This is a genomic window from Devosia submarina, assembly GCF_003056345.1.
Lineage (GTDB): Bacteria > Pseudomonadota > Alphaproteobacteria > Rhizobiales > Devosiaceae > Devosia > Devosia submarina.
Genome location: NZ_PYWB01000008.1, coordinates 110,177 through 225,519, shown reverse-complemented (window position 1 = coordinate 225,519; position 115,343 = coordinate 110,177). Strand labels below are relative to the sequence as shown.

At 61.4% G+C, this 115,343-nt stretch carries 97 protein-coding genes and 2 tRNA genes (2 of these 99 running past the window's edge); 56 read left to right on the top strand and 43 right to left on the bottom strand.

Annotation, left to right across the window (positions count from 1 at the left end):
- The 4 genes from DDE77_RS13725 to DDE77_RS13710 form a co-directional block, all read right to left on the bottom strand.
- On the bottom strand, positions 1-454 hold the 5' end (the start) of the coding sequence (locus DDE77_RS13725) for an MYG1 family protein (RefSeq protein ID WP_108398041.1). It extends 485 nt beyond the left edge of the window; only the first 454 of its 939 coding nucleotides appear in the window; its start codon is at positions 452-454; its stop codon lies beyond the left edge, outside the window.
- An 86-nt stretch (positions 455-540) separates the two neighbouring features.
- Positions 541-1,305 (bottom strand): amino acid ABC transporter ATP-binding protein, encoded by a 765-nt coding sequence (locus DDE77_RS13720; RefSeq protein WP_108398040.1) that lies wholly within the window; start codon positions 1,303-1,305, stop codon positions 541-543.
- Positions 1,302-1,982, bottom strand: coding sequence for an amino acid ABC transporter permease (locus DDE77_RS13715; protein ID WP_108398039.1), 681 nt, complete (start codon positions 1,980-1,982; stop codon positions 1,302-1,304). The genes DDE77_RS13720 and DDE77_RS13715 overlap by 4 nt, the downstream gene beginning before the upstream one ends.
- A gap of 77 nt (positions 1,983-2,059) precedes the next feature.
- Positions 2,060-2,827: an amino acid ABC transporter substrate-binding protein gene (locus tag DDE77_RS13710; protein WP_108398038.1), complete on the bottom strand. Its 768-nt coding sequence runs from the start codon at positions 2,825-2,827 to the stop codon at positions 2,060-2,062.
- Positions 2,828-3,132: 305 nt separating this feature from the next.
- Here DDE77_RS13710 and DDE77_RS13705 point away from each other — a divergent pair, with 305 nt between their 5' ends.
- Entirely contained in the window at positions 3,133-5,082 is a 1,950-nt protein-coding gene (locus DDE77_RS13705; RefSeq protein WP_342748574.1) for a polysaccharide biosynthesis protein, read from the top strand.
- On the opposite strand, the gene DDE77_RS13700 is transcribed toward DDE77_RS13705, so the two are convergent.
- From DDE77_RS13700 to DDE77_RS13680, 5 genes are read right to left on the bottom strand one after another with little or no spacing between them, the layout of a single operon-like run.
- Complete coding sequence (locus DDE77_RS13700) at positions 5,016-6,041, bottom strand: MraY family glycosyltransferase (protein WP_157959830.1); 1,026 nt, start codon at positions 6,039-6,041, stop codon at positions 5,016-5,018. The two genes, DDE77_RS13705 and DDE77_RS13700, sit on opposite strands and share 67 nt — an antisense overlap.
- Positions 6,038-6,955 (bottom strand): NAD-dependent epimerase/dehydratase family protein, encoded by a 918-nt coding sequence (locus DDE77_RS13695; protein ID WP_157959829.1) that lies wholly within the window; start codon positions 6,953-6,955, stop codon positions 6,038-6,040. The genes DDE77_RS13700 and DDE77_RS13695 overlap by 4 nt, the downstream gene beginning before the upstream one ends.
- The gene (locus DDE77_RS13690) at positions 6,952-8,028 is read right to left on the bottom strand and encodes a glycosyltransferase (RefSeq protein WP_108398035.1); all 1,077 of its coding nucleotides are present in this window, start codon (positions 8,026-8,028) and stop codon (positions 6,952-6,954) included. Before DDE77_RS13690 ends, DDE77_RS13695 begins: the two co-directional genes overlap by 4 nt.
- A gap of 38 nt (positions 8,029-8,066) precedes the next feature.
- A complete protein-coding gene (locus tag DDE77_RS13685; protein ID WP_108398034.1) occupies positions 8,067-9,587 on the bottom strand; it encodes a hypothetical protein in 1,521 nt (506 codons plus the stop codon).
- A gap of 39 nt (positions 9,588-9,626) precedes the next feature.
- Entirely contained in the window at positions 9,627-9,929 is a 303-nt protein-coding gene (locus DDE77_RS13680; RefSeq protein WP_108398033.1) for a helix-turn-helix domain-containing protein, read from the bottom strand.
- A gap of 561 nt (positions 9,930-10,490) precedes the next feature.
- Between DDE77_RS13680 and DDE77_RS13675 the strand changes: the two genes are divergently transcribed.
- From DDE77_RS13675 to DDE77_RS20085, 8 genes are all read left to right on the top strand, one after another.
- The gene (locus DDE77_RS13675) at positions 10,491-12,269 is read left to right on the top strand and encodes a DUF4214 domain-containing protein (protein WP_108398032.1); all 1,779 of its coding nucleotides are present in this window, start codon (positions 10,491-10,493) and stop codon (positions 12,267-12,269) included.
- Between the two features lie 109 nt (positions 12,270-12,378).
- Positions 12,379-13,188: a SapC family protein gene (locus tag DDE77_RS13670; protein WP_108398031.1), complete on the top strand. Its 810-nt coding sequence runs from the start codon at positions 12,379-12,381 to the stop codon at positions 13,186-13,188.
- Positions 13,189-13,243: 55 nt separating this feature from the next.
- On the top strand, positions 13,244-14,965 hold the full coding sequence (locus DDE77_RS13665) for a type I secretion system permease/ATPase (protein WP_210204395.1): 1,722 nt from the start codon (positions 13,244-13,246) through the stop codon (positions 14,963-14,965).
- Between the two features lie 14 nt (positions 14,966-14,979).
- On the top strand, positions 14,980-16,290 hold the full coding sequence (locus DDE77_RS13660) for an HlyD family type I secretion periplasmic adaptor subunit (protein ID WP_108398029.1): 1,311 nt from the start codon (positions 14,980-14,982) through the stop codon (positions 16,288-16,290).
- 122 nt (positions 16,291-16,412) lie between these two features.
- Positions 16,413-17,207 (top strand): ABC transporter permease, encoded by a 795-nt coding sequence (locus DDE77_RS13655; RefSeq protein WP_108398028.1) that lies wholly within the window; start codon positions 16,413-16,415, stop codon positions 17,205-17,207.
- The gene (locus tag DDE77_RS13650) at positions 17,204-18,424 is read left to right on the top strand and encodes an ABC transporter ATP-binding protein (RefSeq protein WP_108398027.1); all 1,221 of its coding nucleotides are present in this window, start codon (positions 17,204-17,206) and stop codon (positions 18,422-18,424) included. Before DDE77_RS13655 ends, DDE77_RS13650 begins: the two co-directional genes overlap by 4 nt.
- On the top strand, positions 18,414-19,607 hold the full coding sequence (locus tag DDE77_RS13645; protein ID WP_108398026.1) for a class I SAM-dependent methyltransferase: 1,194 nt from the start codon (positions 18,414-18,416) through the stop codon (positions 19,605-19,607). The genes DDE77_RS13650 and DDE77_RS13645 overlap by 11 nt, the downstream gene beginning before the upstream one ends.
- The gene (locus DDE77_RS20085) at positions 19,607-23,212 is read left to right on the top strand and encodes a glycosyltransferase (RefSeq protein ID WP_108398025.1); all 3,606 of its coding nucleotides are present in this window, start codon (positions 19,607-19,609) and stop codon (positions 23,210-23,212) included. Before DDE77_RS13645 ends, DDE77_RS20085 begins: the two co-directional genes overlap by 1 nt.
- On the opposite strand, the gene DDE77_RS13635 is transcribed toward DDE77_RS20085, so the two are convergent.
- Entirely contained in the window at positions 23,209-24,384 is a 1,176-nt protein-coding gene (locus DDE77_RS13635; RefSeq protein WP_108398024.1) for a glycosyltransferase, read from the bottom strand. The two genes, DDE77_RS20085 and DDE77_RS13635, sit on opposite strands and share 4 nt — an antisense overlap.
- A 192-nt stretch (positions 24,385-24,576) precedes the next feature.
- On the opposite strand from DDE77_RS13635, the gene DDE77_RS13630 reads away from it, so the two are divergent.
- On the top strand, positions 24,577-25,176 hold the full coding sequence (locus DDE77_RS13630; protein WP_342748573.1) for an alpha/beta hydrolase: 600 nt from the start codon (positions 24,577-24,579) through the stop codon (positions 25,174-25,176).
- A gap of 96 nt (positions 25,177-25,272) precedes the next feature.
- Positions 25,273-26,322, top strand: a complete 1,050-nt coding sequence (locus DDE77_RS13625) for a DUF3298 domain-containing protein (RefSeq protein WP_108398022.1) — start codon at positions 25,273-25,275, stop codon at positions 26,320-26,322.
- Positions 26,323-26,325: 3 nt separating this feature from the next.
- Here the strand turns inward: DDE77_RS13625 and DDE77_RS13620 are convergent, their stop codons facing one another.
- The gene (locus DDE77_RS13620; RefSeq protein ID WP_210204394.1) at positions 26,326-26,622 is read right to left on the bottom strand and encodes a GNAT family N-acetyltransferase; all 297 of its coding nucleotides are present in this window, start codon (positions 26,620-26,622) and stop codon (positions 26,326-26,328) included.
- Positions 26,623-26,794: 172 nt separating this feature from the next.
- Here DDE77_RS13620 and DDE77_RS13615 point away from each other — a divergent pair, with 172 nt between their 5' ends.
- Positions 26,795-27,166, top strand: coding sequence for a RidA family protein (locus tag DDE77_RS13615; RefSeq protein WP_108398108.1), 372 nt, complete (start codon positions 26,795-26,797; stop codon positions 27,164-27,166).
- Between the two features lie 352 nt (positions 27,167-27,518).
- Here DDE77_RS13615 and DDE77_RS13610 read toward each other — a convergent pair whose 3' ends face one another.
- From DDE77_RS13610 to DDE77_RS13600, 3 genes are all read right to left on the bottom strand, one after another.
- Positions 27,519-28,370 carry a fumarylacetoacetate hydrolase family protein gene (locus DDE77_RS13610; protein ID WP_108398021.1) on the bottom strand — a complete coding sequence of 284 codons (852 nt, stop codon included), beginning with the start codon at positions 28,368-28,370 and terminating at the stop codon, positions 27,519-27,521.
- Positions 28,371-28,455: 85 nt separating this feature from the next.
- The gene (locus DDE77_RS13605) at positions 28,456-28,890 is read right to left on the bottom strand and encodes an RbsD/FucU family protein (RefSeq protein WP_108398020.1); all 435 of its coding nucleotides are present in this window, start codon (positions 28,888-28,890) and stop codon (positions 28,456-28,458) included.
- A 17-nt stretch (positions 28,891-28,907) separates the two neighbouring features.
- Positions 28,908-29,651 carry a GntR family transcriptional regulator gene (locus DDE77_RS13600; RefSeq protein ID WP_108398019.1) on the bottom strand — a complete coding sequence of 248 codons (744 nt, stop codon included), beginning with the start codon at positions 29,649-29,651 and terminating at the stop codon, positions 28,908-28,910.
- 126 nt (positions 29,652-29,777) lie between these two features.
- Here DDE77_RS13600 and DDE77_RS13595 point away from each other — a divergent pair, with 126 nt between their 5' ends.
- Positions 29,778-31,328, top strand: coding sequence for a UxaA family hydrolase (locus tag DDE77_RS13595; protein WP_245895258.1), 1,551 nt, complete (start codon positions 29,778-29,780; stop codon positions 31,326-31,328).
- 264 nt (positions 31,329-31,592) lie between these two features.
- On the opposite strand, the gene DDE77_RS13590 is transcribed toward DDE77_RS13595, so the two are convergent.
- On the bottom strand, positions 31,593-32,237 hold the full coding sequence (locus DDE77_RS13590) for a class I SAM-dependent methyltransferase (RefSeq protein WP_245895256.1): 645 nt from the start codon (positions 32,235-32,237) through the stop codon (positions 31,593-31,595).
- Entirely contained in the window at positions 32,234-33,148 is a 915-nt protein-coding gene (locus DDE77_RS13585) for an SMP-30/gluconolactonase/LRE family protein (RefSeq protein WP_108398106.1), read from the bottom strand. Before DDE77_RS13585 ends, DDE77_RS13590 begins: the two co-directional genes overlap by 4 nt.
- Before the next feature lie 257 nt (positions 33,149-33,405).
- On the opposite strand from DDE77_RS13585, the gene DDE77_RS13580 reads away from it, so the two are divergent.
- Positions 33,406-34,590: an alpha-hydroxy acid oxidase gene (locus tag DDE77_RS13580; protein WP_108398017.1), complete on the top strand. Its 1,185-nt coding sequence runs from the start codon at positions 33,406-33,408 to the stop codon at positions 34,588-34,590.
- A 141-nt stretch (positions 34,591-34,731) separates the two neighbouring features.
- Positions 34,732-35,832 (top strand): TRAP transporter substrate-binding protein, encoded by a 1,101-nt coding sequence (locus tag DDE77_RS13575; RefSeq protein WP_108398016.1) that lies wholly within the window; start codon positions 34,732-34,734, stop codon positions 35,830-35,832.
- Between the two features lie 60 nt (positions 35,833-35,892).
- Here DDE77_RS13575 and DDE77_RS13570 read toward each other — a convergent pair whose 3' ends face one another.
- On the bottom strand, positions 35,893-37,281 hold the full coding sequence (locus DDE77_RS13570) for a TRAP transporter large permease (RefSeq protein WP_108398015.1): 1,389 nt from the start codon (positions 37,279-37,281) through the stop codon (positions 35,893-35,895).
- Positions 37,281-37,844 (bottom strand): TRAP transporter small permease subunit, encoded by a 564-nt coding sequence (locus tag DDE77_RS13565; protein ID WP_108398014.1) that lies wholly within the window; start codon positions 37,842-37,844, stop codon positions 37,281-37,283. The genes DDE77_RS13570 and DDE77_RS13565 overlap by 1 nt, the downstream gene beginning before the upstream one ends.
- Before the next feature lie 216 nt (positions 37,845-38,060).
- Between DDE77_RS13565 and DDE77_RS13560 the strand changes: the two genes are divergently transcribed.
- Entirely contained in the window at positions 38,061-39,047 is a 987-nt protein-coding gene (locus DDE77_RS13560; RefSeq protein WP_108398013.1) for a PfkB family carbohydrate kinase, read from the top strand.
- A gap of 66 nt (positions 39,048-39,113) precedes the next feature.
- Entirely contained in the window at positions 39,114-39,989 is an 876-nt protein-coding gene (locus DDE77_RS13555; protein WP_108398012.1) for a c-type cytochrome, read from the top strand.
- 3 nt (positions 39,990-39,992) lie between these two features.
- On the opposite strand, the gene DDE77_RS13550 is transcribed toward DDE77_RS13555, so the two are convergent.
- Positions 39,993-40,703, bottom strand: a complete 711-nt coding sequence (locus tag DDE77_RS13550; RefSeq protein WP_157959828.1) for a hypothetical protein — start codon at positions 40,701-40,703, stop codon at positions 39,993-39,995.
- Between the two features lie 211 nt (positions 40,704-40,914).
- Here DDE77_RS13550 and eda point away from each other — a divergent pair, with 211 nt between their 5' ends.
- Genes eda through modB form a run of 3 tightly spaced genes read left to right on the top strand, consistent with a single transcriptional unit; the run spans position 40,915 to position 42,990 of the window.
- Entirely contained in the window at positions 40,915-41,550 is a 636-nt protein-coding gene (eda, locus tag DDE77_RS13545) for a bifunctional 4-hydroxy-2-oxoglutarate aldolase/2-dehydro-3-deoxy-phosphogluconate aldolase (protein ID WP_108398010.1), read from the top strand.
- Complete coding sequence (modA, locus tag DDE77_RS13540) at positions 41,550-42,299, top strand: molybdate ABC transporter substrate-binding protein (RefSeq protein ID WP_108398009.1); 750 nt, start codon at positions 41,550-41,552, stop codon at positions 42,297-42,299. Before eda ends, modA begins: the two co-directional genes overlap by 1 nt.
- Positions 42,300-42,309: 10 nt before the next feature.
- On the top strand, positions 42,310-42,990 hold the full coding sequence (modB, locus tag DDE77_RS13535; protein WP_108398008.1) for a molybdate ABC transporter permease subunit: 681 nt from the start codon (positions 42,310-42,312) through the stop codon (positions 42,988-42,990).
- Here the strand turns inward: modB and ligD are convergent.
- The gene (ligD, locus tag DDE77_RS13530; protein ID WP_108398105.1) at positions 42,987-45,548 is read right to left on the bottom strand and encodes a DNA ligase D; all 2,562 of its coding nucleotides are present in this window, start codon (positions 45,546-45,548) and stop codon (positions 42,987-42,989) included. The genes modB and ligD overlap by 4 nt on opposite strands.
- A gap of 142 nt (positions 45,549-45,690) precedes the next feature.
- Between ligD and DDE77_RS13525 the strand changes: the two genes are divergently transcribed.
- From DDE77_RS13525 to DDE77_RS13515, 3 genes are all read left to right on the top strand, one after another.
- Positions 45,691-46,668 (top strand): SPFH domain-containing protein, encoded by a 978-nt coding sequence (locus DDE77_RS13525; protein ID WP_108398104.1) that lies wholly within the window; start codon positions 45,691-45,693, stop codon positions 46,666-46,668.
- Positions 46,669-46,680: 12 nt separating this feature from the next.
- Positions 46,681-47,133 carry an NfeD family protein gene (locus DDE77_RS13520; protein ID WP_108398007.1) on the top strand — a complete coding sequence of 151 codons (453 nt, stop codon included), beginning with the start codon at positions 46,681-46,683 and terminating at the stop codon, positions 47,131-47,133.
- 108 nt (positions 47,134-47,241) lie between these two features.
- Positions 47,242-48,522 carry an outer membrane beta-barrel protein gene (locus DDE77_RS13515; RefSeq protein WP_157959827.1) on the top strand — a complete coding sequence of 427 codons (1,281 nt, stop codon included), beginning with the start codon at positions 47,242-47,244 and terminating at the stop codon, positions 48,520-48,522.
- On the opposite strand, the gene galU is transcribed toward DDE77_RS13515, so the two are convergent.
- The gene (galU, locus tag DDE77_RS13510) at positions 48,519-49,403 is read right to left on the bottom strand and encodes a UTP--glucose-1-phosphate uridylyltransferase GalU (protein ID WP_108398005.1); all 885 of its coding nucleotides are present in this window, start codon (positions 49,401-49,403) and stop codon (positions 48,519-48,521) included. The genes DDE77_RS13515 and galU overlap by 4 nt on opposite strands.
- A 96-nt stretch (positions 49,404-49,499) precedes the next feature.
- Between galU and galE the strand changes: the two genes are divergently transcribed.
- The 3 genes from galE to DDE77_RS13495 all read left to right on the top strand — a co-directional run bounded on the left by galE (position 49,500) and on the right by DDE77_RS13495 (position 52,985).
- Complete coding sequence (gene galE, locus DDE77_RS13505) at positions 49,500-50,486, top strand: UDP-glucose 4-epimerase GalE (RefSeq protein WP_108398004.1); 987 nt, start codon at positions 49,500-49,502, stop codon at positions 50,484-50,486.
- A gap of 8 nt (positions 50,487-50,494) precedes the next feature.
- Entirely contained in the window at positions 50,495-51,694 is a 1,200-nt protein-coding gene (locus tag DDE77_RS13500) for a lytic murein transglycosylase (RefSeq protein ID WP_108398003.1), read from the top strand.
- Between the two features lie 73 nt (positions 51,695-51,767).
- Positions 51,768-52,985 (top strand): SGNH/GDSL hydrolase family protein, encoded by a 1,218-nt coding sequence (locus DDE77_RS13495; RefSeq protein WP_108398002.1) that lies wholly within the window; start codon positions 51,768-51,770, stop codon positions 52,983-52,985.
- Here DDE77_RS13495 and hpt read toward each other — a convergent pair.
- From hpt to DDE77_RS13460, 6 genes are all read right to left on the bottom strand, one after another.
- A complete protein-coding gene (gene hpt, locus DDE77_RS13490) occupies positions 52,982-53,527 on the bottom strand; it encodes a hypoxanthine phosphoribosyltransferase (RefSeq protein WP_108398001.1) in 546 nt (181 codons plus the stop codon). The two genes, DDE77_RS13495 and hpt, sit on opposite strands and share 4 nt — an antisense overlap.
- 246 nt (positions 53,528-53,773) lie before the next feature.
- Positions 53,774-55,201 (bottom strand): glutamate synthase subunit beta, encoded by a 1,428-nt coding sequence (locus DDE77_RS13485; protein WP_108397999.1) that lies wholly within the window; start codon positions 55,199-55,201, stop codon positions 53,774-53,776.
- A gap of 270 nt (positions 55,202-55,471) precedes the next feature.
- Complete coding sequence (gene gltB, locus DDE77_RS13475; protein WP_108397996.1) at positions 55,472-60,187, bottom strand: glutamate synthase large subunit; 4,716 nt, start codon at positions 60,185-60,187, stop codon at positions 55,472-55,474.
- Between the two features lie 388 nt (positions 60,188-60,575).
- A complete protein-coding gene (locus tag DDE77_RS13470) occupies positions 60,576-61,103 on the bottom strand; it encodes a dihydrofolate reductase family protein (protein WP_108397994.1) in 528 nt (175 codons plus the stop codon).
- Positions 61,104-61,154: 51 nt separating this feature from the next.
- On the bottom strand, positions 61,155-61,631 hold the full coding sequence (gene dps, locus DDE77_RS13465) for a DNA starvation/stationary phase protection protein Dps (protein ID WP_108397993.1): 477 nt from the start codon (positions 61,629-61,631) through the stop codon (positions 61,155-61,157).
- A 133-nt stretch (positions 61,632-61,764) separates the two neighbouring features.
- On the bottom strand, positions 61,765-62,223 hold the full coding sequence (locus tag DDE77_RS13460) for an Hsp20 family protein (RefSeq protein WP_108397991.1): 459 nt from the start codon (positions 62,221-62,223) through the stop codon (positions 61,765-61,767).
- A 643-nt stretch (positions 62,224-62,866) separates the two neighbouring features.
- Here DDE77_RS13460 and DDE77_RS13455 point away from each other — a divergent pair.
- Positions 62,867-63,835 (top strand): alpha/beta hydrolase, encoded by a 969-nt coding sequence (locus DDE77_RS13455; RefSeq protein ID WP_157959826.1) that lies wholly within the window; start codon positions 62,867-62,869, stop codon positions 63,833-63,835.
- A 143-nt stretch (positions 63,836-63,978) separates the two neighbouring features.
- On the opposite strand, the gene hisN is transcribed toward DDE77_RS13455, so the two are convergent.
- Both hisN and DDE77_RS13445 read right to left on the bottom strand, forming a co-directional pair.
- The gene (hisN, locus tag DDE77_RS13450; RefSeq protein ID WP_108397989.1) at positions 63,979-64,767 is read right to left on the bottom strand and encodes a histidinol-phosphatase; all 789 of its coding nucleotides are present in this window, start codon (positions 64,765-64,767) and stop codon (positions 63,979-63,981) included.
- Between the two features lie 451 nt (positions 64,768-65,218).
- Entirely contained in the window at positions 65,219-66,115 is an 897-nt protein-coding gene (locus tag DDE77_RS13445; protein WP_245895250.1) for an N-formylglutamate amidohydrolase, read from the bottom strand.
- Between the two features lie 195 nt (positions 66,116-66,310).
- Here DDE77_RS13445 and cpdR point away from each other — a divergent pair, with 195 nt between their 5' ends.
- The 4 genes from cpdR (at position 66,311) to msrB (ending at position 67,791) form a co-directional block, all read left to right on the top strand.
- A complete protein-coding gene (gene cpdR / locus DDE77_RS13440; RefSeq protein WP_046105558.1) occupies positions 66,311-66,670 on the top strand; it encodes a cell cycle two-component system response regulator CpdR in 360 nt (119 codons plus the stop codon).
- A gap of 270 nt (positions 66,671-66,940) precedes the next feature.
- Positions 66,941-67,015, top strand: a tRNA-Val gene (locus DDE77_RS13435).
- A 28-nt stretch (positions 67,016-67,043) separates the two neighbouring features.
- Positions 67,044-67,118, top strand: a tRNA-Val gene (locus DDE77_RS13430).
- 268 nt (positions 67,119-67,386) lie between these two features.
- Positions 67,387-67,791 carry a peptide-methionine (R)-S-oxide reductase MsrB gene (gene msrB / locus DDE77_RS13425; protein ID WP_108397987.1) on the top strand — a complete coding sequence of 135 codons (405 nt, stop codon included), beginning with the start codon at positions 67,387-67,389 and terminating at the stop codon, positions 67,789-67,791.
- A 193-nt stretch (positions 67,792-67,984) separates the two neighbouring features.
- On the opposite strand, the gene hrpB is transcribed toward msrB, so the two are convergent.
- On the bottom strand, positions 67,985-70,465 hold the full coding sequence (gene hrpB, locus DDE77_RS13420) for an ATP-dependent helicase HrpB (protein ID WP_108397986.1): 2,481 nt from the start codon (positions 70,463-70,465) through the stop codon (positions 67,985-67,987).
- Between the two features lie 208 nt (positions 70,466-70,673).
- On the opposite strand from hrpB, the gene DDE77_RS13415 reads away from it, so the two are divergent.
- Positions 70,674-71,537: an aldose 1-epimerase family protein gene (locus DDE77_RS13415; protein WP_108397985.1), complete on the top strand. Its 864-nt coding sequence runs from the start codon at positions 70,674-70,676 to the stop codon at positions 71,535-71,537.
- A gap of 97 nt (positions 71,538-71,634) precedes the next feature.
- On the opposite strand, the gene DDE77_RS13410 is transcribed toward DDE77_RS13415, so the two are convergent.
- On the bottom strand, positions 71,635-73,146 hold the full coding sequence (locus DDE77_RS13410) for a helicase HerA domain-containing protein (protein ID WP_108397984.1): 1,512 nt from the start codon (positions 73,144-73,146) through the stop codon (positions 71,635-71,637).
- Positions 73,147-73,465: 319 nt separating this feature from the next.
- A complete protein-coding gene (locus DDE77_RS13405) occupies positions 73,466-74,746 on the bottom strand; it encodes a Gfo/Idh/MocA family protein (protein WP_108397983.1) in 1,281 nt (426 codons plus the stop codon).
- Between the two features lie 286 nt (positions 74,747-75,032).
- On the opposite strand from DDE77_RS13405, the gene DDE77_RS13400 reads away from it, so the two are divergent.
- From DDE77_RS13400 to DDE77_RS13370, 7 genes are all read left to right on the top strand, one after another.
- Complete coding sequence (locus DDE77_RS13400; RefSeq protein ID WP_108397982.1) at positions 75,033-75,707, top strand: GntR family transcriptional regulator; 675 nt, start codon at positions 75,033-75,035, stop codon at positions 75,705-75,707.
- 91 nt (positions 75,708-75,798) lie between these two features.
- The gene (locus DDE77_RS13395; RefSeq protein ID WP_108397981.1) at positions 75,799-76,773 is read left to right on the top strand and encodes an aldo/keto reductase; all 975 of its coding nucleotides are present in this window, start codon (positions 75,799-75,801) and stop codon (positions 76,771-76,773) included.
- Between the two features lie 227 nt (positions 76,774-77,000).
- Positions 77,001-79,910 (top strand): insulinase family protein, encoded by a 2,910-nt coding sequence (locus DDE77_RS13390; protein WP_108397980.1) that lies wholly within the window; start codon positions 77,001-77,003, stop codon positions 79,908-79,910.
- Between the two features lie 122 nt (positions 79,911-80,032).
- Complete coding sequence (locus DDE77_RS13385; protein WP_108397979.1) at positions 80,033-80,308, top strand: GIY-YIG nuclease family protein; 276 nt, start codon at positions 80,033-80,035, stop codon at positions 80,306-80,308.
- A gap of 146 nt (positions 80,309-80,454) precedes the next feature.
- Positions 80,455-81,459, top strand: coding sequence for a ligase-associated DNA damage response exonuclease (locus DDE77_RS13380; protein WP_108397978.1), 1,005 nt, complete (start codon positions 80,455-80,457; stop codon positions 81,457-81,459).
- Positions 81,456-83,033: a cisplatin damage response ATP-dependent DNA ligase gene (locus DDE77_RS13375; protein WP_108397976.1), complete on the top strand. Its 1,578-nt coding sequence runs from the start codon at positions 81,456-81,458 to the stop codon at positions 83,031-83,033. Before DDE77_RS13380 ends, DDE77_RS13375 begins: the two co-directional genes overlap by 4 nt.
- Positions 83,034-83,207: 174 nt before the next feature.
- On the top strand, positions 83,208-83,498 hold the full coding sequence (locus tag DDE77_RS13370; RefSeq protein ID WP_108397975.1) for a UvrB/UvrC motif-containing protein: 291 nt from the start codon (positions 83,208-83,210) through the stop codon (positions 83,496-83,498).
- A gap of 53 nt (positions 83,499-83,551) precedes the next feature.
- Here DDE77_RS13370 and DDE77_RS13365 read toward each other — a convergent pair whose 3' ends face one another.
- Both DDE77_RS13365 and DDE77_RS13360 read right to left on the bottom strand, forming a co-directional pair.
- Positions 83,552-83,944 carry a MerR family DNA-binding protein gene (locus DDE77_RS13365; protein ID WP_108397974.1) on the bottom strand — a complete coding sequence of 131 codons (393 nt, stop codon included), beginning with the start codon at positions 83,942-83,944 and terminating at the stop codon, positions 83,552-83,554.
- Positions 83,941-85,656 carry a long-chain-fatty-acid--CoA ligase gene (locus DDE77_RS13360; RefSeq protein ID WP_108397973.1) on the bottom strand — a complete coding sequence of 572 codons (1,716 nt, stop codon included), beginning with the start codon at positions 85,654-85,656 and terminating at the stop codon, positions 83,941-83,943. Before DDE77_RS13360 ends, DDE77_RS13365 begins: the two co-directional genes overlap by 4 nt.
- Positions 85,657-85,982: 326 nt before the next feature.
- Between DDE77_RS13360 and DDE77_RS13355 the strand changes: the two genes are divergently transcribed.
- From DDE77_RS13355 to DDE77_RS13305, 12 genes are all read left to right on the top strand, one after another.
- A complete protein-coding gene (locus tag DDE77_RS13355; RefSeq protein WP_108397972.1) occupies positions 85,983-88,454 on the top strand; it encodes an acyl-CoA dehydrogenase in 2,472 nt (823 codons plus the stop codon).
- Positions 88,455-88,605: 151 nt separating this feature from the next.
- Positions 88,606-90,567, top strand: coding sequence for a 3-hydroxyacyl-CoA dehydrogenase NAD-binding domain-containing protein (locus DDE77_RS13350; protein WP_108397971.1), 1,962 nt, complete (start codon positions 88,606-88,608; stop codon positions 90,565-90,567).
- 183 nt (positions 90,568-90,750) lie between these two features.
- Positions 90,751-92,034, top strand: a complete 1,284-nt coding sequence (locus tag DDE77_RS13345) for an acetyl-CoA C-acetyltransferase (protein ID WP_108397970.1) — start codon at positions 90,751-90,753, stop codon at positions 92,032-92,034.
- Positions 92,031-92,192, top strand: a complete 162-nt coding sequence (locus DDE77_RS19500) for a hypothetical protein (RefSeq protein ID WP_157959825.1) — start codon at positions 92,031-92,033, stop codon at positions 92,190-92,192. The genes DDE77_RS13345 and DDE77_RS19500 overlap by 4 nt, the downstream gene beginning before the upstream one ends.
- Positions 92,193-92,513: 321 nt before the next feature.
- Positions 92,514-94,130 (top strand): peptide ABC transporter substrate-binding protein, encoded by a 1,617-nt coding sequence (locus DDE77_RS13340; RefSeq protein ID WP_108397969.1) that lies wholly within the window; start codon positions 92,514-92,516, stop codon positions 94,128-94,130.
- Between the two features lie 106 nt (positions 94,131-94,236).
- Entirely contained in the window at positions 94,237-95,160 is a 924-nt protein-coding gene (locus DDE77_RS13335; protein ID WP_108397968.1) for an ABC transporter permease, read from the top strand.
- Positions 95,160-96,080 carry an ABC transporter permease gene (locus DDE77_RS13330; RefSeq protein ID WP_108397967.1) on the top strand — a complete coding sequence of 307 codons (921 nt, stop codon included), beginning with the start codon at positions 95,160-95,162 and terminating at the stop codon, positions 96,078-96,080. The genes DDE77_RS13335 and DDE77_RS13330 overlap by 1 nt, the downstream gene beginning before the upstream one ends.
- A gap of 3 nt (positions 96,081-96,083) precedes the next feature.
- Positions 96,084-97,067: an ABC transporter ATP-binding protein gene (locus DDE77_RS13325; RefSeq protein ID WP_108397966.1), complete on the top strand. Its 984-nt coding sequence runs from the start codon at positions 96,084-96,086 to the stop codon at positions 97,065-97,067.
- Entirely contained in the window at positions 97,067-98,086 is a 1,020-nt protein-coding gene (locus DDE77_RS13320) for an ABC transporter ATP-binding protein (protein ID WP_108397965.1), read from the top strand. Before DDE77_RS13325 ends, DDE77_RS13320 begins: the two co-directional genes overlap by 1 nt.
- A gap of 208 nt (positions 98,087-98,294) precedes the next feature.
- A complete protein-coding gene (ykgO, locus tag DDE77_RS13315) occupies positions 98,295-98,420 on the top strand; it encodes a type B 50S ribosomal protein L36 (protein WP_046105532.1) in 126 nt (41 codons plus the stop codon).
- A 238-nt stretch (positions 98,421-98,658) separates the two neighbouring features.
- Positions 98,659-99,483 carry a manganese catalase family protein gene (locus DDE77_RS13310; protein ID WP_108397964.1) on the top strand — a complete coding sequence of 275 codons (825 nt, stop codon included), beginning with the start codon at positions 98,659-98,661 and terminating at the stop codon, positions 99,481-99,483.
- Between the two features lie 9 nt (positions 99,484-99,492).
- Entirely contained in the window at positions 99,493-99,873 is a 381-nt protein-coding gene (locus tag DDE77_RS13305) for an HIRAN domain-containing protein (RefSeq protein ID WP_108397963.1), read from the top strand.
- A 92-nt stretch (positions 99,874-99,965) separates the two neighbouring features.
- Here DDE77_RS13305 and pyk read toward each other — a convergent pair whose 3' ends face one another.
- Both pyk and DDE77_RS19925 read right to left on the bottom strand, forming a co-directional pair.
- Positions 99,966-101,405: a pyruvate kinase gene (gene pyk / locus DDE77_RS13300; protein WP_108397962.1), complete on the bottom strand. Its 1,440-nt coding sequence runs from the start codon at positions 101,403-101,405 to the stop codon at positions 99,966-99,968.
- Complete coding sequence (locus DDE77_RS19925; protein WP_342748572.1) at positions 101,402-101,974, bottom strand: DUF1036 domain-containing protein; 573 nt, start codon at positions 101,972-101,974, stop codon at positions 101,402-101,404. The genes pyk and DDE77_RS19925 overlap by 4 nt, the downstream gene beginning before the upstream one ends.
- 280 nt (positions 101,975-102,254) lie before the next feature.
- Between DDE77_RS19925 and DDE77_RS13290 the strand changes: the two genes are divergently transcribed.
- Complete coding sequence (locus DDE77_RS13290) at positions 102,255-102,506, top strand: DUF2312 domain-containing protein (RefSeq protein ID WP_108397960.1); 252 nt, start codon at positions 102,255-102,257, stop codon at positions 102,504-102,506.
- Between the two features lie 5 nt (positions 102,507-102,511).
- On the opposite strand, the gene DDE77_RS13285 is transcribed toward DDE77_RS13290, so the two are convergent.
- Entirely contained in the window at positions 102,512-103,246 is a 735-nt protein-coding gene (locus tag DDE77_RS13285) for a phosphatase PAP2 family protein (protein ID WP_108397959.1), read from the bottom strand.
- 86 nt (positions 103,247-103,332) lie between these two features.
- Here DDE77_RS13285 and DDE77_RS13280 point away from each other — a divergent pair, with 86 nt between their 5' ends.
- Together DDE77_RS13280 and DDE77_RS13275 are read left to right on the top strand one after the other, a co-directional pair.
- On the top strand, positions 103,333-104,268 hold the full coding sequence (locus tag DDE77_RS13280; protein WP_108397958.1) for a diacylglycerol/lipid kinase family protein: 936 nt from the start codon (positions 103,333-103,335) through the stop codon (positions 104,266-104,268).
- Positions 104,265-105,092 carry a metallophosphoesterase family protein gene (locus DDE77_RS13275; protein ID WP_108397957.1) on the top strand — a complete coding sequence of 276 codons (828 nt, stop codon included), beginning with the start codon at positions 104,265-104,267 and terminating at the stop codon, positions 105,090-105,092. The genes DDE77_RS13280 and DDE77_RS13275 overlap by 4 nt, the downstream gene beginning before the upstream one ends.
- Here the strand turns inward: DDE77_RS13275 and DDE77_RS13270 are convergent.
- Positions 105,089-105,685, bottom strand: coding sequence for a hypothetical protein (locus tag DDE77_RS13270; RefSeq protein ID WP_157959824.1), 597 nt, complete (start codon positions 105,683-105,685; stop codon positions 105,089-105,091). The genes DDE77_RS13275 and DDE77_RS13270 overlap by 4 nt on opposite strands.
- Positions 105,678-106,829, bottom strand: a complete 1,152-nt coding sequence (locus DDE77_RS13265; protein ID WP_108397955.1) for a hypothetical protein — start codon at positions 106,827-106,829, stop codon at positions 105,678-105,680. The genes DDE77_RS13270 and DDE77_RS13265 overlap by 8 nt, the downstream gene beginning before the upstream one ends.
- 173 nt (positions 106,830-107,002) lie before the next feature.
- Here DDE77_RS13265 and DDE77_RS13260 point away from each other — a divergent pair, with 173 nt between their 5' ends.
- Positions 107,003-108,154 (top strand): glycosyltransferase family 2 protein, encoded by a 1,152-nt coding sequence (locus DDE77_RS13260; protein ID WP_108397954.1) that lies wholly within the window; start codon positions 107,003-107,005, stop codon positions 108,152-108,154.
- Positions 108,155-108,409: 255 nt separating this feature from the next.
- Here the strand turns inward: DDE77_RS13260 and dxs are convergent, their stop codons facing one another.
- From dxs to DDE77_RS13245, 3 genes are all read right to left on the bottom strand, one after another.
- Positions 108,410-110,341 carry a 1-deoxy-D-xylulose-5-phosphate synthase gene (dxs, locus tag DDE77_RS13255; RefSeq protein ID WP_281261306.1) on the bottom strand — a complete coding sequence of 644 codons (1,932 nt, stop codon included), beginning with the start codon at positions 110,339-110,341 and terminating at the stop codon, positions 108,410-108,412.
- Positions 110,342-110,478: 137 nt separating this feature from the next.
- Positions 110,479-112,185, bottom strand: a complete 1,707-nt coding sequence (gene mepK, locus DDE77_RS13250) for a peptidoglycan L,D-endopeptidase MepK (RefSeq protein WP_425430755.1) — start codon at positions 112,183-112,185, stop codon at positions 110,479-110,481.
- Positions 112,186-112,379: 194 nt separating this feature from the next.
- Entirely contained in the window at positions 112,380-114,074 is a 1,695-nt protein-coding gene (locus tag DDE77_RS13245; RefSeq protein WP_108397951.1) for a L,D-transpeptidase family protein, read from the bottom strand.
- 249 nt (positions 114,075-114,323) lie between these two features.
- Between DDE77_RS13245 and DDE77_RS13240 the strand changes: the two genes are divergently transcribed.
- A complete protein-coding gene (locus DDE77_RS13240; protein WP_108397950.1) occupies positions 114,324-114,929 on the top strand; it encodes a DnaJ domain-containing protein in 606 nt (201 codons plus the stop codon).
- A 62-nt stretch (positions 114,930-114,991) separates the two neighbouring features.
- Here DDE77_RS13240 and DDE77_RS13235 read toward each other — a convergent pair whose 3' ends face one another.
- Positions 114,992-115,343 carry the final stretch of a GH1 family beta-glucosidase gene (locus DDE77_RS13235; protein ID WP_108397949.1) on the bottom strand. The gene runs 965 nt beyond the window's last position, so only the last 352 of its 1,317 coding nucleotides appear in the window; its start codon lies beyond the right edge, outside the window — the gene reads right to left on this strand; its stop codon occupies positions 114,992-114,994.

Here is a 115,343-nt window from a genome sequence, read left to right as displayed (position 1 = left end):
CGTCAAAGACGGGTTTGAGGGTCTCGAGCAGGCTGGGAAGCGTCAGATCGGCAAGGGGGCCGCTTGGGCTCAACACGCCATTGTCGGTGAGGTCGATCGGCAGCACGAAATCGGTATCGAAGGCGATGTGGGTGGTTTCCAGATGCTGCCCGGGAATGCCGGAGAGCTGGAGATATTCCTGCCCGAAATGCTTCCAGACCAAGCCAAAGGAGCTGTAGGGCCGCCCATCAGGACGCAAGGGGGCGCCGCGCTGATGGTGATCGAATATGCCCAGGTTTGCATCATAGGCGCCGCCGACATCATAGATGATGCGGTCCGCGGCCGGGGTGATCCATTGGGGCGAGCGGCTGCGCATGATTTGCGCCTGCGGATAAAGCCGCTGGAGAATAACAGTGGAGAGCAGTTCATCGGCGTGAAAGCCACCGGAATGGGTGACAAGATAGTCTATGGGCATCAAAACTGCTCGGTCGGGAAATGGCGATAGGGGCGCAACTACACCATTGCGCCCGTGAGGTCACGCTGGCAGCAGGCTTTTCAGCTCTAAGCGTCCGGCAGCGATGTTTGGGCGGTAAGGGTTGAGATAAAAAGCCTGGTGCGCTCGTCCCGAGGGGCGCCGAAGACCTGGCGGGCTGGGCCGGCTTCAACGATCTCCCCGCCATCAAGGAACGCCACATTGCTAGCAATGGTCGCGGCCAGGCGCAGATCATGGGTCGCCATCAGCATGGTCGTGCCGTCGCGCGCCAATTGGGCCAAGACTTCCACCACTTCGGCGGCAAGCTGTGGGTCAAGGGCGGAGGTGGGTTCATCGCACAGGAGAACCTTGGGAGAGGGAGCAAGGGCGCGGGCAATGGCGACGCGCTGCTGCTGCCCACCCGAGAGATTTGATGGCCAAGCCTCGGCTTTTGCCGTCATGCCGACTTTTTCGAGCAGTTCAAGCGCCCGCTGCCGCGCCCTGTCGTGTGGCCATTGGAGGACCGTGGTCAGGCCTTCCATGACATTGCCGAGGGCAGTCAGATGGGGGAAGAGCTGGAAATTCTGGAACACCATGCCCGTTTTGCGCCGGAGCCGCAGGATGGCATCGCGGCTGGGGCGGTTGGTGGGGGTGAATTCAACGATCTCGTCGTCGATGGCGACTCGGCCCGATTGGGGCATTTCCAAAAGGTTCACGCAGCGCAAAAGGGTGCTCTTGCCGCTGCCGGAGGGACCGATAAGGGCCGTGACACCGCGTTCGGGCACTTCGATGCTGGTGCCTTTGAGGACGTGGAGGTCGCCAAAGCTTTTGTGAATGTCGGTCAGAGCGATCATGATGCGGCCTCGATGAAGCCGCCATAGCGCGAGAAGCGCTTTTCGACGCGCGCCTGAAGGCTCGAGAGAACCGAGCTGACCACGAGGTAGATCAGCGCCACCTCCACGTAGAGGATCAGCGGTTCATAGGTCGTGGCAACGATGCGCTGGCCGGCCCGAAAAAGTTCAGGAACCGTGATGGCCGCGGCCAGCGATGTATCCTTCACCAGGGAGATAAAGGTGTTGGAGAGGGGCGGGACGGCGATCCGGGTAGCTTGCGGCAATATGGTGCGGCGCATGGCCTGGGGCCAGGTCATGCCGATGGAATAGGCGGCTTCCCACTGGCCCTTGGGCACGGAAAGGAGCACGGCGCGGATGATTTCGGAAGTATAGGCGCCCACATTCAGCGTGAACCCGATCAGGGCAGCGGGGAAGGCGTCAAGCACGATGCCCACGCTGGGCAGGCCATAGAAGATCAAAAAGAGCTGCACCAGGAGCGGTGTGCCGCGGATGATCCAAACATAGAAGCGCACGATGGCGGCAAAGGGTTTGGGCGCGAACAACCGCGTGACGGCTGCAATAAAGCCAACGCCCAGGCCGAGCACAAAGGACAGGAGCGTCAGTGGGATCGTAAAAAGAACGCATGCCATCAGCAGCGATGGCAGCGACTCGATCATCAGAGAGAGCCAATGGGGCATGGCGGAATCCGTCAGCTCACGAAAAAGGACCGGCTGCTTTTGTGCAGCCGATCCCTAACGATAGCGGGGCGTGAAGGCTATTGCGAGACGTCTTCGCCGAAGTATTTCTCGGAAATCTCGCTATAGGTACCGTCCTCGCGGATTTCGGCAAGGGCATCATTGATGGCCTGGAGCAGTTCAGGCTTGCCCTTGGCAAGAAGAACGCCGGAGAAATCGGCATCGGCTTCGGTGGCGGCAATCTTCACCTGGGCGTCTGGCTGTTGCTTGGTGAAGTCGAAGAAAGAGAGGCTGTCATTGATGGTGGCGTCGGCGCGGCCCTGCAGAACCAAGGCGATCGACTGATCGAACCCTTCGGTCGGGACAATCTCGGCGCCGTATTGCTGCGCGAGCTTGCCGTAGTTGCTGGTCAGGGTCTGAGCGGCCCGCTTGCCGGAAAGTGCTTCAAAGCTGGTGATGTCGGTGTTGTCGGCCTTCACCACGAGGGCAGCCTTGGAGGCGATATAGGGCTCGGAGAAGTCGTACTTGGCCTGACGCTCCTCGTTTATGCCGACCTGATTGATGACAACATCATAGCGGTTGGCGTCGATCCCGGCGATCAAACCGTCCCAGGGACCTTCGACGAACTGGGCTTCAACCCCGATGCGCTCGGCGATCTCGCGGCCGATCTCAACGTCGAAGCCGACCAGCTCGCCACTGGCATCGTGGAAGGTGAAGGGGGCATAAGTGCCTTCGGTGCCGATGCGCAGGACGCCGGCCTGCTTGATCTCGTCGAGGGCAGACTGGGCCAGGACCGGAGCAGCCAGGCTCAGGGCAACAAGAGCGGGCAGCAATCGCAAGAGCTTCATTGATCTCTCCTTGTTTTGTCGGCCTTCCGAGCCGCGTGTGGGCTGTAAAATGCTCCGCGGGCGGGTTTGTTTCAACTGGGTGGATGGATGTTTTACCGGCGCGGCGCGAGGGAGGTACTTATGCCCGCGAGTGCTATGTTCGGAGTTGAACTTGCCCTATTTTGCACAGGGGCAAGCATGCGCCGGATGGCGCTTGACCATCCGGCTCCATCGGACTCTTTCATTTCCCGATGGGAGCCGGTACTTAAGGGATTCTGCAGGCACGAAATCCTGCCGTGCAAGGCCCGTGTCAGAGTCGGAAGAGATTGGCGATCTTTGAGTCCATAAAGACGGCGCTGGCCGATATGCCGCGTCCGCTCAAGCGTGTCGTGCTGATTTGCTTTGACGTTGCAGTGCTGGTGCTGGCCGTGTGGTGCAGCTATGCCCTGCGCTATGGCGGGTTTTTCACGCCGCGGCCGCAGCAATGGCTGGTGATCGCGGCAGCGCCGATGGTTGCCATCCCGATCTTTATTCGCATGGGGCTCTACCGGGCGGTGATCCGCTACCTGCCCGAGCGGGCCATCTGGACCATGCTGCAGGCCATGACTTTCGCGGCCTTTGTCTGGGTGTTCTTCGTATTTCTGGCCGAGATGGCCGGAAATGGCATCGTGCCGCGCTCGGTGCCGTTTTTCTACTGGCTGATCGGAGGGCTCCTGATCGTGGGCAGCCGGTTTGCCGCCAAGCATTTCATCTGGGCGCCGCCCGAAGAGCAGTTGCGGCGCGGCCAGATCGTGATCTACGGGGCAGGCGAGGCCGGCTCGCAACTAGCGTTGGCTCTTCGCTCGCAAGGTCGGCGGCTGATCGTGGGGTTCCTTGATGACGACCGGAGCCTGCATGGTCGTGACATCGCGGGACAGCGGGTTTATCCACCTTCCGAACTGCCCAACCTCATCACCAATTACGGGGTGGAGGAGGTTATTTTATCCATGCCGTCGGTGTCGCTGGAAAAGCGGCAACAGATCGTCACGAGCCTCACGCAGCACCCGATCAAGATCCGGACGCTGCCCCATATTGCGGACCTGCTGACGGGCAAGTACCTAGTCAACCAGATCCAGGAAATCGACATCGACGAATTGCTGGGCCGCTCGTCGGTGCCTGCGGAATCCGAGCTTTTGGGCGAGATGATCCGTGACCGTGCGATCCTGGTGACCGGCGCCGGCGGATCTATCGGTTCGGAATTGTGCCGGCTGATTACGCTCTGGTCGCCCAAGGTTCTGGTGCTGCTGGAGCAAAACGAGTTCGCGCTCTACAACATTCATCGCGCTTTGATGGCGAAGGCTGGATTTCCAGTGGTTCCCGTGCTGGGGTCGATCGCAGACGGGCCATTGCTGGCGCGCGTGCTGGAGCAGAATGGCATCGAGGTTTTGTTTCATGCCGCGGCGCACAAGCATGTGCCCATGGTGGAAGCCAATGCGCTTGAAGGCATTCGCAACAATGTTTTCGGCTCGCTCGCCGTCACTCGGGCGGCCTTTGAGGCGGGGGTGCGTGATTTCGTCCTGATCTCCTCGGACAAGGCGGTGCGTCCCACCAATGTGATGGGCGCGACCAAGCGCTGGGCGGAACTGATCATGCGCCACTTTGCCGGAAAAGCTCAGGAGGCGGGCACCGGACAAAGGTTTAGCGCCGTGCGTTTTGGCAACGTGCTGGGCTCGAATGGCTCTGTGGTGCCCTTGTTTGAAGAACAGATTGCCAAGGGTGGCCCGGTGACCCTGACCCATCCGGAAATGACGCGCTATTTCATGTCGATCCACGAGGCCGCCGAGTTGATCGTGCAGGCGGGTGCCTTGGCGGAGGGTGGTGATACCTTCTTGCTGGAAATGGGGCAGCCGGTGAAGATCGCGGACCTTGCGCGCAACATGATCCAGCTGGCGGGTGAAACCGTGCGGGATGCGGCCAATCCGGGCGGCAGTATTGAGATCGTGACAGTTGGCAGCCGGCCGGGCGAGAAGATGTTCGAAGAGCTGTTTTATGATGCCGCGAACGCCCAGCAGACGCGCCATCCCAAGATCCTGCGGGCCATTGGGCGGCGGGATATCCAGGATTTCCCAGCTGAATTGAGCAAGCTCGAGCAGGCGCTTCTCGACCGGGACGAGCAGGCTGCGCGCAAGATCCTGTTCGACTTTGTTGCCGAATCCGCGCCGCTTGCCGATCAGGCGGAGGTTTCCGTTGCGCCGCCCGCATTGGCCCAGGCGGCGCATCCGACGAGCGGCGCGTAAGCAAGCGCGACCACAAGCCAGTTGCCATCGCCTTGCACGAGCCATGCCAAAGGCAGGGCCCAAAGAAGGGTCAAGGCGCCATAAAGCAGCGTCACATTGCGATGTCCCCAGCGGCGGGATAGCTGCTGATAAGCGTGGCGGCGATGGGCGTGCCAGGGCTTTTCGCCGCGTGACATGCGCCGAACAAGGGTGAGCGTGGCGTCGGACACAAAGACCGATGGCAGGATCAGCCAGGCCTGGTAGCCGATCTGGCCGGCGCTCAAGGTGAGCAGGGCCAACGCGAAAATGATAAGTGCGAGGCTGTTAGATCCCGCATCGCCCATGAAGATACGTGCTGGAGGCCAGTTGCGCAGCAGGAAGCCCGCTGTTGCCGCCGAGGTGGTGAGCGCCATCCAAAAGGCAGGCGTTTCCGGTGCCTCGGGATGGCCGGTCCACCAGAGCAGGCAGGCACCAAGGAGGATAAAAATTGCCTGGGTGCCAGCCAGACCATCAATGCCATCCATGAAGTTGAAAAGATTGAGCCACCAGAGCCCTCCAAAAAGCACGATCAATGCGAGCAGCATACCGGAGAGGGTAAGGGTGGGCATAAGGGGGAGATCGGGCAGGGGACCGAGTGCCCAAACGAGGGCGCCGAGCACCAGTGCCTGCATGGGAAAACGAAGGGCCGCAGGGAGGTCTCGGAGGTCATCGGCAAGGCCAAGTGCGGCGATCAGCGCGGTTGCGAGGAGGATCGGCCAGAGCTGCGATTCACCGGAAAGGCCCAGGATTAGCAGTGCCAAGAGCGTTGATGTGGCGATGGCCGCGCCGCCGCCGCTAGGGGTGGGCACATGGTGGGAGGAGCGGTGATTGGGGTGTTGCACCAGGCCTAGATGAACAGCATTTCGCTCGATCTGAATGGTCAGGAACCAGCCAAGCGCTCCGACACCCAGGCAAAGAAGGAAGCCCCAGGAAGCGCTCATGGGCTGGCGTTCTCCCGATAGCGCCGGGCCGCATCGACGATCCCATCGCGCAGTTGGACAGGTGGGATCCAGCCGCATTGCGCGCGAAATTTGCTGGTGTCGACGACCAGGCTTTGTGACAGTTTGTCGATGGGCTGGGCTAGGCCGAAGCGGCGCATGGTGTGCAGGGCGAAAGGGGGAATCGCAAGAAGCCGCGCGGGTTTGCCGAGGCCTTGGCCGATCAGCTGGAGCAGTTCTGGGGTAGACAATGTACCCTCGTCCGCGAGGTGGAAAATGCCGGTGGCATTTTCGCCTTGTGCCAGGCAGAGGCGGACAGCGTCGGCGAGATTTGGCGCGGCAAGAAAGCTGCGCTGGTTGCGGATTCCGGCAAGGGGAAGCGGCAGGCCGCGGGCGCACCAGCGCAGCATTTGCCCGAAGCGGCCGCCGGCGTCGGGGCCGTAGACGAGCGGTGGGCGCAGGCAGGTGACGCGCAATCCGTCCATGGCAAGCAGGCCCTGTTCGGCAGCGAGTTTCGAGCGGCCATAGGGGGTGGTGGGACGAGAAATGTCTTGTTCTTGCAGCGGTTTATCTTCGCGCTCGCCGAGGGCTGCGATGGAGCTGATGAAGATGAAATGCCGAACGCCAACTCGCCTCGCGGCCTCGGCCAGACGGAGGGTGCCCTTTGTATTGATGTCGTCGAAGGTGCTGGCAGAAGTGGCCGATTTGTCGAGGACATGGGCGCGGCCGCCGGCATGAACAACGGCGTCGCAGTCGGCAAGGGCCTGGGTCCAATCGGCGTTGGGGCCGAGGGGGATGCGGTGGTCGACGTGGGGGCTGGAAAAGCCGGCGGTTTGGACGGTGTGGCCGGCGGCACGGAGGGTTTGAACAAGGGTGCGGCCGACGAAGCCGCTGGCGCCGGTGACAAGGATCTTCACGCGATCAGCTCCCGGTAAAGCGCGGCGTAGCTGTTCCCCATCTTCTTGGCGGTAAAGAGGTTTTCGTAGCGAGCGCGGGCGGCGGCGCCCATTTGTTCGCGTCGTAGCGAATCGCTCCAGAGGGACTGCATGGCGGCGGCGAGGGCTTGGGGATCGGCGGGGGGGATGGTTAGGCCCGTAATTTTGTTCAGGTTTACGTAGCTCGTGCCGGTGCCGATCTCGCAGGAGATCATGGGTTTGCCGGCGCGGGCGGCTTCAAGGAGGGCGACGCCGAAGGCTTCGGACCGGAGGTGCGAGGGGAAGACGAAGGCGGTGCAAGCCTCTAATAATGCTTGCTTTTCAGCTTCGGTGACTTCGCCAAGGACAGTGACATTTGGGGGTGTTTCGCCGGGGTCGCCGGAGCCGGCGAGGACCACCGGCAGGCCTGAAATACGGGCGGCTTCGAGGAGGAAGGGGAGGCCCTTGTAGTAGCGCATGGCGCCCAGGAACAGGAAAAAGCGGGGTGGCATTTGCCCCGTTCGCGTTAGCAGACTGTTATCGTCCAGTACCGCACTTGGGCCGATTCCGATGGGAATCGTGCGCAGTTTTTCCCTGTAATGCGAGAGGATCGGACTGGTTTGCGCGTAGTTTGGCGACGTTGCGACGATGGCGTCGACGGAGCCAAGGAAGCGGTGCATCAATGGGCGGTAGAGGCGAAGGAGGCCCTGCTGTTTCACCACGTCGGAATGGTAGGTGACGACGCTGGGCTTGCCGTGCCGCACCGCGAGATGCACGAGGTCCATCATAGGCCATGGGAAATGGTAGTGGACAAGATCGGCTTGTGCGGCAAGGCGCCGGAAGTCGCGGAAGACGGATCGGGAGAGGCCCGTGGAGGCTATGTAGGCATCCTGACGGGATTGATGCGAATAATGGCTGCCGACCGGGATGGGCGTGGGGTTTGGGTTGGGGCTGAGCGATAGGACGTCGGTGACGATGCCGTGTTCAACGGTCGATTCGGCAATGGCGTGGATAACGCGTTCAACGCCGGTGAAGCTGTCTGGCAGATAGGTCTTGAAGAAATGCAGAACACGCATGGATGCGGCAAAGATCCGTGCTGTGGCCGCAGGCCCTCCTAGACAAGGGCGAAATCGGCAAAGAATGCGACATGGCCCAGCGCCGATATCGTGCCGCCGTCTTCCATCGACCAGCTATAAGCGTAGGCTTGGTCCATTGTATCGTCGAACGCCGTTAAATCAATCAAAACCAGTTCATTGGCGCTGGCGACAATCTGAAGATCGCCGGCCTGATCGAGGAAGGCATCGATAATGGCACGGGCAGCTTCGCCAAAGGAGCCGTGCTGGGTCGCGGCATCGGGTGTTTCGAGCTGGGGAGCATCGAAGAGGAGATCGACAAAGCCGGCGCTGCCAGCCTCGCCTGCGATCTGGAGGCCCTGCATGTCGGCGGGGTTGAAGCTGGCGAACAGGTCGAGGCCATTGATGTGGTAGCGCTCGAGGGAAATCGTGCTGCCGAGCACCATGGCGATGTCGCCAGCGCCAAGGGGGGCGGTGGAGTGGATGGCGTTGCTGGGCAGGGTGACGGGGTGGGCGCCCTCGGGTGCAGGGGTGGGCATCGCCGAAACGAAAAGCGCGGGATGGAGCGCGGCGTGTGCGGTTGAGGGTTCGCCGGGGGCTTCGGGGAGCATGCTGGCAAGGACGATGGTGTGTGGTTCGCCGAGGGAAAGCTCTGATGTGTCGCCCGCAGTTTTGGAGGCGAGCTGGGCTTGCAGGCCCTGCGCAAGGTCGCGGGCTCCCTCTGCCGTGGTGCCCTGATCAAGCTCGGGTGCCTGGGCGGGGGCTGCTTCGGGCAGGAGCGTGGCGGTGAGCAGGGAGGGGGCGGCCTCGCCGCTGTTGTTGAGGGCGGTGGTGCTGGCGCTGGTCAGGACAAGGGTGCTGACCACGGCCAAAAATTGCATGGCGGCGGCCTGGTTGCCCGCGGAAAGGGCGCCGGCGTGGTCCATGGCCTGGATCAGGCGGCTGGCCATGCGCTCGGGCGTGACGCCATCGAGCAGCGGTGCGGCTTTGGCGGCGGGAGACGGCGGCGCGTCCGGAGCGTCTGGGGCCTCGCTGGCGGTTTGCGCTGCTGCGGCCAGAATATGCTCGGGCAGGACGGCGCCATCATCGCTCCATTCGGCGGCCTGAGCTTCGCCGGTGTCGCTGGACCAGACGTAGAGCGACCAAACCAAGATCGTGAGGAGCGCGGCGGGGTGGAGGAACACCTTGGAGGCGCGGAAGGCCACGACATTGGGGGCGGCAGCGCGGGCGGCCTGGGCGATAAAAAGGTCGACCAGCTCGGCAAAGTGCTCGCCGCGCAGGGGACGCGCGAGGGCGGGGCTGTCGAGGAGATATTGGCCATCGAGGCGGCAGAAATGGATGAAAACCTCGCCATCCAGCCGGCAGAGCACCATCCAGGGATCGCCCTCGTCGGTGAGGCCGCGATCGACGTCCACCACGATGCCGGATTGCGCAAGGCTCGCCACGGCGCGGTAAAGATCACTCAGCTCCTGATTGGTCCAATCGCGCGCAGGCGCGGGCGCGGCCGGCCTGGCTGCGGGCGCTTTTTCGCGCCGCTGGCTGAAGCTGAATATGGTGGCCATTGTCAGCCGGTCCTCCCTGCCGAAACTCTGCCCGCTTGCCTAGGCGACGTCCTGACCGAACAAGATGTCGTAGCTATGCGGGTCGTAATAGCGCAGCATCGTCTTGGCGAAGATCTTCTCATCGACTTTGAGTGCGCCGGCCCATTCGCGATAACGATTGGATGGGATCTTGCCCCGGCCGTTCTCGAGCTGCGAAATAAAGGTGTAATAGTCAAGGTTGAGGATGTTGGCGAGCTCGCGCTGGGAGAGCCCGGCCTCCTCGCGCGCCTGCTTGAGCCAGGCGCCCGCATCGAGCCGCAATGGGTTGGATGGCTCCGCACCAGCCTTGAGTTTTGAAAGCATCGTCCACGCCCCGAATTTTTGCCGCCCGAGCGGCTGCCCTGTTGCTTATAAGTATAGTTCGGCCGTCCGTGCGTCAACGAAGCTATAGTGGTCCCGAGTCGCGCGAAGGCGCTTACTCCAGGAAATCGTAGCTCCGGCGCCGGTTGTGTTGCCGATTTGCCCCGCTGTTTCTACAGGGTATGAAATTTACTGTACACCCCCTTGCCAATATAAATTCCTGCCGATATCAAATCACCAGCGTCAAATGAATCGTTTCTACAGTCGTGTTTGTAGGTTGGCTGCGCGAATACTTGGTGAATACACCTACGATAAACTACGTATGTGAGGATACGACTCCGATTTAGATACGCAATGCGCTAAACGTGACTCTCTTTCTCGGCAGTCGGAGGGCTGCCGTGATGGAAAGTCTCGCCTTCCGGGCAGCCGCCCGGGAGTGAGTTTTTCCAAATTCCCTCGTCTGGGCCTCGGCTCTTTTCCGCTGCGCGGATCGGCTCGGGGCCTGGGCAAAACCGTGCGGCGCTGCTTGGCGTCGGTGAGGGTATGTCAACAAAGGAATGAGACATGACGCCTGTTGAACAAATTACGTCACTTTATATCGGCTATTTCGGCCGTGCTCCCGATCCAGTCGGTCTGAACTACTGGGTTGGCCGCCTGAACGACGGCTTCTCGCTTGCCGAGATCGCCGAGTCCTTCTCGGTGCAGGCTGAATCGCAGGCCAAGTACCCCTACCTTGCGAACCCGAACATTGCTTCGCCACAGGCCTTCATCACCCAGGTTTACCTGAACCTGTTCAACCGCACCCCCGATGCTGAAGGCCTGGCCTACTGGACTGCCCAGCTGAACAACGGCACAGACATCGGTGACTTCATCCTCGACGTGATCTCGGGTGCTGTGAATAACCCATCCGATCAGGCTATCATCGACAACAAGGTTGAGGCCGGTGTGTACTTCGCACGCGAAGCGGCCGATCTGCCTGGTTTCGTCTACAATGACGAAGCTGCTGCCGCTGCCGTGGAAGTCATCAATGGTGTTGATGGTACTGCAGCCTCGGTTGAAGCTGCAAACGCCGAAACGGATGCTTTCATTGGCGGTGGTGTGACCGGTGACGAATTCACCCTCACCTCAGGTCTCGATCAGTTCGTCGGCACAGGTGGCAATGACACGTTCCAGGGCGTTGAAGCTGATCTCAACGGCTTTGACGACCTCAAGGGTGGCGCTGGGAACGACACGCTGGACCTGTATGTCGATGGTGGTCTGGCTATCGCTCCGACCGTTTCTATCTCGAACATCGAGACCATCAACCTGATCCGTACCGCTTCCGTCGGCACAGTTGACGCTTCGGTATTCGAAGGCGCTGAAGCAATTTGGCAGATCAACAACGGCGGCAGCATCAGCAACCTTCAGGCGGGTCAGACCGCTGGTTTCCGCAATGCTGCAGTAACCGCGACAGTGGCATCAGCTGCTGGTGCAGCATCCACTGCTGTTGCTCTGGACAATGTTGCTGCTGGTAGCACATTGACCTTCACGGGCGCTGCTCTGAACACGGTGTCAATCTCCGGTTCTGTCGACCAGACCGGAATCGCGGCAGGTGAATACGCCGACCTGGACATCAGTGTCGACAATGATGCGGCTGCCACCAACGCTGATGTCACCACTCTCAACCTTGCAGTGAGCAACAATGTTGATCTCGCAATTGCTGGTCCAGGTGCTGCTGAGCTGGTAACTGTTGATGCTGCCGAGTCCACTGGCGGTATCCGCATCAACTTGATCAATGTCGGTGCCGACGTTCTCGATCTGGCTTCTGTCACTCTCGGCTCGGGCAATGACACGGTTCTGTTCAACAACGTGGCCTCCGACGCTGACGAAGTTACCTTCGACTTTGGTGCGGGCAATGACAACATCGTTGTTGGTCTGCAGGCTACCGGGGACACTGACCTGTCGATCGTGACAGGTGCAGGCGACGACGTCATCACCCTTCAGGACGGCAATATCAACGTTAACGCTGGAGCCGATGGCTTTGACGGCAGCGTTACGATTGCTGATTTCGCAGCGGCGTCCGACGCCCTGCTCGTTGAGGGCTTCGACGGCTTTACTGCTCAGAATCTGGTGAACACCGCAGTTGCTGGTGCAGATTCTCTCTATGACGCTGTTCAGGCTGTCGCTTCGATCATCGGTGTTGGTGGCACGAACGTGACCGACTTTGCTCAGTTCATCTTCGACGGCAATACCTACCTCTATGGTGATGTTGCTGCTGGTGGCCTCGATGGTGACTTGCTGGTCGGCTTCACTGGCGTTGTGGATCTGAACAACGACAACGTAGCTCAGTTCGTTACTGCCTAATCCGCTCCGCTAAGAGCCACGCAATCAATGGCCCCGCCGTCTTTGACGGCGGGGCTTTGGCAACAGTTTGGCAGGCTGTTCTTCTTTCGAACACACTCAAGGAATTTTCATGGCTAGTGCCGTGCACGCAGTGTCCGCCGAGCGTCATGCCGGCATGTTCTGGCGTCCCCTGGTTCATTATCGCCATGCACAAAATCGTCTCCTGGTGGGGATTGCTCCGAGCGAGCTTGGACAAGCCGTGCATGCTTTTCCGCTCGCTTTCGTCCAACAGGATGATGTCGTGGGGCTGGTTGCCGTCCTGGGCATTGGGGGCGAGACGAATATGTTTGTTGCCTCGGATGGGACGTGGCTGGGGCGCTATGTGCCGGCCATGCTGCGCGCGCATCCCTTTGCCATTGCCGAAAATGAGGGCAAGCAAATCCTGTGCATCGACGAGGCCCAGGGCCTTGCCGGAGAGGACGAGGAAGGCAAGCGGCCGTTTTTTGACGAAGCTGGAGCGCTGGCCAAGCCGACGGCCGATGTGGTGCAGTTTTTGCAAAATGTGAATGCCCAGCTGCAGCGGAGCAGCCAATTGGCGGCCGTTTTGCTCAAGCACGATCTGCTGGAGCCTTGGCCTATCGAGATCAAGGGTGCCGCGGGGCAGGCAGCTCGAAGCGTGGCCGGGCTGATGCGGGTCAAGGAAGCGGCGCTCGCTACGCTGTCCGACGCGGCTTTTCTCGAAATGCGCGGGGGTGCGCTGTTGCTGGCGCATGCGCAGCTTCTGAGCATGTCGAATTTGCAGCTGCTGCCGCGCATTGCGCAGGCGCGCCAGCTTCGCGAACAACAAATCCAGCAGCGCCGGCAAGAAGAAGCGGCGCTGTTTCAACCCAGTGGCGGCAACCAGGACGTGATCGACTGGGACCGCATGTTCAACGACTAGACTTTTATCTGAGCCAAAAAGCAAAGCCCGACCAAACATGAAAGCAAAAGCTGCAATGTCTCAGACCGACGTTTTCCAGCGTGCCCTGGGGATTTACCGCAAGATCATCTGGAGCACGCTGATCTTTTCGGCGGCAATCAACATCCTCTTGTTCGTTGGCCCGCTCTATATGCTGCAGATCTATGATCGCGTGCTGCAGAGCCGGAACGAAACCACGCTCCTTATGCTGACGGTGATCGCGGTCTTGATGCTGATGATCCATGGGGTGATGGAGTTTTTGCGCTCGCGCGTCTTGGTGCGGACGGGGTTCCAGTTCGACGAGGCGCTGTCGGGGCCGCTGTTTCACCGCGTGCTCAAGGCGAGCCTCGTCAATCCGGGGGGCAATTCGCAGGCGGCGCTTAATGATGTGGGGCGGTTGCGCGAGTTCCTGACGGGGTCGGGGCTGACGGCGATGTGCGACGTGCCCTGGGTGCCGCTGTTTTTGGCGGTGTGTTTCCTGTTCCACCCCTGGATCGGCACGGTGGCGCTGGGCGGGGCGACCATCGTGTTCGTGCTGGCGCTGATTAGCGAGCTAACCACCAAGAAGACGCTGGACGAGGCCAACAATGCCAACCAGGCGGCGCAGCAATTTGCCAATACGACGCTACAGAATGCCGAAGTGATCCGCGCCATGGGCATGGAAGGGCAGTTGCGCGGGCGCTGGCTCGAGCGGCACGACCGGATGATGGATCTGCAGGCTTCAGCCAGCGACAAGGCGGGGGTGATTTCCTCGATTTCCAAGTTCGTGCGGGCGGGAATGCAGATCGCGATTCTGGGGGTGGGCGCGTATCTGGTGCTCGAGGGCGAGATGTCGGCGGGCGTGATGGTGGCGGCCTCGATCATGATGGGACGCGCGCTGGGGCCGGTGGACCAGGTGGTGGGCCAGTGGAAGAGCTTTGTGGGCGCGCGCCAATCCTATCGCCGGCTCAAGACCATGTTTGCGCAGATCCCGGCCGACATTGAGCGGACGGCCTTGCCGGCGCCGCAGGGGCGGGTGGCGGTGGAGGGGCTGACGGCCTTTGTGCCGGGGAGCCGGACGCCTGTGCTGCAGGGGGTGAACTTTGCCATCGAGCCGGGGCAGATCCTGGCGGTGGTGGGGCCGAGCGGGGCGGGCAAGTCGAGCCTTGTGCGCACGCTGGTGGGCGTGTGGCCAAGTGTTGCGGGCACGGTGAGGCTCGATGGGACCGAGATCGGGCACTACAATGCTGACGAATTGGGCGCCTATGTCGGCTATCTGCCGCAAGAGGTGGAGCTGTTTGCCGGCACGATCGCGGAAAATATCGCGCGGTTCCGGGAGGCCGATGATGCCGATATCGTTGCGGCGGCAAAGCTCGCTGGTGTGCATGACATGATCCAGAAGCTGCCGCAGGGCTATGACACGGAAATTGGGGTGGGCGGGCGCTCGCTCTCGGGCGGGCAGCGGCAGCGCGTGGGGCTGGCGCGGGCGCTGTTCGGCAATCCGTCGCTGATCGTTCTCGATGAGCCCAATGCGAACTTGGACTCCGAGGGCGAGACGGCGCTGATCAATGCGCTGGCGGCGATCAAGCAGCGGGGGGTCAGCGTGATCTTTGTGAGCCACAAGATGAATCTCTTGAGCCAGGCGGACATGACCTTGGTGATGAAGGACGGGCGCGTGCAGCGCTTCGTGCCGACCAAGCAGTTCCTGCAGCCCATGGCGGCGGCTGCAGCGGCGCCCGATGTGCGACTGCCGCAGGCTGCGGCGCAGATTTCGGCTTGAAAGGGGTGAGCTTGATGACAAAACCAAAAACATCGGCGCGGCGCTATTCTCCGACGCCGTTTATTCTCCTGGGGTTCGCAACCATCGGCATCACCTTTGGCGTGATGGGCGTGTGGGCCGCGACGGCGCCGCTCGACAGCGCCGTGGTGGCGCCGGGCGTGGTGGCGGTGGAGTCCAACCGCAAGCTGATCCAGCACCTTGAAGGCGGCATCGTCGCCGAGATCATGGTAACGGAAGGGCAGACCGTGGAAGCGGGGCAGATGCTGGTGCGTCTGCTGCCGACGCAGGCGCAGGCGAACCAATCGATTTTGCAGCAGCGCGTGGCGGTGTTGCGGGCGACGGAAAAGCGGCTCGAAGCGGAGCGGGCCAATCTCGATGAGCCCGATTTTGCTGCGATTGGTGAATTGCAGGACCAGGCGGCGCTCGAAACGGCGATCAAATCGCAGGGGCAGTTGTTTACCGAAAGGAAGGCCATCCGCGACAGCAAGGTCAGCATTCTTCAGTCGCGCATCGAGCAGTTCCACCAGCAGATTGCGGGGCTGACGGTGCAGCGTCAAGCCATCGAGCGGCAGCAGGCGTCGATCGATGCGGAAATCGAGCGGCTGCGCAGCGGGGAAAGCACGGGCGTGGTGCGGGCCAACCAGATTACGGCGATGGAGCGCGACAGCGCAGCGCTGACGGGCAATTACGGGCAGCTGGTGTCCGAATCCGCGCGCGCTTACCAGAGCATCATCGAAACCGATCTGCAGATCGTACAGATCAACCAGGAATATCAGGAACGTGCGGCGTCCGAACTCAAGGACACGCTCGCCGAGCTCAACGAGATCACGGAACGGCTGGTGGTGGCGGAGGACGTTAATTCGCGCACGCTGATCCGGGCGCCGCAAAGCGGAATCGTGCAGAACATCCGCATCCACACCATGGGAGGCGTGGTGCGGCCCGCCGAGACCATGATGGAAATCGTGCCGCAGAACGAGCCGCTGGTGATCAATGCGCAGGTGCGCCCGCTCGATATCGACAGCCTTGCGCCAGGGCAGGTTTCGGAGATCAAGTTCCCAGCGTTTTCGAGCCGCAATTTGCCAACGATCTTCGGAACGGTAGACGTTCTTTCGCCGGACCTCATCTATCCCGAGGATACTCGCCAGCCGGCGTACTATCTCGCGCGCATCAGCGTGCCGGACAGCAATGTGCCCGAGACAATCAAGGGGCGCATTATTCCGGGCATGCCAGCCGATGCGATCATCGTCACGGGCGAGCGGACCATGGTGGATTATCTGGTCAAGCCAATACGGGACTCGCTCGACAAGAGCATGCGGGAGGAGTGAGGGTACGTAGTTACCCCCACATGACGTTCCCCTTTTGGTCCCGTATCAGGAGAGCTCCAGCGGTGTCCTCCGGTTTTTCACTTAACCGGACGGCGCCGCAAAACTCCGACTGATGAGCGGCTATGCTGGGTTTACTGCGCAGTCTGTGGAGCTTTCGCGCCTATGTCGCAAGCTCCATCCTGTCGGATTTCAAGACGCGTTTCGTGCGCAGCCGCATGGGCTTTGCCTGGGTGGTCATCAACCCGCTAGCGCAGGTCTGCATCTATGCGTTTATTCTGTCGGGGCTGATGGCCTCGCGCATCCAGGGGATCGAGAACCGGTTCGGCTATGCCATCTACCTCCTTGCGGGGCTTTTGGCTTGGAACCTCTTCAGCGAGATCGTTGATCGGCTGATGAAGGTGTTCATCAACAATGCCAACGTGATCAAGAAGGTGCGGTTTCCCCGCATCGTCCTGCCGGTGATCGTGGTGGGGACGGCGCTGATCAACAATGCCGCGCTGTTTGTCGTGATGTGCGTGTTGTTCGCGCTGTTCGGCTATCCGCTTACGCCCGAGATCCTGCTGGTGATCCCGGCGGCGCTGCTGGTCAGCGCTTTTGCGGCTTGCGTCGGGCTGGTGCTGGGCGTGCTCAATGTTTTCATTCGCGACATCGAGCAGATCGTGCCGATCCTGCTGCAGGTCGTGTTCTGGTTCACGCCCATTGTCTATCCACCCAACATCATTCCCGAGCGTTTTCGAGGACTGCTGGAGCTCAGCCCTGTGTACCATCTGGTGGATGTGTATCACCGGCTGATTGTTTACGCCGAGCCTGTGCCTTGGGCGAGCATCGCCTATGTGGTCGTGCTTGTTCTGATCCTGGCGCCGCTTGCCCTGTTTCTGTTTCGCCGGGCCAGCCCTGAAATGGTTGATGTTCTATGAGCGCGCTGTCGGTTCAGGGGCTCAGCAAGTCCTTCCGCAGCTATCGGCAGGAATGGCACCGGATTGCCGGCTGGTTCGGTTTGCCCATCAAGCCAGCCAAGGAAGTCCATGTCCTGCGCGACCTCAGCTTTTCCATCGAACCGGGCAGTGCCGTCGGGATCGTGGGGGAGAACGGGGCGGGGAAGTCGACGCTGCTCAAGATCATCACGGGGACGCTGCAGCCCAGCTCCGGGAGCTTTCATGTGGAGGGGCGCGTGGCGGCGATCCTGGAGCTGGGCATGGGGTTCAATGGGGACCTGACGGGCCGTGAGAACGTCGTCAACACGGCGAGCATGATGGGGATCGGCAGCGAGGAGCTGGCGGGGCTGATGCCGGCCATCGCGGATTTTGCTGATATCGGGCCCTATTTCGACCAGCCGATGCGCACCTATTCAAGCGGCATGCAGATGCGCGTGGCCTTTGCGGTGGCGACGGCGCGGCGGCCGGAAATCCTGATCGTGGATGAAGCGCTGTCGGTGGGCGATGCCTTTTTCCAGCACAAGAGCTTTAGCTGCATTCGCGAGTTCCAGCAGAGCGGGACGACGCTGTTGCTGGTGTCGCATGACCGGGCCTCGATCGTGACGCTATGCGACCGGGTGCTGCTCCTGTCGGATGGGCGCGTGCTGATGGACGGGCCGCCCCAGGACGTGATGGATCTCTACAATGCGCTGATCGCCAAGAAAGAGGGCTATGACGTCAAGCAGGTGAGCATGGGCGGTGGGCGCGTCCAGACAACCTCTGGAACGGGGGAAGCGAGCATTGCCTCGGTTCTGTTGCTGGATGAAGCGGGGCAGGCGCTGGAAACGGTTTCGGTGGGGCAAGAGCTCGTGCTCAGCATCGAGGCCGCCATCCACCAGGATCTGCCGGAATTGGTGGTCGGCTACATGATCAAGGACCGGCTGGGGCAGCCGATCTTTGGGACCAATACATATCATTTGCAGCGCGTGGTGACGCCCAAGGCGGGGGAGACGATCCGGTACAGATTCGGCTTTCCGGCCAATCTTGGGATCGGAAATTACTCGATCGCCGTGTCACTGCACCGGGGCGATGAGCATGTGGCGGGCAATTATGAGTGGCGGGATCTGGCCTATGTTTTCACCGTGGTGAACCCCAGCCATTCGCCCTTTATCGGCACGTCGTGGTTGCCGCCGCAGCTGGAGGTGAGCCGTGTCGGTTGATCGGTTTTATCGCGAGTTCGAAGCAGCATTTCGGGGCGACCGGGCAGAGATTATCGGGCGGCTACGGGCCTATGAGGATTTCTTGCGGCCGCTCAAGCAAGGGGGATTTGGAGGCAAGGCGCTCGATCTGGGATGCGGGCGGGGGGAATGGCTCGAGCTTTTGGGAGAGCTTGGGTTTGCGGCGCATGGCGTGGACCTCGATGCGGGCATGCTCGAGGATTGTTTCGCGCGGGGACTTTCAGCCGAGCAGGGCGATGCCATTGCGGCGCTCAAGGGGCGGGCAGAGGCGAGCCTTTCGGTGGTGTCAGGCTTCCACATTGCCGAGCATCTGCCATTCGCCGTGTTGCAGGAGCTGATCGCACAGGCGCTGCGGGTGCTGGAGCCTGGGGGGCTGTTGATCCTTGAAACGCCCAATGCGGAAAATCTGCGGGTGGGCAGCCTGACGTTCCACATGGATCCGACGCACAACAAGCCGCTGCCACCGGGGCTGCTTTCGTTTCTGGCGCGACACCATGGGTTTGCAAGAGTGGAGGTGCTGCGGCTGCAGGAAGCGGCGGCGCTCAGGGACGGGCAGGCGGCGTCGTTGATGGATGTGTTTTCAGGCGTGAGCCCGGACTATGCGATTGTTGCGCAAAAGAGTGCCGAGCCCGACGTGCTGGCGCCATTCGATGCAGCCTTTGCGCGGGAGCGAGGGCTGACGCTGGAAACGCTGTCGGAGCGGTTTGAGGCGGGGCTCGTCCAAAGGACGGCGTTCGAGACAGCGCAGGCCGCTCACAGGGAACAGATATCCGAACTAAGAGGCGAACTGGTGGCGCTGCGGGCGGAACTGGAACAGCGGCTGGAGGATATTCAGCGGAGCACGTCCTGGCGGGTCACGGCGCCCCTGCGCGGGGCGGGGCAGATGGTGCGCTCGGCCAAGGCGGGCTTGAGCAAGGATGCGGTGCGGGAGCGTTTGCGGCCCTTGGCGTCCTCCGCGGCGCTGGCGGTTCACAAGCGGCCTCATGTGCGCCGGTCGCTGGTGCGTGCCATTCGCGCCGTGCCGGGGCTGGAGGCGCGGCTGCGTTTGGTCTTGGCCGTGGGCCAGCCGAGCGGGGATGGATGGCAGCGCCGCCATGTGGGCGGGCAATTGACGCCGCGCGGGCAGGCGGTGCGTGACAAACTCCAGAGATTGCAGGATCAATAGTGCGCATCATCATCGACTTGCAGGGCGCGCAGACCGAAAGCCGGTTTCGGGGCGTCGGGCGCTATACATTGGCCATGGCCAAGGCCATGTGCGCAACAGCAGGGCCACACCAGTTTATCCTGCTGCTCAATGGGGCGCTGCCGGATGCCATTCCCCATCTGCGTGCGGAACTTGGCGGGCTTGTGGCGCCCGATGATTTCGTGGTGTTTCCCGGGCTTGCCGAGAGCCGGGGGAAGCGGCCGGAAAATGCGTGGCGCGCGGAGGCTAGTGCCTTGCTGCGCGAGTTCGTGCTGGCAGGGCTCGAGGCGGATGCCGTGTTCGTGCCGGGCTTTTTCGAGGGCTATGTGGATGATGCGGCGGTGAGCGCCGGATCGTTGTTTCCCGTGCCGGTTGTGGCGACGCTGCATGATCTTATTCCGCTGCTCAATCCTGGGCGGTATCTGGATCACGATCCCCTCTTCAAGCGGTTCTACGAGGGACGGATCGCACAGCTAAAGACCGTGGCGGCGCTGGCGGCGGTTTCCCGATCGGCGGCAGGGGAGGCGCGGGAGCAGTTGGGATTTCCCCCAGAGCGGATCGCCGATACGTCGGAAGCGGCCGATGGCTTGTTCCGTCCGCTGGACCTCAGTGATGAGGAGCGACTGGCGCTGAGGGGGCGCTATGGGGTGAGCAAGCCCTTTGTGCTTTACGCCGGAGGTGGCGATCCGCGGAAAAATCTCGAGCGGCTGGTGGAGGCGTTTGCCGCATTGGCGCCTGAGTTGCGGGAGCGGCACCAATTGCTGGTGGTGGGGCGCATGGGCGAGGGGGAGCGGGCGACGCTTTCGCTTCTCGCTGGGCAGCGGGGCGTGGGGGCGGGGGACCTTGTTTTTGCAGGTTATGTGCCGGACCAGGATCTGGTGCAGCTTTACAATGACTGTGCCCTCTTTGTGATGCCATCGCTGCATGAGGGGTTTGGCTTGCCGGCGCTGGAGGCCATGCAGTCGGGAGCGCCGACGATCGGGGCCAATGCATCGAGCCTGCCGGAGGTGATTGGGCTCCCTGAAGCGCTGTTCGACCCGCTGTCGGTTGGGGACATCAGCGACATGATGGGGCGAGCGCTTTCCGATCAGGGGTGGCGGGAGACGCTAGTTCGGCATGGGCTGGAGCGAGCGAGAGGTTTTTCGTGGGAGCGCTCGGCCGGAGAGACGATTGCGCTGATCGAGCGGAGCGTGGCGGGGGAAACAGTCACGCGCGCCTGGGGCGAGTGGCTCCATTACGCTGAGGAGATCGAAGGGCGGCTGCTGGAGGAGATACAGGGCCGGGCTGGGGCGAGCGAGGCGGATCTGGATGCCGTTGCGCAGGCAATTGCCGATACCAGAAAAATGCTGGACCACCGCAAGCGGCGTGGCCCTTTGCCGGAGCGGCAGCATTGGCGGCTGGAGGGGCCGTTCGATAGTTCCTATAGCCTTGCGCTGGTCAATCGAGAATTGGCGCGAGGGCTGATTGCGGAGGGGCATGAAATTGCGCTGCACTCGGCGGAGGGCGGGGGGAGCTATCCCGTGCCACAGGCGCTGTTGCGGGACGAGCCGGGATTGGCGCCACATTTTGTGGACAGGTCGGGGGCGAGCGAGGGAATTGTTTCGCGCAATCTTTATCCGCCACGGGTGTGGGACAGCGCCGGGCGGCTGAACTTTCTCCATAATTACGCCTGGGAGGAAACGGGGTTTCCCCAGGATTGGGTGGATGGGTTCAACGACTATCTGCAGGGGCTGACGGTGACGTCGGAGCATGTCCGCAAACTCCTGGTGGATAATGGCGTCGTGGTGCCGATCCGGGTGGTGCCCAATGGGGTGGATCATTGGGAGCGTGTTGCCGCAGAGCCGTTTGCGCTAGAGGCGAAGGGGTTCCGGTTTCTCCATGTGTCATCAGGGTTTCCGCGCAAGGGGCTTGATGTCCTGCTGCGGGCCTATGCGCAGGCGTTTACGCGGGGGGATGATGTTTCCCTCGTGATCAAGACGTTTGATAATCCGCACAACGAGGTGGACGCGCAGGTGGCGGCGCTGCGGCAGAACTATCCGGAGCTCGGTAACATCGTGGTGCTCAAGAGGGATCTGAGGCCTGGAGAGCTCAAGGGGCTCTATGAGCAGTGCCATATGTTGGTGGCGCCGAGCCGGGCGGAGGGGTTCGGGCTGCCCATCGCGGAGGCGATCCTGTCGGGGCTGCCGGTGCTGGCGACGGGGTGGAGCGGGCAGATGGATTTTCTCGGGGATGATCCCGAGAGCCTTATCGATTTCGAATTTGCGCGGGCGCAATCGCATCTGCCGGTGTTTGATAGTGTTTGGGCGGAGCCTTCGGTCGAGGATTTGGCCCAAAAGATGCGGCGGGCGGTGGATGAGCCGGAGGCGAGCCGTGGGGCGCGGGTGGGGCGGCTGCGGGAAAAGCTCGCACATATGAGCTGGCGGGCGGTGGCGCGGCAGACGGCGGTGGCGGCGCAGGAATTTGCCCAGGCGCCGTTTCCGCGAGAAGCGTCGATCTGCTGGGTCAGCACGTTTGCGGCCCATTGCGGGATTGCGACCTATAGCCAGCATCTGATCGATGCCTTGGCTGTACCGGTGGAGATTTTGGCGGCGCAGGATCGCACGGCTGTGGCAGCGGAGGGGTATCAGGTCGAGCGCTGCTGGAGCCAGGGGGAGCAGGGTCTGGGCGCGCTGGCGCGCAAGGTGTTGGCGAGCCCGGCGGATGCGGTGGTGATCCAGTTCAATTACGGGTTTTTTGACTTTCCGGCGCTCAAGCGGCTGCTGCGCGACATTCATGCGAGCGGCAAGACGCTGGTGGTGACGCTGCATTCAACGCGTGATCCGGCGCATGAGCAGAGCAAGCGGCTGGCGGATTTGGCGCAGGAGCTCAAGCTTTGTGACCGGCTGCTGGTGCATTCGGTGGCCGATCTCAACCGGCTCAAGGCGCTGGGGCTGGTGGACAATGTTGCGCTGTTTCCCCATGGGGTGTTGGAGACCGAGGCTCCGGTGGTGCAAGCGGCCAGGGAGCCGATCATTGCGAGCTATGGGTTTTTCCTGCCGGACAAGGGGCTGATCGAGCTGATCGAGGCGTTTGCCTTGATGCGGGAGCAGGGGTTCCGGGGGCGGCTGCGGATGGTCAATGCGCAGTTTCCGGCACCGGTTTCGGCATCGCTGATCGGGGAGGCGCAGCGGGTAATCCGCCAGCGCAATCTGCAGAGCCATGTGGAGTTGCACACCGACTTCCTGAGCGACGAGCAGAGCCTCCGTCTGCTCGCGCCGGCGCGGCTGGTGGCTTACCCCTATCAAAAAACTGGGGAGTCAGCGAGCGGGGCGGTGCGGTATGGGCTGGCGAGCCGCTTGCCGGTGGTCACGACGCCGCTGCCGATCTTTGATGATGTGAAAGAGGCGGTGTTCCAGCTGCCGGGGCTTTCGCCTGCCGAGATCGCGCGGGGGATCGGGGATGTGCTGAAGCAGCTCGATCGGGGCGACAAGGCGGCGGCCGAGACGCTGGAGCGGGCGGAGGCCTGGCGGCAGAACCATCTTTATGCGCGGCTGGGCCGGCGGCTCGGCAATATGATTTCGGCGCTGGTGCGCGACAAGAGACGCTAGGCGAGAACCTGGCGCATGCCTTGGATGAAGCGGTCGCGCGAGAAGAGTTCGGCGCGCGCTTCGCAGGTGGGGCGCATTGCGATGGCTTTGTCGGGGGTGAGCTGGCAGACGGCGTGGGCGAGGTCGTCGCTGGTGAAGCCGGGCTGAAGCAGGATGCCGGTTTGGCCATCGACAATGGTTTCGCGCAGGCCGCCTTCGGCGACGCCGATCACGGGCTTGCCGGCGGCCATGGATTCGACCGGGGACATGCCGAAGTCTTCGTCGCTCGGGACATAGATGGTGGCGATGGCGCGGCCGATGAGGTCGCGGAGTTGATCGTCGCTGACCCAGCCCAGGAACGTTATGTTGGGGGCGCCTGCTGCGAGGGCCTTGAGCTTTTCGAGGTCTTCGCCGGAGGACGCCACAACCAGCTTGCGCTCGGGCATGTTCTTGAAGGCTAAAACGATCTTGTCGACGCGCTTGAGCGGGGAGAGACGGGCGGTGGAGAGGTAGTAGTCGCCCTGCTCGATCCAGCGGAAAGCTTCCAGGTCGCAGGGCGGGTACACCAGGGTCGAGCTTTTGCCGAGATAGCGGGTGATGCGCTCCTGCACGGTGCGCGAATTGGCAACGATAAGATCCATGCGCTCGACAGCGGCCTCGTAGCCGTCGCGGAAGCGCTCGAAGGCCAGCCGCCGTGCCGGGTCGCGGCCGGCACGATCGGCGAAATGATCCTTCTGGTCATAAAGGAAGCGCGGGGGCGTGTGGCAATAGAGGATGTTGGTGCCGTTGCCGCGAGCAGGCGCGGAGAAGGGGGCAGCGACGCCGCTATAGATGCGCGTGCCATAGTTTTGCGCCTGGCGCCTTGCGAGGCGGAAGCGAATTGCCAAAGTGGCTGCCCTGATGCCGGGACGGCGAAGGGCCGTTGGCAGCGCCAGATCAGTACAATGCTCGGGGAAGACTTCATCCTCGTAGCTTTCGGCGGTTTTGTAGCCGAACATTACTTCGGCCCCGATCGCCTCGGCCAGGGTGAGCACCAGCCTCTCGCCGCCGCCTCGGATGGCAAAATAATCATGGGCGATCAGGGGAGTGTTGGCTTTCGCCGCATGTGAACGCGCTGCTCCAGGACGAGGCGTGGCACGCTCGCGCTTCTGGTCGGAGGCGGTCTTGAAGTCCGTGAAACTGGAAAAAAGCATGGCCAGAGTGGGACATGCCGGCCGTAGAGGCACAATTCGGTGCACTTCGTACGTAGAAGCGCGTTAGTGCTCGGCAGGGCTGAGGCCAATGCAGCTTTGTTCCGTTTTCCGCAACAGTGCGTGGCGCAAGCGAACAATTGCTCTTGGGTGGGGTGTCGATGATATCTCTGGAGACAAGCAAAGGAGATTGCCGTGTCTGATTACCTGTTCCGCGAAAAGCCCAGCAAAGCCGGAGCCCCGCTGTTTTTTGTGTTTCACGGCACGGGTGGGGACGAGAACCAGTTCTTTGCGCTTGCCGAGCAATTGTTGCCAGGGGCGCATGTGGTGGCGCCCCGTGGCGATGTCAGCGAGGGCGGCGCGCTGCGCTATTTCCGGCGCACGGGCGAGGGCGTCTATGACATGGACGATTTGAGGCAGCGGACAGCCAAGATGGCCGGCTTTGTGCAGGCGCGGAAAAAGGACGGGCAGAAGGTGGTGGGGCTGGGCTACAGCAATGGCGCCAATATACTGGCGTCGGTGCAATTCGCGGCGCCTGAGCTGTTTGACGCCAGCATTCTAATGCACCCGCTGATCCCGTTTATTCCTGCGGACGCCGGTTTCAGCGGCAAGCGGGTGTTGATCACGGCGGGGCAGCGGGACCCGATGGCGTCGACGCAAACCACTCAGGACTTGCATGATTATTTCGTGCGGAACGGGGCCGAGGCGGCGATCCAATGGCATGCTGGTGGGCACGAACTGCGCCAGGAGGAACTCCTGGCCGCCCAGCGCTTTCTCGAACCGCTTCGTGGCTAAGGACTCTTAAGGCAAACTTCCATTGCCCGTTGACGGCTTTGGCTAGGGCTGTAACGCTCCCTTACGTGATCGGCGCATGCGCCGCGGGGGTTATCTATGAGCGTATGGCGTTATCTTGGTATGGCAAGCATTCTTGCCCTTGGGCCCATTCCGGCAATGGGCGCGAGCTTTGATTGCACCAAGGCCCAAACACCGTTCGAGCACGCCATATGCGAGGCGCCGGAGCTGTCGCGGGCCGACGAAGTTTTAGCCAAGGCCTTTGCCACGGCCATTGGCGGGCTGACGCAAGGATCGCTCGAGGCGATGCGCGGGGACCAACGCAACTGGCTCGATTATGCCCGGCGCGCCTGCACGGCGGATGCCCAGCCGCTGACCAAAGGCCGCTATGATGAAAACGGCACCGCGTGCCTCCTTGAGACGTTCAAGGGCCGTATCTCGGCGCTTGAACAAAGCCGGATGATCTCGGGCCATCGTTTCTTTATCCAGTCGGCCTACGGCGCCGTGCCCGACCCGGACGAGGTCGATGTTCCCGATTCAAACTGGAAGCTGGCCACCCACGAGATGGTGCTGCCGCTGCTTGATGCGGATGATCCGATTGCCGAAGAGTTCAATGCCTTTGTGCTGGAAGGGGCGAAGGATGTGTCGGAATCGATGGGCCTCAGTGTCGAGGGCGATCTGAGCGCGCTGGATGGTCGGACCGATGATGCGTCCACGATCAGCATACAGGAAGTGGCCGGCACCGGACGGATTAGCCTCGAAGAGAACAGCTATTATTATCCCCACCGCGCGGCCCATGGGGGCTCCATGATCACCTACCGGCACTATCTTGTGGGCGAGGAGCGGGCGCTCCAAGCGAGTGATCTGTTTAGTGGCGCCGATTGGGAGAAAACGCTGGTGGATCTCGCCTGGGAGCAGCTGCAGATCCAGCACAAGGAATGGCTTCAGGTCGATAGCGCGGAAGACATAGCCACAATCGTGGTCGATCCCGCGCGCTGGGATCTGTCCGACAAGTACGGGCTCACCATCCAGTTCAACCAGTATGAAATTGCCGCCTATGCCTATGGCGTGCCGACCATCACCATTCCATGGGAAAAGCTTGAAGCGATCACGGCGGAAAACCACACCGCCATTCTTTACGGGTTCTGAGCCTTAGGCGTGCAAATCGGCCCATTCGGGGTGGCGGCGGAACTGGGCGACGACGTAGGAGCAGACAGGTTTGATCTTGAAGCCGTCGTGGCGGGCGTCTTCGATCATCTTGTTGACGAGCTTGGCGGCAATGCCGCGGCCTTCAAAGGCGGGCGGAACGCCGGTGTGGTCCACCACAATGGTGTTGTTTTCGGCCTTGCGAAAGGTCATTTCCGCCTCGGCATCGGGCGAGAGCTTGATGAAGTAGCGCCCGCGGGTTGGGCCGTCTTCGCGTTCAACGGTCATTTCATTGTCGTTCATGGCGGGATCCATTGTGTGGCGTTGATATGGTGAAGGGGAATGCCGGGCGCCAGTGCGGAGTTCCGGCATTGTGTGGGCAAGGGTGGTGGCCCGTTGACTTGTGCGACGGCTGAGCGGAGGTTCGGCACCCTCTGAATGGAGTTAAAGACCAATGAGCCAGCTGCTGCACCATATGATTGCGTCCGGGCCGCGCCCGGTGGCGCCGTTTTCCCATGCGGTGGAGGCAGATGGCTGGGTGTTTGTGACTGGGCAGATGCCGACCAATCCGGAAGCGCCTGATGCGCCATTGCCGGAAGGCATCGAGGCGCAGACGCGGCGAGTGGTGGACAACCTGAAGATCGTGCTGGGTGGGATAGGGCTGGGGCTGGAGCACGTGACGATGGCGCGCATTTACCTGACGCAGTTCGAGCGGGATTACGACGCGCTTAATGCCTTGTGGCCGAGTTTTTTCGAGGCGGGGAAGTTGCCGGCGCGCACGACGATTGGGGTGACGGCACTGGCTGTGGGAGCGCTGGTGGAGATTGATTTGGTGGCGCGGCGGTAGGGGGCACGCCCCTCGGGTCAAGCCCGAGGGCAGGCTCTCGTCTTTCGACAGGCTCAGGATGAGGTCTACTGAAGGGTTGAGGGTTTGGAGACCTCATGGTGAGCTTGTCGAACCATGGGGTTGGGCACGCCGGCGGTGCCACAACCTCGTTCTTTAACAGGCGCAGGATGAGGTTTATCGAGAGGTGGGTTGAGAGGCCTTTCCGGCCACCTTGAGGCAGTGGCGCGGTCTCGAGATGGATCCCGGGTCGAGCCCGGGATGACAACGCGTGTGGGGGAGGGTTTAGGGCTCATGGTGCTTACCACGAGCCATGAGGTCGGAAACGCTGATCCTGCCGAGGGCCGAAGGGGGTTTAGCCCTCGTAGGCCTTCACGTTCTGCTGCTGTTCGCCCAGGCCTTCGATGCCCAGGCGCATGACGTTGCCGGGCTTGAGCCAGACGGGGTCGGGCTTGATGCCCATGCCGACGCCGGGTGGGGTGCCGGTGGAGATGATGTCGCCGGGCTGAAGGCTCATGAACTGGCTGACGTATGATACCACATGGGCGACGCCGAAGATCATGGTCTTGGTGGAGCCGTTCTGGAATCGGTGGCCGTCGACGTCGAGCCACATGCCCAGGTTCTGCGGATCGGCGACTTCGTCACGGGTGACGAGCCAGGGGCCGATGGGGCCGAAGGTGTCGGAGCCTTTGCCCTTGTCCCAGGTGCCGCCGCGTTCGGTCTGGAAATGGCGCTCGCTGACGTCGTTGACGACACAATAGCCGGCGACGTGGTTCATCGCGTCGGCTTCATCGACATAGCGTGCTTCGGTGCCGATCACGACTCCGAGTTCGACTTCCCAGTCCGGCTTGATAGCGTTCTTGGGGATGATCACGTCGTCATTGGGGCCGATGATGGCGCTGGTGGCCTTCATGAAGATGATGGGTTCGGCCGGGATCGGCGCGCCGGTTTCGGCAGCGTGGTCGGCATAGTTGAGGCCGATGCAGATGAACTTGCCGACATTGGCGACGCAGGGGCCGATACGCTGCGCGGCGTCGAGCTGGGGCAGGCTGCTGAGGTCGGTGTCGCGGATGCGCGCGAGGCCTTCGGGGGTAAGCGTCTCGCCACCGATGTCGCCGACAACATTGGAAAGGTCACGGATGGTGCCGTCCTCCGCAAGGATTGCCGGCTTTTCCGCGCCCTTGGCGCCAACACGCAGCAGTTTCATTGTTTTATAACTCCCTAGAATTTTGGCGAGCCTTAGCCGCTCGCGGATGGGTGTGTCGAGGCCGGATCGGCCCGATCGGTTCGGCTCAGCCTTTTGGACGGATGACGCCCTTTTTGAGCAGGACATTGCCGTAAAGGCGGCGTTCGCCGGATTGAACGATGGCGTAGCCCTTGGAAACGCGCTCGTAGAAGGCGAAGCGCTCGAGGGACGCGAGCTTCATGGCCGGCTCGTGGCGAGCGATAATGGCGTCGAACTCGTCCATGATCGGCTCGCGCTGATCGGGATTGCCCACAACCTGCATGCAGATAGCAGCTTCATCAACGAAATCGTCGAGCGGCATCAGGGTGAGGACCGCATCGAGAATGTCCGTGGCGCTGATGCCATCAAGGCGCACGAGAACGGGGCCGGCGCTGTCGGCGGGATAGTTGGCGTCCACAATGGCGATCTCGTCGCCATGGCCCATGGCGCGCAGAATGCCGAGCAGGTCGGGGCCGAGAATGGGCGGGATGTTCTTGAGCATTTTTGGGGCCGGCCTCCTCAGCCGAAGGGGAAAGAATCGCGGTCGAGCGTGTCGCCATCATCGAACAGACCAGGGTGCTCGCGGGCAAAGGCGAAGAGTTCCACCATGACGGCGTCGATATGCGCGCGAATGGCGCGGGTCGCCTGCTCCTCGTTTTGCGCGAGGATACCGTCAAAGATCGCTTGGTGTTCGGCAATGGTGAGGGCAAGGCGGCGGGGCGTGATGATCAGGCGCCGCGCGCGGTCGAGATTGGCGCGGGCAAGATCAATGATGTTCTTGATCTTGGTGAAGCGCATGGAGCGGAAGATGATGTCGTGAAAATCGATATCGATCTGGTGGAAGGTTTCGGCATCGTCGCGCTCGGCGGCTTCGCGCTGGAGCGCCATATTGGCGTGCAGCGCATCGATCAGCTCGGCATCGTGCGTGCCGATCAGGACGCGCAGGGCTTCCGATTCCAGGCCCTTGCGGATCAGCATGTATTCGCGGACATCGGCAATGCGCACCAATGAGACGGTGGAACCGCGCTGAGGGGCGATTTCCACCAGCCCCTCGATTTGGAGGCGCCCGAGGGCCTCGCTCACGGGAAAGCGGGAGACGCCGAGCTCGTTGCAGATCCGCGTCTTGTCGATGGTGCTGCCCGGAACGAGGTCCAGGCGCACAATGGCGTCGCGCAGCACGGCGGTGACTTCGGCCGTGACATTGCCGCGCGTCAAAGGCGCCGGGCGCTGCAGAAAAGAATAGGGACTTGCTGCCGTTTCCATGCTAACATGTTAGTTAGAGCCGTGGTGCTTTACAACGAATTTCCCGCCGATTGCCTGGGTGCAATCTGGACGGGATTGCACTCGGGGTAAAGCCAAGCGCAAGACCCGTTCCCCGAAAGCTGCCTTATGTCCGAAACCATGATCCGCCCCGAGGCCCGCACATTGGTGCTCAACAGCGCCGACAATATCGGCGTGGCCCTGTCCAATCTTGATGTGGGGGCACAAACGCCGCAGGGCGTCGCCATCGTGCGCCGTGTGCCCAAGGGGCACAAATTTGCCTTGCGCGCGATCATGCCGGGCGAGGCGATCGTAAAGTTCGGGCAGATCATCGGCTTTGCGACGGAAGCCATTCCGCCCGGCGACTGGGTGCATGAGCATAATTGCGGCATGGGCGGCGCCGATGGGACGCTCAAGCATGATTATGCCTTTAGCGAAGGGGCTGTTGCGCCCGAGATGATCCCGCTTGAGCAGCGAGCGATGTTCCAGGGCTATCGCCGTGCCAATGGCAAGGTGGGCACGCGCAATTTTATCGGCATTTTGACGTCGGTGAACTGCTCGGCAACCGTTGCCAAGTTCGTGGCCGATGCGGTTAATCGTTCCGGGATTCTCGATGATTATCCCGAGATCGATGGCGTGGTGCCGTTCGTGCATGGCACGGGCTGCGGCATGGAATCGCGGGGCGAGGGCTTCGATATCCTCAAGCGCACGCAGTGGGGCTATACTTCCAATCCAAACCTTGGCGCGGCTCTCTTGGTCGGCCTTGGCTGCGAAGTGTTCCAGATCGGGCGCATGAAGGAGATGTATGGCATTTCCGAAGGCGAGACCTTCCAGACCATGACCATCCAGGAGCGTGGCGGCACCAAGCGGATGATCGAGTGGGGTGTTGAGAAGGTCAAGGAAATGCTGCCCGTGGCGGCGGCGGCGCGGCGCGAGACGGTGGATGCTTCGCATTTGACGCTGGCGCTGCAATGCGGTGGTTCGGATGGGTATTCGGGGATTACGGCAAACCCGGCGCTGGGCTATGCTGCCGATATTCTGGTGCGCAATGGTGGTACGGCGATCCTTTCGGAAACGCCGGAGATCTACGGGGCCGAGCATTTGCTGACCCGGCGCGCTGTGTCGCGGGAAGTGGGCGAGAAGCTGATTTCGCGCATCCACTGGTGGGAAGATTACACCCAGCGCAACCATGGCGAGATGAACAACAATCCATCGCCCGGCAATAAGCTGGGCGGGCTGACAACGATCCTGGAAAAATCGCTGGGGGCTGCGGCCAAGGGCGGGACGACACCGCTGACGGCGGTTTATGAATATGCCGAGCCGGTGACGGAAAAGGGCTTTGTGTTCATGGACACACCCGGCTTTGATCCGGTGTCAGCGACGGGCCAGGTGGCGGGGGGCGCGAACCTGCTGGCGTTCACCACGGGGCGCGGTTCGGCCTATGGCTGCAAGCCGGTGCCATCGATGAAGCTCGCGACGAACTCGGACATGTATGCCCGCATGACGGACGACATGGACATCAATTGCGGTGACATCGTCGAGGGTGTGTCCATCGAGGAAAAGGGCCAGCAGATCTTCGACATGCTGATCGAGATTGCCTCGGGCAAGCGGACCAAGTCCGAAGAGCTGGGCTATGGCGATAATGAGTTTGTGCCCTGGCAAGTCGGGGCAACGATGTAGGTTTTTGCCTGCCATACCCGCATCCACGATGTCACCCCGGCCTTGAGCCGGGGCCCATCCTGAGGTGGATGGGGTGGAGTGGTGGACGGTTGAACCACCTTGCGGCTGGGGTGGGATTTCGAGATGGATCCCGGCTCGAGGCCGGGATGACATCGCACGCAGTGTTGGTGCGGTGATCTGCCATACCCCTGAGGCTTCATGGTGAGCTTGTCGAACCATGAGGCCGGCACCTTGATTGTGCCACGACCTCGTCCTTCGACAAGCTCAGGATGAGGTCTGTTGGGAGATGGGGGTGTAAATTCGTCCGATTCGTTCAGTGCTTTTCCGCGCATCGCCCACATCACCTACCGGATAGGAGGCAATCTCCCGCAGCCGATCGAGTGGCAAATCCCGTCGGGCAGGATCGCCGATCAACACTGATACGCCGGCCGCCGAGCATCGCTCCAAGAACGGCAGCATCACAGCCGCAACATCCGCATTATAGAACACGTCTCCGGCGGCGATCAGGTCGATGTTGGTGGGGGGTGGGCCCGCAAGGTCGACAGGGATCAATTTGATGGTGACGCCATTGGCGTCGGCGTTAAGGCCGATCGCCGCTTGGCCGTGTGGGTCGATCTCGGCAGCGAATGCTGTGGCGCCCGCTTGGGCTGCGGCAATGGCGACGAGCCCGGAGCCGGCGCCCAGATCGAGCACCCGCTTGTTCCGGACAAGGCCGGGATTGGTCCGGATATGGTGCGCGAGGGCGAGGCCGCCGGCCCATGGATAGGCCCAATAAGGAGCCGGGGCATCAGCACCCGTAGCGAGTTGGGAGAGGCGGCTGCCCGAATGGGCGGTGTAGAGCCTGATGCCGGAAAGACCCGGCACCGGCTCGAGACGCAAGTTTTCCCTGATGAAGGCTTGGGCCTTCAAGGGCGCTGGAGACCCGTTGCCGTCACATAGATCGACATCAAATATTGGCTGCAGGTGATGAAGAGGCGATTGCGGCGGGCGCCGCCGAAGCAGACATTGGCCGTGGCGTGGCCGGTCTTGATGCGACCCAGCAGATCGCCCGAGGGGTCATAAACGTTCACGCCGGGGCCGGCGCTGGTCCAGACATTGCCGGATGTGTCGAGCCGGAAGCCGTCGGAGGCGCCGTTGTCGATGACGGTGAAGACGCCGGGATTGGTGAGTTTTGCGCCATCGACGCTGAACTGGCGGATGTGGGTGGGGACATCGGGATTGTGGCTGCGGCCGGTGTCCGAAATATAGAGGATGCTTTCGTCGGGCGAGAAGGCGAGGCCATTGGGCCTTGCGAAATCGTCAGCGACTACGGCGAGCGAGCCATCTGCTGGATCAAAGCGATAGACATAGCAGCCGCCTTGTTCGGGTTCGGATTTGTAGCCCTCATAATCGGAGTCGATGCCATAGCTGGGATCGGTGAACCAGATCGTGCCGTCGGATTTGACGACCACGTCGTTGGGCGAGTTGAGGCGTTTTCCGTTGTAGCTGTCCACCAGCGTTGTGATGGTGCCGTCGAGCTCGGTGCGGAGGACCGCGCGCGCGCCGTGGGAGCAGGAGACGAGGCGCCCCTCAAGGTCACGTGTGTTGCCGTTGATGTAGTTGGACGGGGCGCGGAAGGTGCTGACGCCGACATCAGGGATGTAGCGCAGGAGGCGGTTGTTGGGGATGTCGCTCCAGACAAGGTGGCCGGCATCGCCGAACCAGACGGGACCCTCGGCCCAGCGGCAGTCTTCGTAAAGCACTTCGAGCACGGCTGCGCCGATGGTGAGTGATTTGAACTTGTTGTCGATGATCTCGAGCGCTGCGCCGCCTTGGGGCATGATGGTCCTCCGATTTTTTTGGTGCATATGAGGGGATCCAGAGGGGCGGGGCAAGGGGGCACGCAATGATCGTCACCCTTGGGCTCGACCCGAGGGAGTTACACTTGAGGTGAGATCGGCAAGTACAGTGCCCCCGGGTCAAGCCCGAGGGTGACGAGCGGTGGGTGGGGGGCGGGTGGTGGAGGTTCCGTGTTCTTTCGCCTTTGATTGACGACTAACATGTTAGTTGCTAGGGCAGGCGAAACTGGAGCATTTGCATGGCCGCGCTTGAGAAAATACTGACCGTTGACGAGATGAAGACGGCTGCGCGCCGGCGGGTGCCCAAGATGTTTTTCGAGTATGCCGATACGGGCAGCTATACCGAAAGCACCTATCGCGAAAATGAGAGCGATTTCGCCAAAATCAAGCTCAAGCAGAAAGTGGCGGTGAACCTCGAGAACCGCAGCTTGCGCTCCACCATGCTGGGCAAGCCCATCACCATGCCGGTGGCGATTGCACCGGCGGCGACGGGCGGCATGCAGATCGCCGATGGGGAGATCAAGGCGGCCAAGGCTGCCGAAAAATACGGCATTCCCTTCACGCTCTCGACCATGAGTGTGTGCTCGATTGAAGACATTGCCGAGAATACGACGGCGCCGTTCTGGTTCCAGCTTTATGTGATGCGCGATCGTGGCTTTATCGAGCGGCTGATCGACCGGGCCAAGGCGGCAAAATGTTCGGCGCTGGTGCTGACCATGGATCTGCAGATCCTGGGGCAGCGGCACAAGGACATCCATAATGGGCTGGCAACGCCACCCAAATTCGACGCCTATTCGGTGTGGCAGATGATCCAGCATCCCGTGTGGTGCATGCGCATGCTCGGGACCAAGCGGCATACGTTCCGCAACATTGTGGGCCATGTGCAGGGCGACCATGACCTCGCCTCGCTCTCACAATGGACGGCGTCCCAGTTTGATCCGACGCTGAACTGGGCCGATGTGCGCTGGGTTAAGGAGCGCTTTGGCGGGCCGGTGATCGTCAAGGGCGTTCTGGACCCCGACGATGCCATTGCCGCAGTGGACAATGGCGCCGATGGGGTTGTGGTGTCCAATCATGGCGGTCGCCAGCTCGACGGGGCGCCATCCACCATCCGCGTCCTGCCCGAGATCATCGATGCCATTGGGCACCGCACGGAAGTGTACCTCGATGGGGGAATTCGTTCGGGGCAGGACGTGCTGAAGGCGCTGGCCTACGGCGCCAAGGGGACCTTTATCGGCCGACCCATGCTCTATGGGCTGGGGGCAGGCGGGGAGGCGGGCGTAACACGCGTGCTCGACATCATCCGCAAGGAGCTCGACACGACGATGGCCCTCTGCGGCGAGCGCGACATCCTCAATGTAGGCCTCCACAACATTTATTCCAATGATTTGCCGCCGCGCAATGCGCCGCTGACAAATCATTAGGGGCAGCAGGCCGGAATTTATAAACCCGGGCAACAACATACTAGACAGCGCGCGCGGGGATTGCTTTTGTCGCTCCAGCGATGGCAAAGCGACATCGATATCCCGTGCGCAAGGGTGCGCGCGGTCCATGGGAGGGTTTTAATGAAAAGACGCGAATTCTTTAAGTCGGCTTCGGCTGCAACAATCGGCGCAGCGGCTGCAACGACGCTTGCGGCACCGGCTCTGGCACAGGGCAATATCACCTGGCGCATGGTGACGACCTGGCCAAAGAATTTTCCTGGCCTCGGCGTTGGCGCACAGACGCTGGCAGACCGGATCACCAAGGCTTCGGGTGGCCGGCTGACCATTCAGGTGTTCGCGGCCGGCGAAATGGTGCCGGGCCTGCAGGCACTGGACGCCGTCATCGACGGCTCGGCCGAAATGAGCCATGGCACGCCCTATTACTGGCAGAACAAGAGCCAGGCCCTGAGCTTTTTCACCGGCGTTCCCTTCGGCATGACCAATCGCGAACTGACGGCCTGGGTCCGCTATCTCGGCGGGCAGGAAATCTGGGACAAGGTTTACGACCAGTTCGGGATCCAGGGTTTCCTTTCGGGCGATACGGGCACGCAAGCTGGCGGCTGGTTCCGCAATGAGCTGACCGGCGTTGCCGATATTCAGGGGCTGCGTTTCCGCACGCCGGGCCTTGGTGGGCAGGTTTGGGCCAAGCTTGGCGCTTCGGTCACCAATCTGGCAGCCGGCGAAATCTTTGCCGCGCTGCAGTCGGGAACGCTGGACGCGGTAGAGTTTGTGGGTCCCTACAACGACCTTGCGCTGGGTTTCTACCAGATTGCCAAGAACTACTATTTCCCAAGTTTCGTGGAGCCGGGTCTTGCGACCGAACTGGTGGTCGACAAGGCCAAGTTCGCCGAATTGCCCGAAGATCTGCAGGAAATCGTGCGCGTTTGTGCGCAGTCGGCCTATGACCAGGTTGCGTCGGACATGTATGCCAACGACCCGCGGGCACTCAATGCCCTAGTGGCCGAGCATGGCGTGCAGGTGCGCCGCTTCCCCGAGGAGATCGTCGAGGCCGGCGCCAAGGCGTCGATGGAATTGATGGCCGAAATCCGGCAGGGCGGGGATGCGCTGACCAAGGAAACGGCGGAGAGCTTCGTGTCGGCATTCAACCTGCTGCGCGCGCGCACGGAAGGCACGGACATGCCGTATCTGGCTGCTCGCGAGAAGTACATCAAGTGGGAATAGGCCTTTCGGCAGAGCTGCAATAAAGAAGGCCCGGGGGAAACCCCGGGCCTTTTGTTTGGGCTAGTAGATGAGCCTGGGGAGCCAGGTGATCAAATCGGGGAAGATGAAGAGGATCAAAAGTCCGGTGATCTGAAGGAGCACAAAGGGGACGGCGCCCTTGTAGATCATGCCCGTGGTGACACGCGGCGGAGCCACGCCGCGCAGGTAGAACAGGGCAAAGCCGAAGGGGGGCGTCAGGAAGCTGGTCTGCAGGTTCACGCCCACCATGACGCCCAGCCAGATCGGGTCCACACCTAGCGCCAGCAGAACCGGTGCGGTGATCGGGATCACGATGAAGATGATCTCGAAGGTGTCGAGGATGAACCCAAGGAGGAACATGATGAACATGACGATGATCGTGGCGCCGATCGCACCGCCGGGCATGGAAGATAGGAATTCATGCACCAGATTGTCGCCGCCCATCATGCGGAACACGATGGAGAACACCGCCGCGCCGAACAGGATGATGAACACCATGGAGGTGATGGTGGCGGTGGAGATCACGGCTTCACGCAGAATGGCGGGGCTGAGCTTCCAGCGCAGTGCGGCCAGGATCATGGCGCCAACCGAGCCGACGGAGGCAGCTTCGGTGGGTGTCGCGATGCCGCCGAGAATGGAGCCGAGAACGGCCAGGATCAGCAGCAGCGGTGGGACCAGCGCCACCACTACTTCGCGGAAGAGGCCGGACTTTTCTTCTGGAGGCACGGGCGTCGCCGGGCACGACTTGGGATCGGTGATAGCCTTGAAGATCATGAAGAGCGCGTAAAGCGCGACCAGCAGCAGGCCTGGAATGATGGCCCCGGCGAACAGGGCGCCGACGGACACTGGCTCAGGAGCGAAATTGCCCTTTTCCATCTGTACCTGGGCGTTGATGCCCGAAAGGATGTCAGCCATGAAGATCAGGACCGTGGAGGGCGGAATGATCTGACCCAGAGTGCCCGAGGCGCAGATAACGCCGGTGGCAAGCTTGGGATCATAGCCGGCGCGCAGCATGGCGGGCAGCGAGATCAGGCCCATGGTGACTACCGTTGCGCCGACAACGCCGGTGGAAGCGGCAAGGAGCGCACCCACAACAATCACCGAGAGGCCCAGGCCCCCGCGCAGATTGCCGAAGAGCTTGCCCATGGTGAGCAGCAATTGCTCGGCAATGCCAGAGCGCTCCAGCATCACGCCCATGAACACAAAGAGGGGCACGGCGACCAGAACTTCGTTGGTCATCAGGCCAATATAGCGGCCGAACAGGGAGCCATAATTGGAGGGGTCGTAGACGCCCAGCCACATGCCAACGAGGCCAAAGATCAGGGCCGTGCCGGCGAGCGAGAAGGCTACCGGGAAGCCCAGCATGAGCACGCCGATAACGCCGACGAACATGAGGCCGGCGAGGATTTCTCCGATCAGAATAGGATCCATCAATGCGCTTCCTTGGCGTCGTTGGCGCCATAGCGCAAATGGTCGGGGAGGAGGGTTTCGTTGTCGGTCAGGACCAGGATGGCGCGCAGGGCCATGGCAATGCCTTGAAGGCCGACCAGGACTGCAAAGAGGATGATGAAGCTCTTGAGGATAAAGAGCCCCGGCATGCCGCCGATATTGCCAGAGGCTTCATAAAAGCTCCACGAGCGGCGCACGGAGGTCCAGCCATAGTAGATCACAACGAACATGAAGGGCAGGAGGAACGCTACGACGCCGAAGAGGTCGGCCCATGCCTTGCGCTTGAGGGAAGCGGGCCGATAGAAAATATCGACGCGCACATGATCATCGCGCAGCAGGGCAAAGCCTGCAACGGCGGTGAACATGGCGCCGCTCACCCACACATAAAGATCCTGCATCCACAAGGTGCTGGTATTAAAAAAATAACGCTGGACCACAACGGTGAAGCACAGCAGAACGCATGCCAGCGCCAGCCAAGAAAAGACTTCGCCGATGGCCCTGTTGAGGGCGCTGATCGCGCGGATGATGACGGCCAAGGATTGCAAACGCTTGTTCTCCCATGATTGCCCAAAGCGCCAAAGTATTCGCGGTCGCCGGCGTTGGGCGATTGAACAGGATCAGAAGGCGCCGTCAACGTGCTTGTGCGGCCGATCGGCGCAGATCAAGGGGAAATCTTAGTGCTAGAGGGCTGCTGGTGACAGGAGAGGCAAAAATGCTATGTCGCTGGCGGCAGCTGCAGCGGCCGACGGGGAGGGTATGCGATGTTTGTTGTGGGCGGGGAAAGCCTGATTGATCTCAAGGCCGAGGTGGTGCTTGCCCAAGGGCAGGTGATTGGCCGGGATGGGGAAGGGCAGATCGTGATGACGGCCCATCCGGGTGGCTCGCCTTATAATTGCGCCATCGCGCTGGCCAAGCTCGGCAATCCCACTGGATTTTTGTGCCCGATCTCGGCCGATGCGTTTGGGGATTATCTGCTGGGGCCGCTTGGTGAGGCGGGGGTGACGACGCTGCTGCCTGAACGGGTGGCGGAATATACAACTCTCGCCGTGGTCAATTTCGATAGCAATCACAATGCACGCTATGGCTTCTACCGGTCGGCTGACGGGGCGATCGATGCCCGAAAGGCGATTGCGGCGCTGCCGGAGGATTTGAGCCTCTACCAGATCGGGGGCTTTTGCCCGATCAAGCCCGATGAAGCTGCCATTTGGCTCGAAATCGTGCAGGCGGCCATCGGCAAAGGGGCGACGATCTCCATCGACCCAAATGTGCGGCCGAGCCTGGTGGATGATTTCGCCGGCTATAAGGAGCGGCTCTCGGGCTTTCTGGACCTCGCTCACCTCATCAAAGTGTCCGAAGAGGACCTCGAGGCGCTTGATGGTGCCAAGAGCATCGAGGAGCACGCAAGCGATCTCCTGGCGCGGCCGCATTGCGAGCTGGTGATCGTGACGCTGGGCGACAAGGGTTCGCGCGCCTTCACCCGGGCAGGCAGGGCGCAGGCCAACATCTGGGCGCCGCTGGTGTTTGGCGACACTGTAGGAGCGGGCGATAGCCTCATGGCGGGTGTTCTGTCCTGGCTCAATGAACGGAGCCTCCTGAAGCCAGGCAAGCTCGGAGCGCTGGGCGATGGCGCGCTTTCAGACATGCTGCGCTTTGGGGCTGTCGTCGCGGGGATCAATTGTGGCCGCAAGGGCTGCAAGCCACCAACGCGGGCGGAAGTGGATGCCGTGCTGGGGCGCGAGCGCAGCTAACGTTTCCGTTAGTTGCCAGCGTCGCAAGGACCTGCTCTCTTTGCTGTGATCACGACGGGGGCATGAATGCGGCGTGGACTGGTGGTGTTGGGTGTCCTGGCGATCGTCGCCATCGGCGCAGCGGTGTATTTCCTGAAACCCGTCCAAGGGCCGGCGCGCGATTTGACGCTGGTGGGGGACGTGGAGCGGGGCAATTACCTGATCGGGTCGGGAGGTTGCATTTCCTGCCACACCAATCCCGAGGCTGGAACGGGCCGACTGGCCGGTGGCGTGGGCCTCCAAACGCAGTTCGGAACTTTTGTTGCGCCCAATATCACGTCTGATCCGCAAGCTGGGATCGGCAACTGGACGCTGGCGCAATTTTCGGACGCCATGAGCAATGGAATGGGGCCAGAGGGCCATCTTTATCCGGTGTTTCCATACGAGCATTACACCCTGATGAGCGATCAGGAGATTGCCGATCTTTATGCGGCGCTGATGGCTACAGAGCCGGTAAGCCAGGCGGCGCCGCCACACCAGATACCCTTTCCTTTCAATATCCGGCTGGCCATGGCCGGGTGGAAGAATTTGTTTTTTGCGCCGCAGCGTTTTGTGCCGGAGGAGGGCAGGCCGGAAAGCTTTAATCGCGGCAAGTATCTGGCCTATGGGCCGGCCCATTGCGTGGCCTGCCACTCGCCGCGCAATGCGCTGGGAGCACTTGATTGGGAGCGGGCTTTCACCGGTTCTGATGGTGGGCCGGGCGGGCGGGCCCCGGGGATTACCCGCGAGGCGCTGCTCGACAAGGGCTATGATGCCGAAACGCTGGCGCAGACGCTGCTGGATGGATTTACGCCGGGCTTTGACGTGCTGGGTGGTCCCATGGGTGAGGTAATCGCGGACAACACGTCGTTGTTGACGCCGGAGGACCGAGCCGCGCTTGCGGAATATCTGCTGGCGGAATGACTATCAGCGCAGGCGCTGGAGGAATTGTTCCCGGTGCCAGGCCAGGGCGCGCTCGTCGGGGCGCTGCCTGGGATCGTCGCTGACGAGGAGCTTGCCGGTCGGGTTGACCGTCACGAGGATTTGGGTGGTCATGGCGTAGGCGTCCGCAACTATTTCAAGGTCGGGGCCTACGGTCCAGGCGAAGCTGTTGAACAGTTGCGCCGGTTCGTCATGCAGATAGATGAAATTGCGGACGTGTTCGCGCCCACCAAGAGCTTGTGGCTGGATGGGGGTGGCGAGGCCCTCGCTAAAGGCGGTTTCTACCCCCGAGAAGCTGCAGATGCTTTGCGCATTTCTTCGGACTTGCGCCGCGATCTGGCCCAAGAGGTCGCTGCGCGTGAACAGCGTGCCAGCTTCCTGGGCGGAATTTGCATGGCTTTCTGAGACGGGCTGAGCAAAGTTCTCTCCCGGCATGATCGCGAATGGGCCCGTCTGGAACCGCTCAGTAATTTCAGTTTCGTCCGGCAGGATCTTGGGTCCCGTAAACACAGCTATGGTATCGCTTCCATACGCGGCGAACTGCGTCAGCGTAGCTCTGGCGAAGATCATCGCTGGCGCGCCGGCAACCACTTGATAGGCGAGCAGAACCTCTCGGCCGATCCATGACGAATAGCGTAGCTCGTCCTCAAGGTTACAGGCCACTTCCACCTTGTTGAGGGTGAGTTGGCGCGGCATCAAGCCTATGTTGACGACCAGTGTTGGCACCGCTGTCCCGTTGATACGTACGTTAAAACACGTACACAGGGGCGCGGCGGATTAATAGTGGCTTGATGCGGTGACAGCGGGTGAGGCACTTCGCCAGTTTCTCCTGTCCCGATGAGAACAGGCTTGTGGTAATGGTTGCGAGAACCTAACCCTTGCCCGACACTCATGACAGGGACTGACCATGCCGCAAGACGCTGCTGCCATCCGCTCCATTCTTTCGCTCGCGCCCGTGGTGCCGGTGATCATCCTCGATGACGTTTCCCAAGCGCGGCCGCTGGCCGAGGCGCTGGTTGCTGGCGGATTGCCGATCCTGGAAGTGACGCTGCGTACGCCAAACGCACTCAAGGTCATGGAAGAGATGGGCAAGGTTGAGGGCGCTATTGTGGGCTCGGGGACTGTGCGTACTGCCTTGCACATGCAGCAGTCCGTGGATGCGGGCTGCCGCTTCATGGTGTCGCCGGGCATCTCGCCACGCATCCTTGATGCAGCCGACGAGATCGGCATTCCCTTGCTGCCCGGCATTGCAACGCCCAGCGAAGCCATGACGGCGGCCGAGCGCGGCTATTCGTTTTTGAAGTTTTTCCCGGCCGAAGCCAATGGCGGCGCACCGGTGCTCAAGGCTTTTGCTTCACCTATTCCCGACATCACCTTCTGCCCGACCGGTGGCATCGATGCCGCCAAGGCCAAGACCTATCTGGCCCTGCCCAATGTGATCTGCGTGGGCGGCAGCTGGATCATGCCATCCGACGCCCTTGCCTCCAATGACTGGGGCCGGATCGAAGCGCTGGCGCGCGAGGCTTCGGCGCTGCGCGTGTAATGGGCAAACCTTCGGCAGTGCGGCTTTCCATCCTCATGATGCTTGCTGCATTGCTGGTGCCTTCGCTGGCGCGCGCTGAAACGATCAGTGTTGCGGTGGCCGCAAATTTTACCCAGACAGCGGAGGATCTGGCTCAGCTTTTCAAGGCTGAGAGCGGCCATGATATCCGCTTGAGCTTCGGCTCAACCGGCCAGCTCTATGCGCAGATCACGCAAGGCGCGCCCTTCCAGGTTTTTCTGGCTGCTGACGACGAGCGGCCGGCCAGGCTTGTGGTTGAGGGGTGGGGTGTCGAGGGAACCCTGTTCACCTATGCGCTGGGGGCGCTGGCGCTCTACGGTGCCAGCAGTGACGTCAGCAACGGAGAAGCCGTGCTCCGGGCCGGTGAGTTCCGCAAGCTGGCCATCGCCGATCCCATCTCGGCGCCCTATGGGCAGGCGGCCGTGGAGACCCTGCAGCAGCTCGGGCTCTTGGAGGCCGTCGAGCCCAAACTCGTCACTGGCGAAAATATCGGGCAAACACTGCAGTTCGTCGAAAGCGGCAGTGCGGAGCTTGGCTTTGTTGCCGCGAGCCAGATTGTGGGCAAAACAGGCATCTGGCGAGTGCCAGAGCAATTTCATGCACCCATCCGGCAGGACGCGGTGCTGTTGCTGGAGGGTGAAAGCAGCACGGCGGCAAGGCTGTTTTTGGAGTTCCTCCGCAGCGACAAGGCCCGCGCGGTGATCAGGGCCTCCGGGTACGGGGTGGACTGAGATTCAAGGGCTGGATCTTGCATCTCTTTGGCCTTCGATCAGCCTGACCCTGGTTTTGGCGGCCATGAACACGCTTGTCCTGCTGGTTGTGGCAACGCCCATCGCCTGGTGGCTGGTGCGCAGCAGGAGCCGGTTCCGCGAGGCGGTAGGTGCTCTAGTAACCATGCCGCTGGTGCTGCCGCCAACGGTGTTGGGCTTTTACCTGCTGATCGCGCTTGGGCCTTATGGACCCGGAGGTTGGATCGCCGGGATCTGGGGCGGGCGGACGCTAGCATTTTCGTTCACGGGGTTGCTGATCGGTTCGTTCTTTTATTCGCTGCCCTTCATGGTGCAGCCACTCCGCATCGCCTTTGCGGCCATCGGCGAGGAAACGCTTGATGCCGCATCAAGCCTTGGCGCATCGAACTGGCAGCGCCTCGTGCGAGTGGTGTTGCCACTGGCTGGCGGCGGCTATGTGACAGGGGCGCTCATGACCTTTGCGCATACGGTGGGGGAGTTTGGCGTGGTGTTGATGATCGGCGGGAATATTCCGGGCCAGACCAAGGTTATCGCCATTGCGCTTTACGACTATGTGGAACGGCTGCAATGGGCCGAGGCGCATGTGATTGCCTTGGGCATGATGGTGTTCGCATTCCTGGTCATCACCATCACGTTGGCCATCGAGCGGCGCAGCAGGGGAACGGCTCGCTAGAGTTCAGCGCCCACCCGTTTCAGCATGGTCTTGGTGATGGTTTGGCCCAGGGAGAAGTAATCCTTCCACGGATCGGGTTGCTTGGCGCGCTCAGCTGTCGTGGCAAGGGTGAACTGGTTGGCGGACTTGACCGTCTCGAGTTCGTCCCAGGTGACGGGCACTGCAGCGGGTGCGCCTTCGCGTGAGCGGCTCGACCATGGAGCAACAGCCGTCGAGCCGCGCTCGTTGCGAAGGTAGTCGACGAACAGCTTGCCCTTGCGCTTGGCCTTGCTCATGTTTGCGGTAAATGTGTCGGGCTGCTCGCTGGCAAGGTTTTGCGCGAAGGCCTTGCAGAAGGCTTTGACCTCGGGCCACTCCAGCGAAGGCTTGAGCGGGGCGATGACGTGGACGCCCTTGCCGCCGCTGACCAGGGGATAGCTCGCGAGGTCCAGCTCGGCCAGCGCATCGCGGATGGCTGTGGCGGCGTTGCGGACATGATCGAACCCCAAGCCCTCGTCGGGGTCGATGTCGAAGATGATGCGCTCGGGGCGCTCTACATCCTTGGTGCGGGCGCCCCAGAGGTGCCATTCCAGAACGTTCATCTGGGTGCCCGCGATGAGGCCCGCGAGGTCCTCGATATAGAAGTAATCTTCCTTTGTGCCGTCCTTTTCGGTGATCATCACCGACTTCATCGCGTCGGGGAAACCGCCGGTATCGTGCTTCTGGAAGAAGCAGTATTTGGCGCGGCCCTGAGGGCAGCGCAGCAGGCTCAGCGGGCGGTTTTCGATATAGGGGAGCATGCGCTCGGCTACGGCTGCGTAATAGGCGACGAGATCGCCCTTGGTGACGCCCTGGCCGGGATAGATCACGCGATCGGGGCTGGTGAGCTTGATGCCGGCGGCTTCGGCGGCGTTCTTTCCGGCTTCTGCGCTCAGATTTGTGGTCGAGCTGTCCGCCGCCTCTTCGCGTTTCACCTCGGCCGCGGGCTTGTCTTCGCGCAAGCCGAGGAAAGAAGGGTGGCGCAGAATGCCATCGGCGGTGAATTCGGTGAAGCCGATCTCGGCGACCAGTTCTGGCGCGACCCATTTTGCGCCCCGCGCTATTGGCCGGGGCACTTGGTCGAAGGCGGGCGATTTGCGGGCCAGCTTGTCCAGCCGCTCCTGAATGTCATTGGCGCTTTGGGCATTGAAGCCTGTGCCGACGCGGCCACGATACACCAGCTTGCCGTCTTCCCAAGTGCCGAGGAGTAGGGAGGCAAAGTGCTTGCGCTTGGTGGAGGGCGACCAGCCGGCGACAACAAATTCCTGCCGTTTGGCGCATTTGTTCTTGAGCCAGTCGCGCGTGCGCTCGCCGCGATAGGGCGCGTCTGCGTTCTTGGCGATGATACCCTCATGGCCTTCACGGCAGACGGCGTCGAAGACCTTTTGACCGTTGCCAGTGACATGAGCAGAGAACTGGACGGGAGAGGACTGGTCGAGCGTGCCGAGGAGCTTTTCGAGGCGCGCCTTGCGCTCGGTGAGGGGCAGAGAGCGGAGGTCCTCGCCGTCCTGCTCCAGCAGGTCAAAGGCGAAATAGGTCAGTGGCTCGCCGCTGGAAAGGTGATCCTTGAGGGTGGAGAAATCCGTACGTCCCTTGCTGTCGAAAGCGCAAAGTTCGCCGTCGATAAGGGCACTGCCCTGGGTGATCTCCGCCAGCGTCGGGACGATGGCAGCGAATTGCTCGCTCCAGTCCTTGCCGGTGCGGGTAAAGAGCTGCACGTCGTCACCGGCTATGGCCGCAAGGCACCGATAGCCGTCATATTTCATCTCGAAGACCCAATTGTTGCCTTGGGGAACTTCGCTGACGAGGGTGGCCAATTGCGGTGGCTGGAAAGCTGGGAGTTTCGCTGTTCCTGACTTCTTGCGTTTGGGAGCGTCCTCCGTCTTGCTCTCATCGGAGTGCCAGACGGCTTTAGCCTTGGTTTTCGTCTTTTTCTTGGGCTTGAGGCCCTTGGCGATGCCGGCGAGGTCGCGGCCGGTGGAAACGGAGTTGGTGTATTTGGCCGTCAGGTCGTCATCGCCCGAGGCATAGGCGTCCTTGTGCTTGATCAGGAGCCAGTTCTCGCGGGCGGGACCCGATTTGCGTTGGGTGTCCCGGCCTTTCATGTGGACCAGCACCCATTCGCCCTTCATGCGCGTGCCGTTGATGCGCATCTTGAGATCGCCCTTGGCGAGGCCCTCATGGGGGTCGCCGATCGGCTCCCACGTACCCTGGTCCCACAGCATGACGGTGCCGCCGCCATATTCATGCTGAGGAATAGTGCCTTCAAAGCTGCCATATTCTACCGGATGATCCTCGACGCGGACGGCAAGGCGCTTGTCCTCGGGATTGTTGGATGGCCCCTTGGCGACGGCCCAGCTCTTGAGCACGCCATCGAGTTCGATGCGGAAATCATAGTGGAGGCGCGTGGCATCGTGTTTCTGGACCACGAAGCTGAAGCCCTGTTCTTGCCCTTCGCCGCCGCCAGCGGGCTCCTGGGTCTTGGTGAAGTCGCGCTTGGCCTTGTATTCCTTGAGAAGGGTGTCAGCTTTGGCGGCCATGGACATTCTCGACGCTGGAACAACACAGCCAAATCAACGAGTCTTCAGAAGGCTTTGTTCCTTTTGCGAGGGCGTTGCTTCGGTGTGCGGGCCTCCCTAAGCTCTCCTTTTAGGCAGGGGCGGAGAATCAAGCATGGAATTGATGGATGGTTTTGCTCTTGATGGGCTCAGCATCACGCTAATCGCCCTGGGCATTCTGGCGCTGCTGGTGCTGTTTGCCGGGGCCAAGCAGGTGCCGCAGGGCTATAATTTCACCATCGAGCGGTTCGGCAAATATACCCGCACCCTCAAGCCCGGGCTCAATCTCATTGTGCCGTTCATCGATGGCATCGGCAAGCGCATCAACATGATGGAGCAGGTGCTCGATGTGCCCCACCAGGAGGTCATCACCCGCGACAATGCCTCCATCACGGCGAATGGCGTTACGTTCTACCAGATCCTCGATGCGGCCGCGGCGGCTTATGAAATTTCGGGGCTGGAGAACGCCATCCTGAACCTCACCATGACCAATATCCGCACCGTCATGGGCTCGATGGACCTTGATGAATTGCTGAGCCATCGCGACGAGATCAACGAGCGCCTCCTGCGCGTGGTGGATGCAGCGGTTTCGCCCTGGGGCATCAAGATCACGCGTATCGAGATCAAGGACATCGATCCGCCCAAGGATCTGGTTGAATCCATGGGGCGCCAGATGAAGGCGGAGCGCGAGAAACGCGCGGCTATCCTGGAGGCGGAGGGCCGTCGGCAATCGGCAATCCTGCAAGCCGAAGGCGCCAAGCAGGCCCAAGTTCTGGAAGCCGAAGGGCGCCGCGAGGCCGCATTTCGCGATGCCGAGGCACGCGAGCGCGAAGCGGAGGCCGAGGCAAAGGCTACGCGAATGGTGAGCGATGCCATTGCTGCGGGCAATGTGCAGGCCATCAATTATTTCGTTGCGAACAACTACATCAAGGCTCTGGAAAGCATTGCCAGCTCGCCCAACCAGAAAATTCTGATGTTGCCGGTAGAGGCAGCGAGCGTAATTGGCTCCATTGGTGGGATTGCCGAGATCGCCAAGGAGACATTCGGCGGTGCTGCGCCAGCGCCCACACGGGCGAGCCGCCCACCTTCAACTAGCCAATAGGGCAAGACGGCGATGCAGATCATCGAGTTCATTGCTGCAAATGGCCCGTGGTCTTGGATCGTGGCGGGCCTTGTGCTGCTCGCGCTTGAGCTGGTTCTGCCCGGCGGGTTCCTTCTTTGGATGGGGATTGCCGGGATCGTCACCGGCGCCATGCTGTTTTTCCAGCCCATGGGCTGGCCGCTGCAATGGTTGATCTTCGGGGTTCTCTCGCTTGCCGCCATCCTGGTCTGGTTGCGCTATAGCCGCAGCAGGCCGCAGGCGACGGACCGGCCTCTCCTTAACCAGCGCGCCGACCAGCTGGTCGGGCAGGAGGCCGTGCTGGAGCAGCCTATTGCGCAGGGCTATGGGCGCATCGTGCTGGGCGACACGCTGTGGCGGGTGTCGGGCCCGGACCTGCCGGCTGGAGCAAAGGTCAGGATTGTTGGAAGTTCTGGCGCTGTTTTGGCGGTTGAGCCTGTGGGCTGAGCCGTAAGGGGCAACGCTTCCTTAACCATAAAATGAAAGGGTCAGTTCGTCCCGGCGCTGCGCCGGGGGGCGCGCCCATACGTGCCCAACAGCTTGGCGGAGCGGATATTGTCCCTGGCAGTGCAGCACATGGTCTTGCGACTGGGCGCCCTTTGCGTCCTGTGCTTGTCTGCGCCTGTTCTTGCCGCTTCGGATCACGCGAGCGGGGATGGTTCGGACGCCGACAATGAGCGCCTGCAGGCTGGCGTCTTTCCGGCGGAACCGGTCCTGGCGAGCGGCGAGACGCTGCGCGAGCCCTATCATCCGTTCTTCGACATTGACTGGTCCACATCCCTGCGCGGCACCTATACCGAGGGGACCGGAGGGGAGCGCTTCGATGTTCGCCTTGTGCCGACAATCAGCTTCGACCATCAGGGCAGCCGTTCGGCGATCAATATCACCGGCAGCGCCGAGATGGTGCGTCCCCGCGACGAAAAGATCGATGTAAGCGCCTTGCGGCTTGATTTGTCCGGTGGATACCAGCTCGACAGCGTGACCGCGCTTCAAGCCAACGCCAATCTGACGCTGACCCAGGATATCGCCGGAACGCCAGGTGTTGGCAGCGACGTTTTGGTGGCGCCCGAAGAGCGCAGCGCAGGCTTTGATCTTGGTATTGCCCGGCAGTTCGGCCGCTTCAATGTTGGGGTGACCGGTGCCGTGCAGCGCTCGGTTTATGGCGACACGGTTCGCAGCGATGGCACAGTCTTTGACAATAGCGACCAGGATGTCTGGTCATTGGATACGGGGCTTCGCCTAGGGCTGCAGGCGACGCCGATCTTTGAGGTATTTACCCAGGCAAGCCTTGGCCGGGATGTGTTCGACCAACCCTCATCGGTTCTGCTGATCAAGACAGATGCCAATGATGCTTCCATTGAAGGTGGCGTTACCGGCCGGTGGAACGACAGGCTCGAGGCGACTGTTTCAACCGGGCTCAACCTGCGCCGCTTCGATGATGAGAGCCTTGGGGAAGTAACGAGCCGGCTTTATGACGCCAGCGTCACCTATAGGCCCGATCCAACCTGGGAATTCAGGGCTGGGTTCAGCACGATCGTTGCCCCGCCAGGGCCGGGTGGGTCGGGCACGACGCGGGTCGAATATGCCGCCGATCTCGATGTTGCCTACAAGGTCAATTCCTGGCTCGACCTGCGGGCGCAGGCGAACTGGAGCACGGCCCGGTTTGCGGGCTCGAGCGAAACCGAACGCGGCTATGGCTGGGGCGTGGGGGGCGACTACAATGTCAACGCCCACACCGCCGTTACGGCCGATTACCACTACGGCAAGACCAGGAACTCGACGGATGGTGTCGAGGACGCCCACAGGATCAGCATGGGCGTCACTGTTTCACGCTAGAGGTGGTCGCCGAGATCAAGCTTGCGCAATTCCTTGACGAAGCCGTCGCGAATGTCGTCGCGGTCCAGCGCGAAGATCACGTTGGCTGTGAGAAAGCCCAGCTTGGAGCCGCAGTCGAAGACCTTGCCGTCATATTTGACGCCCGTGAAAGGCTGCTGCTCCATGAGCACTTTCATGGAATCGGTGATCTGGATTTCCCCGCCTGCGCCTTTTTCCTGCTCGCTGAGGAGCGAAAAGATTTCCGGCTGCAGGATATAGCGGCCTGAGATGAAGAGGTTGGAAGGTGCTTCGCCGACCTTGGGCTTTTCGACCATGCCATTGATGGGGAAGCCTGTATCCGGGCCCTCACCGCGCTCGATGATGCCGTAGCTGGACACTTCGCTGGGGTCGCATTCCTCGACGCCAATGATGTTGCCGCCATGCTGTTCATAGGCATCCATCATCTGGCGCAGGACGCCGGGATTGGCGCGGAATACCATGTCGGGCAGGAGGAGGGCGAAGGGATTGTCGCCAACGATGTCACGCGCGCACCAGACGGCATGGCCAAGGCCCAAAGGCTCCTGCTGGCGGGTGAAGCTGGTGCGGCCAGCCGAGGGCAGTTCCTTGCGCAGTTCGGCCAGGGCCGCAGTCTTGCCGCGGTTTTCCAGCGTGGTCTCGAGTTCGAACTGGCGATCGAAATGGTCCTCGATCACGCCCTTGTTGCGGCCGGTGACGAAAACGAAATGCTCGATACCCGCTTCACGGGCTTCGTCCACGGCGTATTGGATCAGCGGACGGTCAACAACGGTCAGCATTTCCTTGGGCATCGCCTTGGTGGCAGGCAGGAAACGTGTTCCAAGGCCAGCGACGGGAAAGACGGCTGTTCTGACGCGTTTGGGCAAGACAGGCACTCCATTCTTTGAATTGGCGTAAAGTTATAGCAATCTCTGCCCAATAACATCACGCGGAATAAGTGTTTACATAGTAGGGGTTAACGCATGGCAGTCCTGGTGACCGGCGGGGCAGGGTATATCGGCAGCCACATGGTCCTTAATTTGGCCGACAGCGGCGAAAAGGTCGTGGTGCTGGACAATCTTTCTACCGGCTTTGACTGGGCGATTGATGGGCGGGCGATTTTCGAGCAGGGCCATGCGGGTGATACGGCCTTGGTGCGCGGCTTGATCGACAAGCATGGCATCAATGAGATCATCCACTTTGCCGGCTCGATCGTGGTGCCGGAATCAGTGGCCGATCCCCTGAAATATTACGCCAACAACACCGCGACCTCGCGCAATCTGATCGAGGCGGCGGTGCAGGGTGGCGTGCAGAGCTTCATCTTCTCGTCCACGGCGGCTGTTTACGGCATGACCGGGCTGGAGCCGGTTGTGGAGACAACGCCGCTCAGCCCCATGTCGCCTTATGGGCGGTCCAAGCTGATGACCGAGATGATGCTGGCCGATGTTGCGGCTGCGCACCCGCTTCGATTTGGCGTCCTGCGCTATTTCAACGTCGCGGGCGCCGATCCGGGCAAGCGAAGCGGGCAGTCGACGCCGTTTGCGACGCATTTGATCAAGGTGGCGTGCCAGACAGCGCTAGGGCAGCGCGAGAAGATGGATATCTTCGGCACGGATTACGAAACGCCCGACGGAACCTGCGTGCGCGATTATATCCATGTGACTGATTTGATTGCGGCTCATGCCTTGCTGCTCAAGCATTTGCGGGCGGGCGGGGAGAGCACGACCATTAACTGCGCCTATGGGCAGGGCTATTCGGTGCGCCAGGTGGTGGAAACCGTGCGGCGAGTGTCTGGCGTGGAGTTCCGCGTAGACGAAGGCCCACGGCGGCCCGGGGATCCGGCTTCGGTCACCGCAACGGGCCAGAAGGCACGTGAATTGCTGGGCTGGGTACCCCAACATGATGATCTCGAAGGGATCGTTCAATCTGCCTATGCCTGGGAACGGCATTTGATGACCCGCAACCGATAGAGGCCCTTATGCGCGTTCTTGCCCTTTGGCTCCTGCTGCTCGCTACGCCGGCATGGGCGCAGCCGAGGGAGAGCTTTGAAAGCTTTCTGGCTGATTTTCGCAGCACGGCGCTCGATGCCGGGGTGAGCGCGCGCACCTATGACACCGCAATGGCAGGCCTGACGCCCGATCCGCGCGTGCCGGATCTGGTGTCGAGCCAGCCCGAGTTTACCACCACGATGTGGGACTATATCGAAGGGCGGGTGACGGCTGGACGGGTGGAGCGGGGCAAAGCAGCGATCGGGCGCAACAGCCAGCTGTTTGCCTCCATCGGGCAGAGCTATGGCGTCGACCCTTATGTGCTGGGCGCCATCTGGGGCATGGAAACCGATTATGGCTCGGTTCTAGGAGACAGCAAGTTGATCCGCCCGATCGTGCGCTCGCTGGCAACGCTGGTGCATCAGCGCCGCTCGCGCTTCAAGGAGGATGCCGCCGACCTCGTGGCGGCGCTGCAACTGGTGGAGCGTGGGCCGCTGGATGCGCAGGAACTGGTGGGGTCCTGGGCTGGAGCCATCGGGCATTTGCAGGTGAACCCGTCCAATGTGGTGGCGCATGGCACCGATGGAGATGGGGATGGGCGGGTGGATCTGCACAATTCGCTGGCCGATGCACTGGCAACCAGCGCACGCTTCCTGCGGGCGCTTGGTTATCAGCCGGGCGTTGACTGGGGCATGGAAGTGGTGGTGCCCGAAGGGTTCGACTATCTGCTGGCGACGCGAACGGAGCTGCGGCCAGTGCGGTTTTTTGCCGAGCGCGGCATTGTACGCGTGGCCGGGCGGCAGTTTGCCGATCCGAACCTTCCGGTGTTTTTGTATGTGCCGGCAGGCAAGGATGGCCCCAAGTTCCTGATGACGCAGAACTATCTGGTGCTGAAGGGCTATAATTTCTCCGATAGCTACGCCATGAGCGTCGCCCACATGACCGACCGGCTCAAGGGCGGGGGTGCGTTTGTGGATGACTGGCCGCGGGGAACGGCGTTTCCGAATTTGGCGCAGCGCAAGGGCATTCAGGAAGCCCTGATCCGGTTGGGGCTCTACCAGGGTGCCGTGGATGGGCGATTGGGGCCGATCACGCAGGAGGCCTATGCGCGGTTCCAGGCGGCGCGCGGCGAGGTGGCCGATGGGTTCATCACGCGGGCGGCTTATGAGGCCCTCCAGGCGGCGCGGTAAACTTGCGGCGACGGGATTGGCCCTCGTGCGTTGTGTTTGCTAGAACCGGCTGCGCCATCGATACGAGGCTGAAGTGAAAAACTGGGTTGTTGCACTGGTGATCGGCATGCTCGTCCTTGTGGACGTGGCGCCGGCCTTTGCCCAGGCCGAATGGCGGATCGAGCTGGCGCAGCAGCAAAAGCGGCGCACGCTGTTCGACATGCTGTTTGGCGAGGAAGAAGTTGTGCGCCAGCCGCCGCGCGTGCAGCGGCAGCAGCAAGAGCAGCGCCAACCCCGGCGCACGCAGCCGCGCCAGCAACAACAGCAGCGCCAGGCGGCGCCCGCGCCCGTTCAGCCGCCACCCAAGCCGAAGGTGGAAAAGGCGGAGGACGCAACGCGCTTGGCAGTGTTCGGGGATTCGCTCGCGACGGACCTCAGCAAGGGCTTGGAACGGTTCTATGCCGAGGACCCCAATCTTGTGGTTCTTGACCAGAGTGTCGATTCTTCCGGCTTCGTTCGGAGCGATTTCTTCAATTGGAACAATGCTATAGACGAGCAGATCAGCAAAAACAGCTTTGATCTGGCGGTGGTGGTCATTGGCATCAATGACCGGCAGCCATTGAGTGTGGACGGCAAGACCTATGAGCCGCTGACGGACGAATGGAACGCTGCCTACCAGGCGCGCATCACCGAATTCCTGGGTAAGCTACGAGCGGCGCGCAAGCCGGTGATCTGGGTTGGCCTGCCGCCCATGGCCAAGAGCCAATACTCGGCGGCGATCAGCCAGATCAGCAATATCCAGCGGCTGGCGAGCTTTTCGGGCGGGGCGGAGTTCCTGGAAATCTATGAGCGCTTCCTGGGGGAAGACGGGAAGTACTCATCCTATGGCCCTGATGTGAGTGGGCAAAATGCGCAGATGCGCAAGGATGACGGTATTCATTTCACCTCCGCGGGTGCCGACAAGCTTGCATTCTACCTTAGCCAATCGATCCAGACCTTTTATCGCGGAGGCTCAGGCGTGTCGCTGGCCGTGGCCGATCCGCTGGCTGGCACCGATGCCGCTGCCATGTTGCGCCCGCCCTATCAGGGCCTGGGACAGATTCGGTTGCTGGAGGTTGCCGGCGCCGTGATCCCCTTGAGCCGGGCACCGCAGCGGGCAGGGGATTTGTTGAGTGCCAATGCCGTGCAGGTGCCTCCGCCGCCCTTTGCGCTGGACCAATTGGTGCGGGCGCCCATCGGGCGTGCCGACGCGTTCGGCGTGGGGATAGATCCTGCAGCCGAGCCTGAGCCGGAGCAGCCGGCGGCGCCTTAGTTTTCCTCGGTGAAGCGAACGGCGCCGATATGGGGCAAATTGCGGTTGCGTTGGGCATAGTCGATACCATAACCCACCACGAACCGGTCGGGGATATCAAAGCCAACCCATTTGGCCTGCACGTCTGTTTCGCGCCGTGAGGGCTTGTTGAGCAGGGCACAGACTTCCACGCGGCGGGGGTGGCGGGTCTCAAGGATTTCGAGCACGTGCTTGAGCGTGTAGCCGGTGTCGATAATGTCTTCCACAACCAGGACGTCACGCCCCGCGATTTCGCCACGCAAGTCCTTGAGAATACGCACTTCCCGGCTTGATACGGTCGAATTTCCATAGGACGAGGCTTCCAGGAAATCGACTTCGACGGGAAGCTGAATCTCGCGCACGAGGTCGGCGATGAAGATGAAGGAGCCGCGCAGGAGCCCGACGACAACGAGCTTGTCGGTGTCGGCGTAGAAGGTGGATATCTCCTTGGCGAGGGCCTCGACGCGGGCGGCGATGGCTTTGGCGGAGATCAGTTCATCGACGATATAGGGCTTCTGGGTCATGGCGAATCCTGCTCGCGGCACGTGGTGATGCGGTGTAGCAGATTGCGCATTGGTGCTAACAGACTGTTAGCGCTGAGAGTGGCGTTGGTGGAATAGGTTTCCAGCCAGGCCTGAAGCTGCGTCGTCATTGCCCGGCTGGTCCGGGCAATCCATCTTCGGGCCCTGAGCGGAGAGTGGATCACCCGGACAAGCCGGGTGATGACGGTGGTGGAGAGGCTGGGCGCAGCCGAGGGTCGTGTGGTGCCGTTAGCGCGGCAGGTCGGTCTTGCCCATCAGGTCGAAGTCGATGGAGCGGGCGGCCTGGCGGCCTTCGCGGATGGCCCAGACGACAAGGGACTGGCCGCGGCGCATGTCGCCGGCGGCGTAAACCTTGGGAACGGTCGTCTTGTAGCTCAGCGTGTCGGCAAAAAGATTGCCGCGCTTGTCGAGCTGGGCGCCCAGTTCGGTCAGCATGCCTTCCTGCACGGGACCGGCAAAGCCGATGGCGAGGAGGACAAGGTCGGCCTTGATGATGAATTCGGTGCCGGGGATCGGCTGGCGCTTGCGATCGACGCGGGCGCATTCGACGCCCGTGACCTCGCCCTTGCTGTTGCCGATGATCCGCATGGTGCCGGCCGCGAATTCACGGATGGCGCCTTCGGCCTGGGAGGACGAGGTGCGCATCTTGACCGCCCAATTTGGCCAGTTGGTCAGCTTGTTTTCAAGCTCTGGCGGCATGGGGCGGACGTCGAGCTGGGTAACGGCGATGGCGCCCTGGCGGAAGCTCGTGCCGACGCAGTCCGACGCCGTATCGCCGCCGCCCACCACAACGACATGCTTGCCAGCAGCGGTCAGCTGGAACTGGTCCGAAATGTCCTCCCCGCCAAGGCGGCGGTTCTGCTGCACAAGGAAAGGCATGGCGTAATGCACGCCATTGAGTTCGGTGCCTTCGGATTCCACGGCGCGCGGCTTTTCAGCACCGCCGCTGAGCAGCACGGCGTCGTACTGGGCCTGCAGTTCGCTGAGCGGGCGGGTCACACCGATGTTCTCGACATAATGGAAGGTGACGCCTTCGGCTTCCATCTGACCTACGCGGAAGTCGATATGGTCCTTTTCCATCTTGAAGTCGGGGATGCCATAGCGCATGAGGCCGCCGGCCTTGGGCTCGCGCTCATAGACATGGACGTCGTGGCCGGCGCGGGCGAGTTGCTGGGCCGCGGCCATGCCGGCAGGGCCCGAGCCGACAATGGCGACGCGCTTGCCCGTCTTGTTCGGGTTGATCTGGGGCTGGGCCCAGCCGCTGCGGATGGCGCGGTCGGCGATGGCCTGCTCGATGGTCTTGATGGCGACCGGCACGTCTTCCAGATTGAGCGTGCAGGCTTCCTCGCAGGGGGCGGGGCAGATGCGGCCGGTGAATTCCGGGAAGTTGTTGGTGGAATGAAGGTTCCGCGCCGCCTCTTCCCAGTCGTTGTTGTAGACGAGGTCGTTCCAGTCCGGGATCTGGTTGTGAACCGGGCAGCCGGTGTCGCCATGGCAAAACGGAATGCCGCAATCCATGCAGCGCGCCGCCTGGTCGACAATGCGCCCTTCGGACATCGGGATGGTGAATTCACCAAAGTGCCGGATGCGGTCGGAAGCGGGTTCGTAGCGCGGTTCTTCACGCTCGATCTCGAGAAAGCCTGTTACTTTACCCATGGCTTGTCTCCCTGGAATTGGTTTGGTTGGTGCGGTGGAACTGGATCGCGCCAAGTTCGCCGAACGGTACCTCCCCCTGGACGGGGGAGGCTAGGAGGGGGTGCTGAGAGCCATGATGTTCGGGCTCTCGCCCCCCACCCTTGATCGCCATTCGAGCAAAGCTCTCATGGCCTTCGTGCCTAGGATTGCTCCACTGGAGCAATCCTGCCCTTCGGGCCGGCTCGAAGCCCCGCAAGGGGGAGGGTGTCGACTGAAGCATCTGCGCCATCATCATTCAGCCGCCATCACACTGGCGCCGCCGGCGCGCTTTCGTTCCATTTCCTGGATGGCGCGGCGGTATTCCACGGGCATGACCTTGACGAATTTCGGCCGCATCTCGACCCAGTGGTCGAGGATGTATTTGGCGCGATCCGATCCGGTGTAGTGCAGATGGTTGGAGATCAGCTGATGGAGGCGCTCGTCGTCATGCTTGGTCATGTCGCCCGAGATGTCGACTCGCCCATGCCATTCGAGGTCTCCGCCGTGGTGGTGGAGCTTTTGCATGAGCTGCTCTTCCTCGGCCACGGGCTCGAGATCGACCATGGCGAGGTTGCAGCGCTCGCGGAAGGTTTCGTCTTCGTCGAGCACATAGGCCACGCCACCCGACATGCCGGCAGCAAAGTTACGGCCGGTGGGGCCGATGACGACGACGACGCCGCCGGTCATGTATTCGCAGCCGTGATCACCCGTGCCTTCGACGACCGCGATGGCACCCGAATTGCGGACGGCAAAGCGTTCGCCGGCCACGCCGCGGAAGTAGCACTCGCCGGCAATCGCGCCATACAGCACCGTATTGCCTACGATGATCGACTCGCATGGCTCAAAGCTCACCTTGTCGGAGGGGCGCACGACGATGCGACCGCCTGAAAGGCCCTTGCCCACATAGTCGTTGGCATCGCCCACCATGTCGATGGAAATGCCGCGGGCGAGGAAGGCGCCGAACGCCTGACCGGCCGTGCCATGAAGCTTGATGGAGATGGTGTCCTCGGGCAGCCCCTCATGGCCGTACTTCTTGGCGAGGGCTCCCGAGAGCATGGCGCCGGCGGAGCGGTCGCGGCTCTTGATGGGCAGCTCGATCTGGACAGGCGTGCCATTTTGGAGGGCTGGCTGGGCCAGTTCGATCAGCTTGCGATCGAGCACGGCTTCCAGATGGTGGTTCTGCCGCTCGGAATTAAAGAGCGTATCGCCACCCAGGGGTTCGGGCTTGAAGAAGAGCTTGGAGAGATCGATGCCCTCGCTCTTCCAATGGTCGGCCAGCTTGCGCTGGTCGAGCAGGTCGGAACGACCGATCAGCTCCTTTAGCGTGCGAGCACCCAGAGAGGCCATCAGGCCGCGCAATTCTTCGGCGATAAAGAAGAAGTAGTTGATGACGTGCTCGGGCGTGCCCTTGAAGCGCTTGCGCAGCACCGGATCCTGGGTGGCGACGCCAACCGGGCAGGTGTTGAGGTGGCACTTGCGCATCATGATGCAGCCCGCCGCAATCAGCGGCGCGGTGGAAAAGCCGAACTCGTCGGCACCCAGGAGCGCACCGATCAGGACGTCACGCCCGGTCTTGAGGCCGCCATCGACCTGAAGGACGACGCGCGAGCGCAGGCGGTTGAGCACCAGGGTCTGGTGAGTTTCGGCAAGCCCGATTTCCCATGGGCCACCGGCATGCTTGAGCGAGGTCAGGGGCGAAGCGCCTGTGCCACCGTCATAGCCCGAAACGGTGATGTGGTCGGCGCGCGCCTTGGCAACGCCAGCCGCAACCGTGCCAACACCGACTTCGGACACCAGCTTGACCGAGATGTCAGCCTCTTCATTGACGTTCTTGAGATCGTAAATGAGCTGGGCGAGATCTTCGATGGAATAGATGTCGTGGTGCGGCGGCGGGGAAATGAGGCCCACGCCCGGGGTCGAGTGACGGGTCTTGGCAACGATCCAGTCGACCTTGTGGCCGGGCAATTGCCCGCCTTCGCCGGGCTTGGCACCCTGCGCGACCTTGATCTGGAGCTGGTCGGCGTTAACGAGATATTCGGTGGTGACGCCGAAGCGGCCCGAGGCGATCTGCTTGATGGCCGAACGCAGGGGGTTGCGCGAACCATCGGGCAGGGGCTTGTAGCGGTCGGGTTCCTCGCCGCCTTCGCCGGTGTTTGACTTGCCGCCAATGCGGTTCATCGCCTGGGCGAGGGTGGTGTGGGCTTCGCGCGAGATGGAGCCAAAGCTCATGGCGCCGGTGACGAAGCGCTTGACCAATTCGACCGCCGGCTCGACTTCCTCGAGCGGGACGGCTTCGCCCAGCGGCTTGATGTCAAAGAGATTGCGAATGGCAAGGTAGCCATTTTCGCCCTCGTTCACCCGGCGGGCAAAGCTGTTGTAGCGGTCCTGCGCGGTTTCGGGGGAATCGTCCTTGGTGCGGACGGCGTGCTGGAGATCCGCAACAACGTCCGGGCTCCAGGCATGCTTTTCGCCGCGGATGCGATAGGCATATTCGCCGCCCACATCGAGCGCCTTGCGCAGGACGATGTTGTCGCCAAAGGCGAGGTCGTGGCGGCGGACGGTTTCCTCCGAGATCTCGCGCAGGCCCACGCCCTCGATGGAGGTGGCTGTGCCAAAGAAATACTTGCCGACGAAATCGGAGTTGAGGCCGACGGCGTCGAAGATCTGGGCGCCGCAGTACGACTGGTAGGTCGAAATGCCCATCTTGCTCATGACCTTGAGCAGGCCCTTACCCACCGACTTGATGTAGCGGTAAACCACTTCATCGGCCGAGACTTCGTCGGGGTAGTTGCCCTCGGCATGGAGCGACTGGAGCGCTTCAAAGGCAAGATAGGGGTTGATGGCTTCGGCGCCATAGCCGGCCAGCATCGCGAAATGGTGGATTTCGCGCGCTTCGCCGGTTTCCACCACAAGGCCGGTGGAAGTGCGCAGGCCCTTGCGGATCAGGTGATGGTGCACGGCGGCAAGTGCAAGCAGGGTAGGGATATCCAGCCGGTCGGCCGCCACGAGGCGGTCGGACAGGATGATGATGTTGTATTCGCCCCGCACGGCATCTTCGGCAGCCTGGCACAGCCGATCGATGGCCGCTTCCATGCCGGCAGCACCTTCGGACTTGGGATAGGTGATGTCGAGCGTCTTGGTCTTGAACTGGTTTGACTCGATCTCGCCAATGCCGCGGATCTTTTCGAGATCCTCATTGGTCAAGATCGGCTGGCGCACTTCGAGGCGCTTCACCGTCGAAAGGCCTTCAAGGTCAAACAGGTTCGGGCGCGGGCCGATAAAGGAGACCAGGCTCATCACCGATTCCTCGCGGATCGGATCGATGGGCGGGTTGGTGACCTGGGCGAAGTTCTGCTTGAAATAGGTGTAGAGGAGCTTCGACTGGTTCGAGAGCGCCGAAATGGGCGTGTCCGTACCCATCGAGCCCACGGCTTCCTGGCCGGTGGTGGCCATGGGCGCCATCAGGAGCTTGATGTCTTCCTGGGTATAGGCAAATGCCTGTAGGCGGTCGAGCAGGGCTTCGGTGGGTTCCGGGGCCTTGGGCGCAACTGGGGGCAGGTCTTCCAGCACGATCTGGGTGCGGGCGAGCCAATCGGCATAGGGGTTTGCGGTGGCCAGCGTTGCCTTGATCTCGTCGTCGGAGATGATGCGGCCCTGTTCGAGGTCGATCAGCAGCATGCGGCCGGGCTGCAGGCGCCAGCGCTCGACAATGTCCTCGTCGGGAATGTCGAGCACGCCCGATTCCGAGGCAAGGACGACGTGGCCTTCCCGGGTGACGAGATAGCGGGCGGGGCGCAGGCCGTTGCGGTCCAACGTTGCCACGACATAACGGCCGTCCGAGATGGACATGGCGGCCGGACCATCCCAGGGCTCCATCAGGGAGGCATGGTATTGGTAGAAGGCGCGGCGCTTTTCATCCATGAGCGGATTGCCGGCCCAGGCTTCGGGCACCAGCATCATGGCGGCGTGGGGCAGGGGATAGCCACCGCGCACCAGGAATTCGAGCGCGTTGTCAAAGCATGCCGTGTCGGACTGGCCCTCGTAGGAAATCGGCCAGAGCTTGGCGATATCGTCGCCGAAATAGCGGGAATGAACCGACGCCTGGCGGGCCGCCATCCAGTTGACGTTGCCACGGATGGTGTTGATTTCACCATTGTGGGTGGTCATGCGGTAGGGGTGCGCCAGCTTCCAGGACGGGAAGGTGTTGGTGGAAAAGCGCTGGTGAACCAGGGCGATGGCCGATTCAAAGCTTTCGTCGCTGAGGTCTGGGTAGAAGGCCTTGAGCTGGGCGGCCAGGAACATGCCCTTGTAGACGAGCGTGCGCGCCGACATGGACACGACGTAAAAGCCGTTGTCGCTGTTGCTCTCGGGAACGTCGCGATAAACGGTATTGGAGATAACCTTGCGCACGATCAGGAGCTTGCGCTCGAATTCATCCAGCGTCAGGCCCTCGGGGCGCGCGATCACCATCTGCTCGATGATGGGCTGGGTGGCGATGACGCCGGCGCTCAGAGGGGAATTGTCGGTAGGAACGACGCGCTCGCCCAGGAGCTGCAGGCCTTCGCTCGCGATGCAGTTGCGCACGGCATCGGCGCAACGATCGCGCAAGGCGGCGTCGTTGGGGTAAAAGATCATCGCTACGGCGTAGTGATGCTTTTCGGGCAAGGGAAAGGGGAGGACCTTCGCAAAGAAGGCATGTGGGGTCTGCACAAGGATCCCGGCGCCATCGCCCATGAGAGGATCCGCGCCAACTGCGCCACGGTGTTCCAGATTTTCGAGGATTTCCAAGCCCTTCTGCACCACTTCGTGGCTGGGCTTGTTCTTGATGTTGGCAATCATGCCGATGCCGCAGGCATCATGTTCGTTTTTAGGATCGTAAAGACCTTGTGCCGCCGGCCGTCCCTGATCAGGGCCGGCGGCCTGCTGACGTGTTGGCGTTTGGTTCGATCCCGTGGGGCTGATAACCATGGTGCAAGTCCCTTAATCTGAGGCCCCGAAGGGCTGGATGACGTCCTGGCGTTTGGCGCCAGATAGTGGGGACACGTCTAGCCTGCGGGTCGTACGATGTACGGCTCGGAGAGCACGAATGTCCATTCCAAGGGTGGCGGCACTGCATCCAAATGGCCGCACGTAATTCGGACTATCTTAGTCCCGCCTGTTCGTTTCCGCTAATAGCATAGCGGGCCAGCCGAACCAGCGTGCGCACTGACCGCGGAGAGCGGGGCGACGCGTCAGATAGGACAGCCTAGCTGCCCTAACGCGGCGACATTTGCATAATTCCAAACCAGGAGCAAGCGGAATTGATGATGTCCTATAGGAGATTTCCAGCTGGGCTATAGGAAAGCGTAGGAAAGGCTCACGGGCGCTGCCAGTGGGTAAGGGTCACGGCGGCATGGGAATCCAGGATTTCCCAGCTTTGGGGAAGCAGACCATGCTGGGCGAGGACGAGGCGCGGGTGCCCGGCGGAAAAGCAAGGCAGGCCAGTGGGTAAAAGCAGGATTTGCTGCTCGGCCAGCTCAAAGGCGGTGAAAAGATCAACAAAAAGATCGAATACGCCGGTGATAGCCACGGTGCCGTTCTGAAGACCAAGGGTTTTGGCGGCTTGGGGAAAGCTAATACCAGCGGGGTTCCAGAGGGTGGAATTGGCGTCATTGGGATCATCAGCCAATGGGGAAACGCTTCTTGTGACAACAAGGCGGCGGCGGCCGGGATTGGGAAAGCGATCGTGTGCCTGGCGGCCAAGGACCACCAGGTCGGAGCGATCGAGTGCAGCCTGGAAATGGTGCCAATCGGCGTCGTTGCGCAGGCGGGGCGGGATCAGCCCGTCCGCGCCAGCGATCTTGCCGTCTACCGAAACGATGGCGTGGCCGATGATCTGCAGCATCGATTCTCCCCCAAGGCAGGGGGCATCCCTGCCACAGGCTTGAGGAGAAGGCTATTCAAGGTGTGACTTGATGAACCAGAGGTCCTTGTCGAGCTCGCGCGAAAAGGCGGTGAGGATATCGGCCGCATCGGCGTCACCGGCTTCTTCGGTCGCATCAATATCCTGGCGCACCTGATTGGCCAGAAGCGCGTAGCGATCGGCCAGGGCACGGAGATGGTCTTCGATCCTGCGGATTTCGGTGGGGTAGGGCTCGAGCTTGCTGGAACGGGCGACCACCTGCGAAGTGCCCAGGGCAATGCCGTCGAGCTGGGCCACGCGCTCGGCAATGGTGTCGACATGGGTGTCCACGGCGGCGCGGAAAAGATCCAGCATTTCATGGATCGCGATGAACTCGCGACCCTTGAGGTTCCAATGGGCCTGCTTGATGATCAGGGACAGATCGATAGCGTCGGCGAGCCGGGCGTTCAGGATGTCGATAACGGCGGACTTGGCATTGTTGCCGGCAAGGGCAATCGATGGGGTGGCCATGTGGGCAATTCCTTTATGGAGGGAGGGTGTTGCCCAATCAACCGCGCCCCCGCATGCAGAGTTCCCCCATGCAGCAAAAAGGCGCAGCCCTTGGTGGACTGCGCCCTCTATCAGGCCTGCGAACCGGTCGGAATTAGTTGACCGACTGGTCCTCGATGGTCGGCTGGGCAGCGCCATTGATCTGGATGGTGCGCGGCTTCTTGCTTTCAGGCAGTTCGCGCTTCAGTTCCAGATGCAGCAAGCCGTTTTCCAGGGTTGCGCCCTGAACCTCGACATAGTCGGCCAGCTGGAAGCGCAGCTCGAAAGCGCGTTCGGCAATGCCGCGATGGAGGAATTCACGGGTCTTGTCACCCTGGGTTTCAGGCTTTGCACCCTTGACCACGAGGCTGTTTTCCTTGGTTTCGATGGCGATGTCGCCATTGCCAAAACCAGCTACGGCAATCGAGATGCGGTAGGCGTCATCGCCCGTGCGCTCGATATTGTAGGGGGGGTATGTCTTGGCTTCCTGCCCGACAAGAGTGTCGAGGCGGTTGAACAGGCGATCGAAACCAACCGTGGAACGATAGAAGGGGGAAAAGTCGATGGTCTGCATTTGTCACATTCTCCGTAAAGCAACGTGGATAGACCCGGTGGTCTCGTGTCCGTGCTCCCTCCATGAGGCGAGCATTGGATCTGGAGGCCGGGGTTCCCGGTAAGCCGGCGAACGAGTGAGATATGGGGGTGGGAGGGAGGGGTTCAAGGGGGGTGTTCTCTGCGGCGAGATGAAAATTTTTTCTTTGATGCGGCAGTTGTTTGAAGCCGGATTTCGGTACGAGTACGGGCCTCACCCTCCCCCTTGCGGGGAGGGCTGGGGTGGGGGGTGAGAGCCAGGATATCGGGGCCAGTCTCCCCCCACCCTGACCCTCCCCGCGGAGGGGGAGGGTGTCGACTGAAAGCTCCGTTTTGTTGGACCGGAAGTGTGGCCTTCTCGCCTCCAGTCGCTCCAGGTGAGTGATCAGCTCTTCGGGGCGGCTCGAAGATGAACCGAATATGAACGGCCTATACCGGTTGAGTTCAGATGTGGTGGCCTACAAGGACGCATGTGCTGGGGGACACCCCGGTACGCCCCAAGACGGTCCATCACCCGCCCCCCGCATGGATCGTCAAAAGAAGAGCCAGTGTCCCTCGGGATGCTGGCTTTCTTTTTTGCTGCGGTCTGGTCTAAGACGATGGCGCATTCGAGCCAGGATTTGTTGATGAACGCCGTTGTCGATCCCAAAGGGCCGAGCCTGGTCAGTATCCCCTCCAACCCTGTTCCCGAGGGCGCGCGGGTCGGGTTCTTTCGCACCAGCGACAAGGTTCAGCTGCGCTATGCGCTGTGGCCCCGTTCGGAGGGCAAGCACCGGGGGACGGTGTGCCTGGTGCAGGGGCGGACCGAGTTCATCGAGAAATATTTCGAAACCATAGAGGATTTTCGCAAGCGGGGCTTTTCCGTTGCGACCTTTGACTGGCGCGGGCAGGGCGGCTCGGAGCGACTGATCGGCAGCAAGCTGGGCTATGTCGACCGCTTCGAGGATTATTGGTGTGACCTCAAGAGCTTTCACGCCGAGATCCTCCTGCCCGATTGTCCGCCGCCTTTTTACCTTGTGGGGCATTCCATGGGCGGGCTTGCCGCTCTATTTGCCGCGGTCAACGACCGGCTGATGTTTGACCGGGTGTTTTTGTCGGCGCCGATGCTGGCGCTGGATGGACAGCCCATGAGCATGAAGAATATGGGCCGGCTCTGCGAGGCGCTGAGCTTTTTGGGGCTGGGGCGGTTGCCGGTGGGGCGTGGTTCGGACCGGGCCGCAACGGAAGCCAATTTTCCCGGCAATCCACTGACCAGCGACCGCAAGCGCTACATGCGCATGCTCGAGGTGCTGAAGGCGCGGCCCGAACTGGAGGTCAAGGCGCCCACAATCCGGTGGGCCGCGGCGGCAATGTCGGCCATGGCCGAGGCAGGGAGCGATGATTTCCCGCCAAAAGTGCGGATGCCCCTGCTGATGCTGGCGGCCGCGCGGGACGAGGTGGTTTCCACAGCGGCGATCGAGCAATTGGGGCTGCAGCTGCGCACGGGACGCCATGTGGTGGTCGCGGGGGCGCGACATGAATTGTTTATGGAAAATGATGTGATCCGCGCGCAGGTGCTAGCGGCGTTTGATGCGTTTATTACGGATCAGAGTTAGGGAACAGGGTAGTTCCTGAGACCTCATGCTGAGCTTGTCCAAGGACGAGGTCGGGCGAGTGGAGGCGCTGGGGCACGCCCTCGTGGTTCGACAAGCTCACCATGAGGGCTACTGAGCGATGGCTATAGCTTGGACCCTCTAATCTAGCTCGCATTGATCAGCGTGAGGGCTTTTTCCAGCAATTCCGGCGTTGCGGCAGCCACGACGTTGCCGCCGCCGGTGGGGTCGCTGCCGTCCCAGCAGCTAATGGCGCCGCCGGCTTGGCTGATGATGGGGACGAGGGCAGCGATATCGTAGGTGTTGAGGAACGGCTCCACCACGAGATCGGCATGGCCGGCAGCAAGGAGGGCATAGCCATAGCAATCCATGCCGAAACGCTGCAGGCGCGTGGCGGCTTCGACCGCTTGCCATTTGCCCATGAGTTCAGGCGTGCGGAACAGCGATGGGGTGGTCGTAAAGACCTTGGCTTGGGCGAGATCGGTTCGGCCGCTGGTGCGCAGGGGTGTGGTCTGTTCATTGCGGCGGTAAAAGGCGCCGGCGGGTGTCGCCCAGAAGGTTTCGCCGATAAAGGGCTGGCTCATGAGGCCGGCAATGGCGACGCCGTCCTGAGCGAAGCCGATCAGCGTGCCCCAGACGGGGGCGCCGGAAATAAAGGCACGGGTGCCGTCTACAGGGTCGATGATCCAGGTGAAGGGGCCCTCGCCCGTGATACCCCATTCCTCCCCGATAATGGCATGGTCGGGAAAGGCTTGGGCGATAACGGCGCGGATGGCGGTTTCGGCGCCGCGATCAGCTTCAGTGACGGGGTCAAAGCCCGATTGGAGCTTGTTGTCGATGCCCAGCTCGGTGCGAAAGAGAGGAAGCGTTTGCGCGGCGGCGGCTTCAGCTGCGGCAAGCAGGATGGCTTCAACTTTGGGCAGATCAATGGGCATGGATGGGTCCGGGGCACGGCCTCGTGGGTTCCTGTGGGCTCACCATGAGGTCTACTGGGGGTGCGGGCGTTTTAGCGGGGTTGTGGGGGATTGGCTATGGGGGTTCGGCTCTGGTGACTTCCTCCCGGCCTATGCCAGGAAGGTAGGGCAAGGAGGGTGGCCCCAGCATCGGGGCTCCCGCACCCCCTCCCAGCCTCCCCCGTCGAGGGGGAGGTGCTGTTGGGTGCTTGAGGGTCTCCCAGTGGGCCTCATCCTGAGCTTGTCGAAGGACGAGGGCGTGGCACCCAACACTCCACTCGCGCGCTCTGGTGGTTCGACAGGCTCACCATGAGGGCTACTTGCCACCAGGAGGCGGGCTGAACCGATCCCTTGCGGCTGGAGAAAGATCTCGAGATGGGCCCCGGGTCAAGACCCGGGGTGACATCGTGTATGTAGAGGGCTTGGTAGACGGCTATTCCGCCGCGAGTTTTTCCGCGATGCCCTGGCCGGCGACGAGGGCGGGCAGGTCTAGATCGATCAGGGCGAAGATCAGGCGGTCGATGATGTTGACGATGGCCGCAAAGCCCTCGTTTTTGGCGAGGGTCACCTCGTTCATGTAGAGGTGGCGGCTGATTTCGATCTGGAGGGCATGCACGCCATGTTGCGGGCGGCCGTAGGAGCGAGTGACGAAGCCGCCGGCATAGGGGCGATTGCGCGCGACACGCAGGCCCGCCCCGGTGAAAAGGGTTTCAACGAGATCGATCAGCGCGGGAGCGCAGGTGGTGCCGTAGCGATCGCCAAGCACGATATCGGGGGCGGCCTTGTCGCCGGTGCGGTTGATGCGGGGCATGGAATGGCAATCGATCAGCAAGGCCACGCCAAAGGCGGACATGGCTTCGCCCAATAGCTTCTGGAGAGCTGCGTGATAGGGGTGGTAGATCCCCTCAATGCGCATGCGCGCGTCTTCTAGTGTCAACCGTTCGCGGTAGATGGGTTTGTTTTCAGCCACGACGCGAGCCAGGGTGCCCAAGCCTGCGGCAACGCGGGGTGAAGTGGTGTTGAACCGGTCGGACAGGGGCTCGACGAACATGGCGGGATCAAGTTCCCAGGGCTCGCGATTGACGTCGAGATAGGCGCGGGGGAAATGGGCGCGCAGCAAGGGGGCGCCGAGATGGGGGCCACGGGCGAAGATTTCATCGACCCAGGCGTCCTCGGACTGGCGAATCGAGAGGTGATCCAGCCGGGTCATGGCCAGAAAGCGTTCGGGATAAACGCGGCCGGAATGGGCAGAGTTGAACACCACGGGCGAAACCAGGCGGCGCGGCCGGATGGTTTCAAATGCTGGCTGATCCCAATAGTCGGACCGCACGCTGCCTCCCCTTGGGGCGCCACCCATGCGGCGCCGAACTGATTTGCGTAATCACTGTCGCGCTTTACCGGGGAAATGTCCAGATTGTCACAGTTTTGTCTGCCGAAAACGAGCGGCGTTTGCAGATCGGCAAACTTGCCTTAAACATCCCGCACTATGATCCGACTCACTAAGGCGTAAGGCCCGGAGATGTTGATGAAACGCATTCTGCTCGCGGAAGACGATAATGACATGCGCCAGTTTTTGACGCGTGCGCTTAAAAACGCGGGCTATGAAGTGGTGTCGTTCGACAATGGGCTGAGCGCCTATGAACGCCTGCGCGAGGAGCCGTTCTCCTTGCTTTTGAGCGACATCGTGATGCCCGAAATGGACGGGATCGAGCTGGCGCGGCGCGCGACTGAACTCGATCCGGATCTCAAGGTGATGTTTATCACCGGCTTTGCTGCCGTGGCGCTGAACCCCGACAGCGACGCGCCCAAGGATGCCTCTGTGCTGAGCAAGCCGTTTCACCTCAAGGATCTGGTGAACGAGGTGGAGCGGCTGCTGGCGGCCTGAGGGGCGGCAGGGCGTGCGTTTAGGCACAGTGTCCCCCGGGCTCGGTCCGGGGTCCATCCATGGACAAGCGTGGTGGTCGGTTGAGCCGGCTCGCGGCTGGAGATAGATATCGAGATGGATCCCGGCTCAAGGCCGGGATGACATTGTGGAGGCGGAGGCATCGAGTTTCCACACAGCCGCATAAGTTGAAACAGACCTCTTGACCCCTGACCGGGTTTTATGGTCTATCCGCGCCACTGGAACGGTTCAGCCGTTCCTTCCCGGAGAGATGGGCGTATAGCTCAGCGGGAGAGCACCTCGTTGACATCGAGGGGGTCACAAGTTCGATCCTTGTTACGCCCACCATCTCTCTTAAGACTTTCGCTTCGGCGATGGGAGTATAGCTCAGCGGGAGAGCATTCGCTTCACACGCGAAGGGTCACAAGTTCAATCCTTGTTACTCCCACCATTCACCTCATTCTCGATCTGGGGCGGTCTGCAAATGAGCAAGCCCTGCGCTTCCGGTGCTCACGTGCTCATGCACGCTGCGCTCCGGTACTCGGCCATGGGCCATTTTCGTCTCGCCCGGGATCGAAACTGAGGCGAATGGTGCCCGCCACTCACTTGGAGCGGCAGGTCAGCTTTCACCTTGGCTTGATGGGGTAGGGCTCGCAGTGCGGCGCGGGACGCACTATATCTGCGCCATGTTCACTTTCTGGAAAAGGCGGGAGAACCCGATGGACGCTCATACTTTTGCTGTGACGCGCACCGATGCCGAGTGGCGCGCGCGGCTGACGCCCGAGCAATACCAGGTGATGCGCAACCATGGCACCGAACGCCCCGGTTCGTGCGCGCTGCTGCATGAAACGCGTGCGGGGACGTTTTCCTGTGCGGGATGCGATAGTCCGCTGTTTGAATCGACGCTGAAATTCGAAAGCGGCACGGGCTGGCCGAGCTTCAATGATCCGCTGCCTGGTTCGGTGGAAACGAGCGAAGACCGCTCCTATGGGATGGTGCGCACGGAGTGCCATTGCGCGACATGCGGGAGCCATTTGGGGCACGTGTTCCCCGATGGTCCGCCGCCGACTGGTTTGCGCTATTGCATTAATGGCGTGGCGCTGAATTTCGTCCCTGCCGAATAAGTCGAAAGCCTCGGGGTTCCGGAGCTTTTTTCTGCGGCACGCCTCCTGGTTCGACAGGCTCACCATGAGGGCTACTTGGAGGACGGAGTTGCCCATCGTCATTGCCCGGCTTGTCCGGACAATCCACCAGCAGGGGGTTTGCCAGACGTGGATCACCCGGACAAGCTGGGTGATGACGAATAACAGCGGAACGCTATGTTCCTCGCGGCTTGGCCCGTGCGGTTGCCGCCGCATTGATGGGATCGTCGGGCCAGAAATGGCGGGGGTATCGGCCTTTGAGGTCCTTGGCGACGTCTTTCCAGGAGCCGCGCCAGAAGCCGGGGAGATCGCGCGTGGTCTGGATGGGGCGGTGCGCGGGGGAGAGGAGGACAAGGAGCAGCGGGATCTTGCCGTTTGCAACTGATGGGTGGCGGTCGAGGCCGAAGAGTTCCTGGACGCGGATGTGCAGTTCCGGGCCGTTTGGGCCGTCATAGTCGATGGGGAGGTGGCTGCCGGATGGGGCGGCGAAGTGGCTGGGGAGGAGCCGGTCGATGTCTTGCCGCTGCGACCAAGGCAGGAGCGTATCGAGCGCATTGCCGAGGTGAGCGGCTGATATGGCGGCGAGACGCGTTTCGCCGTGGAGGTGTGGCGCGAGCCAGGCCGGGTCGGCGGCAAGGGCTGTGTCGGAAAGGTCGGGCCACGGCTCGCCCAGGGTTTGGTGGAGGAAGCTGGCGCGGGCGCGCAGGGCTTTTTGCTCCTTGGTCCAGGGTAGGTTCTCGATGCGGCGCAGGGCGGCTTGCGCAAGGAGATCGGCGGCCTGGTCCCAATCGGTAACCGGGATGGGTTCATCGGAGAGGCGCAAGGCGCCGTACTGGCGCGTGCGGCGGGCGCGGACGCTGGCAGAAGCTGTGTTGAAGCTCAGGGTTTCGGTTTGCGAAATGCGGTCAGCGAAGAGCTGCTCGATCTCGTCGCGGGTGAGCGACGCAGCGCCGCGTATGCGGCTGGTGGCGGCGGCGCCGGTCATGTCCGTGACGACGAGGAACGGTTGGCGCGCGAGAGGATCGGTTTCCTCGAGGCTGGCTTGGCGGCCATTGCTGAGGCGGAAGCGGCCGGGGGCGCCGGTGGATTGGGCGACGCGATCGGGGTAGGCGTGGGCGAGGTGCCAGCCGGAGGAGTTGTTTAAGGGAGGTGTAGAGCCCTCGGGTTGAACCCGAGGGTGACGAGCTGTGGGTGGGGTGTCGGCCAGTCTCGTCCAACGTTTTGCCAGTGCTCTCCCGTCTTCGGCGCGTTTGGAGCGGTCGGTGCGGAAGCGGTCAAGGCGGTGGGCGAGGTCTGTGCTGTCGCCGCCCAGGCCGCGTTCGCCAATGAGTACGGCGAGTTCGGCGGCGGTGTGCCGGTCCTCGCCTGCGGCAATAATCATGTGAGCCAAGCGCGGATGGAGCGGCAGGCGGGCGAGAGCCTTGCCCTCCTTTGTGAGGTGGCCAGCCTTGTCGAGGGCGTCAAGCGACTGGAGCAGGGCCCGTGCTTCGGTCCAGGCGGGGGTAGGTGGGGGATCAAGGAAGGTGAGAGCCTTCGGATCGGAGACGCCCCAGGCCGCCAGATCGAGAACGAAACCTGCGAGGTCGGCGGCCAGGATTTCGGGAGTGTCAAAGGGCTCGAGGGCGGCGGTTTGCCCTTCGTTCCAGAGGCGGACGGCGATGCCGGGGCTGGTGCGGCCGGCGCGGCCGCGCCGCTGGTCAGCGCCGGCGCGGGAGACGCGGCGGGTTTGCAGGGTCGTGAGGCCGGTGTTGGGTTCGTAGACGGGAACACGGCGGAAGCCTGAGTCCACGACGATGCGGATGCCTTCGATGGTGAGGGAGGTTTCGGCGATGGAGGTGGCAAGGACAATCTTGCGGCGACCGGCTTCGGCTGGGCGAATGGCGCGGTCCTGCTCGGCTGGGGTAAGTTGGCCGTAAAGCGGAGCGACATCGGTGTTGGCGGGCACGCGGCTGGCGAGGCGTTCGGCGACGCGCCCTATTTCGCCTTGGCCGGGGAGGAAGACGAGGGCGGAGCCGTCGTGCTCGCGCAAGGCTTGAAGGACCGCCGAGGTGACCTGGTCTTCCAGACGCGCGAGGGGATCTGGTTCCCGGTAGAGGGTTTCGACGGGAAATGTGCGCCCCAGGCTTTCAACAACAGGGGCGACGTTGAGAAGCTTGGCAATGCGCGCGCCATCGATGGTGGCGGACATGACGAGGATGCGCAGATCGGGGCGCAGGGCCGTGGCGTCGAGCGTGAGCGCAAGGCCGAGATCGCCATCGAGGCTGCGTTCGTGGAACTCGTCGAACAGGACGGCAGCGACGCCGGTGAGTTCGGGATCGTCGAGCAGCATGCGGGTGAAAACGCCTTCGGTGACGATTTCCACACGGGTTCGGGCGGAGATTTTGCTGTCCATGCGGACGCGATAGCCGATGGTCTGGCCGACCTCTTCGCCAAGGAGACGCGCCATCTGTGCGGCAGCCGCGCGGGCGGCAAGGCGGCGCGGTTCGAGCATGATGATGCGTTGGTTGTTGCGCCAGGGCGCGTCCAGGAGGGCGAGAGGGACGCGCGTGGTCTTGCCGGCGCCCGGCGGGGCAACGAGGACGGCCGTAGGGTTTTCGTTGAGCGCAGAGAGGAGCGCGGGCAGGGCGTCATCGATGGGCAGGGGTGGCAGGGGCATGGGTGGGTTTTGGGGGATTGAGGCGCTGCCGGCAAGAGGGGCGGGTGTTACAGGGGGCTCGATACACCTAGCGGCTGTGGACAGATCTCGAGATGGATCCCGGGTCGAGCCCGGGATGACATCGCGTTCTTTGTGAGATGGTGCGAGGCACAAGGTTTTCGAAAAGGCTATTCGCGCGTTAGGGTGCAGGAACTGTCGGGAGTCAAGAATGAGCAATGTCCGGATCGAGAACGAGCATTTGAGTGTCGAGATCGTGCCCATGGGGGCCGAGATGCAGAGCTTGCGGACGCGTGATGGGGCTGACTGGCTGTGGAATGGGGATCCACAGTTTTGGACGGGACGGGCGCCGGTGCTGTTTCCCATGGTGGGGCGGGCGCCGGAGGATCACATCAGCGTCGATGGGCAGCGCTTTGCGATGAGCCAGCATGGTTTTGCGCGGCGCAACGAATTTACCTTGATCGAGAGCGGGGCGGATTATGCCCGGTTCGAGCTGCGCGCCAACGAGACGACGCACCAGGTTTATCCGTTTGAGTTCAGCCTTGTTGTCGAGCATCGGCTCGAGGGTCGTGGGGTGCGGACTACAGCTGTCGTGAGCAATCTGGATCAAAGGCCGATGCCATATGGGATCGGGTTTCATCCGGCGTTTTTGTGGCCGCTGCCGGGATGCACGGGGGAAAAGCATTCTGTGCGGCTCGATAATGGCGGAGAGCCATTGTTGGCGCAGCTGGCGGACGGGCTCGTGAAGCGCGAGAAAATGGCTTCGCCCTTCACCAAGGGCGAGCTGGCGCTGCATGATGATCTGTTCAAGGCCGATGCGATGATTTTCCCCGAGGGTGCGGGGACGGGTCTGCGCTATGGGGCAGACAGCAAGGCCATCCATTTCAGCTGGGAGAATTTGCCGAACTTTGCCCTTTGGTCAAAGCCGGGGGCGCAATTTGTGTGCCTGGAGCCCTGGCACGGCACGGCGGCTATGGTGGGGGGCAGTGATGCACTGGAGGAGCGGCCGTTTGTGGAGGTGCTGGAGCCGGGTGGGCGGCGGCGGTATGGGTTCAGTGTGGAGCTTGAGGGGTAGGGCGGCGCCACGCCCCTCGGGTCGAGCCCGAGGGCAGGCTCTGGTGGTTCAACAGGCTTACCATGAGGCTAGTTTGAAGCTGGGATGAAGGCGCGGCTCACTCGGCAGCGTCGCGTCCTTCAACCAAGGCATCAGGGCCGTTGGGATCGCCCGCGGCGGTTTCGGCTCCAAGGTCCGGGAAGGCGACGACGCGGTTGTTGCGGAAGTCGAGGCGCACGACAAGCAGGCCCCGTTCTTCGAACCAGGTCAGAAGGCGGCGGGCGCGGCTGGCGGAATGGGTGCCGTAGAGGCGTGCGAGGGTCGCGTCGGAGGGGCATGGGGCGCCGGTAAGTGCGGCTTGCGCGAGGACGAGGAACACACCCTGGACGTCGTCGGTCAGGGTTTCGGAGAGGCTGAGCGCCTGCTGCCAGCCATCGGATTGCTTGATCTCTTCATCGGGTGCGACGCGGGCAACGGCGAGCTTGCGCTTGAACAGCGGCAGGGCCGGCGGCTCGCCAGGGACGCGACGGATGCGGCAGCGGACCAAGAAATCCTGGTAAAGCACGGCGACGGTGCGGAAGCTGGCGTCGGGATCGCCCAGGAGCTCGACCATGATGGCGTCGATCTCTCGTTCCCGTTCGGCCTCGTCGATCTCGGGGAACAAGGTTTGCGGCACCGGCTCGGCCTCGGGGCGGGAGCGCGACAGTTGAGCCAGCAATTCATTGGTGGAGGGCGGTGGTGGCGGCGGCGTACGACGCACGACGGGGCGCGTTGCCTCCTCGGGGTCGGCAGTAAAGATCAGCTCGGCTGCATCCACCGGCGCTTCAGGCAGGGGCGTGAGCTTGGGGCTGGTGGAGCGGGCGGAGGTTTCAACCGCGCCGATGGTGACCGGCAGGGGGCGGCGGGAAATAGCGGGCCCGAGGGCGACGAAATGGCCACGGGCAAGGTCGCGGAACTGCTCGGCCTGCCGCTTTTCCATGCCAAGGAGATCGGCGGCGCGGGCCATGTCGATGTCGAGGAATGTGCGGCCCATCAGGAAGTTGGAGGCTTCGGCGGCCACGTTTTTGGCGAGCTTGGCCAGACGCTGGGTGGCGATGACACCAGCCAGGCCACGCTTGCGGCCGCGGCACATGAGGTTGGTCATGGCGCCAAGGGAAAGCTTGCGTGCTTCGTCGGAGACTTCGCCGGCGGCTGAGGGGGCAAAAAGCTGGGCTTCGTCGACCACGACAAGGACGGGGTACCAGAAGTCGCGGTCAGCATCGAACATGCCACCGAGGAAGGCTGCAGCGGCGCGCATCTGCTGCTCGACATCGAGTCCTTCGAGATTAAGCACGACCGAGACGCGGTGCTGGCGAACACGGCCGGCAATGCGGGTGAGTTCGGCTTCGGTGCGCGTGGCGTCGATCACCTGATGGCCGAAGCGCTCGGACAGTGTCGTGAAATCGCCTTCGGGATCAATGATGCATTGCTGCACCCAGGGAGCGGATTGCTCAAGGAGGCGGCGGAGGAGGTGGGACTTGCCGGAGCCTGAATTGCCCTGCACCAGGAGGCGCGTGGCCAGCAGCTCCTCGAGATCGAGCGTTGCGGGCGTGTGGCCCGTACTCACGCCCATGTCGATTGCTACTTTCATCGTGTCTCCGGATCGGTGTGCCGCTGCTTGAGGGGGCACACACACTTCATGCAGGGGCAGTGTCTAGCACGAAGTGGCGGCGATTGGAGTCCGGTGTGGGTTGTCTTGCACAGATGAGCGCGGGGGCACTGCAGTTGCTGCCAACGCGGTGTCACCAAGGGCTCGACCCGGGTCCATCCTGAGATCTCGGGATGGATCCCGGCTCAAGGCCGGGATGACATCGGGGGTGGGGAGGGGTTTGTGGTCCAACACCGGACCAAGTACCCCCATTTTGATCCTCCCCCTGGCAGGGGGAGGGGCCGACTGAGGGTTTGTGCGCCTAGAACTTCACCAAGGTGCCGACGTTGACCGGCAGACCGGTGTTGAAGGACTGGTTGGCGGCGATGCCGGTGAGGATCGAGAGGGCGCCGTCGCGGTGATTGGCGCCGTAGCCGGGTTTCGGCGTGGCGTTGCCGAAGATTTCCTCGAGCATGATCTTGTCGCCGCCGCCATGGCCGCCTTCGCCCTGCTTAACGGGAACTACGCGCGCTTCGCCATGAAGCGGGAAGTGATAGAGGTTGATGCCTTCAGCGGCGCCCTCGGCAGTCGAGGCGGAGCCGGCGTTGATGTAGGAGGTCTCGCGCACCATCAGTTCGAGGCGTCCGCCCGTGCCATTGATGGCGACGTTGAAGCCTTCCCAGGGGGCATAGGCATGGAGCGAATAGGTCATCACCGCCTTGTTGCGGTAACGAACCATGACGTTCATGGTGTCTTCGATGGAGATCCCGTCGCCAAAGACGTTCTGGTCGCGCTGGTAGCCGTCCTCTTTTTCGGCGTCCCAATAGAGCCCCTTCTGGACGGGGTTGGACGTAAGGTCGATGGCGAACTTGTCGTCCTTGGCGGCTTCGACGCCCGTGGTGCGGGTATAGGGGGTAAAGACCCCCCGTTCTTCGGCATTGGCGCGCCCATAGAACTTCAAATCGCCCATGGCAAAGACGGTGTCTGGCTGGGAGCCGAGCCAGAAATTGACAAGGTCGAAATGGTGGGTGGATTTGTGGACCATCAGGCCACCGGAATTGCGCTTGTCGCGGTGCCAGCGGCGGAAGTAATCGGCGCCATGGCGGGTATCGAGCAGCCATTCGAAATGCACGGAGGTGGGCGTGCCGATGGCGCCGGAGGCGACGAGTTCGCGCAGGGCGGAGTTGTGCGGGGCATAGCGATAATTGAAGGTGACGCGCACATCGCGGCCGGTACGCTGCACCGCGTCCAGGATTTCCTGGCACTTTTCGGCGTCGGTCGTCATCGGCTTTTCGGTGATGACGTCGCAACCAGCTTCCATGGCCGCAATGATGTAGCGGTGGTGCGTGCGATCGATCGAGGTGACGATGACGGTGTCGGGTTTTTCCTTGCGGATCATCTCGGCAAAATCGGCCGCCTTGTAGGTGGGCAGGGTTTTGTCGCCCAATTCACCTGCGATGACGCGGTTGGTGTAATCCATACGGGTCTGGTTGGTGTCGCACAGGGCGACCAGCCGGGAATGTTCACGATGTGGGCCCAGAATGGCCTCATAGAACATTCGTGCACGACCCCCGGTCCCCACGAGCGCGTAGGTCTTGGCCATTCATTCTTCTCCCAAGTCGATAAATCCTGCGCCAGAGGGTGGCGCTTGCAAGGCATCTACCATACAAGATTAGGCGAGGTCACTATTGTTTCGGTGCTTTTGATCGGCAGGCACTGACGTAGATGATAAGTATGTCCGGATCGTCACCCTTGGGATTGACCCAAGGGCGTTGTACTTCGGGAGGGCTTGAAGTGTAGAGCCCTCGGGTTAAACCCGAGGGTGACGATTGGTGAGTGTGGAGTGCTCGCGGGCAGGTTACGTCGCGAAGGCTGATGATGGAGATGCTATGACCGACGTGCTCGACATTCCCGAGGAGACCATGGCGTGGCGCGTTGTGGGGACACTGCGTGACGAGATCGTCAGCATGGCGCTCAAGCCCGGCGACGTAATCTCCGAGAGCGATATTGCGGCGCGCTATGGGGTGTCGCGGCAGCCGGTGCGCGAGGCCTTTATCCGGCTGGCGCAGCAGGGATTGCTGTTGATCCGGCCCAAGCGGGCGACGGTGGTCAAGAAGATCTCGCCCGAAGGGGTGCGCCAGTCGCGGTTTATTCGCGAATCGATCGAGGTTGAGATCGTGCGACGCGTGGCGAGCAAGGGCGGGCCTGAGGCTGATGCCGTGCTGGGGGAGTTGATCGAAGACCAGGAGCGCGCATCGGCGGCCAAGGACAGCCGGCAGTTTCACCAGCTCGATGAATTGTTTCACCGCACGCTCGCGCGGCTAGCGGGGGTGGAATATGCGTGGCAGCTGATCGATGACCACAAAATGCAGCTTGATCGGGTGCGATATCTGACGCTGGGCGTGTCCTCGGCGCAGGTCGCGATCGGGGAGCACAAGGCCATTGTGGATCGGGTGGTGGCGGGCGATGTGCCCGGTGCGGAAGCGGCCATGCGGGCGCATCTTGGCCGGGCAGAAATCTTGTTGACGCAGACGATCAACGACTTTCCCGATTATTTCGAATAATTCAGCGGCCAAGCGGTGCACCGTTTGCAAGGGTGCGCCGTTAGAGCTTCTGATGCCGTTGCAACGGTCACTATTTCTGCGGGGAACAACTATGAAAACGCGCCGCTTGGGCAAGACAGGCTACCAGGTTTCCGAAATCGGACTGGGATGCTGGCAATTGGGCGAGGCGTTCGGGCCGGTGAACGACCAGACCGCGGACGACATCCTCAAAGCCGCTGTGGATACGGGCGTCAATTTCTGGGACACGGCCGACGTTTATGGCAACGGGCAAAGCGAGCGGCGCATCGGGGCGCATGCCAAGCCAGCCGATGTACGGATCGCCACCAAGCTGGGGCGCTCGGGCGCCTTGTTCCCGGACAAATACACCAAGGACGGTGTTCGCGAGAGCCTGCGCGGGTCAGCGGAACGGCTGGGCGTTCAAACCCTTGATCTGGCGCAGCTTCACTGCGTGCCAACGGATGTTTTGCGCGATGGCGCGATCTTTGGCTGGATGGACGAGCTCAAGGCCGAAGGGCTGGTGAAGCATTGGGGCGCAAGCGTCGAGACCATCGAGGAAGGCATGATCTGCCTTGAACAGCCGGGCTGCGCGACGCTGCAGATCATCTTCAATTTGTTCCGGCAGGATGCGGCCAAGGAATTGCTGCCCAAGGCGGCGGAAAAGGATGTCGGCATCATCGTGCGGCTGCCATTGGCGAGTGGCCTCTTGAGCGGCAAATACGACAAGAACACCCGGTTCGATCCGAGCGATCACCGCAATTTCAACCGGGATGGACAGGCCTTTTCGGTAGGCGAGACGTTTTCGGGCATTCCGTTCGGGCGGGGCGTGGAACTAGTGGCCGAGCTCAAGGGCTTATCGCCCGAGGCCATGCCGATGAGCCAGTTTGCTCTGCGCTGGATTTTGGATCATCCGGAGGTGTCGACCATCATTGCTGGCGTGAGCAAGCCGGAGCAATTGACTAACAATGTCGCGGCCAGCGAGCAGAAGAGCCTGTTCCCGGCGCTGATGGGACGGCTTACGGAATGGTATGAGAAGCACGTGAAGCCCGAAATCCGGGGCGGCGTTTAGGCTTGAATATATCAGTCGACACCCTCCCCCGTGTGGGGAGGGATCAAGGCTGGGGGTAAGCTAGCCCTGATGTCGGGGCTCTCATCCCCCCACCCCAGCCCTCCCCGCAAGGGGGAGGGTGGACCTCTGGCTGTTGCCGGAAATTGTGCCACCCCTCTGGCCCCTAGCGCATCGAAGGTCGCGTGCCTAGATTGGTACACAACACGAATTCCTTCCCGAGTATCCCCATGACCTATCACGACGCCTTTGAGTTGATCCGCGACGAGCATATTGCGGAGGCCAATTCGCAGGCGCTGCTGTTCCGGCACAAAAAGACCGGGGCGGAGGTGCTGAGCCTCGTTAATGACGACGAGAACAAGGTGTTCGGGATCACCTTCAAGACGCCGCCCGATGATTCAACCGGTGTGGCGCATATCCTTGAGCATTCGGTGCTGTGCGGGTCGCGGAAATACCCGGTCAAGAAGCCGTTTGTGGAGCTGATCAAGGGATCGCTCAACACCTTCCTCAATGCCATGACCTTTCCGGACAAGACGGCCTATCCGGTGGCGTCGCAGAACCTCAAGGACTTCTACAATCTGGTGGATGTCTACCTCGATGCGGTGTTTTTTCCGCTGATCACGGAGAACACATTCCGGCAGGAGGGCTGGCATTACGAGCTCGAGAACGTCGAAGCGCCGCTGGTCTACAAGGGCGTGGTGTTCAACGAGATGAAGGGCGTGTTTTCGTCGCCCGACGCCGTGATGCGCGACCTGTCGCAGCGCTCGCTTTATCCCGACGTGACCTATGGCAAATCCTCGGGGGGTGATCCGAAGGCCATTCCGGATCTCACCTATGCGCAGTTCAAGCGCTTCCACGAAAAGTTCTATCATCCTTCCAATACGCGGGCGTTTTTCTCGGGCGATGATGACGCCGGCGAGCGCTTGGCGATCCTGGATGCTTATTTCTCGCAGTTCGAAGCGGTGGCCGTGGATGCCGAAGTGCAGCTGCAGCCGCGCTTCAATGCGCCGCGCAAGATTGTCGCGACCTATGCCGGCACCAAGGAGAAGGGCAAGCCGCGCGATGGCATGGTGCAGCTCAACTGGATGCTTGATCCGCCGGCTGACCGTACGGAGGCGCTGAGCCACGGCATGCTGAGCTATCTGCTGGCGGGCAATCCGGCAGCGCCGTTGCGCAAGGCCTTGACGGAGTCGGGGCTGGGCGAAGGCATGACGGGCGGCGGCATCGGCGCGGGCCTGCGCCAGCCAATGGCGAGCTTTGGCATGAAGGGGATCGATGCGGCCAATGCCGAGAAGGTCGAGGCGTTGATCCTCCAAACGCTGGAGGAGATTGCCAAGACGGGGTTTGCTGCCGACCAACTGGAAGCTGCGGCCAATACGTTCGAGTTCTCCCTGCGCGAAAACAATACAGGCTCGTTTCCGCGCGGCATGAGCTACATGTTCAATGCGCTGGGGACGTGGCTGCACGGCGGCGATCCGCTGGCGCCGCTCCAATTCGAGGGCGCGCTGACGGCGCTCAAGGAGAAGGCTGCGAGCGGCCATTTCGAAGGCGAAATCCGGCGGCTGTTCTTGGACAATATGCACCGCACCAGTGTGGTGCTGAGCGCAGATCCCGAGCAGGGTGCGCGCGAGGCGGCGCGGGAAGCTGAAATCCTCGCCGAGGTGCGCCAGAAGCTGGATGATGCGGCGCTGCAGCAAACTGTTGCCGAGACGGAGCGGCTCAAGGCGTTGCAGGAGGCGGTGGATGATCCGGCTGACTTGGCTAAGATTCCGACGCTGACGCTTGCCGATCTGCCGCGGGAAATCCGCAAGGTGCCGATGGAGCTCGGCAGCTTAGGGGATGTGCGGCTGTTCTATCATGATCTGCCGACGCTCGGGATATTGTACCTCGACTTCGGCTTTGACCTGCATGTCCTCGACAAGGAACTGCTGCCCTACCTGCCGCTGTTCGGGCGAGCGCTGCTGCAGACGGGGACCAGCAAGGAAGATTTCGTTTCCCTGACCCAGCGCATTGGGCGGACGACCGGAGGCATCGCGCAGCATCGTGGATTGTCCTCGCGACAGGGGCATGACGGGAGCGCGGCGTGGTTTTTCCTGTCAGGCAAGGCCGTGCCCGACAAGTTCGGCGCCATGCTCGATATCATGGGCGATGTGCTGCTCGATGCGCGGCTCGATAATCGCGAGCGCTTCCGCCAGATGGCGCTGGAAGAAAAGGCCGGGTTCGAGGCACGGCTGGTGCCTGCGGGCAATTCCATCGTGGATACTCGGCTCAAGTCCGGGCTGACTGAAGCCAGCTGGATTGCCGAGCAACTGGGTGGGGTCAGCTATCTGCAGTTTCTGCGCGAGTTGGTGGAGCGGGTGGACAATGACTGGGCCGCTGTAGAGGCGGCCCTGCGGCGCATCCGCGATACGCTGTTCAATCGCGGACGGATGGTGATCAATGTCACGGCCGATGGATCGCTCTGGGAGCGGGCGCGGCCAGAACTCGAATCCTTTCTAGGCCGCTTGCCGGATGGCGACTATCCGATTGCCGACTGGAGCATCGACTACCGGCCTCGCTCGGAAGGGCTGATCATTCCGGCGCAGGTGAATTATGTGGGCAAGGGGGCAAACCTCCGTGCGCTCGGGTTCGAGCTGAGCGGGGCGGCCAATGTCGCCATCAAGTTCCTCAACACGACCTATCTCTGGGACAAGGTGCGGGTGCAGGGTGGAGCCTATGGCGGCTCGTCGCGGTTCGACCTGACGAGCGGGAATTTCTCGTTCCTGTCCTATCGCGATCCCAATCTGCTCAAGACGATCGAGGCCTATGACGGGGCCAGCAAGGCGCTTCATGCGCCCATCGGGGAGAACGACCTGACGCGCTCCATTATCGGCGTGATCGGGGATGTGGATGGGTATGAGTTCCCCGATGCCAAGGGCTATTCGTCCATGTGGCGCTACCTGACGGGCACAACCGACGAGATCCGGCAGCAGCGGCGGGACGAAATCCTGGGTACCACGCAGGCGGACTTCAAGCGGCTGGCCGAGGCGGTGGACGCGATCAGCCGGCAGGGGCATGTGGTGGTGCTGGGGGGCGAAGCGGCGATCACATCAGCGAATGAGAAGCGGCCGGGCTTGCTGGAGGTGACGCGGGTGATGTGAGGGGAGGAAGATGGATTACCCGGACGAGCCGGGTAATGACGATGGAGGAGAGATAGGGGACGCTTCTACAACCGTCATCACCGGGCTTGTCCCGGTGATCCATCCCTAGGCATACTGGATGCATGAAGGGCTATGTCTATATCCTCGCGTCCAAGAAGAACGGCACGCTCTATACTGGGGTGACGTCTCACCCCTCGCGGCGGTTGTTTGAGCACCAGCATGAGTTAACGCCTGGGTTTACTTCGCGGTATGGCGTGAAGACGCTGGTGTGGGTGGAGCAGCACGATCTGGTTGTGGATGCGATACGGCGCGAGAAGGCGATCAAGAAGTATCCACGGCAGTGGAAGATCAATCTGATTGAAGCTGTTAATCCGGAGTGGGCGGATTTGAGTTCGTAGATGCTTGACGCGCAGTAGTGGATTACCCGGACAAGCGGGGTAATGACGGTGGGGTGATGCATTGACCTTCTCCCAACCGTCATCACCGGGCTTGTCTCGGTGATCCATCTTCTGAACCACTCACATAGCGCCCGCGTTACCAGCTTATGGCAACGCAAATTCTCGATCGGCACCTGCATATCAAGGCGATTGATGCCTTTATTGATCCCAGCGTGCCGCGGGAGCGGGCGATCATCACGCATGGGCATTCAGACCATGCGCGGTCTGGGCATGGCACGGTGCTGGCGACGCCGGATACGATTGCGATCATGAAAACGCGCTATGGGGAGGATTGTGCCGGGCGCTTCCAGGCACTGCCTTTCGGCGAGCCGCTGCCCATTGATGATGTGACGATAACGTTTTTTCCGGCCGGGCACGTGCTGGGATCGGCGCAGGTGCTGATCGAGCATCGCGGCCAGCGTGTCGTTGTGACGGGGGATTACAAGCGGCTGGCGGATCGGACCTCGCAGCCGTTTGAATTGGCGCAGTGCGACCTGCTGGTAACGGAGGCCACGTTTGGCTTGCCGGTGTTCCAGCATCCACATCCCCGGCACGAGATCGGGCGCTTGCTCAAGTCGGTGGCGGATAATCCGGAGCGCTCGCACCTGGTTGGCGCCTATGCGCTGGGAAAGGCGCAGCGGGTGATTGGCCTGCTGCGCGATGCGGGGTGGGACCGGCCGATTTATCTCCACGGCGCAATGATCCGGCTGTGTGAACTGTACCAGGAGCTGGGCGTGGAGCTTGGTGATCTCCGACCAGCAACAGGCACGACGAAAGCGGAGATGGCCGGGCAGATCGTCCTTGCACCGGCATCGGCCATTCGGGACCGCTGGAGCCGGCGGTTTCCCGATCCGGTGGTGTGCCAGGCGTCGGGTTGGATGAGCGTCAAGCAGCGGGCGCGGCAGGCGCTGGTAGAATTGCCGCTGGTGATTTCGGACCATTGCGACTGGGGCGAGTTGCTGCAGACCATTGGCGACACCGGAGCGCAAACCGTGTGGGTGACGCATGGGCGCGAGGATGCGCTGGTGTATTGGTGCCGGCGGCAAGGCTTAGAGGCGGAGCCGCTCAATATTCAGGGCTTCGAGGATGATGGCGGGGAGGGCGGCGAATGAAGCGCTTTGCCCAATTGCTCGAATTGCTGGCGCTGACGCCGTCGCGCAACCGGAAGCTTGCGGCATTGACTCAGTATTTCCGCGAAACACCGGACCCGGACCGTGGCTTTGCGCTGGCGGTGCTGACGGGCGCCCTGACCTTCCGCAACGTCAAGCCAGCGCTGCTGCGGGAAACAGTGCTGCGCGAGGTGGACGAGACGCTGTTTGCCATGAGTTACGACTATGTGGGCGATCTGGGCGAGACCATCGCGCTGATCTGGCCGCATCATGGGGGAACCGGCGATCTGCCGTCGCTGACGGATCTGATTGAGCTGTTCAATACGACCAGCAAAAGCGAATTGCCCAAGCTGATTGCGGCGCTGCTGACGCGGGCGGAGATCAACGAGCGCTGGGCGTTGGTGAAGCTAGCGACAGGGGCGCTGCGCATCGGGGTTTCGGCGCGGCTCGCCAAGACGGCGCTGGCGGAGATGAGTGGGAAGGATCTGCAGGAGATCGAGGAGGTCTGGCACGGACTCAAGGTGCCCTATCTCGATCTGTTCGCCTGGCTCGATGGCAAGGCGGAGCGGCCTGATATCGATCACGCGGCACGGTTTCATCCGCTGATGCTGTCCAATCCAATCGACGAAGAAAAGGACCTCGGCAAGCTCGACCCGAAGGATTTTTCGGCCGAGTGGAAATGGGACGGCATTCGCGTGCAACTGGTGCTGGGGGAGGGCACGGCCTCGCTGTTTTCGCGCACGGGCGACGATATAGCCGCGGCGTTTCCCGACATAGTGGAGAATGTCCAAGGCCAAGCGGTGCTGGACGGGGAATTGCTGGTGGGCAAGAATTTCGAGGCCGGCAGCTTCAACGATCTGCAGCAGCGGCTCAACAAGAAGGTGGCGTCAGCTAAGCACCTCAAGGACAGCCCGGCCTTTATCCGGGTTTATGACATGCTGTTTGATGCCAGCGAGGATATCCGCACGCTGCCCTGGACCGAGCGACGGCAGCGGCTGGAAGCGTGGCTCAAGGCCAATCCGCAGACGCGGCTGGATCTGTCGCCCATCTTGCCGTTTAGCGATTGGGACGATCTGGCGCGGCAGCGGCGGCAGGGGGCGGATGAACAGGGGCATGAAGGGGTGATGCTCAAGCTGCGCTCATCGCCTTATGTGCCGGGGCGGCCCAAGGGCTATTGGTTCAAGTGGAAGCGCGATCCCAATGTGGTGGATGCCGTGCTGATGTATGCCCAGCGCGGGCATGGGAAACGCAGCTCCTTCTATTCGGATTACACCTTTGGTGTCTGGAAAGGGAACGAGATCGTGCCGATCGGGAAAGCCTATTTCGGGTTTACCGATGAGGAGTTGAAGATGCTCGACAAGTGGATTCGGGCGAACACGATCCAGGCGTTTGGGCCGGTGCGTGAAGTTCGCAAGGAACTGGTGTTCGAGGTGGCGTTCGACTCGGCGCAGGAGAGTGCGCGGCACAAGTCAGGGGTGGCGCTAAGGTTTCCGCGGATCAATCGGATTCGGTGGGACAAGCCGGCGAGCGAGGCGGGGACGCTGGAGGATATGGCCGTGTTTGTGGCGGCGAGTTGACACTGATTGGCGTCATTGCCGGGCTTGTCCCGGCATTCCATTGGTGCTGATGATAGAAAGGTGGATCACCGGGACAAGCCCGGTGATGACGTTGGGGATAGATTTAGCCTCCTCGCAGAATAAGTCGGTGCCACGACCTCGTGGTTCGACAAGCTCACCATGAGGTCTACTGGGATGTCATCACGATCCATTCACGAAAAGCTGGTGGCGCTGACTGAGCAGATGCAGGCGGCGGCCGAAGCGATGGATTTCGAGAAGGCGGGGGCATTGCGCAACGAGATCGCGCGGCTGAAGGGAGAGGCGCCGGGGGAGGGTGATCCAGATAGCGTCACGGTAGGACAGCCGCCGCCGGGAGCGATGGGGTTGGGGACGCAAGTGCCGGTGCGGCAGCCGCCCAAGGGGTGGGTCAAGCCGAAGAAGCCCGATTTCATGACGAGGAATGTGAAGCCGCGGGGTAGGCGGTAGGAAGTGCAGAGCCCTCGGGTCAAGCCCGAGGGTGACGACCGGAGTGAGCTGAGTCAGCTCGCTTTTTCCAGCCGCTCGTCGGCGAGTTTTCGGATTTCGCGCAGTTCGGCGATGGTGGTTTGAAGGTCGAGGAGTTGGCCTTCCAGGGAAGCCAGCCGTTCGTCGACTTTGTCGATGAGAAGGTGCACCTGCTGGCTTCGATTGGCGTCGTAGAGACTGAGATAGTCGGAAATATCGCGCAGGGAAAAGCCGAGGCGCTTGCCGCGCAGGATCAGGATCAGCCGGGCGCGGTCGCGGCGGCGAAAGATGCGGGTGGCGCCTACGCGTTCGGGGGAAAGGAGCCCCTTGGCTTCATAGAAGCGGATGGCGCGGGTGGAAATGCCGAACTCCTTGGCAAGATCGGCAATGGCAAAGAGGTCCTTATTATCGGTTTCGCTGCGGGTCATGGGTGCCCACCATGCGTTTGGGCGTATTCCTCGCGTAGCTCCTTTTTGCTGAGCTTGCCGATCAGGGTCTTTGGAAGAGCGTCCTTGAAAATGATTTCCTTGGGCATTTCGATCTTGTTGAGGCGCTCGCCGAGATAGAGCTTGAGATCGTGCTCGGAGATGGTCTGGCCCGACTTGAGCTTGACGAAGGCGACGGGGGCCTCGCCGCGATAGTGGTCGGGGACGCCAATGACGTTGGTTTCCTCGACGGCCTCATGGGTCATCAGCGCCTCCTCGATGGTCCGGGGGTAAACGTTGAAACCCGAGCAGATGATGAGGTCCTTGATGCGGTCAACGAGGAAGACATAGCCGTCTTCGTCGATGTGGCCGACATCGCCGGTGCGCAGCCAGCCATCCATGAAGGCTTTCTCGCTTTCCTCGGTGTTGTTGGCGTAGCCGGCCATGACCTGGGCGCCTTTAACCTGCAGCTCGCCATCCTGGCCGATGCCGACGGGTTGGCCGGTGTCGATATCGACAAAGCGGATGTCCGTGCCCGGCAGGGGCATGCCGATGGACATGGGCTTGGACGGCACGCGCAGGGCAGCGCAGCAGACGACGGGCGAGGCTTCGGTAAGGCCATAGCCCTCGGCCAGCAGCGCCTTGGACTTCTTGGCGAAGGCTGCACGCACTTCGTCGGGCAGCGCGGCACCACCGGAAATAGCGACTTCCAAGCTCGATAATTGCTCGGGCGTCGTCGTGCTGGCGCGCGCAATGGCGTTGAGGAGAGTGGGGACGGCTGGAAGGATATTGGCGCGGGTGCGCGTGAGGAGGTTTAGCAGCGCCTTGAGCTCGAAGCGGGGCAGCATGACCACTTGGGTGCCATTGCAGAGCGGTACGTTCATGCAGACCGTCATCGCAAAGATGTGGAAGAACGGCAGCACCGCCACGACCTTGCTCGGCGGGTAGAACAGGCCAAGGCCCCATTTGTCGATCTGGCTCATATTGGCCGAGATATTGGCATGGGTGAGTAGCGCGCCCTTGGGGATGCCGGTTGTGCCGCCGGTATATTGCTGGACAGCGACGTCGTTCTTTGGGTCGATCACGACCGGGCCCGGCATGTCGTTGCGGGCGATCATGTCGTGAAAAAAGGTGATGCGGTCAGCAACAGGGGAGCGCTTGGGGCGGGCGAGGTCCTTGCGTTTGGCTAGGGAAAAAAGGACCTTCTTGACCAGCGGCAGGGCGTCAGGGAAGTGGCAGACCACAAGCGATTTGACATGGCCGACCTGGACGAGTTTTTCGGCTTTTTCGAAGATCTGCTGCAGATCGAGCGTCACCAGCACATCGGCGCCGGCATTCTCGGTGATGTGGCTGAGTTCATGGACAGTGTAGAGCGGGTTGCAATTGACCACCACGCCACCAGCGCGCAGCACGCCATAATAGGCGATGGGATAGAAGGGCGTATTGGGCAGCATGAGGGCGACGCGCGTGCCCTTGGTAACGCCGAACTGCCTTTGCAGCGCACCGGCAAAGGCAGTGATCTTTTTGGCGAGGTCGCCGAAACTGGTAACGCCGCCCAGGAAATCGAGGGCGGGCGCGAAGGGGTTCTTGGCGCAGGCGGCGAGGACCTGTTCATGGACGGGGCGGATATCAAGTTCGACATCCCATTTGATGCCGTCGGGATAGCTGGCGATCCAGGGGCGCGGATGGGTGACGGTCTCGAGCGGGGTGTCCATAGATGTCCTCCGGTGGCGCTTGCACGCGCGGGCTTAACGCCCATTAAGCCGGAATATTTCACGGCTTTACGTTAGCGTCAAATAGCTGCCGTGGTTTTTGGGGCGGAAGGCGGCAAGGCGCTGGGTTCAGGTGCGGGGAGGGCAGATTGTAGCACGGGGCTGAGCAGGCCTACCTTACAAAGACGTAATAGGCGGTTGGTTGACGTTTACGTAAAGTGGACTAGACTAGAATTTGAGGATTGTTGCCAGCTGAACGATTTGGCGGCTGGCTGGTTCTATTGCAGAATTGCGCTCCGCTTCGGGCGGGGCGAATTGGAGGGGCAGTCGTGACCATTGCACTAATCGTGATCAGCCTTGTGGTCTTTGCCGTACTCGCCGTGCGCGAAAGTCCGATGTGGCAATGGGCGCTGGCGGCGCTGGTGATTGGCTTGCTGACGCGGATCGATTTCACCAGCGACGGCATCGCGGTTGCCAGCGATGTTGGTGGGCTGATCCTGGTGCTCTTGCCCGCGATTGTTCTGGGTTTGCTCAGCATCGAGGCTTTTCGCAAGGCGACCGTGCTGCGGCCGATCTACCAGGGGGTCAAGTCGATCCTGCCGCGCGTCAGCAAGACCGAGCAGGAAGCGCTCGATGCCGGGACAGTGGGGTGGGATGCCGAGCTGTTTTCCGGCCGGCCCGATTGGAGCAAGCTTGATGCCATTCGCCCGCTGACGCTGACGGCGGAAGAGCAGGCTTTTCTGGACAATCAGACCGAAAAAGCGTGCGCCATGATGAACGACTGGGACATCCGTCATAATTGGTCGGACCTCAGTCCCGAGCTTTGGCAGTATTTCAAGGACGAGGGGTTCCTTGGCATGCTGATCGGCAAGGAGCATGGGGGGCTCGGCTTTTCGGCGCAGGCGCAATCCATGATCGTTTCCAAGATCGCCAGCCGCTCCGTGGCGGCGGGGATCACCGTCATGGTGCCCAATTCGCTGGGGCCAGGTGAACTGCTGGAAAAATACGGCACGCCTGAGCAAAAGGAAAAATACCTCGGCCGACTGGCCCGGGGCCTTGAAGTGCCCTGCTTTGCCCTGACGGGCGTACATTCTGGGTCCGATGCGGGTGGCATGCGCGATGTGGGCGTGGTGACGCGCGGCATGCACAATGGCGAAGAGGTGCTGGGCGTCCGGCTGAGCTTCGACAAGCGCTATATTACGCTTGCGCCGATTGCGACGCTGGTGGGCCTGGCATTTATTCTCAAGGATCCAGACAATCTACTGGGTCGGGGCACCGATATCGGTATCACGCTGGCGCTGGTGCCGCATGATCATCCGGGCGTAGAGATCGGGCGCAGGCATTTTCCCGGGCGCCAGGCCTTCATGAACGGGCCGGTGCGGGGCACGGATGTGTTTATTCCCATGGATTTCCTGATCGGCGGGACCGCCTATGCCGGCCAGGGCTGGCGCATGCTGATGGAGTGCCTGTCGACGGGGCGCGCCATTTCGCTGCCGGCGATTGGCTCCATCTCGATCAAGCAGGTGCTGCGCACGACTTCGGCTTATGCGCGCGTGCGGCGGCAGTTCGGCATTCCCGTCGGGATCATGGAAGGGGTGGCCGAGCCGCTGGGCGAGATGGTCAAGCGCGCTTACACCTTTGAGGCAGCCCGGAGCCTGACGGCATCCATGGTCGATGAAGGGCAGCGGCCGGCGGTGATCGCGGGCTTGCTTAAATATACGACCACGGAAGCCATGCGCGACAGCATGGATGATGCGTTCGACATACACGGTGGGCGGGCCATCCAGGATGGACCGAGCAACTACCTGTTCGGCGCCTATATGGCGATCCCCGTGGCCATCACGGTGGAGGGCGCCAATATCCTGACGCGTACGCTGATGACCTTTGCCCAGGGCGTGTTGCGTGCGCATCCCTATCTGCTGCGGGAAGTACAGGCGGCGCAAAACAAGAACCAGCGCGAGGGACTGGATGATTTCGACGCGGCGTTTAGTGGCCATACCAAGTTCATGCTGCGCAATATCGCGGCGAGCTTTTTGCATGGCATCAGCAATGGGGCGTTCGTCCAAGCACCCAATCATGGGCCGATGGCGCATTGGTACCAGAAGCTGCACCGCTATTCGCAGGATTTTGCCCTGGTGGCGGACTGGACCACGGTGGTGCTGGGCGGTGCCCTCAAGCGCAAGCAGAAGCTATCGGGCCGCATGGCCGACATCTTGAGCGATCTCTATCTTATGTCGGCTGTATTGCGGCGCTTCGAGGATGAAGGGCGGATTGCCGAGGACAAGGAACTGGTCGAGGCCATCCTGGCTGACCGTGTTGCAGCGCTTGAAAAGAACTTCGGAGAGATCTTCGACAATTTCCCCAACCGGTTCTTTGCTCATGCCATGCGCATACTTTGCTTTCCGCTGGGGATGCATGCCAAGCGCTCGAGCGATCGAGTGAATTATCGGATGGTCCGCGCGGTGTTGCGGCCGGGAGCATTCCGCGATCGGCTGACGGCGGGTGTCTATGTTTCGATGGACCCAGATGATGTCACGGGCGTTCTTGAAGATGCCCTGGTCAAGGTGACCGAGGCGGAAGGCATCGAAGCGCGGTTCGTAAAGGCGGCGCGCAAGGGCGTTATCGAGCGGCGGCTGGACCGTGACGCTATTGCCGATGCCGTTGCTGCAGGCGTGCTCAATGACAATGAGGCAGGCATAATGCGCGCGGCTGACGAGGCGACGGAGCGGGCAGTGCGGGTGGATGACTTTGCCGGGGATGCGTTGGCCAGCGCCAAAGTGCCGAGAATGGCGGCGGAATAGCACAGGGCGCCTTCGACAAGGAAGGGGTGCTGAGATTGGATCAGCATCGCGGTAAGGCGCGCTGCACCCCTTACCTTTCCCCTCAAGCAGGGTAACTGGGCGGAGCGCAACACAGATTGGGCAAAGCCCCAAGGGAATTCGAGGAGAAACAATGATCCAGCCGCAGATGCCACAGACCAAGCACTGGCGTTTTCACCGGGACATCGAAAACCTGGGGTGGCTCACGATCGATACGCCCGGCGCGCCGGTTAATACGCTCAGCCGTGAAGCAATCATGGAGCTTGAGGGGCTGGTCACGCGCTTCGAAGAACTGGCGCAGACGCGCGAACTGGAGGGCATTGTCCTGCTTTCGGGCAAGGATAGCGGCTTTATTGCGGGCGCGGATATCTCCGAATTCGATGCGATGAGCGATTTTTCGGTGCTGCCGCAGGCGCTGGAGCGGACCCATGCCTTGTTTAATCGCATCGAAGCGCTGAAAATCCCCGTGGTTGCGGGGATCCAGGGCTTTTGCCTGGGTGGAGGGTTGGAGTTGGCGTTGGCCTGCCACTACCGGGTTGCGGTGAACGACGACAAGACGCGCATCGGTTTTCCGGAAGTCAATTTAGGCATTTTCCCGGGCTTTGGCGGCACCGGCCGCTCGATCCGGCAGGCGGGTCCGGTGGATGCCATGCAGATCATGCTCACGGGCAAGATGCTGCGCGCAGGCGCGGCGCGGGGTCTGAACCTTGTGGACAAGCTGGTGCGCCATCGCGACATGCTGCGTTGGGAAGCCAGGAAAGCAATTCTGCAGCATCGCCGCTCGAGCGAGGCGCCGTTCACCAAGCGGGTGCTGGCAATCGGACTTTTGCGCGAATACATCGCCAACAAGATGCGCGATCAGGCACGCAAAAAGGCCCGCCGAGAGCATTATCCTGCCCCTTATGCGCTGATCGACTTGTTCGAAAAGCACGGCAATGATCCCAAGGCCATGAGCCGCGGGGAGATAGAAGCCTTCGTTCCCCTGATGGGGAGCGAGACGGCCACCAATCTGCGGCGGGTGTTTTTTGCCCAGGAGAGCCTCAAGAAGCAGGGCGCCAAGGGCGCCAAGTTTTCGCGCGTCCATGTGATTGGCGCAGGCGTAATGGGTGGCGACATCGCGGCATGGTGCGCGTTGCGCGGCATGGCCGTGACGCTGCAGGATATCGACATGGCGCGGATTACCCCTGCGCTGGAGCGGGCAAAGAAGCTTTTCAAGAAGCGCCTGCGCAAGAAACGGGAGGTGGACGCGGCCATGCTGCGGCTCGAGGCCGATCCGACCGGCAAGGGCGTTGCGCGGGCGGACGTCATCATCGAGGCGGTGGTGGAAAAGCTCGAGGTCAAGCAGACGATTTTTGGTGGGCTCGAAGACAAGCTCAAGCCTGGGGCTATCCTTGCCACCAATACGTCGTCCATTGAGCTCGAGCGGATTGCCGAGCATTTGAAGCAACCGGAGCGGCTGATCGGGCTGCACTTCTTCAACCCGGTTGCGCAATTGCCCCTGGTGGAGGTGATCCGCTCCAAGTTCAACACCGATGATGAGATCGGCAAGGGCGCGGCCTTTGCGCTCGCCATCGGCAAGTCGCCTGTGGTGGTGAAGTCAGCGCCGGGGTTCCTCGTCAACCGCGTGCTGATGCCCTACATGCTTGGCGCTGTGCAGCGGGTGGAAGCAGGCGAGAAAAAGGAAGTGATCGATGCGGCTGCGGTGGCCTTTGGCATGCCGATGGGGCCGATCGAGCTGATGGATACTGTTGGGCTCGATGTGGGGCAGTCCGTTGCCACCGAACTGGGCCATCAGGTGCCAATTGAGAGCCGGTTCGCGACGCTGGTGCGTGAGGGCAAGCTCGGGCGCAAGACGGGCGAAGGGTTCTACAAATGGGTAGATGGCAAGGCGCAAAAGGGCGAGCCGCCCGAGCGGGATGACCTTGCGGCCCTAGGCAAGGAACTGGTGAAGCCGCTGGTCGACATGACCGAAGTGGTGCTTGCCGAAGGTGTGGTTGCCAATGAGCGGCTGGCCGATATCGGGGTGATCCTCGGGACGGGCTTTGCGCCGTTTCTAGGTGGGCCGCTACAGGCGCGCAAGGATGGGCGCGCATGATAAGGCACCAGCTATTGCAATATAGTGCCACATCCGCGGGGCGGCACCTCCCCCTGGACGGGGGAGGCTGGGAGGGGGTGCTTATGCCCCAATATGAGGGGGAACCGACCCCCACCCTGACCCTCCCCGCAAGGGGGAGGGTGTCGACTGATAGATCGGCCACTTTGTTTGATGGGTATTGCTATGACTGAACTTCGCAAAGTCGCTATTGTCGGTTCGGCGCGCATTCCTTTTGCGCGGGGCAACACGGCCTATAGCGACGAAACCAATCTTTCCATGCTGGGCACTGTGTTGAGCGGGCTGGCCGAGAAATTTGGGCTCAAGGGCGAAAAGATCGATGAGGTCATGGGCGGGGCTGTGATTGCCCATTCGCGGGACTTCAACCTCCTGCGCGAGGCGAGCCTTGATGCGGGATTGTCGCCACGCACGCCGGGCACCAACATGCAGATCGCGTGCGGCACGAGCCTGCAGGCGGCGCTGACGATTGCGGCCAAGATCGCATCGGGCGAGATCGACAGCGGGATCGCGGCGGGGTCGGACAGTGTCAGCGACAGCCCCATCGTTTTCGGCAACAAGTTCCAGCACCGCATGATCGATCTCAGCCGGGCGCGGTCGGCAGGCGACAAGCTTGGCGTGTTCAAGGGATTTTCCCTGGGCGAGCTGACGCCTGTTGCGCCATCGGTCAACGAGCCGCGCACGGGGCTGTCCATGGGGCAGCATTGTGAATTGATGGCGCGCGAGTGGGGCATATCTCGCAAGGCTCAGGATGAGTTGGCCGTCGCAAGCCATCGCAATGCCGCCAAGGCCTATGACGAAGGCTTCCACGACGATTTGCTGGTTTCTTGCGCCGGATTGGTGCGGGACAACAATGTGCGGCCCGACACAAACCTGGACAAAATGTCGACCCTCAAGCCGGCCTTCGACAAATCAAGCGGTCATGGCACGCTGACGGCGGGCAACTCGACGCCGCTCACCGACGGCGCTTCGGCAGTGCTGCTGGCGAGCGAGGAATGGGCGCGCGAGCGGGGGCTGCCCATCCTGGCCTATCTGACCACCGGCCGGGTTGCAGGCAATGACTTTGCCCATGGCGAGGGCCTGCTGATGGCGCCCACCATTGCCGTTAGCGAGATGCTGGCGCGGCGGGGCATCGGGTTCAACCAGATCGACTTCTTTGAGCTGCATGAAGCCTTTGCCGCGCAGGTGCTGTGCACGCTCAAGGCCTGGAACGACGAAGCCTATTGCCGGAATGTGCTGGGGCGTGACGAGGTGTTGGGGCCGATCGATCCGGCCAAGATAAACGTCAAGGGATCGAGCCTTGCCTATGGCCATCCCTTTGCAGCGACCGGTGCGCGCATACTGGGCCTCACGGCCAAGCTGCTCGCGACCGAGCCCGGCAAGCGTGCGCTGATTTCAGTTTGCACGGCAGGTGGGCAAGGCGTTGCGGCTCTGGTAGAAAGCGCTGCATGAGCGATAACGTCGTCAAGTTCCGCCGCATCGAGAAAAAGCCCGAACCGCCGGTGAAGAAGCCGCGCTGGCCGGCTCCAGCGTGGGTGCCGTTTGTGGTGCTGGTGGCGATTGCGGTTGGGATCTACTTCGTGCAGCAATCGGGCATGTTGGGCGGCTAGTATTTGCCGCCCTTGCAAGAGCTGTTTCCGAGTCTCTTGAGGGCCAGGTCGGGCGAGCGGGCTTTGGTGCCACGACCTCGTGGTTCGACAGGCTTAACATGAGGTCTACTTGGCTTCGCAGCCTCCCCATGCACTCGAATCCGCGCTCACGTTGACGTTTAGGTCAATGTTTTGCTTGTCAGTGGACGGAAAGCCGTAATACCGTCCATCGATCTTGTATGGCTGCCGCAGAGCCGCGGGCTGTAAGGGGATCAAGCACCGCAACGGGATGATTGCGGGGACAAGACGACTTCAGGATTTCCATAAGGAGATGGGACGAGCATGAAATTCACGCAAACGTTGACCGCGGTAGCGACCGCCGGCGCCATGGCGCTGCTGATGAGCACAGCGGCTTCGGCCGTTACGCTCAACATGATGAACGGCTCGGAACCCGGCTCGATCGACCCGCACCAGGCTTCTGGCGACTGGGAAAACCGCATCATCGGCGACTACATCGAAGGCCTGATGACCGAAGATGCCAATGCCGAAGCCATTCCCGGGCAAGCGGAAAGCTACACCATCTCCGATGATGGCCTGGTTTATACCTTCAAGCTGCGTGATGGTATCCAGTGGTCCGATGGTGAGCCGGTAACGGCGGAAGACTTCGTTTTCGCCTTCCAGCGCCTGTTTGATCCCAAGACAGCTTCGGACTACGCCTATCTGCAGTTCCCGATCAAGAATGGCTCGGAAATTTCGGATGGCACCATCACCGATTTCAACGAGCTGGGCGTCAAGGCGCTCGATGACAGGACGGTCGAGATTACCCTCGAAGGCCCAACCCCCTTCTTCCTGCAGGCGCTGACCCACTACACCGCCTATCCCGTGCCAAAGCACGTGATCGAGAAGGTCGGCAATAACTGGACCCAGGTCGAGAACATCGTCTCCAACGGCCCTTACACCCCCACCGAGTGGGTGCCGGGCAGCTACATCAAGTCGGTCAAGTCCGAGACTTATTGGGACGCCGAGAACGTTCAGATCGACGAAGTGAACTATTTCGTGCAGGACGATCTGGCGGCAGCCCTGTCGCGCTATCGTGCCGGTGAATACGATATCCTTGTCGATATTCCCGCCGACCAGGCTGAGTGGATCAAGACCAATCTGCCGGGTCAGGACTATTTCGCTCCGTTCCTGGGCATCTATTATTATGTGATCAACCAGGAAAAAGAGCCCTTCAACAATCCCGATGTGCGCAAGGCATTGTCCATGGCCATCAATCGCGACGTGATCGGGCCAGGCGTGCTCGGCACGGGCGAACTGCCGGCCTATGGCTGGGTGCCTGAAGGCACGGCCAATTATGAAGGCGTCGAGCCCTACCAGCCCGAATGGATCGGCCTCTCCTATGAAGAGCGCGTGGCGGAAGCCAAGTCGATCATGGAAGGCCTGGGCTATACCTCGTCCAGCCCGCTTTCTCTGCAACTGAAGTACAACACCAACGACAACCATCAGCGTGTTGCCGTCGCTATTGCGTCCATGTGGGAGCAGATCGGCGTCAAGACCGAGTTGTTCAACTCCGAAACCGCCGTGCACTATGATGCGCTGCGTGCCGGTGACTTCGAGGTCGGTCGCGCCGGCTGGCTGCTCGATTATTCGGACCCTTCCAACACGCTTGACCTGCTGCGCACCGGCATCAGGCAGGAAGGCACCATGAACTGGGGCAACAATTACGGCCGATATTCGAACGAAGAGTTCGACTCCCTGATGGATCAGGCCAGCACCGAACAGGATCTGGCCGCACGCGCCAAGCTGCTCGGGCAGGCTGAAAAGATCGCCATGGATGAAACCGCCGCCTTCCCGATCTACTGGTACATCGCCCAGAACGTGGTGTCGCCAAAGGTCACCGGCTTCGTCAACAACGCGTCGGATATCCACCGCACGCGCTGGCTGAGCAAGTCCGAGTAGGCTTCAACTCAATCCGCGGCGTCGCCCCTTGGGAGGGGCGGCGCCGCATTTTTGTTCATCGGCCCGCAAAAACAGCCGCGCAGGTGAATGTGAAAGGTCCTCGTCCATGGTTGGATATGTGACGCGGCGCGTGCTGTCGGCGATCCCGATAGCGCTGATTGCCGTTACTGCCTGTTTTTTCATTCTGCGGCTGGCGCCCGGCGGTCCCTTTGATGGTGAACGCGCGCTGCCGCCGACAACCCTCGCCAATCTGCGCGCGCACTACAATCTCGACCTGCCCTTGATCCAGCAATATTTCATCTATGTGGGCCGGCTGCTGCAGGGCGATTTTGGACCATCAATGGTCTATAACGACTTCACCGTCGCCCAGATGCTGTGGATCGGCTTGCCCTTTACCCTGATGCTGGGCTTTTCGGCCTTCATCATCGGCACGATCGTGGGGCTTGTTGCCGGTGCGCTTTCCGCGGTCAACCAGAACAAGTGGCCAGACTATGTGCTGGTCTTCCTGGTGATGATCGGGCTTGTGGTGCCCAACTTTTTGATGGCCGCCATCATGCAATTGGTGTTCGGGGTGTATCTGGACTGGTTCCCGGCTGGCGGTTGGCAGAACGGATCGCTGGCGCATCTGGTGTTGCCGATCACGGTGCTGGTGCTGCCCCATGCGGGGCGAACGGCTCGGTTGATGCGTGGGTCGATGATCGAGGTGCTGGGCACCAATTATGTGCGCACCGCCAAATCCAAGGGCTTGGGCCAGCGCCTGATCCTGGCAAGGCATGCCATCAAGCCGGCCTTGTTACCCGTGGTGAGCTATCTGGGTCCGGGGCTGTCCTACCTGCTGACGGGTTCGCTTGTTGTGGAGCAGGTATTCGCTCTGCCCGGGATCGGGAAGTATTTCATCAGCGCCGCGCTGAACCGCGACTACGGCCTCGTGCTGGGAACAACGATTTTGTACATGTTTATCATCCTGGCGGTGAACCTTCTGGTCGACGTCATCTATGCCTGGCTCGATCCCAAGGTGAGGTACAGCTGATGGCCGGGATCACTGGCAAGGACGCCGTCCTCACCGAATACGCCAACAGGCTCGAAACGCTGGATGCGCCCAAGGGCCGTTCGCTGACACAGGACGCCGTGCGGCGCCTGGTCCGCAACAAGGCCGCTGTGCTGTCGGTTTTCGTGGTCGGGTTCATTATCCTTTTTGCATTTGTCGGGCCGTATCTGCTGCCCTGGACCTATGACAAGATCGACTGGAACAATATCCGCCAGGGCCCCGACTTCGAGGCCGGGCACTTTGCCGGCACCGACCAGAACGGCCGTGACATGCTGGCTCGCATCATGCAGGGCACGCAGATGAGCCTGATCGTGGCCGGGGTGGCTACGCTCGTTTCGGTGTTCATCGGGGTAATCTACGGAGCTGTGGCCGGTTATTTCGGCGGCAAGGTCGATGCGGTGATGATGCGCTTTGTCGATATCATGTATGCGCTGCCCTATATCTTGTTCGTGATCATCCTCGTCGTGATCTTCGGGCGCAATCCGGTACTGCTGTTCGTGGGCATCGGGTGCCTGGAATGGCTGACCATGGCGCGCATCGTGCGCGGGCAGACGCTGTCGATCAAGGAACGCGAGTTCGTGGAAGCGGCCAAGGCGGGCGGCGCCAAGCCCTGGACCATCATCATGCGCCATATCGTTCCCAATCTGACCGGGCCCGTGGTGATCTACGCGACGCTGACCGTGCCCGAGATCATCCTCACGGAGAGTTTTCTTTCCTATCTGGGCCTGGGGGTGCAGGAACCGCAGACATCTTTGGGCACGCTGATCTCATTCGGTTCACCAGTGGCAGAGACACTGCCGTGGATGCTGATCGGGCCCGCCGTGGTGCTGGTGACGCTGCTGCTGTGCCTCACCTATATCGGCGACGGCCTGCGCGATGCTCTCGACCCCAAGGATCGTTGATTGATGAAACAAGTTCTTCACGTGGAAGACATGTCCGTCACCTTTGCATTGCACAACAGCGAAGTGCATGCCGTGCGGGAGATGAACTTTTCCCTGGCACAAGGTGAAACACTTGCCGTGGTGGGGGAGTCGGGTTCGGGCAAGAGCCAGGCCTTTCTCGCCATCATGGGGCTGCTGGCCAAAAACGGGCGAGCCGGTGGGCGCGCCATGATGGAGGACATCAACCTCATCGGCATGGAGCCCAACCAGTTGGACAAGCATCGTGGCAAGGACATTGCCATGATCTTCCAGGACCCGATGACGAGCCTTAATCCCACGCTCAAGATCAAGACGCAGCTGGGCGAAGTGCTGGTCAAACACCGGGGATTTGAGCGGGACAAGGCCGTTCAAGCTGCAACCGAAATGCTGGAGCGGGTGGGCATCCCTGAACCGGCCAAGCGCGCCAATGCCTATCCGCACGAGCTTTCGGGCGGCATGCGGCAGCGCGTGATGATCGCGATGGCGCTTCTTTGCCAGCCAAAGATCCTGATCGCGGACGAGCCGACCACGGCGCTGGATGTGACCGTGCAGGCGCAAATGCTTGATCTATTCAAGTCCCTAACCGAGGATTTCGGCACGGCGCTGGTTCTGATCACCCATGATCTGGGGGTCGTAGCCGGCGTCGCCGACCGGATGATGGTGATGTATGGCGGGCGTGCTGTGGAAAAGGGCACGACGGACGATTTGTTCTACGATCCGCACCACCCTTACACACTCGGGCTCTTGCATTCGACGCCCCATATCGCAAAGCGCGCCGAACGGCTCGACCCGATCCAAGGCCTGCCGCCAAGCCTTGAGAACCTGCCCAAAGGGTGCTCGTTCAACCCGCGCTGTGCCTTTGCGTTTGATCGGTGCCTTGTGGAGCGGCCGCCTCTGGCGCCAACGGAAAACGGGCGGGAGAAAGCCTGCCATTACGAAGGGCCCATGGCCTATGGAAAGGTCGCCTGATGGACCAGACCCCGATCAATCTGCTTGAGATCCGCGATCTCAGGAAAACCTTCTCGGTGGCAGGGGGGCTGTTCAGCCGACCGCTGACGCTGACGGCTTTGGAGAACATCAATTTCTCTATTCGCAAGGGCGAGACGCTGGGCATTGTGGGCGAGAGCGGGTGTGGGAAGTCCACGCTTGGTCGTTGCATCCTGCAGCTGTTGAGCCCCGATGAAGGGCAGGTGCTGTGGCTGGGGCAGGATCTGACCAAGCTGCCGGCCGAAGAAATGCGCAAGCGCCGCGCGGATTTGCAGATCATTTTCCAGGATCCGCTGGCTTCACTCAATCCACGCATGACGGTGGGCGAGATCATTGCCGATCCGCTGCGCACATTGCGGCCCGAGCTCAACAAGGAGCAGCGGCGCGGGCGCGTGCTCAAGATCATGGAAGCGGTGGGCTTGCTCCCTGAAATGATCAACCGCTATCCGCACGAGTTTTCGGGCGGGCAGGCGCAGCGTATCGGAATCGCCCGGGCGCTGATCACCGAGCCCAAGCTGATCGTTTGCGATGAGCCGGTATCGGCGCTGGACGTTTCGATCCAAGCGCAAATCCTTAATCTCCTGAGCGAACTCAAAGATGAGTTCGGGCTGACGCTGATCTTTATCTCACATAATCTGAGCGTCGTGCGGCACGTTTCGGACCGCATCCTGGTGCTGTATTTGGGGCGGATCGTGGAGCTGGCGACGGGCGACGAGATCTATGATGGGCCGCGCCATCCCTACACACGGGCGCTGCTGACGGCGGTGCCGATCCCCGATCCTCGACTGGCGCGACAGCGAAATATCGACGCGCTCAAGGGCGAAATCCCATCGCCGATCAACCCGCCTTCGGGCTGCACGTTCCGCACGCGCTGCCGCTTTGCCAAGCCCTATTGCGCTGAACACCGCCCGCCGCTCGAGACGATCGAGGATAACAGGCTGGTGGCTTGCCATCGCTGGCGCGAGATCGAAGTGCCTGAGGAAGCGGTGCTCGGAGTATAGCGGCTGGATGGTGCGACGCCCTTGTGGCTCCTTGTGCTGAGCATGAGGGCGACTTAGGGGGAACAAGATCAGGTGACGTGCGGGTTACTCAGGGAAAAGGGTAAAATTGGCCGTTCTGCCGCGTTGACAGCCCCGCGCAATTTCCCTATGAAGACGCACAAGTTTCGGGCGCCTTGGCGCCCCTTTTATTTGACCCGAGGATATACCGATGAAGATCCGCAACTCGCTGAAGGCGCTGATGACTCGCCACCGCGCGAACAAGCTCGTCCGCCGTCGCGGCCGGGTGTACATCATCAACAAGGTGGACAAGCGCTTCAAGGCCCGTCAGGGCTAAGCGTTCCGCGACAGAGTAGAATGACAGAGCCCGCGCAAGCGGGCTTTGTTTTGTCTGGCATGCTATTCACGACAGGTGGTGCAGGTGAGTTTCGCCAACTGCGCTATGGCGCTATTGAGCTCCGGCGGGGTGGGCATCCGCAGCGTAGAGCCGAGGTTAAGGTCTATTAACTTGTGACTGCCCGGCAACCGAGCCGGAGCGCAGGTATTGCGGACGGGACAACCAAGGAGTCGTCCCCATGTTCTACACAGACGGTAAGCTGCAGTATCCCGTACGAGTTGAACGCCCCGATCCTGTTTTTGCGCGTGCTCTCCAGCAGGCAATTGGCGGCGTTGAAGGCGAAATTCGCGTCTGCATGCAATATTTCTTTCAAGCCATGGGTGCCCGTGGCAATCCCAAGTTCCGCGACCTTTTGCTGAACACGGCGACCGAAGAGCTCGGGCACATCGAAATGCTAGCTACCGCGGTTGCCCTAAACCTTGAGGGCGCGCCGGTTGGCGATCAGGAGCGAGTGGCAGATGATCCGATCGCCGGCTCTGTTCTGGGCGGCGTGAACCTCAAGAACATCTTGTCATCGGGGCTTTCGGCCATGCCGGTCGACTCGGACGGCGTGCCATTCGACATGTCCCATATCTATGCCAGCGGCAATATCGCGGCCGACATGACCTCCAATATCGCAGCCGAGTCCACAGGCCGCGTTCTGGCTGTGCGCTTGTACAACATGACCGACGATCCGGGAATGAAGGACATGCTGCAGTTCCTGATCGCTCGCGATACCATGCACCAGAACCAATGGCTTGCGGCTCTTGAGGAGCTTGGCGGGGCAACGGAAGTGTTCCCGATCCCCAACAGCCATCCTCAGGACGAAGAAAAACGCGAGTTCAGCTATTCCTATCTCGGCTTCAAGCAGGACGGGAGCGAACCGGCGCCGGGACGCTGGTCGGAAGGGGAATCAATCGACGGGAACGGAACGTTCGAAACGCGCAACATGGAACCCCTTGGCGAAGAACCCAATCTGGGCCTCGCACGACCCGGAACGGGTGCGCAAGCCGAACAGCTCTAGGAGGCTATCATGTACCGTCGCGCTTTTGTTGCAGGAGGGGTAGGGGCTCTGGCAACAGTGCCCTTGTCTGCTGCGGCAAATTCGTCTCCCGCAGGAGGCAGTTCGCGCAAGTTGATGGACAGCTACGTGACCTCGATCGACGCGAACGCGATGGCAGATCTCATGCCTGGTACACCCCTGACGCTCCGTCGAGACCCGCAACGTCGGTTCGAACCAGCCCATGCTGTGGCAGTTCTCGCCGGAGAACGTCATCTTGGCTATCTCCCGGGCACGACCGGGAAGCTCGTTGCTCCCTTGTTGGACAGCGGTCTTGCCAAGCTCCATGGCAGCGCCACTCGCATCCGGAAGGGTGAACGGCCCGTGATCGACCTCGAAATCTACATCGGCTGATCAAATGGCGTTGCCCAGTGCGGCGCTGTTCTCATGCACCATAGAAAAGGCCCGCACTTGGCGGGCCTTTGTTTGTTTCGCTGTTGAGCGGCTTAGCTGGATCCGGCGCCGTCCTGCCGAACGAACGCGATGCGCAGCATGTTGGTAGCGCCAGGGGTGCCCAGGGGAATGCCGGCGGTGATGGCGACGCGGTCACCAGGCCGGGCGAAGCCTTCCTGATAGGCGATGACGCAGGCGCGATCGACCATGTCTTCCAGCGACACGGCGTCTTCGGTCTGGACGCAATGAACGCCCCAGACGACCGACATGCGACGAATGGTGCGCATATTGGGCGAAAGAACAATGATGGGCTTGCTTGGCCGTTCACGCGCGGCGCGGATGCCCGTAGAGCCAGACGCCGTATAGGTGACGATAGCGGCAAGGTCGAGCGTTTCAGCGACTTGGCGGGTAGCGGCCGAGATGGCGTCGGCGGCCGTTGCTTCGGGTTCGGTCTGGGCGGCGCGGATGATGTTGCGGTAATTGGCATCGCCTTCAACCGCCACGGCCACCTTGTTCATGGTGGAAACCGCTTCAATCGGGTACTGGCCGGAAGCCGATTCAGCCGAAAGCATGATAGCGTCAGCGCCTTCAAAGACGGCGATGGACACGTCGGAAACCTCAGCGCGGGTCGGGACCGGCGCCGTGATCATGGATTCCAGCATCTGCGTCGCGACCACTACCGGCTTGCCGTAGCGGCGGCACATACGGATCATGCGCTTCTGCAGCCCAGGAACGGTTTCAAGCGGCAGTTCAACGCCCAGATCACCGCGCGCCACCATGATGGCGTCGGAGAGCTTGACGATTTCCTCAAGCCGCTCGATGGCCTGGGGCTTTTCGATTTTAGCCATGACGCCAGCGCGGCCCTGCACGATCTTGCGGACATCGATGATGTCTTCGGGGCGCTGCACAAAGGAGAGGGCGATCCAGTCAGCTTCGGCCTTGAGACCTTCGAGCAGGTCCGCATGGTCTTTTTCGGTGAGGGCGCCGGTGGGCAGGAGCGTGTCGGGCAGAGAAACGCCCTTCTTGTCGCTTAGCTTGCCGCCATAGATCACTTCGGTTTCGATCGCGCCATTGCCGACTTTGGTAGCCTTGAGCGCAAGCTTGCCGTCGTCGAGCAGGAGGCGATCGCCGACTGAGACGCTTTCGATGATTTCGGGGTGGGGCAGATAAACGCGCTCGGTATTGCCGTTGTCGTCCTTTTGGCTGTCGAGCGTGAATTTCTGGCCCGCAACGAGGTTGACCGAGCCACCAGCGAACTTCCAGACGCGCAGCTTGGGACCCTGAAGGTCGACCAGGATGCCCAAGGGGTGGTTGAGGCGCTTTTCAACGGCCCGGATCCGCGCAACGGTCTGGTGCAGAAGCTCGTGGCTCGCATGGCTCATGTTGATGCGGAACACATCAGCACCAGCCTTGGCCAGCTCCTCGATCATTTCTTCTTCGTGGCTGGCTGGCCCCAAAGTCGCGAGGATCTTAGCGCGTCTCAAGCGTCTCATTGCGTGTCCGTTCCATCGGTCGTTATGTCGTCCTGCGGCGCATCGGGTGATGCTTCGTCGGGGTCGACAAGGAATGTGGGATCTTCAAGATCTTCGCCAGCTTCCGGGCCGACGATGGCAGCGCCGGCATTGTCCTCGGTCAGCTGCAAAGTCCAGTCGGTACGGTTCTGGGTATCAATTTCAAAGAAACCGGTGCGCTCATAGCCGCGCGCGAGGCAATCCTCAACCCCGAATATGGTGAAGGTTTCATCGCGCGTGCACATGAAAACCGAACCTTCCCAGGCTCCGCCGCTGATATCATCCACTGCGTAGATGTAATAAAAACGACGCTGCAGATCGCCCTGGTAAAGGACACGGCAGTCGCCCGGAGGAGCCTGCCACCAGCCTTCGCTCATCCAGCCCCGCTCGGCGCGATAGCCCATCGAAACAGAAACCATGTTCGCCGTCTCGTTGCAGACGCGCAGATCCGCTTTCGCCGGGGTGGCAGAAAACGCCAGGCTTGCGCCGATTGCGCCGATCAGGAGGAGGCCGAGCCGGGATGGAAGCAAAACTGTGCCAAAAAAGGTCAAGAAAACGTGCCCTGTTTGAACCGATGGTGACGCATAGGTCAATGGGAAAAGGGGCGATTCGAGGGAATTGGCGCCGCACCGGCCCATGTGCGTGTGTATAGGCCCACAAAGGGGTTGAACCGAGGGCGTGAGTGCTGTTCAAGCAGCGCTTGATCAAGAACGAGACGGATCGCTGAGCGGTCCCCCCTATATGCCGGGGCTGCGTTCCACACCGATTATAAACCATTGCTGAGCTTATGCAGTGCCGTGAGCATGCATCAGCTCACAGGCGGAGAAGCTTATGGCTGAGATTACTGGTGACAACGTCGCTGCGGACGAGCTGCGGCAGTTCATTGAACGCATCGAGCGCATGGAAGAAGAAAAGGCGGCGATTTCCGCAGATATCAAGGAAATTTTTGCTGAAGCGAAGGGTCGCGGGTACGACACCAAGGTGTTGCGGCAGATCGTGCGTATTCGCAAGCAGGACGCCAACGAGCGTGCCGAGCAGGAGGCGATCCTGGACCTTTATATGCAAGCGATCGGCATGTCCTAAGGACGCTAGTCGGGCTGCTGCGCCGGCGTCTCAACGGCGCCTGTACGCTGCAGCTTGAAGGCAATGGCGCTGCACAGCATGGCCCAGGCAGCGCCCAAGCACCAGCCCGCTAAGATATCGCTGGGGTAATGCACGCCCATGTAAAGGCGGCTAAAGCCCACTATCAGGGTCAGGAACACGGCGCCCGCAATGGCAAAGATCTTGAGGTTGCGGTAGGGCGCCAGCCGCGCCAGCACCGCGCCGATCGTCAGGAACGTCACGGCCGACAGCATGGCGTGGCCGCTGGGGAAGCTGGCGGTGAATTGCTGGGACATGGCCGTAAGGTCCGGTCGGGGGCGGTTATACCCCATCTTGAGGAAGGTGCTCAGAAGCGTTCCGCCAATCACGGACACGATGAGCAGTAAAGCTGCCGATTTCAGGCGCACCATCACCAGATAGGCGCAGACGCCAACCACGGCGAGGCCAAGCAGAGAAAAGCTGCCCAATGCCGTGATGTCGCGGACCATTTCGTGCACCCAATCAGGCCCGACCACCTGATCAACATTGTTGGGATCGCGAAACAGCATCAGGATGGAATTGTCGAAGGCCTCGGTTTCGCCTTCGACCACTTCATCTGCAAGGCTCAAAAAGGCCAGCAGAAGACCGCTTGCTGCTGCAATGGCGGCGAGGAGCCAGATCTCGGCTGAGACGAAGTGCTGGACGCGCTGGTAGTGCTTATTGGCCAGAAGGCGATCAAACATCGAAGTCATTCTCTTGCTTGGAACGCAACGTCTCACCTCAGCGCACGTTCCCTCTCCCAGGGGGTAGTCATCAGGATGCGACGAGCATGACGCAAGCGCCATATTATGTGATCTTAAATGCCAATGCGGGAACCGCAAATGCAACCGGCATCACGCCCGAGGCGCTGGAGCAGATATTTGCCGCCCATGGCATGAGTGCCATTGTTGATGCCGATACCGAAGCAGGCATGGCGGCGCGCACGGAGCGGGCGCTGGCGAGTGGCGCTGAAACCATTGTGGCTGCAGGCGGCGATGGCACCATCACTGCCCTTGCGTCCGCCCTTGTCGGCACCGATCGCAAGCTTGCGATCCTGCCCTTGGGAACGGTCAATGCCTTGGCCAAGGACCTCCATGTGCCGCTGGATCTAACGGATGCAGTTGCGGCTCTGCAAACCGGAGAAGCCCGGCGCATCGATGTGGGCGAGGTCAATGGCCGCATTTTTCTCCATAAGGTGGTGGTTGGGCTGATCCCCAGCCTTGCCGCTGGACGCGAAAAAATTCGTGGGCGCTATGATGTCTCGGCCAAGATTGGATTCATGCGCTATATGTTCCGGCGCATTTCAAGAGCCAAGCGCATGGCCGTGGCAATCGAGACCGATACCGGCACTCGTCGGGTCGAGCGCGTGCAGGCTCTGGCGGTTGCCAGCAACGCCTATGACGAGGGGCTGGGGCAGTTCTTTTCCCGGCAAAGCCTCGATCGTGGTACCCTGACGCTTTATGTGCTCAAGCATTTTACAGTCCGTGATTTCTTTCGACTGACCACCGGCATGCTGTTTGGCAATTGGCAAAGCGACGAGGCGCTCACCATGGAGACGGTCAAGTCCGTGACCATTAATGCGCACAAATCGCTGATGAACGTCATGTTCGATGGCGAGGTGATGAGCTTGCAGACGCCGCTAGAGTTCAAGATCCGACCGTTGGCGCTGAACGTGCTGGTGCCACCGGAGGGCGCAGAAGTTCTGGAAGGAGAGCAGGTAGCGTGAAGATCGTGCATATTTCTGATTTGCACTTTGGCCATCATGACCCGATCTTGGCCGAGGGCTTTGCCGCCGATATCAATTCGCTGAACCCTGACCTTATTGTTGCCAGTGGTGATTTCACCCAGGTCGGTACGGAAGAAGAATTCCAGCAAGCACGTGCCTTTCTCGATATGCTGACCGCGCCTGTTTTTGCCGTTCCGGGCAATCACGACGTGCCGGCGATCAACATCTTCCGGCGGTTCCTTAATCCTTATGGGCTCTATCGGAAGTATATCGCGAGGGATCTCGAGCCTTATCTGGAGATGGATGGCGTTGTGCTGGTGGGCATGCGCACGTCTCGCCGGGCCCGGCTGGAATGGAATTGGGGCCATGGCACGATCTCCCGCGGGCAGCTTGAGGATTTGGACGAACGCTTCGCCCGGGCCTCACCAGACGCGGTGCGCGTCATCGTTGCACATCACCCCTTGCTGTTTCCAACCCAGCCGATGATGCAAAAGACCAAGCGTGTGAAGCGGGCTGACGAGGCGCTGGCGACCTTTGCGCAATTGGGCGTGCGCCTTGTGCTCTCCGGGCATTTCCACCTTAGCTATGTGCGCAAGCATGAGAGCCTTGATGCGGCGCGCGAAGGCCAGCCTATTGGGGTGAGTAAATCGGTGGTCGCACCGATCCTTGTGGCGCAGGCCTCATCGGCAATCTCGACGCGCTTACGTGGCGAGGCAAACGCCTACAATCTCATCGACATCAATCCCGAGCGGATCACCGTTACGGTGCGCGAGTGGCAAGAAGGGCAATGGCGCACCCGCGACAAGGCCAGCGAGCCCGTTTAGGCGGGTGATAGCCGCGCCGAGATCAGCTTGACCGATCGCCAATAGGTGTTGTGGATGCCGGGCGAGGTTTCGATGGCATTGGGGAAATCGAGCCGCAGATCGAGATAGCCATCCTTGATGGCGCTCGCGGGAACGCTGAAGCGGAAGGTCTCGGTAGCTTCAGGACCCAACAGGGCTTGGCCGATCGGCTCCTCTCCGGCAAAGAGCCTGATGTCTCGATTGCCTGCGTCGTTGAGGTTGATGCCCTTGAGGACTAGCTCGAGCTCGAGATCCTGTTGCGGCCCGACGGCGAAGCGCATGCGCGAAGTTTCCCCCAAGGATTGCCGGCCATCATCATTGGGGCTTTCCCAGCCGCATGGCAAAAGCTCGCGGGCAGCGTCCCTGTCGCCAGCGGAGGTGAAATCCACGGTTTCGCCGAGGGCGTAGTCTGCGGTGACCGGCTGAGGCAGGCAGGTGGTGCTGCGAGTAATGTAGTAGGCGCGATAATTGTCTGACACGTTGGGGTGGAGCGCCTGCCAAAAGACAACGAGTTCGGCTGCGGCAAGCAGCGCGGCCAGGGCATAGATAGCCACTACCTTGGATCGACTAGACAAGGGCAATGTTGCCTCCCAGCCAAGCCAGCGTCGTGAACCAGGCACCTACCAGCATAACGAGCATGGAGAGGATGAAGAGCCAATTGTATCGGGCGAGCAGCGTCATCAGGGTAATGGTGAGTGGGGCCATGCCGGTCATGAAGCGGAGCATGGAGGCCAGGCCCGCCATAAGTGGAACAATGATGGCGAGCAGCGCAAGAATCGCGGCTGCCCATTGCCGGCGCCATGCCAGGACACCGGTGAGCGCCAAGCCAGCGCAGGCAGAAAGGGCGAGGATTTGCGAGGGCGAGAGGCGAAAGCCTTCTGATGGGAAATTGGTGAGGCCGCGCCAGAGGTAAATAGCGGGATTGTCGAACTGACGTCCCCAGGCGCGCTGGACATGGCTAAAGGCGAGGCCATCGCCGACCCAATAGTTGAGAAAGGCCATGTAAACAAAAAGTCCCAGGGGCGCGACGAAGATGGCCAGCACCAGCTTGTGCTGGCTCAGAATACCCCAAACGACACCGCGCCAGGTTCCGTGAGTTCGCCGGTAATCAACCAGTGCCTGCATGCCGATTGATATGGCGACGAATACACCGACAATGCGGGTGGCCGAAAGAAGGGCAGCAAAGCCAGAAGCGGCGAGATAGTCCTTGTTGCCCAGTGTTCGAAACACCATGGTGGTGAGCAGCACGAACATCACTTCAGTGAAAAATGTGGTGAAGTAAAATGAAACAGGCCCGCTCAGGATAAAGGTTGCATAGAGCGCATAAGCTTTGCGATCCCGACCCAATAAAGGCCAGGCAAGGACCGTAGCGGCATAGGCGACGCATAAGGACACCAGGCTCCCCACGACCACAGTGGGCAGGGGGATGAGCTTGGCGATGATGCCTACCAGCATGGGATAGAGGGGAAAGAACGCCCAATTAGCGGCGTTGCTGCGATTGGGGGTAGGGAATTGGTGGTAGCCGCCTTCCGCCATCAGCACATACCAGTCGCAGTCCCACCGGCAGAGCTCATCGAAATAGCGAATGAAGGGCTCGTCGGGGACTTGATAGCGAAACGCCAGAAAGCGAATGGCTGTGCCAAGCAGCAGAAAACCAAGTGGAAGCAGCAGGACAAAGGATGTCAGCCGATCCTTTTGCTGAAGAAGGGTCGCGTCCAAGAATTGTCTCCGCACCGCCACACTGGCAGCCTGATTGACACAGAACTGGGTTTATACGAATTGCGGCAGGCGCAGGGCTGGTATTGCATCATCGCAAGCACATGAGAAGCAATAAGGTGCTTTATTCCTTGCACCCTATGTAGCGCTTGAGCGCTGGAGCCAAGTACCTTCTGATGTCGACGGCTAACGAGAAGCGTTTATCTTCCCCCGTCTCGGTTCTTCCGGACGTTCAATTTCAGCCACCGCAACTGGCCGTCATTGTTCCTAGCTACAATGAGCGGGACAATATCGAGCTTCTCTATGAGAAAGTTGCGGTGGCGCTCGGGAGCACGCCTTGGGAGATGATCGTCGTTGACGATAACAGCCCTGACGGTACGGCCGAAGTGGTGCACGAGCTGTCGCTGGTTTACAGCAATATTCGTTGCCTGCGGCGCTTTGGCCGGCGCGGCCTTGCATCGGCCTGTGTTGAGGGCATGGCTGTGACGGCAGCGGCCTATGTGGCGGTGATCGATGCTGATTTGCAGCATGACGAGGCCATCCTGCCCGAGATGTTGCGCAAGGCGATGGACGGCGCGGACCTGGTTGTGGGTTCGCGATTCATCGAAGGCGGATCGGCTGGCGAGGGGCTGAGCGAAACGCGGCTCTCAGGCAGCCAGTTTGCAACGAGAATGGCCGGGATGATTGCAGGACAAGCCGTGAGCGATCCCATGAGCGGGTTTTTCCTGATCCGCCGGGAGGCTGCACTAGCGGCCGCGCCCAAGCTGGCAAGCGACGGATTCAAGATCCTGATCGATTTGATCGTGACATCGCAGCGCATGGGCAAGCCGCTCACCATAGCCGAAGTGCCCTATACGTTCCGTCCACGCCATGCGGGCACCAGCAAAATGAACCCGCTGATCGTGATCCAGTATCTGGGTCTTTGGGTTTCCAAGCTAACCAATGGCATGTTGCCGCCGAGCTTTTTGCTGTTCGGGCTGGTGGGTGGCACAGGCGTGGTTGTTCATCTGGCAGTGCTTGGCCTGTTCAGTTCCACATTCGGGCAGGGCTTCCTTCTTTCCCAGGTGGCCGCAACCCTGATCGCGATGACCTGGAATTTTGTGCTCAACAACAATCTGACCTATGCCGATCGCAAGCTGCGCGGCTTTGGCCTGGTCAAAGGCCTTTTGAGCTTTTTTGCGATCTGTGCGCTGGGCGGGATCGCCAACATCTCGGTTGCGAACGCAATCTACCAGTTTGACCACCATACGATGATCGCGGGCCTGTCTGGGGCGATCATGAGCTCGGTGTTCAACTATGCGGTGACCCGGGCGTTCACCTGGAAGTAAGGGGTGAGTATGACCTCTGAGTTTCGTGGCAATTTGGCTTATGGAAGTGACAGTTAAGGGACGCGCTAGCGCCTGTTTACTGGAGCTGAAGCGCGTCTGGCTTGGCGAAAGACTCCTGGACCTTATGGTTGACGCACCACGAGGTCGGGCGAGTGAAGGCTTTGTGCCACGACCTCGTCCTTCGACAGGCTCAGGATGAGGTCTACTTGGGAGCCCAGGGTCCCAGAGATGAGGCGACGACTATGACCGTCTGCATTAGCTGATCTGGCCCAGGGCGGCGGCCATGGCGGCTTGGTCATAACCGAGGGTGGTCAGCGCCGCGGTGACGATGCCGGCACGATCAAGCCCGGCAGCGGCATACATGTCGGCCTGGGTGGCGTGCTCATCGAAGCGGTCAGGGATCATCAGCGGGCGGAAGCGCAGCTTGCCGTCGAGCAGGCCATTGCTGGCGAGGAAGGTTGCGACGTGGCTGCCAAAGCCGCCAATGGAGCCTTCTTCGGTGCTCAGGAGCACGTCATGCGTCTGGGCAAGGCGCGCGATCAGTTCTTCGTCGAGCGGCTTGAGGAAGCGCGCGTCGGCGACCGTGGGGTTAAGACCCAGCGCTGCCAGCTTGTCTGCAGCGGCTAGAACTTCGCCCAGCCGCGTGCCGTAGCTGAGAATGGCTATGGTTGCGCCCTGGCGCACGATTCGTCCCTTGCCGATGGCAAGCTTTTCGCCCCGAGCCGGCATTTCGACGCCCATACCTTCGCCGCGCGGGTAGCGGAAAGCGATCGGACCGTCGTCATAGGCAGCAGCGGTTGCAACCATGTGGCGCAGCTCGGCCTCATCCGCCGCAGCCATCAGCACCATGCCGGGCAGGGCGCCAAGATAGGCGGCGTCGTAATTGCCGGCGTGGGTTGGGCCGTCGGCGCCAACAAAGCCGGCGCGATCGATGGCGAAGCGCACTGGCAGGTGCTGGATCGCCACGTCATGCACGACCTGATCATAGGCGCGCTGCAGGAAAGTCGAATAAATGGCACAGAACGGGCGCATGCCTTCGCTGGCAAGGCCAGCTGCAAAGGTAACAGCGTGCTGTTCGGCTATGCCGACGTCGAACACACGGGTGGGGTGCACTTCACCAAACTTGTCGAGGCCGGTGCCTGCTGGCATGGCGGCATTGATCGCGACAATACGCGGATCGTCATCGGCTTCCTGGATCAGCGTTTCGGCGAACACATTGGTGTAGGACGGAGCGTTTGAAACAGCCTTCGCTTGCGCACCGGTGATGACGTTAAACTTGGAAACGCCGTGGTATTTATCGGCGGCGTCTTCGGCCGGGCCGTAGCCCTTGCCTTTCTTGGTTACGACATGGACCAGAATCGGGCCTTCGGTTGCGTCGCGCACATTGTCGAGCACAGGCAGGAGGTGATCGAGGTTATGGCCGTCGATCGGGCCAACATAGTAGAAGCCCAGTTCCTCGAATAGCGTACCGCCGGTAAAGAATGAACGCGCGAATTCCTCGGTGCGCCGGGCCGGCTCATGAAGGAATTGCGGCAGCTTGCTGACCACCGACTTGGCCTTTTCGCGTGCGCCGCGGAATGCAGGGCTCGATACCAGCCGCGCCAGATAGGCGCTCATGGCACCAGTTGGGGGCGCAATGGACATGTCGTTGTCGTTTAGAATGACGATCAGCCGGGCGTCCATAGCGCCGGCATTGTTCATGGCCTCATAAGCCATGCCGGCAGACATGGCACCGTCGCCGATAATCGCGACCACGTGACGTGGTGTTTCCATCATGTCACTGGCGACCGCCATGCCAAGGCCTGCCGAGATCGAAGTCGAGGAGTGACCGGCTCCGAAAGGGTCGTATTCGCTTTCAGCGCGGCGGGTAAAACCGGAGAGGCCGTTTTTCTGACGCAGGGTGCGCATGCGGTCGCGCCGCCCGGTCAGGATCTTGTGGGGATAGGCCTGATGGCCAACATCCCAGATAATGCGGTCACGAGGCGTATCGAACACGGCGTGGAGTGCCACTGTGAGCTCCACTACGCCTAGCCCGGCGCCGAGATGGCCCCCAGTGACGGAGACGGCATCAATCATTTCCGAGCGCAGTTCATCTGCCAGCTGGCGCAGATTTTCGCGCGGCATAGCCCTGAGATCGGCCGGAACATGTACGGTGTCGAGCAGCGGCGTGGAGAGCTTGTCGGCCAAGCGGGCAGTCCTTCGGCAGGAGGTGTTACAACAATCTTTAGGCTTGGCACGTCCGGTTTGCAACCAAGGCAAATCCCCTGCGCATGACGCAGCAGGGGATCGCATAAGAGAGGCAGGCGCCGAAATTGCGGCGTGGACTAGTTGGCGAGAGGCGCCGCAGGCCGAGCCGGGACAAAGCTCGTGTGCGAAAGCGGCTGGGGGAAGTCGCCGACACGCAGCACAGGAACTGCTTCGCCCAGCTCCGTTGCGGGGCTAAAATCGGCTTCGTCATGATCCCAGATCACGGCGAAATGATCCGAGGTCAAGGCAACGGGCGCAGTGAACACATCAGCGACATGTTCCAGATCCGGTGCAACAAGGTTGCGTCGACGCAACGTCTCTGGCTTTGCCTCTTTGGCGATGTGGCCGGCCAGAGCCGCAGCAACAGGTTCGTCCTGCCGCGCAGCGCTGAAGGTTTGGTTGAACAATCCAGCAAGGGCACTGGTCACGCCGCTGCCGCCCAGGGACGCGGTGTGCACGCCGGTAGCCGTGGTGAGAGGTGGCAGGACCGGCAGACGCTTGGTTGGGCTCGGCGGTGCTGCAGGCTTGGTTGTCGCGGCAGTTTCGCGCTCGATGATGAGCTCCAAGGCGCGTTGTGCTTCGGGATCTTGGGGGATCGGGGGCAAGTAAGCCGTCACCATCTCCGGCTCTGGATCGGTCATGTGCAAGCGGGGTTGCGGCATGGGAGCGGTGAGCGCTGCGAGAGCCGTAACCGCGTCTCCTGAGGGGAGGGCAGAAGCTGTGGCAAGCCTAAGCGTTTCGGACTTCGCCAGCGGGAAGGGGATTTCTTTGGGCGTAACCATTTCGGACGGATCAAGCGGAGCGCTGCCGGAGGTGCCAAAGGGAATGGCGATGGGTGCCGCTTCGGCAATATCCATGCTCGCCGCTGCGCCGCCCAGGCTGGCCGGGCGCATAGCAGGAATGGGTGGGGACATCTGCGGAATGGCAGGCTGAGGCGCGGCAGCCGCCATCTGCACCGGAGCAGGAGTGGGTGCTGCAGGTGTGGGCGATGCGGCTGATCTGCTTGGCACAGGCTGTTGTTCCTTGCCGCCAAAGAACATGTCCATCAGCGTGCGGCCGCTGCCGCCATTGGATGCGACCTGCGTACCGGACGAGCCGCCATTGCAGGGATAGGCGTGGCAGGTTTTCCATTGCGCCAGAGCGATCTGGTAGCCTTCCTGGGACAGGGGCTTGCCATCGGTCGGCAGGTGCATGGTACGCCCGTCCGGGAAAATTTCTTTAAGTTGAGCACGCGTCATGCGCGGCCAGGCGCGAACGGAGCCGGTGTCCAGATGCACAAAGGGGCTGCCGGAAGTGGGGTAGTAGCCCACGCCACCGACCTGCTTGCGCATCGCGGCTGCGCGCAGTTTGGGAAGTGGAACGCCGGGGATAAAAAAATCCATGGCGTTGCCCTTAGTGTGCTGGGAGTTTTCGGCCACGCCCGAGGAGGATTCACGCAGCATGGCATTAGTTTTTGGCGAGCGGTAAGCGGAAACAATGTTGACCGGCTGGGAGGCGCCCACTTCCTGGTACACTTCCCAGATCAGGTCAAACAGGCGCGGGTCCATCTTGGTGGGTTCGTTCCGGCGCCAATCGCGCAGGAAGTAATTGAGCTCGTTGAGCCCGGATTGGACATACTTCCCGTTGCGCTTGAAAACGATCCGGGCCGTTTCCTTGGTGTGGGTGTAGTAGAGGTAGAGCGAACGCTCGGTGGCTGCCGCGGCGGGAACCACTGCCTGAGGCATGATGAGTGAGATGCTCACTAGGGCAGACAGAAAAAGCCGCGCGATATGGTGCCGTTTCAAATTCCCGTTCCCCGCAACGCAATACCAGGTCTGGCTGGTGCCAGATGTTGAGTGAAATTAGCGGGAAAAAGGATCGAAACTGTTAACACTAACAAGTCTGCAACTCCCCAAGGCTGCACTCCTCACGCCAATGTTATTAAGTGCAAAAGCAGGCGCAACCAAGGCGAAATTATTAAGCGGGTATTAAGCCGGTCCTATGGTGCAACAGAGGCGTCGCTGGCATCGGCTACGATCTGTGGCGTTTGCGGCGCAGGTCCCAGGCCAAGCGCAGCAATCAATTGAGCATTGTGGCCATAGATGTCGTCAAAGGAGCGCAGCGTGCCGTCGGCCTGTGGGCGCACGGTGAAATAGGCCAGATGCACAGGGATTTGGGTCAGCGGATTCACCCAGCGCTCAGAGGGGCCGAACATGGCCTCCAGGGAGTCCCGGCTGATATTGGGCTCGTTGGCCATCAGCGCATCGGCGAATTCCATTGGGTTCTGCACGCGGATACAGCCATGGCTCAGCGCGCGATTGTTGCGGGCGAAGTAGGCCTTGGAAGGTGTGTCGTGCAGATAAACGTCGTGCTTGTTGGGGAACAAGAACTTGATCTGGCCCAGAGCATTGTTTTCACCCGGGCGCTGGCGGATTTTGAAGGGGAAATAGCTGGTGCTGACCATGGACCAGTTGACCTGCCAAGGGCTAACGGGGCTGCCTTCATAGAGAAGATCATAATTGTGGCTGTCGATATAGCCGGGGTCGCGCAGCACAGCTGGAGCGAGTTCGTTTTTCACGATCGAGCTCGGCACGTTCCAATAGGGGTTCACCACGATGTGCTGAATGCTGTCCGAGAAAATAGGCGTCTGGTGCTTGATGCTGCCGACCACAACCCGGGTGCTGTATTCCTCTGAGCCAGCACGATTTATCGCGAGGCGATATTCAGGAATGTTCACAAGGACGTGGAAATCGCCGAGCTCGCGCGGCATCCAGCGCCAAAGCTCCATGTTGGCGATGATGTCAGCTCGGGTAACAGGGGCGCCGCCATTGATGGCGGTCAGCGTTGCCGGGCCCATGACGCCGTCAACATCGAGGTTCAAACTCTGCTGAAACGACTTCATCGCTTCCACGAGCGCATCATCGTAGACCAGCCCGTCCGTCGGGGGCAGGTCGAAACGGGTGCGCAGCGCAGGAACGCGTGCATCGCTCATGCCGGGCTTGAGGGTCGGGCCAGAAGCAATGCGCAGGGGGGCTGCTTCTTCTTTTTCGTTGAAGTTTGCCAGGGCGGCCTTGAGGGCGAGGAATTCGGGGTGTGTAGGTTCCAGCGCCTGCAGAACTGGAACCGGGTCATCGCTGCTTGCCAATTGCACCAGCAAAGCGGCTTCATCAAGCTTTTTGGGCTGGATATCGAATAGGGGGCTCACCGATTGTGGGGCAAGCCGGCCGGTATAGATGTGCGTCGCATAGCGCATAGTGGCACGCGAGAATGCCGTTTCCAACGCGGCCATCTTGGCCGGATCACCCTTGGCTGCAGCAACGTCAAGGTCAGGCGTTAGATAGTCGGATGGGCGCAGACCTTCGAGTTCTGCCGCTTCAAAGAGCTTAAGGATTTTCTGAGCGGGCGCGGAAAAGGAAAGCTCGCCGTTAGGGGCCTCGTCAAGCCAGATCGGCTCGAAATGGCGGGCGCCATAGAAGTAGTACAGCTTTTGAGCTTCGTTGAAGCTTGAGCTGCTTTTCTGAGCAGCCGCATAGGCGGCTGCCAGCCCCGACTTGATCGTTTGGCCGAGTGCTGTTTGTGGTGGCGCGATGATCACCGGGCTTGTGGCAAGGGCTGCAACTTCTTGGCCAGCAGCAGGAAATACCGGGGCGGCGCCAGCAAGAAGGGCGGCCAAGCAAACCACGAACTTGTTCATAAGAGCTCCACGCACTGCAACGCTTCGCCTTCATTCTACTGCGCCAAAGCTGAACGCAGACTGAGGGCTCAATGCTCGTCATCAATACTCTGCAAACCTTAACAGGAGCAATCATTCGCAAATTTGTGAGCCCGGGTTGTGCTCGCTTTGCAACGGTGCTGCGGAGCAAAGGGAGGTGTGCTGGCAGGCTTCCAAGCCGCTAATTGGTGCGCATTGCGCCGATGCGATGCAATCTGGTAATTTAGCTGGATGACGATCACAGACCCATACTCCCTTCTCGGCTTGCCGCGCGAAGCCGATGAAGCTGCCATCAAAGCTGCCTATCGGCGGTCTGTGCGGGTCGCTCATCCTGATCGGGGAGGCGATGCCGACCAATTCATCGCCATCGTGCGCGCGTTCGGGGTCCTTTCCGACCCGGTGAGCAGGCGGCTGTTCGATGAAACGGGACAGATCGACGAAGATGGCGTCCGAGATTACCGTCAGGAAGTGGCGGTGGTTTTGGCCGATATGTTCGACACTGCAGTTACAACGGCGCTGGGGCTGGCGCTGCCGCTTCAAAGCGTGAATTTTATCGAGCAGATGGTGTCGGTGGTGCGCACGCAGATTGCTGATGCCGAGGACAAGCGCTCAAAGAGCGATGCAGAGATCAAGGCGTTGGAGGGGCTTCGCGCCCGCATCAAGCGGCGTGATGGGGCGGCCAATCTATTCGTGGAGCGGCTGAACGAGCAGATCAAAGGCAAGGTGCAGGCGCACCGCGTGTCCTTGCACCGCCTCTCCCTGCTGGAGACGGCGGCCTTGGAGCTGGCGAATTATGACTCCGAGGTGGAGTTGTTCTCAGCCCTGGATGTCGCCTGAAGCAGCTTCCCCTAGAACCTCCCCGCTGCTTGATCTATCCAGCAGGGATGGTGTTGAGGCTGCTACCGGGTGTTGTGGAGCATGCCCTGGAAGGCACGGTAGCTTGCCTTGGGCGTGCGCTTCTGAGTCTGGTAATCGACATGGACCAGGCCAAAGCGTTTCTCATAACCTTCTGCCCATTCGTAATTGTCGAGCAGTGACCAGGCGAAATAGCCACGAACATCGGCACCTTCGGCGCGGGCCGCGAGCACGGCCTGCAGGTGCTCGTCGTAATAGCGAACGCGGCGCGGATCGTCGTCCCCCTCCACTTCGGCCATGCCGTTCTCTGTCACGTAGAGCGGAATCTTGGTGTATTCCCTGGACACACGAACGAGCAGGTCGCTTAATCCCTTAGGGTAGATTTCCCAGCCTATA

Bases quoted from the DNA above. Each gene is read 5' to 3' on its own strand.
- DDE77_RS13720 (WP_108398040.1), bottom strand. From the start codon at position 1,305: ATGATCGCTCTGACCGACATTCACAAAAGCTTTGGCGACCTCCACGTC.
- DDE77_RS13715 (WP_108398039.1), bottom strand. From the start codon at position 1,982: ATGCCCCATTGGCTCTCTCTGATGATCGAGTCGCTGCCATCGCTGCTG.
- DDE77_RS13710 (WP_108398038.1), bottom strand. From the start codon at position 2,827: ATGAAGCTCTTGCGATTGCTGCCCGCTCTTGTTGCCCTGAGCCTGGCT.
- DDE77_RS13700 (WP_157959830.1), bottom strand. From the start codon at position 6,041: ATGAGCGCTTCCTGGGGCTTCCTTCTTTGCCTGGGTGTCGGAGCGCTT.
- DDE77_RS13690 (WP_108398035.1), bottom strand. From the start codon at position 8,028: ATGCGTGTTCTGCATTTCTTCAAGACCTATCTGCCAGACAGCTTCACC.
- DDE77_RS13685 (WP_108398034.1), bottom strand. From the start codon at position 9,587: ATGGCCACCATATTCAGCTTCAGCCAGCGGCGCGAAAAAGCGCCCGCA.
- DDE77_RS13680 (WP_108398033.1), bottom strand. From the start codon at position 9,929: ATGCTTTCAAAACTCAAGGCTGGTGCGGAGCCATCCAACCCATTGCGG.
- DDE77_RS13675 (WP_108398032.1), top strand. From the start codon at position 10,491: ATGACGCCTGTTGAACAAATTACGTCACTTTATATCGGCTATTTCGGC.
- DDE77_RS13670 (WP_108398031.1), top strand. From the start codon at position 12,379: ATGGCTAGTGCCGTGCACGCAGTGTCCGCCGAGCGTCATGCCGGCATG.
- DDE77_RS13665 (WP_210204395.1), top strand. From the start codon at position 13,244: ATGTCTCAGACCGACGTTTTCCAGCGTGCCCTGGGGATTTACCGCAAG.
- DDE77_RS13660 (WP_108398029.1), top strand. From the start codon at position 14,980: ATGACAAAACCAAAAACATCGGCGCGGCGCTATTCTCCGACGCCGTTT.
- DDE77_RS13655 (WP_108398028.1), top strand. From the start codon at position 16,413: ATGCTGGGTTTACTGCGCAGTCTGTGGAGCTTTCGCGCCTATGTCGCA.
- DDE77_RS13650 (WP_108398027.1), top strand. From the start codon at position 17,204: ATGAGCGCGCTGTCGGTTCAGGGGCTCAGCAAGTCCTTCCGCAGCTAT.
- DDE77_RS13635 (WP_108398024.1), bottom strand. From the start codon at position 24,384: ATGCTTTTTTCCAGTTTCACGGACTTCAAGACCGCCTCCGACCAGAAG.
- DDE77_RS13625 (WP_108398022.1), top strand. From the start codon at position 25,273: ATGAGCGTATGGCGTTATCTTGGTATGGCAAGCATTCTTGCCCTTGGG.
- DDE77_RS13620 (WP_210204394.1), bottom strand. From the start codon at position 26,622: ATGAACGACAATGAAATGACCGTTGAACGCGAAGACGGCCCAACCCGC.
- DDE77_RS13615 (WP_108398108.1), top strand. From the start codon at position 26,795: ATGATTGCGTCCGGGCCGCGCCCGGTGGCGCCGTTTTCCCATGCGGTG.
- DDE77_RS13610 (WP_108398021.1), bottom strand. From the start codon at position 28,370: ATGAAACTGCTGCGTGTTGGCGCCAAGGGCGCGGAAAAGCCGGCAATC.
- DDE77_RS13605 (WP_108398020.1), bottom strand. From the start codon at position 28,890: ATGCTCAAGAACATCCCGCCCATTCTCGGCCCCGACCTGCTCGGCATT.
- DDE77_RS13600 (WP_108398019.1), bottom strand. From the start codon at position 29,651: ATGGAAACGGCAGCAAGTCCCTATTCTTTTCTGCAGCGCCCGGCGCCT.
- DDE77_RS13595 (WP_245895258.1), top strand. From the start codon at position 29,778: ATGTCCGAAACCATGATCCGCCCCGAGGCCCGCACATTGGTGCTCAAC.
- DDE77_RS13585 (WP_108398106.1), bottom strand. From the start codon at position 33,148: ATGCCCCAAGGCGGCGCAGCGCTCGAGATCATCGACAACAAGTTCAAA.
- DDE77_RS13580 (WP_108398017.1), top strand. From the start codon at position 33,406: ATGGCCGCGCTTGAGAAAATACTGACCGTTGACGAGATGAAGACGGCT.
- DDE77_RS13575 (WP_108398016.1), top strand. From the start codon at position 34,732: ATGAAAAGACGCGAATTCTTTAAGTCGGCTTCGGCTGCAACAATCGGC.
- DDE77_RS13570 (WP_108398015.1), bottom strand. From the start codon at position 37,281: ATGGATCCTATTCTGATCGGAGAAATCCTCGCCGGCCTCATGTTCGTC.
- DDE77_RS13560 (WP_108398013.1), top strand. From the start codon at position 38,061: ATGTTTGTTGTGGGCGGGGAAAGCCTGATTGATCTCAAGGCCGAGGTG.
- DDE77_RS13555 (WP_108398012.1), top strand. From the start codon at position 39,114: ATGCGGCGTGGACTGGTGGTGTTGGGTGTCCTGGCGATCGTCGCCATC.
- DDE77_RS13550 (WP_157959828.1), bottom strand. From the start codon at position 40,703: ATGCCGCGCCAACTCACCCTCAACAAGGTGGAAGTGGCCTGTAACCTT.
- eda (WP_108398010.1), top strand. From the start codon at position 40,915: ATGCCGCAAGACGCTGCTGCCATCCGCTCCATTCTTTCGCTCGCGCCC.
- modA (WP_108398009.1), top strand. From the start codon at position 41,550: ATGGGCAAACCTTCGGCAGTGCGGCTTTCCATCCTCATGATGCTTGCT.
- ligD (WP_108398105.1), bottom strand. From the start codon at position 45,548: ATGGCCGCCAAAGCTGACACCCTTCTCAAGGAATACAAGGCCAAGCGC.
- DDE77_RS13525 (WP_108398104.1), top strand. From the start codon at position 45,691: ATGGATGGTTTTGCTCTTGATGGGCTCAGCATCACGCTAATCGCCCTG.
- DDE77_RS13520 (WP_108398007.1), top strand. From the start codon at position 46,681: ATGCAGATCATCGAGTTCATTGCTGCAAATGGCCCGTGGTCTTGGATC.
- galE (WP_108398004.1), top strand. From the start codon at position 49,500: ATGGCAGTCCTGGTGACCGGCGGGGCAGGGTATATCGGCAGCCACATG.
- DDE77_RS13500 (WP_108398003.1), top strand. From the start codon at position 50,495: ATGCGCGTTCTTGCCCTTTGGCTCCTGCTGCTCGCTACGCCGGCATGG.
- hpt (WP_108398001.1), bottom strand. From the start codon at position 53,527: ATGACCCAGAAGCCCTATATCGTCGATGAACTGATCTCCGCCAAAGCC.
- DDE77_RS13485 (WP_108397999.1), bottom strand. From the start codon at position 55,201: ATGGGTAAAGTAACAGGCTTTCTCGAGATCGAGCGTGAAGAACCGCGC.
- gltB (WP_108397996.1), bottom strand. From the start codon at position 60,187: ATGGTTATCAGCCCCACGGGATCGAACCAAACGCCAACACGTCAGCAG.
- DDE77_RS13470 (WP_108397994.1), bottom strand. From the start codon at position 61,103: ATGCTGCAGATCATCGGCCACGCCATCGTTTCGGTAGACGGCAAGATC.
- dps (WP_108397993.1), bottom strand. From the start codon at position 61,631: ATGGCCACCCCATCGATTGCCCTTGCCGGCAACAATGCCAAGTCCGCC.
- DDE77_RS13460 (WP_108397991.1), bottom strand. From the start codon at position 62,223: ATGCAGACCATCGACTTTTCCCCCTTCTATCGTTCCACGGTTGGTTTC.
- DDE77_RS13455 (WP_157959826.1), top strand. From the start codon at position 62,867: ATGAACGCCGTTGTCGATCCCAAAGGGCCGAGCCTGGTCAGTATCCCC.
- hisN (WP_108397989.1), bottom strand. From the start codon at position 64,767: ATGCCCATTGATCTGCCCAAAGTTGAAGCCATCCTGCTTGCCGCAGCT.
- cpdR (WP_046105558.1), top strand. From the start codon at position 66,311: ATGAAACGCATTCTGCTCGCGGAAGACGATAATGACATGCGCCAGTTT.
- msrB (WP_108397987.1), top strand. From the start codon at position 67,387: ATGGACGCTCATACTTTTGCTGTGACGCGCACCGATGCCGAGTGGCGC.
- hrpB (WP_108397986.1), bottom strand. From the start codon at position 70,465: ATGCCCCTGCCACCCCTGCCCATCGATGACGCCCTGCCCGCGCTCCTC.
- DDE77_RS13415 (WP_108397985.1), top strand. From the start codon at position 70,674: ATGAGCAATGTCCGGATCGAGAACGAGCATTTGAGTGTCGAGATCGTG.
- DDE77_RS13410 (WP_108397984.1), bottom strand. From the start codon at position 73,146: ATGAAAGTAGCAATCGACATGGGCGTGAGTACGGGCCACACGCCCGCA.
- DDE77_RS13405 (WP_108397983.1), bottom strand. From the start codon at position 74,746: ATGGCCAAGACCTACGCGCTCGTGGGGACCGGGGGTCGTGCACGAATG.
- DDE77_RS13400 (WP_108397982.1), top strand. From the start codon at position 75,033: ATGACCGACGTGCTCGACATTCCCGAGGAGACCATGGCGTGGCGCGTT.
- DDE77_RS13395 (WP_108397981.1), top strand. From the start codon at position 75,799: ATGAAAACGCGCCGCTTGGGCAAGACAGGCTACCAGGTTTCCGAAATC.
- DDE77_RS13390 (WP_108397980.1), top strand. From the start codon at position 77,001: ATGACCTATCACGACGCCTTTGAGTTGATCCGCGACGAGCATATTGCG.
- DDE77_RS13385 (WP_108397979.1), top strand. From the start codon at position 80,033: ATGAAGGGCTATGTCTATATCCTCGCGTCCAAGAAGAACGGCACGCTC.
- DDE77_RS13380 (WP_108397978.1), top strand. From the start codon at position 80,455: ATGGCAACGCAAATTCTCGATCGGCACCTGCATATCAAGGCGATTGAT.
- DDE77_RS13375 (WP_108397976.1), top strand. From the start codon at position 81,456: ATGAAGCGCTTTGCCCAATTGCTCGAATTGCTGGCGCTGACGCCGTCG.
- DDE77_RS13370 (WP_108397975.1), top strand. From the start codon at position 83,208: ATGTCATCACGATCCATTCACGAAAAGCTGGTGGCGCTGACTGAGCAG.
- DDE77_RS13365 (WP_108397974.1), bottom strand. From the start codon at position 83,944: ATGACCCGCAGCGAAACCGATAATAAGGACCTCTTTGCCATTGCCGAT.
- DDE77_RS13360 (WP_108397973.1), bottom strand. From the start codon at position 85,656: ATGGACACCCCGCTCGAGACCGTCACCCATCCGCGCCCCTGGATCGCC.
- DDE77_RS13350 (WP_108397971.1), top strand. From the start codon at position 88,606: ATGATCCAGCCGCAGATGCCACAGACCAAGCACTGGCGTTTTCACCGG.
- DDE77_RS13345 (WP_108397970.1), top strand. From the start codon at position 90,751: ATGACTGAACTTCGCAAAGTCGCTATTGTCGGTTCGGCGCGCATTCCT.
- DDE77_RS19500 (WP_157959825.1), top strand. From the start codon at position 92,031: ATGAGCGATAACGTCGTCAAGTTCCGCCGCATCGAGAAAAAGCCCGAA.
- DDE77_RS13340 (WP_108397969.1), top strand. From the start codon at position 92,514: ATGAAATTCACGCAAACGTTGACCGCGGTAGCGACCGCCGGCGCCATG.
- DDE77_RS13335 (WP_108397968.1), top strand. From the start codon at position 94,237: ATGGTTGGATATGTGACGCGGCGCGTGCTGTCGGCGATCCCGATAGCG.
- DDE77_RS13330 (WP_108397967.1), top strand. From the start codon at position 95,160: ATGGCCGGGATCACTGGCAAGGACGCCGTCCTCACCGAATACGCCAAC.
- DDE77_RS13325 (WP_108397966.1), top strand. From the start codon at position 96,084: ATGAAACAAGTTCTTCACGTGGAAGACATGTCCGTCACCTTTGCATTG.
- DDE77_RS13320 (WP_108397965.1), top strand. From the start codon at position 97,067: ATGGACCAGACCCCGATCAATCTGCTTGAGATCCGCGATCTCAGGAAA.
- ykgO (WP_046105532.1), top strand. From the start codon at position 98,295: ATGAAGATCCGCAACTCGCTGAAGGCGCTGATGACTCGCCACCGCGCG.
- DDE77_RS13310 (WP_108397964.1), top strand. From the start codon at position 98,659: ATGTTCTACACAGACGGTAAGCTGCAGTATCCCGTACGAGTTGAACGC.
- DDE77_RS13305 (WP_108397963.1), top strand. From the start codon at position 99,493: ATGTACCGTCGCGCTTTTGTTGCAGGAGGGGTAGGGGCTCTGGCAACA.
- pyk (WP_108397962.1), bottom strand. From the start codon at position 101,405: ATGAGACGCTTGAGACGCGCTAAGATCCTCGCGACTTTGGGGCCAGCC.
- DDE77_RS13290 (WP_108397960.1), top strand. From the start codon at position 102,255: ATGGCTGAGATTACTGGTGACAACGTCGCTGCGGACGAGCTGCGGCAG.
- DDE77_RS13285 (WP_108397959.1), bottom strand. From the start codon at position 103,246: ATGTTTGATCGCCTTCTGGCCAATAAGCACTACCAGCGCGTCCAGCAC.
- DDE77_RS13280 (WP_108397958.1), top strand. From the start codon at position 103,333: ATGACGCAAGCGCCATATTATGTGATCTTAAATGCCAATGCGGGAACC.
- DDE77_RS13260 (WP_108397954.1), top strand. From the start codon at position 107,003: ATGTCGACGGCTAACGAGAAGCGTTTATCTTCCCCCGTCTCGGTTCTT.
- DDE77_RS13245 (WP_108397951.1), bottom strand. From the start codon at position 114,074: ATGAACAAGTTCGTGGTTTGCTTGGCCGCCCTTCTTGCTGGCGCCGCC.
- DDE77_RS13240 (WP_108397950.1), top strand. From the start codon at position 114,324: ATGACGATCACAGACCCATACTCCCTTCTCGGCTTGCCGCGCGAAGCC.